The organism is Streptomyces sp. NPDC018947, from assembly GCF_044390505.1.
Classification (GTDB): domain Bacteria; phylum Actinomycetota; class Actinomycetes; order Streptomycetales; family Streptomycetaceae; genus Streptomyces.
Genome location: NZ_JBIRZD010000001.1, coordinates 1 through 113,960 on the forward strand (window position 1 = coordinate 1; position 113,960 = coordinate 113,960).

Below are 113,960 nucleotides of genomic sequence, written 5' to 3' on the forward strand. Positions count from 1 at the left end.
GAGACGGGGTATCAACATATCTGGCGTTGACTTTTGGCACGCTGTTGAGTTCTCAAGGAACGGACGCTTCCTTTGTACTCACCCTCTCGGGCTTTTCTCCGGGCACTTCCCTTCGGTCTTGCGTTTCCGACTCTATCAGATCTTTTCTGACCCGATTCCCGGTCGGCGGGAGTCGCCGAGGCTTTTGAGCTTTCGCCCGTCGGCCCTTTCGACATTCACTACGTTAGCCGATTTCCCTGCCGACTCATAATCGAGTCCGGTGAGTCGAAATTCGGGCATGCAAGCACACCAGAATTCGCCCCGCGAGGGGAATCGTTGTGTAGTGGGTTGGCCGCTCCGGCTGCTGGCGTTCGCCGTACCCGGTTCAGCGGCTCGGGCTACGTTACGCGCCTCGCACGGGCGGAGTCAACTTCGGCGGCGCCTCGGCACATGGGCCCGGTACGGGCTCACCGTCGGGTCGTCCGCGACCCAGTAGCGCCAGGGGTGGACGCCGCCCTCGCCGGCCACGCCGGTGCGCGGGCCGTTGCGCACCTGGCCGCGGGGTACGGAGGTGCCGCTCAGGATGCGCAGCGGGGTGCCGTCGCCGCCGCAGGCGTCCGTTCCGTTCAGGGCGCGGTCCACACCGAGGGCCGTGGCGAGACGGGCGGGGCCCTTGGCGAGTTCCTTGTCGTTGCGGGCCGAGAGCCGACGGGTGCGGGCCAGCTCGGCGCCCTCGACGATCTCGCCGGCGCGCAGGAGAACGGCGCTCGCCCTGCCCTCGGGACCGCAGACCAGGTTCATGCAGAACCACATGCCGTAGGTGAAGTAGACGTACACGTGTCCGGGGGGACCGAACATCACGTCGTTGCGGGGCGTGCGGCCCCGGTAGGCGTGGGAGCCCGGGTCGTTCTCACCGTCGTAGGCCTCGACCTCGGTCAGGCGCAGGGCGATCGGACCGTCCGGGGTGTTCCGCAGGAGGATGCGGCCCAGCAGGTCCGGGGCCACCTCGAGGATGGGGCGGTCGAAGAATTCCCTGGGCAGCGGCGTACGGTCGGGGGTCGCGATCATGCCGTCCGAGCGTAACGCAGGCGGGTCGGACGCGGGGGTGGTCAGCCGGCCGGCGCCTTGCCAGGGTGAGGCGCGGAACCGGTAACGGCCGGATCGCGTTTGTAGGGATCAAGGGTCATTTCGGAGAGCCTGGAGAGGGAGAGACATGGCGTTCAAGAAGCTGCTCGCGAGCCTGGGGGCCGGCGGAGCTTCGGTCGAGACCGTGCTGAGCGAGGTCAACGTCGTTCCGGGGGGTGTCGTCCAGGGTGAGGTGCGGATCCAGGGCGGATCCGTGGACCAGCAGATCGAGGGGTTGTCGGTCGGGCTCCAGGCCAAGGTCGAGGTCGAGAGCGGCGACCAGGAGTACAAGCAGGACATCGAGTTCATCAAGGTGCGGCTCGGCGGTGCCTTCGAGCTGAAGGCGGGCGCCGTGCACACGGTGCCGTTCGGGCTGGAGATCCCCTGGGAGACGCCGGTCACGATGATCGACGGCCAGGCGCTGCGCGGGATGAACATCGGGGTCACGACCGAGCTGGAGATCGCTCGCGCCGTGGACTCCGGTGACCTCGACCCGATCAACGTGCACCCGCTGCCGGCGCAGAAGGCGATCCTGGACGCGTTCATCCAGCTCGGCTTCCGTTTCAAGAACGCGGACATGGAGCGCGGCCACATCCGGGGCACGCGGCAGAAGCTGCCGTTCTACCAGGAGATCGAGTTCTTCCCGCCGCAGCAGTACCGGGGGCTGAACCAGGTCGAGCTGAGCTTCGTCGCCGACGAGCAGGCGATGGACGTCGTGCTGGAGATGGACAAGAAGCCGGGCCTGTTCAGCGAGGGCAGCGACACCTTCCGTTCGTTCAAGGTGGGGCTGAACGACTACCACGCCACCGACTGGGCCGCGTACCTCAACCAGTGGCTCTCCGAGGTCGGCAGCAAGCGGAACTGGTTCTAGTGGATCTAGGCTCGGTCATCTCTGCACCGAACGATCAGGAGGTACCGAGGTGACCGAGCTCAAGCGGCGTCCGCTCCCCCATGACTTCCATCCGCCCGTGCCGTCGTTCACTGTCACCAGTGACGACGTCCAGGAGGGTGCCACGCTCAAGGACGCTCAGGTCCACGCGGCCGGCAACACCTCTCCGCACCTGCGGTGGGAGGGCTTCCCCGCCGAGACCAAGAGCTTCGCCGTGACCTGCTACGACCCGGACGCCCCGACGGGCAGCGGCTTCTGGCACTGGGTGGTGTTCGACATCCCGGCGTCGGTGACCGAGCTGCCCGCGGGCGCGGGCAGCGGCGCGTTCGAGGGGCTGCCCGCGGGTGCGGTGCAGGCGCGCAACGACTACGGCGGCAAGGAGTTCGGCGGGGCCGCTCCGCCGCCCGGGGACGGCCCGCACCGCTACGTGTTCACGGTGTACGCCGTGGATCAGGAGAAGCTCGGCCCGGACGCCGGCGCCACTCCCGCCGTCGTGGGTTTCAACCTGCGGTTCCACACGATCGCCCGCGCCCAGCTCATCGGTGAGTACGAGGTACCCGCCGGCGGCTGAGCAACCGAGGGTTCATGGAACGTTTGCCCGCCTCTGGTCTTGGAAGTGATCAGAGGCGGGCATTTTTGTTGCCAGGGGGCCTGGAGGGATGCGGGGCGGCCCCCGTGATGAGCGGCGGATATTGCGTTGTCCATCCCGGCGTGCCCGGCCAGAGTTGATCCCAGCCCGCCGAGGGGTGGGCCGGTGCACACGGGAGGTGGGCTGGTATGCGGGACACGCTGGTACTGAACGCGAGCTTCGAGCCGCTGTCGACGGTGACGCTGAATCGAGCCGTCGTTCTGGTGCTCCAGGACAAGGCCGTCGTCGAGCAGGCCCACCCCGAACTGCGGATGCGCGGAGCCGCGCTCGACATACCGGCGCCCCGGGTGATCAGGCTGTGCCAGTACGTACGGGTGCCCTTCCGAAGACGTGCGCCGTGGTCGAGGCGGGGTGTGCTGGTCCGGGACCGGCACCGGTGCGCGTACTGCGGCGGGCGGGCGACGACCGTGGACCACGTGGTGCCTAGGTCCCACGGCGGGCAGGACACGTGGCTGAACACGGTGGCGTCCTGCGCGGAGGACAACCACCGCAAGGCGAACCGGACGCCGGAGCAGGCGGGGATGCCGTTACTGCGTGAGCCGTTCGAGCCGACGCCGGCCGACGCGATGCTGCTGGCGCTGGCGCGGGAGGACCTCGATGCGCTGCCGGACTGGTTGGCGCTGAACGCCGCGTAGCGCGTCCGCCGAGTTCGATCGCTCTCGGCTCACGGCCGTACGCGGCCGCTCGCACAGTTCCCCGCACCCCTGTGGTGGGTGCGGGGAACGTCGTTCCCGGGATCCGTCAGTCGATGCTCGGCTTCTCGCGCCGTTCCTGGGACGGGACCGAGCCGGTGTTGCCGCCGCCGCCCGAACCACCGCCCATCGGACCGAAGTTGCCCATGGCGCCGGACAGGCCCTTGAGGGCGTCACCGATCTCGCTGGGCACGATCCAGAGCTTGTTGGCGTCGCCTTCGGCGATCTTCGGGAGCATCTGGAGGTACTGGTAGGAGAGCAGCTTCTGGTCCGGGTCGCCGGCGTGGATCGCCTCGAAGACCGTACGGACGGCCTGGGCCTCGCCCTCGGCGCGCAGGGCGGCGGCCTTGGCCTCACCCTCGGCGCGCAGGATCTGGGACTGCTTCTCGCCCTCGGCACGCAGGATCTCGGACTGCCGGACACCCTCGGCCTGGAGGATCGCGGCGCGCTTGTCGCGGTCGGCGCGCATCTGCTTCTCCATCGAGTCCTGGATGGAGGTGGGCGGCTCGATGGCCTTCAGCTCGACGCGGTTGACGCGGATGCCCCACTTGCCGGTGGCCTCGTCGAGGACGCCGCGCAGGGCCGCGTTGATCTCCTCGCGGGAGGTCAGGGTCCGCTCCAGGTCCATGCCGCCGATGATGTTGCGCAGGGTGGTGACGGTGAGCTGCTCGATCGCCTGGATGTAGCTGGCCACTTCGTACGTCGCGGCGCGGGCGTCGGTCACCTGGTAGTAGATGACGGTGTCGATGTTGACGACCAGGTTGTCCTGGGTGATCACCGGCTGCGGCGGGAAGGGGACGACCTGTTCGCGCAGGTCGATGCGGTTGCGGATGGTGTCGATGAAGGGGACCACGATGTTGAGTCCCGCGTTCAGCGTCCGCGTGTAGCGGCCGAAGCGCTCGACGATGGCGGCGCTGGCCTGGGGGATGACCTGGATGGTCTTGATCAGGGCGATGAAGACCAACACCACCAGGATGATCAGAACGATGATGACCGGTTGCATCGTGGCTCCGCGTACCCTTCTCCGCCTGGGCGCTTCGGCGGATGTCCAAGGATCTGTCGGCCCTGTTGACCCTGATGACTGCTGATCCTACGGCTGTTGAAGATCTTGCTCGTCGAGTCTGACAGACCGTCGCATGCCCCGGGGCACGTTCGGGCCACTTGCGTCGGGCCGTCACATGACGACCGCCGTGGCCCCCTCGATGTCGACCACGTCCACTTCCTGGCCCACCTCGTAGGCACGGCCGGTGTCGAGCGCGCGTGCCGACCAGACCTCGCCTGCCAGCTTGATCCGGCCGCCGTTGCCGTCGACCCGCTCCAGCACCACGGCCTGTCTGCCCTTCAGGGCGTCGACGCCGGTGGCGAGTTGGGGTCGTTGGGAGCGGTGCCGGGCGGCGACGGGCCGCACGACGGCGATGAGGGCGACGGAGACGAGGACGAAGACGAGGACCTGGACGACGAGGCCGGCCCCGAGGCCGGAGGCCGCGGCGGCGGCGACCCCGCCGACGGCGAGCATCCCGAACTCCGGCATCGCGGTCACGACGAGCGGGATTCCGAGCGCTGCCGCGGCGACGAGCCACCACACCCATGCGTCTATGTCGTTCACGCGGTCATGGTAGGTCCGTGACCCGTGCCGGGGACAGGGCGCACGGGGGGCGGCTCAGGACAGGGGGAGCCCCTGGGCGGTCCAGCGGTCGCCGACCTGCTCGACGACGAGCGGGAGTCCGAAGCAGTGGGACAGGTTGCGGGAGGTGAGCTCCAGCTCCAGCGGGCCCGCGGCCAGGACCTTGCCCTGACGGATCATCAGGACGTGGGTGAAGCCCGGGGCGATCTCCTCGACGTGGTGCGTGACCATGATCATCGAGGGGGCGATGGGGTCGCGGGCGAGGCGGCCGAGGCGGCGTACGAGGTCCTCGCGACCGCCGAGGTCGAGGCCGGCGGCCGGCTCGTCGAGGAGCAGCAGTTCGGGGTCGGCCATCAGGGCGCGGGCGATCAGGGTGCGCTTGCGCTCGCCCTCGGAGAGGGAGCCGAACCTGCGGTCCAGGAACTCGGTCATGCCGAGGCGGTCGAGGAAGGCGCGGGCGCGCTGCTCGTCGATGTCCTCGTACTCCTCCTGCCAGCCGGCGGTCATGCCGTAGGCGGCGGTGAGCACGGTCTGCAGGACGGTCTGGCGCTTGGGCAGCTTGTCGGCCATGGCGATGCCGGCCATGCCGATGCGCGGGCGCAGCTCGAAGACGTCGGTGCCGGGCCTGCCGAGCGTCTCGCCCAGGATCGTCGCGGTGCCGGTGCTCGGGTAGAGGTAGCTGGACGCGACGTTGAGGAGGGTGGTCTTGCCGGCTCCGTTGGGGCCGAGGATGACCCAGCGCTCGCCCTCCTTGACCGACCAGGAGACCTGGTCCACCAGAGCCCGGCCCTCGCGGACCACGGATACGTCCTGAAGCTCCAGAACATCGCTCATGAGCGCAGTGTCTCCCCTTGCAGTGTGACCGGTCTCGGCTGTCTAGGCCTGTGGCTCGGGCCGCCGCGCCGGTGGGCGCAGGCCCTCCAGGAAATCTACGCCACCGGTCGGCATCGTCGTTCCATCGGTCCGGTCCTTAGGGTGGGGGCATGCTCTCGGAACCACGCTCGGGGCGCCTGGCCGCCTGGGGAAATGCCCTTATTGCCGGAATGGTCTCTCCTGATGACGCCGCGGACGCGATCGTCGGCGAGGACGCGGTGCACCGGGTGGAGGGACTGCCGGGTGAATCGGGGCCCGTCGGTCTCACGCTGGCGCTCGGCCGGCTGCGGGCGCTCGGGGCGAGGGGGCTGCGGGTGGCGCTTCCCGCGCCGGGGCATCCGCTGGGGCTGAGCGGGCCGCCGGAGTTCAACGCGCGGGCGCTGGAGGCCGAGGAGGCGGTGGTCTGCCACGGGGCCGCGCTGGGGCTGGTGCCGGAGGTGTACGAGGCGGGGCCCTCGGGCGATGTGCATGTCGAGGTGGTCTGGCACTGTCTGCCGGTGCGGGAGGCTCCGCCCGCGGACGTGCCGTCGCTCGGGGAGGCGGAACGCGAGCTGGCGGAGGCGCTGCGGGACGCGACGGAGGTGCTGACGCGGCTGGACGTGGCCGGGTCGGGGCCGGTGGCGGAGGCGGCGGTCGCGGCGTACCGGGCGCGGGCGGAGCGGGGGCGTGAGGTGTTGGCGCCGGGGTATCCGCCGCGGGCGGTGCGGGTGCTGGAGTTGGCCCAGCGGGTGGGTGCGTTGGTGGCGCTGGCGTACGAGAACGGGCACGGGGGTGCGGTGAGCGCGTCGGAGATGGCGGCTCGGGGGGCGGCGCTGCGGCCGGTGGAGCGGACGGCTCGGCGGGCGCAGGTCGCGGCGTACAACTCCGTTGTGGAGGAGCGGGAGCGGTGAGGTGCCGTTGGGGGTGAGGTGGGGAGCGTGGTCCGGGGTTTCCCGGTTGCCCGGCGTGGGTGCGGGCCGGTGGGGGCGGCCCGCGTTGGAGTGGTTGCCCGGCGTGACGTGGGCGCGAGGCTGTCGCGTGCCCGGCGTTGCGGGGTGCCGCTGCGCCCACCCGTGCCGCCCCAGCGGCACGACTGCCCGCAGCTGTGCGGCACGGTGAGGCAGCTATGCGGCACGATCGCCAGCAGGCACGTGGCACGGTGGGTGGACGCAGCTACGTGACACGACTGCCCGCAGGCACCTGGCACGGGTGGGCGTTGTTGCGTGGCGGTCCCGCCCCCGGTGTCGGGGGCGGGGGCGGCTGGGTCAGTTGTTGAGGGCCAGGTTGCCGAAGGCCGGGTTGAGGAGACCCACGACGTTGACGCTGTTGCCGACGGCGTTGACCGGGACGTGGACCGGCGCCTGGACGAGGTTGCCGGACGCGATGCCCGGGGAGCCGACGGTGTTCCCGTGGGCGTGGGAGCCGTCGGTGGCGGAGGCCATGCCCGCGCCGGCGGCGATCAGCCCGCCGGCCACCATCGTCACGGCCGCTGCCTTCTTCAGGTTCTTCACTTGCTCGACCCCTCCTGTGGATCACCGCGGCACTCGCCGCGGCACGCACTGAAGAACGGGCGGGCACGGCGAAGGATGCGCCATCCGGGTGACATTCCCACGACGGTATGAATCTCCGACCGGAGGGGAACCATCCTCAGCCGGTCACACCGTGGCGTACGGCCCACAGGGCGGCCTGGGTACGGTCCGCCAGGTCGAGTTTCATCAGGATGTTCGAGACGTGGGTCTTCACGGTCTTCTCGGACAGGACCAGCGCCCGGGCGATCTCCCGGTTGGAGCGCCCGTCCGCGATGAGGCCGAGCACCTCGCGCTCCCGCTCCGTGAGGGATCCCGCGCGCCCCTGGCCGGCGCCGCTCTCCTCCTGGGACAGCAGCGCGCCCGCGATCTCGGGCTGGAGCAGGATGTGCCCGGCGTGGACGGAGCGGATGGCGCCCGCCAGCGCGTCCGGGTCGACGTCCTTGTAGACGTAGCCCGCGGCGCCCGCCCGCAGGGCCGGGACGACCGTGCGCTGCTCGGTGAAGCTGGTGACGATCAGCACGCGCGCGCGGTTCTCCAGTTCGCGGAGCCGGCGCAGCGCGGCGACCCCGTCCATGCCCGGCATCTTGACGTCCATGAGGATCACGTCGGGCTTCAGCTCCTCGGCGCGGTCGACTCCCTCGGCGCCGTCGGCGGCCTCGCCGACCACCTCTATGTCGTCCTGCACCTCCAGGAACGTACGCAGTCCCCGGCGGACCACCTGGTGGTCGTCGACGAGCAGGACCTTGATCGCATCAGCCACCGGGAACCTCCATCTCGATCGTGGTGCCCTTGCCGGGCGCGGATTCCACGGTCAGCGCGCCGCCGGCGCCGTTCGCCCGGTCCCGCATGGAGACGAGGCCCAGGTGCCGGCCGGCGCGGCGCACCGCGTGGGGGTCGAAGCCGGTGCCGTCGTCGGTGACGCGCAGGACGGCGCCGGTGCCGCGCCGGTCCAGCGTCACGTCGACACGGGCCGCCCCGGAGTGGCGCAGCGCGTTGTGCAGCGCCTCCTGGGCGACGCGCAGGACGGCCTCCTCCTGAGCGGCGGGCAGGGCCTTCACACCGTGCCCGGTGAAGGTCACGCGCGCGGTGTGGGCACGGTCGAGGACCCGGATCTGGTCGCGGAGGGTGGCGACGAGGCCGTCCTCGTCCAGGGCGGCGGGGCGCAGCTCCACGACGGCGGCGCGCAGTTCGTCGGCGGCCTCGGCGGCGAGCGCGGCGACCTGCTGGAGTTCTCCCTTGGCGCGGGCCGGGTCGCGGTCGACCAGGGCGGCGGCGGCCTGGGCGGTCAGGCGCAGGGAGAACAGCTTCTGGCTGACCGCGTCGTGCAGTTCGTGGGCGAGGCGGGAGCGTTCCTCGGCGATGGTCAGTTCACGGCTGCGTTCGTACAGGCGGGCGTTGGTGAGGGCGATCGCGGCGTGCTGGGCGAGGATGCCGAGCAGTTCCTCGTCGTCCTCCGTGAAGCCGCAGCCGCCCTCGGGCTTGGTCGCGCAGTTCTTGTTGGCGAGGAAGAGGGCCCCGATGACCTCGTCGCCGTCGCGGATCGGCAGCCCCAGGAAGTCGGCGAGGTCCGGGTGGGCCGAGGGCCAGCCCTCGAAGCGGGGGTCCTTGCGGACGTCGGCGAGGCGCTCGGGCCCGGACCGGTGGAGCATCGCGGCGAGGATGCCGTGCTGGCGCGGCAGCGGGCCGATGGCCTTCCACTGCTCGTCGCTGACGCCGTCGACCACGAACTGGGCGAAGCCGCCGTGGTCGTCGGGGACGCCGAGGGCCGCGTACTCGGCGTCGAGCAGCTCGCGGGCCGAGGCGACGATCGTCTTGAGGACGTCGCGCACCTCCAGGTGCCTGCTCATGGCCAGCAGCGCGGAACTCACCGCGGCGAGGCCGGTCCGGGGGCCGTGACTCATGTCCTCACGGTACCGGCGGGCTCCGACGGCGGGATCGGACCTGTGGCGGCCGCGGTCTGGTGCCCCGGACCTAGGGCGGCGGGCGTAGGTCCGGCTCGCGCCGTCCCCGCGGTGGACGCTTCCGGGGACGGCGGACCGGCAGCGGCCTCCCCCGGGCGCCCGGTGGCCGGGACGCCCGGTGGCCGGGGCGCCCTGCCGGGGCTCCCCGCCCGGGGCTGCCTCCCCGGTGCGCGGGACCGAGGGCGGGGGACGCAGGTCCGCGGTCCCGGTCCGGTCCCCTCCGGCGGGCCTAGGGCGAACGGCCCCGGCGGATGCGGCCCGTGGCCGAGGCGGTGGGCTCGGGGCGGTTCCTACGTTGAGTTCACGCCGATCAGGAGGCGTCGACGACGAGGAGGCTGGTCATGCCGGTTGCGGTCATCACAGGGGCTTCGAAGGGGTTGGGCCGGGCGCTGGCCGAGGCGCTGGCGGGGCGGGGATGGGACCTGGTGGTCGACGCCAGGACGCCGGAGGTGCTCGCCGGGACGGCGGCGGCGCTGGAGTCGTACGGCACGCGGGTGGCGGCGCTGCCCGGGGACGTGACGGACGCCCGGCACCGGGCCGAGCTGGTGGCGGCGGCGCGGCGGCTGGGCGGGGTGGATCTGCTGGTCAGCAACGCGAGCGCGCTGGGCGCGGAGCCGCTGGTGCGGCTGGAGGCGCTGTCGGCGGAGGGGCTGCGCCGGGCGCTGGAGGTGAACGTGGTGGCGGCGCTGGGCCTGGTGCGGGAGGCGCTGCCGCTGCTGCGGTCGGCTCCCGCGGGCGCGGTGATCACGGTCAGCTCGGACGCCGCCGTCGAGGCCTACGAGACGTGGGGCGGTTACGGGGCGTCCAAGGCGGCGCTGGACCACCTCGCGGCGGTGCTGGCCGTGGAGGAGCCGGGGCTGCGGGTGTGGGCGGTCGATCCGGGGGACATGGCGACGGACCTGTACGCGGCGGCCGTACCGGACGACGACGGGCCGCGGCCCGATCCGGCCGCCGTCGTGCCGGCCCTGCTGCGGCTGCTGGACGAGCGGCCGGCGAGCGGACGCCGCACGGCGCCGGCGCTGCTGGAGGGGCGGCGGTGACGGCGGCGCTGCTCGTGCCCGGGGAGCTGTCGGCGCGGGTGCCCGTCGAGCAGCGGGGTCCCGGGCTGGACCGGGACGACGTACGGCTGCTCGTGTCGCGCGGGACGGACGTGTCGCACCACCGTTTCACGGAGCTGCCGCGGCTGCTGCGGGCCGGGGACGTGCTGATCGTCAACACGTCGGCCACGCTGGCGGCGGCGGTGGACGGGCAGGTCGGGCACGCGCGCGTGGTGGTGCACTTCTCCACGCGCGGTGACGACGGCCGGTGGGCGGTGGAGCTGCGGGAGCCGGACGGGCGGGGCACCACGCGCGCGCGTGCGCGAGTAGGGAGTGACCGGCGGTCCCGGGAGGGCGAACGGCCGGCCGGGACGGAGGTGCGGCTGTCGGGTGGCGGTCTGCTGGTGCTGGAGGAGCCGCTGAGCGCCCGCGGGGAGCGGCTGTGGTGGGCGCGGGTGTCCGGGGCGGAGGTGCCCGCGGTGCTGCGGGAGCACGGGCGGCCCATCCGCTACTCCTACACGGAGCGGGACCAGCCGCTGTCCGCCTACCAGACCGTCTTCGCGCTGCCGGCGGGCGACGGGGCGGGCAGCGCGGAGATGCCGAGTGCGGCGCGTCCCTTCACGGCGCGGCTGGTGACGGAGCTGGTCAGCCGGGGTGTGCGGTTCGCGCCGGTGACGCTGCACACGGGGGTGGCCTCGGCGGAGGCGCACGAGCCTCCGTATCCGGAGCGGTTCCGGGTGCCGCAGTCGTCGGCGGAGCTGGTCAACGCGGCGCGGGCGGCGGGCCGACGGGTCGTGGCGGTGGGGACGACGGCGGTGCGGGCGGTGGAGTCGGCGGCCGGCGCCGACGGGGTCGTACGGGCGCGGGAGGGGTGGACCGATCTGGTCGTCACCCCGGAGCGCGGGGTGCGGGTGGTGGACGGGCTGCTGACGGGGCTGCACGAGCCGCGGGCCTCGCATCTGCTGCTGCTGGAGGCGGTGGCGGGGCGTGCGGCGATCGACCGCGGGTACGAGGAGGCGGTGCGCGAGCGCTACCTGTGGCACGAGTTCGGAGACGTCCATCTCCTCCTGCCTCGGGAGCCGTTCCCCACCCCCCTCACGCCGCGCATTGCTCGAGCAACCGACAGTGAGACGGACGGGTCCGGGGTGTGAGCCCGCGCATAGGGTGCACGTCACGTACGAAGAGGAGTAGGAGAACGACTCGTCCGTTTTGAGCGGGGCAGACGGTCCTGTCTGCCCCGCTTTGCCGGACCCTGATCCACTACCTCGGGTCGTACGTCACACCTTTGCCTCCGGATTTTGCGGCCGCTAAGAATTGCTCTCGTCGCTCAGCGCCGTGGGTCTCCCCCGCGGCGTTTGTGCCGGAAGCACCCCTGTCCCCATCGGACGAGAGCGACCTCCGCGCTATCCGAAGAGGTCTGTCCCGCCATGCCCAAGAACATCCTCACCCGTGGTTATCGCCGTTCCCTCGACCGCGCCCAGAAGCTGAACCGCACCCACAAGGTCGCGTTCGCCGGCGTCGGCCTGGCCGGTGTCACCGCCGTCACCCTCGCCGCGTTCCCGGCCAGCGGTCAGACGACGACCACGAGCGAGGCCGCTCCCGCGGCCAAGGTGGCGTACAGCAGCAACCAGCAGATCAAGGACGTGCACGCCGGCATCGCCGACCAGCTCGCCGGTGCCAGCCAGAAGGCCGCCTACATCGAGGCGAAGCAGGAGGCGGCCGCGAAGAAGGCCGCCGCCGAGAAGGCCGCCGCCGAGCAGAAGGCCGCCGCCGCCAAGAAGGCCGCCGCGAAGAAGGCCGCCGCCGAGCGTGCGGCGAAGGAGTCCGCGAGCCGCGCCGCCGAGCGCACCACGGTGAAGCAGGTCTCCGCGAAGACCTACCCGAACAACCTCGACGGCTGGATCCGCGAGGCCCGGGCCATCATGGCCAAGCACGACATCCCGGGCAGCTACAGCGGCATCCACCGCAACATCATGCGGGAGTCCTCCGGCAACCCCCGGGCCATCAACCTCTGGGACATCAACGCCATCAACGGAATCCCGTCGAAGGGCCTGCTCCAGGTGATCCCGCCGACGTTCAAGGCCTACCACGTGCCGGGCACGTCCTGGGACATCTACGACCCGGTCGCCAACATCGCCGCGGCCTGCAACTACGCGGCCGACCGCTACGGCTCCATGGACAACGTCAACAGCGCGTACTGAGGTCGGCGCGGACCTCTTCAACGCGGCGCCGAGCCGAACGCCGAAGGGCGGCACCCTCCTGTGGGGGTGCCGCCCTTCGGGCGTCGGGGCGGGGGCTACTTGCGCATGACCTCGGGTTCGTGGCGGCGCAGGAAGCGGGCCACGAAGAAGCCGCAGACCACGCCGAGCGCGATCAGCGCGGCCATGTCCAGGCCCCAGGCGCCGACGGAGTGCTCCCACAGCGGGTCCGCCCCGGCGCCCTCCTCGGGCGGGCTGATCTTGTTGAAGTCCAGCGTGGCGCCGGCCGCGGCGACCGCCCAGCGGGACGGCATCAGGTACGAGAACTGGTTGACGCCGATCGTGCCGTTCAGGGCGAAGAGGCAGCCGGTGAAGACGACCTGGATGATCGCGAACATCACCAGCAGCGGCATGGTCTTCTCGGCGGTCTTCACCAGCGAGGAGATGATCAGGCCGAACATCATCGAGGTGAAGCCCAGCGCCATGATCGGCAGGGAGAGCTCGATGAGCGTCGCACTGCCGAGGATCAGGCCTTCCTGCGGGACTTCCCGGCTCGCGAAGCCGATCACGCCGACCAGCAGGCCCTGGAACACGGTGATCACGCCGAGCACGAACACCTTGGACATCAGGTACGCGGAGCGCGACAGGCCGGTCGCGCGCTCCCGCTCGTAGATGACCCGTTCCTTGATCAGCTCGCGGACGGAGTTCGCGGCGCCGGCGAAGCAGGCGCCGACGGCGAGGATCAGCAGGACGGTGGTGGCCGTGCCGTTGGGGACGACCCGGCCGGTCTGCGGGTGGATGTTGGGCAGCAGGCCCTTGTCCGGGTTGATCAGCAGGCTGACCGAGCCGAGGACGGCCGGCAGGATCACCATCAGGGCGAGGAAGCCCTTGTCGGAGGCGATCACCGAGACGTAGCGGCGCACCAGGGTGACGAACTGCGACATCCAGCCCTGCGGCTTCGGCGGCTTCATCGCCTGCATCGGCGGGACCTGTACGGCCTGCGGCGCGACGGCGTCTATGTCCGCGGCGTACATCTGGTAGTGCTGCGAGCCCTTCCAGCGGCCGGCCCAGTCGTAGTCGCGGTAGTTCTCGAAGGCGGAGAAGACGTCGGCCCAGGTCTCGTAGCCGAAGAAGTTCAGCGCCTCCTCGGGCGGGCCGAAGTAGGCGACCGAGCCGCCGGGCGCCATCACCAGCAGCTTGTCGCAGATCGCCAGCTCGGCCACCGAGTGGGTGACGACCAGGACGGTGCGGCCGTCGTCGGCGAGGCCGCGCAGGAGCTGCATCACGTCGCGGTCCATGCCCGGGTCGAGGCCGGAGGTCGGCTCGTCCAGGAAGATCAGCGACGGCTTGGTCAGCAGCTCCAGGGCGACGGACACGCGCTTGCGCTGTCCGCCGGACAGGGAGGTGACCTTCTTGTCCTTGTGGATGTCGAGCTTGAGCTCGCGCAGCACCTCGTCGATGCGCGCGTCGCGCTCGGCGCCGGTGGTGTCGGCCGGGAAGCGCAGCTTGGCCGCGTACTTCAGGGCCTTCTTGACGGTCAGCTCCTTGTGCAGGATGTCGTCCTGCGGGACCAGACCGATGCGCTGGCGCAGCTCGGCGAACTGCTTGTAGAGGTTCCGGTTGTCGTAGAGGACCTCGCCCTGGTCGGCGGGCCGGTAACCGGTGAGCGCCTTGAGCAGGGTCGACTTGCCGGAGCCGGACGGGCCGATGACCGCGATCAGCGACTTCTCGGGGACCCCGAAGGAGACGTCCTTGAGGATCTGCTTGCCGCCGTCGACCGTGACGGTCAGGTGGCGGGCGGAGAAGGACACCTCACCGGTGTCGACGAACTCCTCGAGCCGGTCCCCGACGATACGGAACGTCGAGTGGCCGACGCCGACGATGTCGGCCGGGCCGAGGAGCTGGGTGCCGCCCTTGGCGATCGGCTGGCCGTTGACGTACGTGCCGTTGTGGGAGCCGAGGTCGCGGATCTCCATGCGGCCGTCGGGCGTCGCGTGGAACTCGGCGTGGTTGCGGGAGACCTGGAGGTCGGAGACGACCAGGTCGTTCTCCAGCGCACGGCCGATGCGCATGACGCGGCCGAGCGAGAACTGGTGGAACGTGGTCGGGCTGCGGTCCCCGTGGACCGGTGGCGCCCCCGCCGCGCCGCCGGGTCCCTGCTGCTGGGGGAAGTGCGCCTGGGCCTGCGGCGCGGCCTGCTGAGGTGCGGCCTGCTGCGGCTGGTGCCAACCGGGCTGCTGCCCCTGGTGCTGCTGCGGGGCCTGCTGCTGCGGCTGCTGCGCGGGGGCCTGCGGTGCCCAGCCGGCGTTCGCGCCCTGCGCGGCGTACGGCTGCTGCGGCTGTGCCTGCGGCGTGCCGACGGCGGACAGGGTCAGCCGCGGTCCGTCGGTCGCGTTGCCCAGGTTCACGACCGTGCCGGCGCCGAGCTCCACGTGCTGGGTCCGCTGACCGTGCACGAACGTGCCGTTGGTGCTGCCGTGGTCCTCCAGGACCCAGCCGCGGCCGTTGAAGCTGATCGTGGCGTGGCGCCAGGAGACCCTGGCGTCGTCGAAGACGAGTTCCCCCTGCGGATCACGCCCGAGCGCGTAAGACCGGGACGGATCGAGCGTCCAGGTCCGTCCATTAGATTCGAGTACGAGTTCCGGCACTCCATGCCCCACTGAGTTGTCCCCCGAATTGCCCCCGTCGCGGGGAGTCTAGGGATGTCGAACATCAGGGGGGAACTATTCCAGGCCCGGCCCCCTGACCGAAAGTCGGGCCTTGTGAAAACCGCGTACAGGGCCCTCGGCCGGGCCCGTTGGCGGGGCGGAAACCTGCCCGGAGAGTGGTAATCCACGCGAGGGGGACATGCGAGGGCGTCGCCGCCGCGGGCGGATCGGGCTCGTCGGGGACGCTGACGGCTGCGGTCGTGGCGCTCGGCGGGGGGCGGTCGCGCCGAGCGGGGATGTGTCCGCGTTCGGCCCGTACGGTCATCGAGATCACGCCACTCGGGGGTGGGTCCGGTCGGTGCGGTGCCGCTGTCGTCCTTCTTCCCGCGGTGCCTGCGGGCTGCGGGAGTTGTGGTCTCGCCCGCCGAACTCCTCGCCCGCGCGGGCGAGGTGACGGCCCTGTTCGTGGCGGTGCCGGGCGGGCCGGCCCGGGGCGGCGCACGGCGGCTTCGTGGTCGACGGCGGCGCGCTCGGGCCCGGCGGCGTTCGGGCGGACGGGAGCGGCTACGGGGAGGGCGGCGGCGCGTCCGACGTGGCGCGGAGCACCGATGAGCGCGGCATGACGACCTGGAGTGGGCCGGGCGACGAGGGCGACGACCCGCACGGCGCTCCCCCGGGTCGTCGGTCCGCCGGAGCCGCGTCCTCCGGGCCCCGTCCCGGTGGGCGAGGATCCTCCCCACCGCCGCGTCGGCAGAGGGGCGGCCGGTGACCCGCCGCAGGCGCCTCGACGCAGTCCCGGCGGCGGCCGAGCTGCGTCGGCCCCCGGGGAGGCGCCGGGCGCCGTCGGGACGCGGCACCTCCGGCACCCGCACGCACCGTCCCTCCTGACGCCGGGCCGCCCCGCCCAGCGCCACGACGGCGCTACCGGGCACCGTCGGGAGGCGGCGCCCACCCCGCTCACCGGCACCCTTGCACCGCCCCACCACGCCCGAGCGCCGCCGGCACCCGTGTCCGTCAGTCGGACCTCGCGGGCGGAAGGCACCGGGTGCCGGATACGGTAAGAACACCATGAGCGCTACGCAGACCTCTGACGTTCCCACTCTTCTCGTCAAGATCTTCGGCAAGGACCGGCCGGGCATCACGGCGGGCCTGTTCGACACCCTCGCCGCCTACTCCGTCGACGTGGTCGACATCGAGCAGGTCGTCACCCGTGGCCGGATCGTGCTGTGCGCGCTCGTGACCGAGCCGCCCCAGGGCCTGGAGGGCGATCTGCGGGCGACCGTCCATGGCTGGGCGGAGTCGATGAAGCTGCAGGCCGAGATCATCTCCGGCATCGGCGACAACCGCCCGCGCGGCCTCGGCCGCTCCCTGGTCACCGTCCTCGGCCACCCCCTCACCGCCGAGGCGACGGCCGCCATAGCCGCCCGGATCACGGGCACCGGCAGCAACATCGACCGCATCTTCCGGCTCGCCAAGTACCCCGTGACCGCCGTCGAGTTCGCGGTGTCCGGCGTCGAGACCGGGCCGCTGCGCACCGCGCTGGCCACCGAGGCGGCGGCGCTCGGGGTGGACGTGGCCGTCGTCTCGGCCGGCCTGCACCGCAGGGCGCAGCGCCTGGTCGTCATGGACGTGGACTCCACGCTCATCCAGGACGAGGTCATCGAGCTGTTCGCCGCGCACGCGGGCTGCGAGGACAAGGTCGCCGAGGTGACGGCGGCCGCGATGCGCGGGGAGCTGGACTTCGAGCAGTCGCTGCACGCGCGCGTGGCACTGCTGGAGGGGCTGGACGCCTCGGTGGTGGACAAGGTGCGCAGCGAGGTGCGGCTGACGCCGGGCGCCCGCACCCTGATCCGTACGCTGAAGCGGCTCGGCTACCAGGTGGGGGTCGTCTCCGGCGGCTTCACCCAGGTCACCGACGATCTGAAGGAGCGGCTGGGGCTGGACTTCGCCCAGGCCAACACGCTGGAGATCGTCGACGGCCGGCTGACCGGCCGGGTCACCGGGGAGATCGTGGACCGGGCGGGCAAGGCGCGGCTGCTGCGCCGGTTCGCCGCCGAGGCGGGCGTGCCCCTGTCGCAGACCGTGGCGATCGGGGACGGCGCCAACGACCTGGACATGCTGAACGCGGCCGGCCTCGGGGTCGCCTTCAACGCCAAGCCGGTGGTGCGCGAGGCGGCGCACACCGCGGTGAACGTTCCGTTCCTGGACACGGTCCTGTATCTGCTGGGGATCACCCGCGAGGAGGTCGAGGCGGCGGACATCCTGGAGGACGTCCCCGCCGAGGGCCCCCAGCGGCACTGAACCCCCCGCGCCGCCGGGCCCGCCCCCGGGACCGGCGCGACAGGGGCCCGGACCCTCAGGGGGTGCCGGGCCCCGCCGCCGTTGGTCACGTCGGGACGGATCAGTCGGTGGGCGCCCAGTAGTCGACGAGCGACGCCACTCCGGGCTCCACGGTCTTCCAGGAGCCGGTGAAGTGCAGGACGGCGAAGGCGGCGGTCGGGAAACCGCGGCGGCTCATGCGCTTGCGGACCTCGTCCTCGGCCGAGCCGGCCAGGATCTCGGTGAGGGCCTCCATGCCGGGGTTGTGGCCGACCACCAGGACGTTCCGCAGGTCGTCGGGGGTCTCGTTGAGCAGGGCGATCAGCTCGCCGGGCGACGCCTCGTAGATCCTCTCCTCGTAGACGGTTTTCGGCCGCTGCGGGAACTCGGCGACGGCGAGTTTCCAGGTCTCGCGGGTACGCAGGGCCGTGGAGCACAGGGCTTGGTCAACGGGGATGCCGGTGTCGGCGAGCCGGCGTCCGGCCTCTGCGGCATCCATGCGGCCCCGCTCGGCGAGCGGCCGCTCGTGGTCGGACACCTGTGGCCAGTCGGCTTTCGCATGCCGGAAGAGGATGATCCTGCGGGGTTCTGCGACGCTCATGGCATCCAGCTTCGCATGAAACAGGCCACGGGGCGCAGGGAGTTGAGACGCGGGTCGGCCGCGGGACACACGGCCGCGACGAGCCCCCGGGCGGGCCCGGGGCTCAGCGGGTGATCAGGTGCTGGACGCGCTCCAGGAGCTGGGCGATCGCCGGTTCACCGGCGGCCGCGTGGGCGTCCGACGGGTTGAGCAGCAGCAGGAAGAGCGCGACGAAGGCCGTCACGGGCAGGGCCAGCGCCCACCAGGGCAGCCGGGTCTCGGCGCGGCCCCGGGCCGCCGCGTGGGGCCGGGTGCAGATTGGGGCCGACATGAGTGCCTCCGCTGGTCTTCGAGTGTCCCTGGTCCGTGCTCCGCGATCCGCCTGTCGCGGTCACGTCTCGACGCTACGGAATCCAGGGGCCCCGGCCCATCCGGAGGTCCACCCACTCGACCCTGAGCCCCGCCCCCTAGGGGACGGGGGGTTAACCCCACCCCCGGCCGGTCACGGTGAGGCGATCGTGGCGATGATGCCGATGATCACGAAGATGGCGAGGAAGCCGCCGAAGACGAGCAGCATCTTCTTCTGGCCGTGCTGAGGGTTCGGGTCCAGGACTGGCATGCGGCCAGTCTCGCATCCCGCCCACGCGCCGGGGTCAGCGGGCCGCCTCTTCCTCGACGGTGCGGTTGCGTCCCGCCAGCACGCCCACGACCATCTGCGGCACCATCAGGGCGGCCATCAGCGCGATCGGCAGGCCCCAGCCGCCGCTGTGCTGGTAGAGGACGCCGACCAGGAGCGGGCCCGGAATGGAGATCAGGTAGCCGGTGCTCTGCGCGAAGGCCGAGAGCTGGGCGACGCCCGCGCCCGTCCTGGCCCGCATGCCGACCATGGTCAGGGCGAGCGGGAAGGCGCAGTTGGAGATGCCGAGCAGCAGCGCCCAGGCCCAGGCGCCGGCGGCCGGGGCGAGGTACAGCCCGGCGTATCCGACGAGCCCGCACACGCCGAGGACCAGCACGATCGGGCCCTGCTGGGGCAGACGCGTGGCCACGCGCGGGATGACGAAGGCCAGCGGCACGCCCATGACCATGATGACGGCGAGCAGCAGTCCGGCGGTGCCGGCGGAGACGCCCGCGTCCCGGAAGATCTGCGCGGCCCAGCCCATTGTGATGTAGGCGGCGGTGGCCTGGAGGCCGAAGAAGACGGCGAGCGCCCAGGCCGTACGGCTGCGGGTGATCCGCAGGGCGGGCTGCCCGGCCGGCGCGTCCGCCTCGGCCGAGGACGCCTCGGCGGCGGCCGGCTCGGCGGGGGTCTCCTGGGCGGAGGGGGCCTTGCGGTCCCGTACGAACGGGAGCCACGGCAGGACGGCCGCCGCCGCCACCACGGCCCACACGGCGAGGCCGGGCTGCCAGTCGCCGCCCAGCGCGTTGGTGAGCGGCACGGTCGCGGCGGCGGCGGTCGAGGTGCCGAAGGCGAGGGCCATCGAGTACAGGCCGGTCATGCTGCCGACCCGGTCGGGGAAGTAGCGCTTGACGATGACCGGCATCAGGACGTTGCTGACCGCGATGCCCATGAGCGCGAGGGCACTGGCGGCCAGGAAGCCGGCCGTGTTGCCGGCGAAGGGGCGTACGACCAGGCCGGCGGCGATGGCGGCCATGCCCGCGCACACCACCGCGCCGGGTCCGAAGCGGCGGGCGAGGCGGGGGGCGGTGACACCGAAGACGGCGAAGCACAGCGGCGGGACGGAGGTGAGCAGTCCGGCCACGCTGCCGCTCATGCCGAGCCCGTCGCGGACCTCCTCCAGGAGCGCGCCGAGGCTGGTGATGGCCGGGCGGAGGTTGAGCGCGGCCAGGACGATGCCGAGGACGAGCAGGCGTGTCGTCCACGGCGTCCACGCACGCGTGCCGGGCCCTCCAGGTGCCCCGGGCCCCCGGGCGTCGCGTGCCCCGCCGACGGTGGTGGTGTTCAGCGTCCGGGTTTCCTCACTAGCCATGGGAGCCATCATAGAATCATGGGATGATTGGTTGTCCACCCGCGGTGTCCGCCGTGGGCTCCGTGTGCGAAGGTGAGCCATGCCCCTGAGCCATCCCCGTCGTTCGGCACTGTCCGAGCAGGTCATCACGGCGTTGCGGCAGCAGATCGCCTCGGGCGAGTGGCCGGTCGGCTCCCGTATCCCGACCGAGCCGGAGCTGGTCGAGCAGCTCGGCGTGGCGCGGAACACGGTCCGTGAGGCGGTCCGCGCCCTGGCGCACAACGGGCTGCTGGACATCCGCCAGGGATCCGGCACGTATGTCGTGGCGACCAGCGAGCTGGCGGGCGTGATGCAGCGCCGCTTCGCCGACGCCGACCCCCGGCACATCGCCGAGCTGCGCTCCACGCTGGAGTCGGCCGCCGCGCGGCTCGCGGCCGGCCGGCGCACGGAGAAGGACCTCAAGCAGCTCGACGCACTGCTGGTGCGCCGGGAGGAGGCGTGGGAGTCGGGCGACACGGAGACGTTCGTGACGGCGGACGCGACCTTCCACCTGGCCGTCGTGGCGGCCTCGCACAACGACGTGATGACCGCGATGTACGCGGATCTGGGCGAGGTGATGCTGGACTGGCTGCGCGAGGACGTGGGCAGCGAGCTGACCCCCGAGACGCACATGGACCACACGCGGCTGGTCGACGCGATCCGCGCGGGAGACGCGGCGACGGCCGGCCAGGAGGCGGCGGGCTATCCGTTCCTGTGCCGTCCCGGACGCACCGGCGCGCCCGACGCCGGCCTCAATCCACCCGCTGGTGACTGACCCAGGCCGCGCCCACCTCCTTCCAGCACCGTCCGTCCAGGCGCACGGTCTGCGCGGGCCCGGCCTCGGCGGGCGGGCCGTCGCTGTCGAGGTCCCACCACCGGACGCACTCGACGTGCAGGCGCACGCTGTCGGGATCCGGGTACGGGTTGTGGCAGTGGGCGGTCACGGTGGAGCCGTCGACGCGGACCAGGCACTCCGCGCCGAACGGCCGCGCCGGCTCGGTGTCCCCGGCGGGCGGGCGCCCGTGGGACGCGGCTTCGTGCGGCAGGAAGATCACGCCGACGAGGGCGAGGACCCCCGGGGCCAGTCGGTGGAGCAGGCGCACCGGACTACCTCCTCGGCCGTGCTGGGGAGGGAAAGCGCGTGGTGACTCGTGCTTCAGCGTGCGCCGCGTGCCCGGCGGCCGCCCGGCCGGCTGAGCCGAACGGGTGACATGCGAAGGGCCCGCGCCCGGTGGGACGCGGGCCCCGGCGGGGCGTCGGGTCAGGCGCCGATGGCGTGCAGACCGCCGTCGACGTGGATGATCTCGCCCGTGGTCTTCGGGAACCAGTCGCTCAGCAGCGCGACGATGCCGCGGCCGGCCGGCTCGGGGTCCTTCAGGTCCCACTCCAGCGGTGCGCGGCTGTCCCACACGGAGGCCAGCTCGCCGAAGCCCGGGATGGACTTGGCGGCCATGGAGCCGATGGGGCCCGCGGAGACCAGGTTGCAGCGGATGTTCTGCTTGCCCAGGTCACGCGCCATGTAGCGGCTGGTGGCCTCCAGGGCGGCCTTGGCCGGGCCCATCCAGTCGTACTGCGGCCAGGCGTACTGCGCGTCGAAGGTGAGGCCGACGACGGAGCCGCCGTTCTGCATCAGCGGCAGGCAGGCCATGGTCAGCGACTTCAGGGAGTACGCCGAGACGTGCATGGCCGTGGCGACGGACTCGAACGGTGTGTTGAGGAAGTTGCCGCCGAGCGCGTCCTGCGGCGCGAAGCCGATGGAGTGCACGACGCCGTCGAGGCCGCCCAGCTCCTCGCCGACGATGTCGGCCAGACGGTTCAGGTGCTCGTCGTTGGTGACGTCGAGTTCGATGACCTTGGTGGGCTTCGGCAGCTTCCTGGCGATGCGCTCGGTCAGCGTGGGCCGCGGGAACGCGGTCAGGATGATCTCGGCGCCCTGCTCCTGGGCCAGCTTGGCGGCGTGGAAGGCGATGGAGGACTCCATCAGCACACCGGTGATCAGGACGCGCTTGCCCTCGAGGATTCCGCTCATGGTGTTCAGTGACCCATTCCCAGTCCGCCGTCAACGGGGATGACGGCTCCAGTGATGTACGAGGCGTCGTCCGAGGCGAGGAACCGCACGGTCGCGGCGATCTCCTCGGGCTGCGCGTACCGGCCGAGCGGCACCTGCGACACGATGCCGGCCCGCTGCTCGTCGGTGAGCACCTTGGTCATGTCGGTGTCGACGAAGCCGGGCGCGACGACGTTGAAGGTGATGTTGCGCGAGCCCAGCTCACGGGCGAGGGAGCGCGCGAAGCCGACCAGCGCGGCCTTGGACGCCGCGTAGTTCGCCTGCCCCGCGGAGCCGAGCAGCCCGACCACCGACGAGATGAGCACGACGCGGCCCTTCTTGGCCCGCAGCATGCCGCGGTTGGCGCGCTTGACGACGCGGAAGGTGCCGGTGAGGTTGGTGTCGACGACGGAGGTGAAGTCCTCCTCGGACATGCGCATCAGGAGCTGGTCCTTGGTGACGCCGGCGTTGGCGACCAGGACCTCGACGGGACCGTGCGCTTCCTCGATCTCCTTGTAGGCCTGCTCCACCTGCTCGCTGTCGGTGATGTCGCACTTGACGGCGAGGAAGCCGGCGGGCGGCTCACCCGAGCGGTACGTGATCGCGACCTTGTCGCCGGCGTCGGCGAAAGCGCGGGCGATGGCGAGGCCGATGCCCCGGTTGCCTCCGGTGACGAGAACCGAGCGGCTCAACGGATCACCCTTTCCATTGCGGTCTGTTCTCCGCCCGCACACCCGTGGGACGGGCGGCGATGACAGGCGGCTTCCTCGAAAACCTATCGGTCCGCACCCGTCCACGGGGAATCGGGCACCCACAGTGGCGTCCGCAGCCTCCTGTCGGGTTCCTACAGTCCAGTCTCGCGTCAGTCCGTATGCGGAGTGCCTGAGCCGCTACTGCGCGCGGTGTCGACCGACTCGGCAAGCTCTGCGATGTCCGCGGCCAGTTTCCGCCAAGGACGTGAGAGGTCGACGATGTGTCGCCAGATTCTCAGCCGCCCCTCCCCCACCGGCACCTCCACGACTCCGGCCTTGCCTGAGGCGTAGACGAGATGCCCCTCGGTGAGGCCGAGGCGTACGCAGTAGGCGGTCATCTGGTAGAGGTCGTCCCGCTGGGGCTTGGTCTTGAACTTGGCGTCGAGGACGACGGCCTGGCGCATCGCCCCGTCGCGCGGCGACGGCAGGTAGTGCACCAAGTCGGGCTTGAGGACATGTCGGCCCGCGATGTCCAGGGAGAAGTTCCGGTCCTGCGCCTCGGGTCTGCCCCCGATGCGCAGACGCAGGGCCTCGCCGACGGCACGGGCCAGATAAGCCTCGAAGAGGCGCCACATGGTCACGAGCATCCCGTCGACGGCGATCTCACGGCCATCGCCGAGTTCGTAGGAGGCGCCGCGCAGGACGAGTTCGGCGAGGACGAGGGCGTGGGCGTAGCGGGCGTTGCGCCGGTCGGGGGTCCAGTGGGGCGCCGGGGTGCCGGCGGGCAGGAGCCTGACTCCGTCGAGCCGGGCGGTGAGACGCTGGAGGGCGGAGCGCGGCGCCGGGTCGAGGCCGGGCACGCGCAGCAGACGGCGGGCGGCAGCCAGGAGGAGACGGTTCTCCGGTATGTCGGGGGTGTGGTCGTCGTAGACGACCTCCAGGGGTGCGGGGACGCCCGGTCTGCGGCGGAGCTGGTCGGCGTGGCGGATGCGGCCCCGGACGACGGGCAGCGTGTCGTACGTCTCCCGGTAGTCGTGGAGGACGCCGTGCAGCAGGGCGCGTTCGGCGGCGGAGACGAAGGCGTGCGCGAGGGCGGGGAGGAGGTCCGGGCGGGCGTCGGCGGTAACCGGGCGCGGATCGAAGTCGACGCGTTCGGGGGCGTAGGAGACGAGGTGGAGGAGGCGGTCGACCGGGACCTTGGGGGTGATCGTCAGCTGAAGGGCGCCGTCGCCCCTGCCGAGGCGGACGGAACCCACACGGTCTCTGGCCTTCACGCGCCAGCGCGTGGCGGTCTCGGGGTGCAGGTGGACGAGGGCGTCGTGGGTGGCGAGCGTCGCGACCTGGGCGGGGGTGAGGTCCCAGGTGGTCCAGCCACCGCCCTCCGCGAGCCGGATGCGCGCGGCGGTGTCACGGCAGTCCCGCGGCCCGGTGGGGCGGGGGCTCACGAGTCCTCGGAGCCGGAGGTCCCACTTGAGGGCGGCAAGATGCCGAGCCGCTCCCGCAGCGTGTCCAGCCCGTAGGTGAACTCCACGTCGGTGCCGTCGCCCCAATGGTGCTCGGTGAGGAGCGGGATGATCTGGGTCTTCCACAGCCGTTCGAGGGCGCCGTCACCCGTGTGCGCGAGGTCCTGCATGAAGTACGAGGGGCCGACGCGAAAGGAGCGGTCCCCGGGGCTGCCGTCGGCGAGGAGGCGGTTGATCTCGTCGAGGAGGCGGGCATGGGAGTCGTCGTACGCGTCCGGGTCCTCGTCCCGTTCCTCCGCCCGCCTGCGCAGCCAGGAGTCCAGCAGTCCGGCGACCGGCGGGGTGTCGGGGTGCAGTTCCATGAAGGAGAAGCGGCGGCGCATGGCCGCGTCCATGTACGCCACCGAGCGGTCGACGGTGTTCATGGTGCCGAGGATGTAGAGGTTGGGCGGGAGGCGGAAACCCCGGCCGTCGTCGGAGCCGTACAGCAGGTGGACGCGCTCGTTGCGGTACTCCAGGAGGAAATACAGCTCGCCGAAGATCTTCGCGAGGTGGCCTCGGTTTATCTCGTCGACGACCAAGACGAACACCTCGGCCGGGCGCCGCTCCGCCTCGTCGGCGAGCTTGCGCAGCGGGCCCCGGACGAGGTCGTAGGCGAGCCCGCCGCCCGTGTCGCCGTCCTGGCCGGCGCCCAGGCGCGGGCGGATGCCCTCGAAGAAGTCCTCGTAGGAGTAGGCGGGGTGGAACTGGACGAGGCGTACGTTCGTGGCACTGGAGGCGCCGGCCAGGTGGCGGGCGAGGGCGAGCGCCGTGTACGTCTTCCCGGTGCCGGGCGGCCCGTGGAAAATCAGCTGCGGGGTGGCGCGGAGGAGTTCGACGCAGTCCTGGAGCCACGTCGTGTCGGGCATGTGGAGCGCCTCGGCCAGCTCGGCGGTGGCGTCGGGCAGGACGGCCGGGCCCGTGGGCAGCGGAGCGGTGCGCGGCATGTCGCCGATCAGGGCGAGAACGGTCTCGGCGTACTCGGTGGCCTCCAGGACCTGGGAGTCCGCGTCCTGGACCACACTGGACAGTCCGGAGGGCAGGTCCTTGAGGAAGTCCAGGGGCTTGTTCAGGTTGCGCCAGTCGACGGGGCGCTCCAGCCGTTCCGCGCTGTGGGCGGCCGGGCCGTCAACCACTCCCACATACGTCTCGAAGCCGTCGGTGGACAGCACAATGTCGCCCTTGCGCATGCGGTTGAGGAAGGCGTCGAGTTCCCGGGCGACGGCTTCTCGACGGGCCGGTGCGGTGGCGGGGAGGGCGGTTTCCACGGCCCTGCGGACACTGTCCAGGTCCCGGGCCGCCGCGGTCGGGGGTAGGAAGCCCGTGTCGAGGGTGACCTTCGATTCGTCGCGCCATGGTCCCCGGACGAGGGGCACGCCGGTGGTGCCGTCCACGCCCCGGATGATCCAGAGCTGGCGCGGAGTCTCCTCGTCGGCCGCCGTCTCTTCGAGTGACTGCTTGGCGGCTGCCAGCGCCTCCCAGACGGGCAGTCGCCGGTGGGGTAAGGCACGGACAGTGTCCAGGCTGCTGCGGCCGACATCCAAGACGCCTTCCTCGTCGAGGAAGGAGCGCCACTGATCGCGCTCGTGGGGCAGCAGCGGCAACCCCGCTCCCGCCTGCCCGTCTTCGCCGAGTGCCAGATACCAGCCTCGCGGACGCATGCCGCGCAGTACCTGCCCGAGGACCCCGGGTTCGGGCCCGAACACCTCGGCCACCTCGTCGAGCTCGACCCAGTGTCCCTCGTCGGGTAGCTGTTCCAGCGCGGTCACCGCGACGGAGACGAGGTGCTGCTGTCGCTCCCACTGCCGGTAACGCCGGCACGCCTCCAGGTAGAAGTCGACGGCGTCAGGGGTGCGATCGAGCGCGTCGGCGCCGATCCCGGTGAGCTGCCAGCAGCGTCCGCCCCGGTACAGCCATCCGGCCCTGACGAGATTGCTCGCCGAGCGGTTCACGTAGTCCTTGAAGGGCGTGTTGTTCTCCCTGGGGGACTCATGCAGCGCCTGTGCCCAGTCCGCCTCCAGACCGGGATTCCTCGCCAGCACCCGGCCCCACAGCTCTCCGTAGACCAGGCCGTCCTGGAGGGCTTCCTCCCGCAGGATGACGGCAGCGCTGTGCAGGGATCGGGCGACGACTGTCGTGATGCTGGGCACGGCGTCCCTTCTTCGCGGGGTGCAGGGGGTGACGGCCGCGGCCGGGCTCAGTCCAGGCCGACCGGGGTGATCGGGGTGACCGGGCTGTCGTCGGGGCCGTTCGTCTGGACGAGCAGGAGGTCACCGACCGTGGCGTCACGCCCGAGACCGAGGCGGGAGACCGGGACCGCGCCCGGGGCCTGTGCCGTGCCGACGGGCTGGAGACGCAGCTCGCTCTCCGCGCCCTGGAAGGCAAGGACCGCCCAGACCTCGTCGTGACCGATGCGGGAGACCACGCTGCTCAGCCGGTCGGTGAGGACCGCGCACACGACGGTGAGTCGCTGCTGCTCCGTCCTGGGCACGGGAATCGCCGCGACGCGCTCCAGGACACCGGGTAGCGCCAGCGTGCCCTCCAGCAGCCGCTGGACGGTCTCCCGCTCCTCGTCCCGGCCGTCCCCGGTCTCGGCGGCGGCGAAGTGCACCAGGGGAAGGCCGTCGTCCAGGGTGCGCTGCCACTTGGGCAGCAGGAAGTCGATGGTCAGGGCCTCTTCGCGGGTGGGTGGGTGGACGTCGTCACCTTCGCCGAACTGGGCGAGCCAGGCGTTGACGTCTCCCCAGCGCCACACCGGCGAGCGTCCGGTGATCCCCTCGGGGTCCGGGAAGGGCAGCTTGTCCTGCCGCCGCTCGCCGCTCACCCACTGCTGGACGTTCTGCCGGGAACGGTCGACACGCTCGGCGATGTCGGAGACGCCGACGAGGTCGGGGTCGGTACGCAGCAGCCTCAGGGTGGGCAGGGATTTGCGCAGCCGTACGACGATGCGGTGGGCCGCGTCGATCGCGTTGACCCCGCTCTCGGAGACGTCAAGGAAGTGCCTGCCTCGGTGACGGGTCAGGACCCCGTCGAAGGTGTCGTGGACGATCTCGACGGCCTTGTCGTCGTCCACGTCGATCCCGTCCACGACGAAGTGAAACTCATACTCCATGACGCCCCAGTCCCCCATGCGTATGCCGACTCGCTCTTCCTGGTTCCGGTATCCGCGGCCTCTCACTGAAAGGGGATCCATCACGGACATGGATCCGTCACGGTCCCAAGCTTCGCGGAGCCCGACAGTGTTGTCAATTGCCAACGCCGCCGCGGAGGGCTGCACGCGGGTCGTCCGGAGGCAGGGGGCACAACTTCGCCCTGCGGGCTATTCGACGGGCCTCCTGACCGGGGTTCTTCGGAGTGCCGCCCACGCGGATCACCGTGCAGTGACTGTCGGAGCACGGGCAGTACAGCGTGCCCCAGTGAGCCTCCGACGCGAGCGTCCACCCATCGGCGACGAGCCGCTTGAGGACCGCCCTGACCTCCTTGCTCGGATGGTCCGCCGCAGCAATCTCGCGTCCGACCACGTACGCCTCCACAAGCTTTCACCCGTCGCAGAGCTGACCGTCAACTCGGGCAGGCCGACAACCCTACCCGGCCCTACTGACATTGACCGAAGTCACAACTCAGCACGCGTAGCGGTGCGTTGCGGAAGATGATCGTCAACTACAGCCGAACCGGACGCGGGTCGCCCGGGACGTGGACCGCGCACTCGGCCCACACGGTCTTGCCCGGCCCCGTCCTTCCGTTCACGCCCCAGCGGTCGGCGACGGCTTCCACCAGGAGCAGGCCTCTCCCGCCGTCGGTGTCCGCGGGCGGCCGGCCCGCCGATTCGGGAATCTCCGGCTGCCCCGTGTGGGTGTCGGACACCTCGACGCGGACGAGGCCCGCGGTCCGGTCGTACGTGAGCCGCAGCTCGAAGTCGCGTCCCGGGACGTGGCCGTGGAGCGCCGCGTTGGAGGCGAGTTCGGCCACGACGAGGGTGACGGTGTCGGACGCCGGGCTGCCGTAGGGCAGGTGCCACAGGTCGAGCCGGTGGGTGGCGAGCCTGCGGGCGAGGCGTGCGCCGCGGCGGGTGGCGGAGAAGCGCTGGGCGAACACACTTACGGTTGCGGCCTCTTGGGCCCGTGGTGCTGGCATGCGGTCAGCGTTCCGGGTCGCTCCCGGCCCCCAACAGGGACGACACCCATACAGGCGCGGCTGTATCGGTGCACACTCTGGACTGGGTGGGTCACTCCCCGAGACCCTGGGCGGGCCGGGCGGGGTTGAGCGACGTGAAAGCGGGCTGCATCGGGCTCTGCGGAAGATTCGCCAGGATTTCAGGCGGGGACACGGGAGGCACGCGGCGATGAGGGCGGACCACGGCGGCGCGAACGGCACGGAGGCGGAACTCTCCGACAGTCTGAAAACCTTCGGCGCGGTCCTCAAGGCCCTGCGCGAGGAATCCGGCCTGACGCAGGAAGAGTTCGCGTCGCGGGTGCGGTACTCGGCCGCGTACGTCGCCAAGATCGAGCAGGGGAAGCGGTTCCCGCCGGCGGACCTGCCGGGGCGGGCGGAGGAGGTGTTGGGGCCGGTAGCGGTCAAGGTCCTCACGGCGGCGGCGAAGAGCTTGACGCGGAGGGCGGGGCTGGCGTCGTGGTTCCGGCAGTGGGCGGGGATCGAGGAGGAGGCAATCTCCTTGTATGCGTATGAGTGCCGGGCGGTTCCTGGGTTGTTGCAGCCCGAGGGGTACGCACGGGCGGTGTTTGAGCGCAATCTTCCGCCGCTCTCGCAGGAGCAGATCGAGCGGCAGGTATGCGCGAGGCTGGAGAGGCAGGAGCTCCTGACATCGCGGCCGAACACCGCCTTTAGCTTCGTCATCGAGCAAGGCATTCTGGAGCGGTGCGTTGGGGGAACCACCGTCGCCCACGAAGTCATCGACCACCTTCTGCACGTTGGGCAACGGCACAACGTGGAGATCCAAGTCATGTCGCTTCGGCAAGAGGAGCACTGTGGCGTCGAGGGGCAGATGTACCTTGCCGAGACACCAACTCACCAGTGGATCGGCTACACCGAGGGGCAGCGATCAAGCAATTTACTCACTGCTCCGAACGACCTGAGTGTCCTCCTCCAGCGCTATGGCAAACTGCGTGCCCAGGCCCTGGACTGCCGGGCTACCGTGAGCCTGTTGGAACAGATGCGAGGAGCACTATGAGCACCACTGATCAGCTGCGCTGGTTCAAGAGCAGCTACAGCGGGGGCGAGGGTGACAACTGCGTCGAGGTCGCCGTTCGCCCCGAGGCCGTCCACATCCGCGACTCCAAGGACAAGAGCATCCGTCCTCTCGTCGTCACGCCGAAGGCCTGGGCGGCGTTCGCAGCACTCGCGGCCGACGCCTCTCTGGACGACTAAGGTCGCGTAGTACGTGACGCCAGCGGGCGGGTATGGGAAAGGTTCCCGTACCCGCCCGCTGGTCTGCGCCCGCGTCTTCTACTTCTGCTCGTCCTCACCGAACAGGTTGAGCATGTCGAGCTGTATGTCGCCGCCCTCCACCTCGTCCAGGCCGAACAGCCCTCCGCCCAGTTGGTCGGGGGCGGACTTACCCCGACGCTTCTTCTTGGTTGCCTGCGCGGTCGGACGCTTCGGTGGACCTCCAGCCGGAATGACGCGGGTCAGCGGGCTGGTGCCCGGGGGGTGGCGCGGGCTCTGAGCGGGGGGCGGGGTGAGCGAGGGGTGGGTGAAGGGCCGGCCCTCGGCCATCGCCTCATAGACGCGGACGATCTCGTCCTTCGTGTCCTGGAAGACGGCGGGCTGCTTGTTCTTGAACGCCCGGAAGCTGTCCAAGACCAGATCCACGTCTGCTCGCGCGATTCCGTATAGGTGGAAGTACGCGGCATCCAACTCTGCCCGCATAAGGAAACGACGCCTCTCATCCCAGACGAAAGGCGCACCGTCGTCGCCGAGGTACTTCGCCCAGGGTGCCATCTCATAGGAGGTGTAGGTGAGTTCCAGGACTCGGGGGCGAATCCAGTCTGCGAGGGAAGCTTCTTGGGTCCAAGGGGCTGAGAGAGCATAAACGGTAGGTGCAAGGACGGGTAGCTGCTCCAGATACGTGTAAGTCAGGTGTGATCCCTGCAGTTTCTGGCGAGCAGCAAAGTCCAGGGCGAAGGATGAGAGGTTTGCCAGCAGGCCATCAACCGGAAGCGCCACCGACTGGGGCAACATGAAGGGCATAGTGTGCCCAACTGCCGTTCTCGGCAGTACAGCGGGAATCATCGTGCGCTGGTTGGCTCCCGGCGCGACATCTCTCCAGCCCATCAGCCAGCCATGGATCCACGCGGGGCGGGCCCTGCTTCGGTCCTCGGCAAGCTTCTCTTCTACTTCCCCCTCTTCGACCCAGTGGCGTGGCAGGGGGAGAGTTGAAGGAGAGCGATGCGCCTCATCATCCAACCTCGGGAGCGTTCCCTTGTTGATCTGAGCCTGCGTGGCGTTTTCGTACGTGCTGAAGCGAGCATCGAAGTGGTGGACGAACTTCGCTTCGTAGAGGGGCAGAAATCTCCGCTCCTCCTTACTGAAGACATTCGCTTCTTGAACCCACCCTTGCTGTGCAAGGTATTCCGCAGATTCAAAACGTCCAGAATCATCCGCCATATGAAACATACGCAGTAGCTTCAGTTGCCACGTATTGCGTTCGCGCTGGCCATCCCGCGCTTGGGTCCAGAGCACCTCGCGCGCGCCATCATGGAGATCCCGCAGCACCCGAAGATGATGACGACTCTCACACACAGGAGCCGTCCGCGTATTCGGATTGATCCGCTTGAACCCCTCCTCGTCCAGCGTGAACTCCCGCGCATCCAGCTGATCCGGCCGCCGTGCCCGGAAGGCAAGTCGCACGACTGAGTAATGCTTGCTGAGATCGCGGCCCGCCATCGTGAACAGACTGAACCGGTACTGGTTGTGGACCGCCGGGAACAGCTTCTCCTCGTTCTCCATATCCAGCACAGCCACCATCTGCCGCGTCTCCACCAGATCCGAGAAGAACGCCGCCGTCGTCTTGTCCGTGGCGATCCCCGTCGGCAGGACCAGCCCCGCCATCCCCTCCGGGCCGATCAGCTGCCGCGCCTTCTCCGCGAAGACGGCATACGTGTTCACGTCACCGAAGCCGGTCTTCGGGAACAGCCCCGACTTCCGGTACATGGTGACCTGGCCCTTGGACTCCCGCTGGTCGAACTGGTACTCCACGTACAGCCGGCGGTCGCCCTCGTTCGGGCGGCCCTCCTCGTCCACGCTGTTCGCCAGCGCCTCGATCATGCGGTCGCGGATGTTGGCCGTGGCCGCCGCGGCGATCTTCTCGTCCCGCGCCGCGAACCACTCCTTCTTCTGGATCTTGACCCGCTCCCACGGCGGGTTGCCCAGCACCGCGTCGAAGCCGCCCTGCCAGCCGGTCTCCGGGTTGACGTCGTCGGCCTCGGACTCCTCCACCCGGAAGACGCGCGGGAACTCCAGGTGCCAGTGGAAGAACTGGTTGCGGCGGACGATGTCCCGCAGCATCGCCTCCGCGCCCTCGTCCTCCAGCGGCCCGTCGTCCACGTCCTTCTCCACGGCCCGCAGCACGTTCGTCGTGACGGGCGCGGGGGCGCCCTTGTGCTTGGGCCATAGGAAGGACGCGCACCACACGTCCGCGACCCGCTTCAGGTGCCGCAGTTCGGGCCGCTTCTCGAACTCCTTGTGAGCGCGGGCGTGCTGACGTACCTCGGCGAGGCTGTGGTCGCCGATCCTCGCGACCTTCTCCGCCTCCAGCCGCACCGTCGCCGTACTCGTCCGCACGACCCGCTCGGCGAACGGGAGGTGCTCCGCGCCCTTGCGCTCCCGGTCGTTCTGCTGACGCAGCTCGGTGACGACCCGCTGTTCGTCGCCCTCCAGCTTCTCGAAGGCGCCGTCCGGGATGCCCTTCTCCAGGACGGCCGGGGTCGCCCCCAGCAGGGCGTTGCCCGTCTTGATCCGGTCGTCGAGGTAGGCGAGGGGCTCACCGGGGGTCAGCGACTCCAGCCACAGCGAGACCTTGGCCAGTTCGGCGGCGAGCGGGTTGATGTCGACGCCGTGGACGCAGTGCCGTACGACCTTGGCCATCGCCTCGCGGACCAGCTCGGGGGCCGGCTGGCTCTCGCCGTGCTGCATCCGCGCGTACCGCAGGGCGATGCGCCGGGCCCCCGCGACGAGGAAGTGGCCGGAGCCACAGGACGGGTCGACGAAGTTGATCTTCAGGATGTGGTCCGGGACGCCGGAGGCGGCGTACCGCTCTATGACCGGGTCGAGGGCGGTGTCGAGGAGCTTCTCGATGAGGGAGGACGGGGTGTAGTAGGAGCCCGTCAGCTTGCGCTTGTTGCCCGCGACGAGGTCCTTGAGCTCGAACAGCTCGTTCTCCGGCTCGCGGGCGGGGACGAGCTCCAGCAGGGACTCGTAGACGCTGCCCAGTTCCTCGGCGCCCAGGTGCCGGTAGTCGACGCGGGTGGTGCGGGCCTTGTCCTTGATGCGGGAGAGCAGGCGCACGGCCTCCAGCAGGCGCTCGTTGGGGAGCTTCGCGGCCCTCAGCGGTTCCGGGCTGCCCGGGAGGCGGGTGGACTGGGCCTCCTGGTCGATCTCGTCGGGCTCGGGGAGGTAGTAGAGGCCGCCGAGTTCGGGCAGCGCCAGCGCGGGTTCCCCGCCGATGGTGCCGAGGGCGTTGAGGACGCGGACGAGGCCCTGCCACAGGTCGGTGTGGTGGTCGCCCTTCCTGCGGGAGGCGATCCGGCGCAGGCGGGCGGTGGAGAAGTACAGGTTGTAGCGCTCGCGGGCCGCCTGGTTCGCCTTGATCTCCGCCTTGGTGGCCCTGCGGCCGGGGTAGGTGAGCAGTGCGTCGCGGTCCTCGGCGACGAAGAGGAAGATGAGCTGGTAGGCGAGGCGGAGCAGTTCGTGGTGAAAGTCGTCGAGGGCGCGGCGGCCTCCGGCCGTGATCGCCTCGGCCAGGTGGGGGTTGTTCTGGAGGAAGCCCGTGCCGAGGACGTTCAGCGCCTTGGCGACCTGGTCGCGCAGGAGGTTGCGGGAGCGGATGCCGGTCTCGACGGCGAAGTCGCGCCACCACTCCAGGCGGCAGTCCGCGGGGGTCAGCGGAAGCTCGTCGGGGACGGCGAGGCCGTCGCCCTCCTCCTCGTCGCCCTCCTCCTCGTCTTCCGCCACCGCTGCCGCCGCACCCCGGCGCTTCTTCTCGGGCTTGGGCACCAGTTCCAGGCGGGAGGCGTGCAGCAGCGCGTACATCAGCAGGAAGTCGGAGAAGTCCCCGCCGCCGAAGATCGCTTCGAGGTCGAACTCGACGTAGGCGGAGCCGACGAGGGCCGTGGAGTCGCGCAGCAGGCGCAGCACCCTGCCGTTGGAGAGGATGCCCCACAGATACTCCGGGGAGGCGTTGAGCAGCTCCTGCATCATCGACTGGGGGACGCGGGCGCTGCCCGCCGACCAGCGGTCGAGGGGCGTGGTCCAGCCGAGGAGGTGGACGGGGAGGTGGTCCATCCACTGGTGGCTGACCTGGTACGGGTCGCGTCCGGGCAGCTGGATGCCGCCGCGCCGGGGGGCGAGGCGGCCGTAGCCGAGTTCCTCCAGGAGGGTGAGGAGCCAGACGCGGGTCGCCTTGGTGGGGTCGGCCTTGCCGTCGAGTTCCCTCAGCTCCTCCTGGAGCGAGGTGTAGGCGGCGCGCAGCGCGTTCCACTTGCGGCTCGCGGCGTCCTCGATGCGTACGCCGCGGCCGAGCCCGTAGTCGGCGGGGGCGCTGCCGGGCAGTTCGGGGTCGCCGGCGCGGATCTTGGTGAGGAGGTCCGCGGAGAGCAGGCCGCCCTCGACGCGTACGGCGGCGGAAGCGGGGAGGCGGTCGGGGGCGAGGGTGGTCACCGGTCTCCTCCGGAGGCGGGCCGCTGGGCGGCCGGGGCGCTGAGGTACACGTACACGCCGAGCAGGTCCGGGTCGCCGGACGGCTGGACGTCGATGCGGCGGACGGCGGCGGCGCCGCGTTCACGGCCGCGCTGGCCGGCGGCCTCGCGGACCCGCTGGTGGGCCTCGCGGAGCCGGTCCGCCAGGAGCTGTCCGCGGGCCTTCAGGTGATCATTGACCTCGTCGTCGTCGAGCTCCGCGGCGGCGCGGGCGGCCTGCTGGTCGCGGAGGGCGGGCAGGGTGTTGAGATCGGGAGTGGCGGTGAGCAGGGCGGCGGTCTCCTCGTCGGACAGCCAGACGCGACCGCCGTCGTCGCCGGTGCGCCAGGCGAGGACCTGGGCGTCGTCGGCGACCAGGACGCGCGGTTCGTCGCTCGCCGTGCGGCCGGGCAGGGTGAGGCGGAAGCGGTAGCGGGCGAGCAGCAGGACCGTGCGGCGGTCGACGGCACGGGTGCGGATCACGCCGAGGCGGCGGGCCGGGCGTTCCTCGGGAGGCAGGCCGGTGTCGACGGCCGCGTCGAGGAGATAGCGGGCGAGGGCGCGCACCGCGGGGTCGGTGCGGGACAGTGCGTGCTCGCCGCGTGCGACGGGGAAGTCCTCGCGGAAGACGAGGTCGCGGGCGGCCGCCTTGGCGCGGCCCTTGGTCTTCGCCTTGGCCGCTCCACCGGGCGCGGCGGTCTGGTCGGCGTCCTCGTAGAAGCCGAGGGCGTGTTTGAGGCCGGTGGGCAGCGGGTCCACGGGGGCCTTGAAGCCCCGGTCGCGGGCGTCGCCGATCGGCTGGGCGCCCAGCTGGGCCAGGGACTCACGGGTGAAGGTGGCGATGTCGCCGGGGTCGCCCAGCGCCTGGCGCAGCGCGTCCAGTTCGGCCTCCACCTCCTCGGGGCGCAGACCGATGTGGGCGAACTTGGTGAGGACCTTCGACTCGCGCTCGGCGGCCGACTCCCACTCCTTGTGGAGGGCCTCGCGGGCCCGGCCGAAGTCGGGGTCGTCCTCGAAGTCGAGGGTGAGCTGGCCCTCGGGCTGCTCACCCCGCAGCAGCAGGGCGCTGGCGAGGGCCTCCAGAACGCCCCGGCCCTGGTCGGGGACGAGCACGGCCACACCGGTCTGGTCGGCGATGTCCTTGTGCTTCTGGATGAGGACCTTCAGGACGAGTCCGTCGATACCTGTGTCGGTGTCGTAGACGGTGATCTCGCGGACGCGGCGGCGGGGCTGGCCGAACCGGTCGACGCGGCCTGCTCGCTGGAGGTGACGGGTGGGGTTCCAGGACAGGTCGTAGTGGATGACGGCGCCGAAGTGCTCCTGGAGGTTGACGCCCTCGGAGAGGCAGTCGGTGGCGACCAGGACGTGCCGGCCGCGCCGGGCGGTCAGCTCGTCGACGCGGGCCTGCCGGGCGTCGGGGTGCAGGGTGCCGGTGACCGCCTCCACGCTGGCGCTGCGGCCCAGTTCCTCCTTGAGGTGCCGGGCCACGTACTCGGCAGTCGGGATGTAGTGGCAGAAGACGATCGGGTCGTAGCCGTCGACCAGCTGCCGCTTGACCCGGTCGACGAGGGTGCGCAGCTTGGCGTCCGTCGCGGGGCCGGCGAGGGCGTCCGCCCGGCGGGCGAAGTCGGCGAGGGCCTCGGCCTCGTCCTTGCGTCCCTCACGGGGTGTCTCCGGGGTGGCGGCGTCTTCGTCCGGGAGGGGCGGGAGGGAGCCGGGCACCACGTCCATGCCCTCGGCGGTCTCGTCGTCGGCGAGTTCGAAGGCGGCGGCCCGGCCCAGTCTGTCGGCCTCGGCCAGGGTGCGGGTGGCGGCGATCAGGGAGCGGGCGCGCAGGGTCGCGGCGGCCGCGGCCGGCGAGGACAGGACGCAGCGCAGCAGGGTGAGCGCCGTCCACCAGGACATGCGCTGGTGGTGCTCGCCGCCGGGGCCGCGCACCTGCTGGCGGGTGTGGGCGAGGATGTCGGCGACGAAGCGCGCGTAGTCGGCGTCGAGCCGGTAGAGGGCGTCCTGGGTGTCCCGGTCCTCGGGGAAGGGCGTGTCCTGGTCGAGGTACCGCTTGATGTCGTGGCGGCGTCGCTGCACGAAGTGGCGGGCCAGCTTGTCACGGTCGGCGGACCGGGTGGTGTCCAGGGTGCGCAGGGACGGATCGAGCAGACCGGTGAGCTTCGCGAACGCCTGCGGGTCGCCGCTGTGCGGGGTGGCCGTGACGAGGATGAGGTGGCGGTCGCGCTCGGTGCGGTCGGCGAGCGCGGACAGCAGTTCGTACCGTTTCTGCTGCTCGTTGCCGCCGGTGCCCACGCAGGTGTGCGCCTCGTCGACGATCAGCACGTCGGGGCAGTGGCGGCGGAAGGCGTCACGGCGCTCGTCCTGCTTGATGAAGTCGGTGGAGACGACCGTGACCGGGTAGTGGTCGAAGATCGACCGGTGGGGGTCGTCGATCGCCTTCTGCAGCCGTGCGGCCGTGGAGGGCAGGACCAGCTCGGGTTCCATGCCGAACTTGTCGCGCAGTTCGCGCTGCCACTGTTCGGCGAGCGAGGGCGAGCAGAGGACGGTCATGTTGCGGGCGGAGCCCTGCTCCATGAGTTCCTTGGCGATCAGCGCGGACTCGACCGTCTTTCCGATGCCGACGTCGTCGCCGATCAGGAGGCGTACGGGGTCCATACGCAGCGCCATCATCAGCGGCACCAGCTGGTAGCGGCGGGGTTCGACGGCGACCGCGTTCAGGGAACGGAAGGGGCCGGCGCCCGCCGTGGAGGCGATGCGCAGGGCGGTGCGCAGGAGGGAGGCGGACGCGAAGTCGCCGGCCTCGCCGGGCAGGGCCTGCGGGCGGCCGAAGCCCGGTTCGCGGACCTCGTCCGGGAAGAGGGCGGCGACGAACTCCCGGTCGCCGTCCAAAGGCTGGGCGAGGACCAGGTCCTCGGTGCTGCCCGGGAGGACGACCCAGTCGCGGTCCCGGGCGCGTACGAGGGTGCCGGGCGCCCGGTCGGACCTGGCGCTCATCGGTCGCCTCCCCTGTGGTCGCGGCCGACGCCGAAGACGTCCGGGTATGCGCGCACGGTGTCCTTCCAATCGGGTTCGGCTCCGGCCCTGATCACCAGCCAGCCGTCGTCCATCATGCGGTACTCGTCCTGCTCGCCGAGCCGGCGTGCGCCGTCGTACTCCAGGAACACGGCGACCTCGGCGCCGGGGAGGTGGAAGACCGCGTCCGCGACGTCGGTGGCCGTCGCGTCGGGGAGCCGGTGACCGCCGTCGGCGAGGAGGCGCACGAACGCCTCGACGGGGGTGTCCGGTGCCGGCTCCGGGCGCGGGGCGGGTGCCGTCGAAGGCCGCGGACGCTCCGGGCGTGACTCGTCCCTGGTGACGGAGTGGGCCAGTGCCACCAGCCACGGCGCGGCGCGGTGCCGGTCGATGCGGCGGTGGAAGCCCTGGTTGGAGTACGACAGCAGGCAGTCGTAGCAGCCGAGTTCACAGCGCTCGGCAGCGCCGTCGGCCCGGTCGAGGTCTTTGCCGTCCTCGTCGTAGTGGATGATCCGGAGGGCTTCCTTCGCCACCAGGGCGAGGGCGTTCTCGTCGTCGTACAGGCGGCGCAGCACGCCAGCTCCGCCTTCGGCACTCTCGACGAAGAGGGTCCGGCCGTGCCGCTCGGCGTCGGGCAGGTCCTCGCTCTCCAGCTCGGAGTCCTCCAGCTGGAAGTGCGCCTCGATGCCGCGCTCCAGCGCGTAGCGCAGGGAGACGGCGGTGAGGTCGTCGACCGGCTCGGCCAGCCGCACCACGGCGATGTTCTTGGTGTCCTGCGCGTAGGGGATGACCTGGAGGGTGCGCTGCGCGCGGTCGAAGGACGCCAGCGACTCCTCCTCCGCGGACTCCTCCTGGGCGAGACGAGCCGCCTTGCCCTCCGAGAGCCACCTGCCGCTGACGGGGTCCAGCCAGAAGCCCTGCCCCGAGCGGTCCTGGGCGTCGCGCTTGCGGTAGCCGAGGTTGAGGACGCGGACGCTCGCCGAGTCGCCGTAGGAGACCTCCGCGAGAGGCGCCCCGTCCGCGCCGCGCACCTGTGCCCGGTGCACGCCACCAGGCGCGTACCGGTACACGGTCCGCAGGTCGAACCCCCGCTTGAGGCGCTCCTCCTCGTCGGAGGAGATGCGGCGGCGGGGCTCGGCGTGCACCTGCGTGAGCTGCATCAGTTTCGGCAGGGTGCGGTGGAGCGGGACGGCGCAGTTCTCGCAGCGGTCAGCCCCGTCGACGCGGTCGTGCCAGTAGCCGCAGGCCTCGCAGAGCCTTATGTCGCTGGTCGCCACCTGTCCGGGACGGTCGCCCATCGGAACGGTCACGCGGTCGATGGTGTAGCGGTTGCCCTCGTGGTAGATCAGCGCGCCGGGGCCGAACTCGCCGATCGCGATGAAGCGGGGGCGCTGGATGTAGGCGCCGTTGCGCTGCCCGTACATCCCGGCCGACCGCTCGCCGGGCACGTAGGCGGCCAGGGGGAGGCGGGGGAAGGAGTAGCCGGGCAGGAAGCCTTCGGAGGCGAAGTAGCGGTAGGTGTAGAAGTCCGTGTACGACCCGCTGTCGGCCTCGTTGCGCAGCAGCTTCAGCTGGTTCTCGGCCTCGGCCCGCCGCCCCGCGGCCAGGTCGCGGTCCCTGCGGCTGAGGGAGAGGTCGTTGGCCCGGCGGTGCTGCTGTTCCACCTCGCTCCGCGCAGTGCGGTAGAGGCGGCGCCAGCGCTCGCACGCCTCGTCGAGGCTGCCGAGCGCCTGGCGGACGGTGCGCTCGACCCAGCCCTCGTGCCACCAGGAGGAGCCCGAGAGTTCGTCGTGGAGGGGGGCGAGGACCTCGGTGGCCCTGCCGATGGCGCGCAGCCGGGCGGTCTCGCTGTCCAGGTCGGCGCGTACCCGTGGCAGCAGGTCCAGCGGCCAGCGGCCTTCGGCGTCCCCGGTCCCCGCGTTCTCCGCGTCGAGCACGTCGGTGAGGCGACTGCCGAGGTGGACGCCCGTCTCGGCGAGCCAGACCGCGTGGACGTGGGAGCGGATCAGCTCCTCGTTGGCCAGGTCGAGCCGGGGCGGGGTGACGCTGCCGGACACCATGAGACCCGGACGGCGGAAGTAGTACTGGTCGTGGGGGGAGCCGGTCGAGCAGTAGGTGGTGACGAGGGCGGGCTGGCCACCGCGGCCGGCGCGTCCGGAGCGCTGGGCGTAGTTGGCCGGGGTCGGGGGGACGTTGCGCATCCCGACCGCGTTCAGCTCGGCGATGTCCACGCCCAGCTCCATCGTCGGCGAGCAGTAGAGGATCTCCAGGTCCCCTTCGCGGAACGCGTCCTCACGGACACGGCGGGTCGTCGCGTCTACCTGCGCGGTGTGCTCGTGCGCCCTTATGCCGGTGAGTCCGGCGGTCCCGGCGCGGTAGAGGTCGCGGAAGTACGGGTTGACACGGACATCGGCCTCCACGTCGGTCACCTTGCGCACCGGGTCCGGTTCGGGCCTCGTGCCCTCGCCGGGGAACCAGCGCAGGGCGGAGGCGCGCAGTTGATGGCCGTAGGAGCCGTCACGCTCCTCCTGGACGACGGCGAGCAGTCCGCACTCGCGCAGCACCCGCATCAGGTCGCGGATGACCGCGTCGGCGTCGGCGACCGGGATGCGCCTGCCCGCCTGGCCGGGGACGGCGGCGAACTGGCCGACGCGGCGCAGGTAGCGGCCGTAGCCGCCGAGGCCGCTGAGATGCACGGTGTCGGCCGCCGCACCGGTACGGCCGGGGCCCGCGTAGGCCAGGCGGGCACGGACGCGTGGCTCGCGCGGGGAGAGGGCCCAGGGAGCCACGAGATGCGCCTGGCTGATGCTGCCGAGCCGGTCGAAGCCCTCCTGGGTGAGGCAGTCCACCTCCACCGCGAGGGAGCGCCGGAGTTCGTCGAGGAGATCACGGGCCAGCTGCTCGCGGTGGGCGGGCGTGTCACCGGTGAGAAGGGGGTGGCAGCCCTCCCAGCTCTCGGTGTCGCCAGCGATCTCGGTGAGGGACGTGTAGTCGAAACGCAGCAGGCCGGTCTGGGAGAGATTGGGCATTGTGACGCGCCAGCCGCGCTCCAGGTCGGCGTAGACGCGGTAGGCGAGGATCTCGCGCAGGGCCGAGTGGGCGAGGTCGCGCTGGTGGAACTTGGCGGTCGGCGCCTTGGCGTACGTCTCCAGCGGGAGGGCGAGGGTGTCGAACACCGCTTGGGGCAGCCGGTCGTGGGTCAGACCCTGCTCCCCCGCCGTTTCCAGGGCCCGGTACAGGGCACCACGTACTTGGCTGACCAGGGCGAAGTCGTTGAAGTGGCCGGCCTGGAGGCTGGCGTCCTGCCGATTGTCGACGAAGGTGAGCAGTTTGCGCGCCCTCTTCGTCAGGTCCGGCTGGTCACGCAGGGAGCGCACGACGCGGGAACTGATCAGGGAGACGGCGGAGCTGCGGCCTTCCGCGGAGAAGGTGCCCAGCTTGGCGAGGTCCTTGAGCCGCAGCTGCTCGTACGAGGTGCGGCAGTGCAGGCAGAAGCGGAACGGAGCGGCGATCCACCAGGCGCGCAGGCCCGTGCCGGGCTCGGTGGCCCGGCCGTCCGGACCGACCCACACCTCCTCGGGAAGGTCTCCGGACCGGGCCTTCAGGACCGTCGACCGGCCGTCGTCGTCCGTCTCGACCCAGCTCGCCGGGAGGCGCCGGAACACGGCGTCCTCGTCCTGCGCGTCGGGCCAGGGCCGGTCGTCGCTGACGTAGAGGAAACCGTCGCCGTCGGCAGCCGGGGCGTCCGGGTCCTCCCGGGCCTCGAACACCGCGCCCTCGTGCTCGGCGGGGCGGGTGACCACCAGGTACTCCTTGCCGCAGTCGCGGCAGAAGTGCAGGGGGACGAGCGGCTTCTCGCGGTGGTCGGGGACCCGGGTCTGGTACTGGCTGGTGAGGTGGCGGCGGCCGGGTGGCTCGAAACTGACGTAGACGGTGTCGCCCTTGGACAGGAATTGGTGCAGTCGGAAGGCGAACAGGGGCTTTTCCAGCTCTGGGTGCACGGCCTTCGCACCGACACGCAGTACGGTTTCGATGGCCCGGTGACATACGTCGGCGGGCTCTCCGCTCGCGTCGGCGAGCAGCGCGGACGCCTGCGGGATCGTCAGCGGTGGGCGGCGGACGAGCCGACCGCTGGGCTCCTCGACGGCCAGCCCCACGGTGTCCTCGACCCAGACCGCGAGGGGGTCCCGGCTCAGCGCCTCGTAGCCGGACGGAAGCGCGTGGGGTGTGGCGGCGGCGCGGCGGACGGCGTCGGCGAGGGGTTCGCGGGGGTGGACTCCGGGTACGGCGTCGGGGCCCGGGTCGGTCGAACGCTCCAGGGTCTCGCCGATGACGCGCTTCGGTTCGATCTTCGTGCCGAACAGGCGGGTGGCGACGTCGGCGATGTCCTTCCGGGCCTCGGCGAAGGTAACGCCGGTCGCCATCGTGGCCGAGGTGCCGATGCACTGGAGGGCGGGTGCCTCGCAGGCGTCCCTCAGCCGGCGGACGAGAAGGGCGACGTCGGCTCCCTGGCGGCCCCGGTAGGTGTGCAGCTCGTCGAGGGCGAGGAAGCGCAGGCCGCGAGCGGCGCCGATCAGCTCCCGCCGTTCGTCGGGGCGGGTGAGGAGGTACTCCAGCATCACGTAGTTGGTGAGCAGGATGTCCGGCTTGTTTCGGAGGACCTGGAGTTTCTGCTCGGAGTCCTCCTGGCCGGTGTATCGCGCGAAGGTCACCTTGCGGCGGTCCTCGGGGACGCCCCACGTGAGGTACTTCTCCAGCTCGTGAAGCTGGCTGTTGGCCAGCGCGTTCATGGGATAGACGACGATCGCCGAGATCCCGTCGGGATTCGGGTGCCGCAGCACCTTGTCGACGATCGGCACGATGTAGGTCAGGCTCTTGCCCGAGCCGGTCCCCGTGGTCAGCACGTACGAGTCTCCGCGGTCGGCCACGGCGATGGCCTCGCGCTGGTGCCGGTGGAGGGAGAGGGTGCGGCTGCCGGGGTCGTTCGGATGCTTCTTGTGCCGGAAGTACTCCCGACACATCGGGTGCAGCAGACCGTCGTCGCACAGTGAGGCGACCGTTCCGCCGCTGCGGAAGGTGGGATTCAGCGCGAGCTTGGGGTCAGGCCAGCGGGTCTTGCGCTCGCGCTCGCCGGCGAGGTGACGCTCGATATCCGGGTCCCGCACGGCGACGAGGGAGCTGGTGAACGCCTCGTACTCGGCGATGAGGTCGTGATGGACACCGAAGACGTCCATGGGTCGGTCGGCCCCCTCGATAATCTGCGCCCACTTGGTCGCGTAACAGCAGTCGCCCTACGCAACTGATTCACCCTACTGCTCCGCCCCCCCTCCCCTGGCCGGGGGTTCCCCCTCTCCGGCCCGCTTTCCAGGAGCCCCGGGCAGTGGGCATGGTTCACTGCCTCCGATGGCCGCCAGGCAAGCCTCCGAAGGGATCTCCACCCGTGCCCCATGAAGTCGATCAGTCGTTCCTGGCACTCCCCCTACGCGCCCTCGCCGACGCCGCGCTCGCACGCGCGCGTGCGCTCGGCGCCGAGCACGCCGACTTCCGGCTGGAGCGGGTGCGCAGCGCCTCCCTGCGGCTGCGGGACGCGAGGCCCGCGGGATCGTCGGACACCACCGACCTCGGGTACGCGGTGCGCGTGGTGCACGGCGGGACCTGGGGCTTCGCGTCCGGTGTGGACCTGACGATGGACGCCGCCGCGAAGGTCGCCTCGCAGGCGGTGGCGATGGCGAAGCTGTCCGCGCGGGTGATCGAGGCCGCCGGGTCCGACGAGCGGGTGGAGCTGGCCGGCGAGCCCGTGCACGCCGACCGGACGTGGGTGTCGTCGTACGAGATCGATCCCTTCACCGTGCCCGACCGTGAGAAGGCGGACCTGCTCGCCGACTTCAGCGCGCGGCTGCTCGCGGCCGACGGGGTCGACCACGTGGACGCCTCGCTGCTCACCGTGCACGAGAACAAGTTCTACGCCGACACCGCGGGCACCGTGACCACGCAGCAGCGGGTCCGGCTGCACCCGGTGCTCACGGCCGTGTCGGTGGACGACTCCAGCGGCGAGTTCGACTCGATGCGCACCCTCGCGCCGCCCGTCGGACGCGGCTGGGAGTACCTGACCGGCACCGGCTGGGACTGGGACGCCGAGCTGGCCGAGATCCCGGAGCTGCTGGCCGGGAAGATGCGCGCGCCGAGCGTGGATCCGGGCCTGTACGACCTGGTCGTCGACCCGTCCAACCTGTGGCTGACCATCCACGAGTCCATCGGGCACGCCACCGAGCTGGACCGCGCCCTCGGCTACGAGGCCGCCTACGCCGGCACCTCCTTCGCCACGTTCGACCAGCTCGGCACGTTGCGCTACGGCTCGGAGCTGATGAACGTCACCGGCGACCGCACCGCCGAGCACGGGCTCGCCACGATCGGGTACGACGACGAGGGCGTCGAGTGCCAGTCCTGGGACCTGGTGAAGGACGGCACGCTGGTCGGCTACCAGCTCGACCGGCGCATCGCGAAGCTCACCGGCTTCGAGCGGTCCAACGGCTGCGCCTACGCCGACTCCCCCGCCCATGTGCCCGTGCAGCGCATGGCCAACGTGTCGCTGCGGCCGGATCCCGGCGGGCTGTCGACACAGGACCTGATCGGCGGGGTGGACCGGGGCATCTACGTCGTCGGGGACCGGTCCTGGTCCATCGACATGCAGCGCTACAACTTCCAGTTCACCGGGCAGCGGTTCTTCCGGATCGAGAACGGCCGACTCGCCGGGCAGGTGCGGGACGTGGCCTACCAGGCGACGACCACCGACTTCTGGGGTTCCATGGCGGCCGTCGGCGGCCCGCAGACGTACGTCCTCGGCGGGGCGTTCAACTGCGGCAAGGCCCAGCCGGGGCAGGTCGCGGCGGTCTCCCACGGCTGTCCCTCCGCCCTCTTCAAGGGCGTCAACATCCTCAACACCACGCAGGAGGCCGGCCGATGAGCGCGCGCACGAACAAGCCGCACGAGATCGTCGAGCGGGCGCTGGAACTGTCCCGGGCCGACGGGTGCGTGGTCATCGCCGACGAGGAGTCCACCGCCAATCTGCGCTGGGCCGGCAACGCGCTCACCACCAACGGCGTCACGCGCGGGCGCACGCTCACCGTCGTCGCCACCGTGGACGGGCAGGAGGGCACCGCGTCCGGTGTCGTCTCGCGCTCGGCGGTGACCGCGGACGAGCTGGAGCCCCTGGTGCGCGCCGCCGAGGCCGCGGCGCGCGGCGCGGGTCCCGCCGAGGACGCGCAGCCGCTGGTCACCGGGGTGCCGGCGTCGCCCGACTTCACCGAAGCGCCCGCCGAGACGTCGTCGGCCGTGTTCGCCGACTTCGCGCCGGCCCTCGGGGAGGCGTTCGCACGCGCGCGTGCGGGCGGCCGGGAGCTGTACGGCTTCGCCCGGCACGAGCTGACGTCGACGTACGTGGGGACGTCCACGGGGCTGCGGCTGCGGCACGACCAGCCCACCGGGACGCTGGAGCTGAACGCCAAGTCGCCCGACCGTGCCCGCTCGGCGTGGGCGGGGCGCTCCACGCGGGACTTCAAGGACGTCGACCCGGCGGCGCTCGACGCCGAGCTGGCCGTACGGCTCGGCTGGGCCGAGCGGCGCGTCGAGCTGCCGGCGGGCCGGTACGAGACGCTGCTTCCGCCGACCGCGGTCGCCGACCTGCTGATCTACCAGCTCTGGTCGGCCTCCGGGCGGGACGCGGTCGAGGGGCGCACGGTGTTCTCCGAGCCGGGCGGCGGCACGCGCCTCGGCGACCGGCTCGGCGAGCTGCCGCTGACGCTGCGCAGCGACCCGCACGAGCCGGGGCTGGAGAGCGCGCCCTTCGTGATCGCGCACTCCTCCGGCGGCGACGAGTCGGTGTTCGACAACGGGCTGCCGGTGGCGGCGACCGACTGGATCCGCGAGGGCGTGCTGAACCGGCTGACCACCACCCGGCACAGCGCCGGGCTGACCGGGCTGCCCGTGGCCCCGGCGGCCGACAACCTCGTCCTGGAGGGCGGCGGCGACCGCTCCCTGGAGGAGATGGTCGCCGGCACCGGGCGGGGGCTGCTGCTTACCTGCCTGTGGTACATCCGCGAGGTCGATCCGGCGACGCTGCTGCTGACCGGCCTGACCCGCGACGGCGTCTACCTGGTGGAGGACGGCGAGGTCGTCGGCGAGGTGAACAACTTCCGGTTCAACGAGTCGCCGGTCTCCCTGCTGGGCCGGGCCACGGAGGCCGGGCGCACGGAGAAGACGCTGCCCAGGGAGTGGGGCGACTGGTTCACCAGGGCCGCGATGCCCCCGCTGCGCGTCCCCGATTTCCACATGAGCTCTGTCAGCCAGGGCGTATAACCTCGTAGTCGGCTGTCACCCGACCGCCTGAAGATCATGAACATGTGGGAGACACGAGAACCGTGACGGACATCGTCGACGAGCTGCAGTGGCGCGGGCTGTTCGCCCAGTCCACCGACGAGGACGCCTTGCGCAAGGCGCTCGCGGACGGTCCCGTCACGTTCTATTGCGGTTTCGACCCGACCGCGCCGTCCCTGCACGTCGGGCACCTGGTGCAGGTGCTCACCGTGCGCCGGCTCCAGCAGGCCGGGCACCGGCCGCTGGCACTGGTCGGCGGCGCCACGGGCCAGATCGGCGACCCGAGGCCGACCGCGGAGCGCACGCTGAACTCGCCGGAGACCGTCGCGGGCTGGGTGGAGCGGCTGCGCGGCCAGATCGAGCCGTTCCTGTCCTTCGAGGGCGAGAACGCGGCCGTGATGGTCAACAACCTCGACTGGACGGCGAACCTGTCCGCGATCGAGTTCCTGCGGGACATCGGCAAGCACTTCCGCGTCAACAAGATGCTGACCAAGGACTCCGTCGCCCGGCGCCTGGAGTCCTCCGAGGGCATCAGCTACACGGAGTTCAGCTACCAGCTCCTCCAGGCGATGGACTTCCTCCAGCTCTACCGGCGCTACGGCTGCACGATGCAGCAGGGCGGCAGCGACCAGTGGGGCAACCTGACGGCGGGCCTCGACCTGCTGCACCGGCTGGAGCCGGACGCGACCGTCCACGCCTACGCGACGCCGCTGATGACCAAGGCGGACGGCACCAAGTTCGGCAAGACCGAGGGCGGCGCCGTCTGGCTCGACCCGGAGATGACGACGCCGTACGCGTTCTACCAGTTCTGGCTGAACGTGGACGACCGGGACATCTCGCGCTACATGCGCATCCTGTCCTTCAGGTCCCGTGCGGAGCTGGAGGAGCTGGAGCGGCAGACCGAGGAGCGTCCTCAGGCCCGCGCGGCTCAGCGCGCGCTCGCCGAGGAGCTGACGACGCTGGTGCACGGCGCCGGCCAGACGGCCGCCGTGATCGCCGCGTCCAAGGCCCTCTTCGGCCAGGGCGACCTGGCCGAGCTGGACGAGAGGACGCTGGCCGCGGCCCTGTCCGAGGTGCCCCACGTCCGGGTGGCCGAGCTGGGCCCGGTGGTGGACCTGTTCGCCGAGGTCGGCCTGGTGGCCAGCAAGTCCGCCGCGCGCCGCACGGTCAAGGAGGGCGGCGCCTACGTGAACAACGCCAAGGTCGCCGGCGAGGACGCGGTCCCCGCCCGGGAGGACCTGCTGCACGGGCGCTGGCTGGTGCTGCGCCGCGGCAAGAAGAACCTGGCCGCGGTGGAGGTCACGGGCGCCTGAGCGCACGCACGAGGGGCGGTTCCCGGTGTCCGGGGGCCGCCCCTTCGCCGTACCGGCCCTCAGGCGCGTTCGCGCCGCCTGTTGCCGCGCACCGCCATGTAGGCCGCGTCGCCGACGGCGACGATGATGATCGCCGCGACGAGCTGGAACAGGTGCCGCCACCAGTCGATGCCGCTGGTCGCCTCGACGCCGGCCGCGCGGGCGACCGCGTTGCCGGCGATGGCGCCGAGCATGCCGAAGATGGTGGTCAGCCACAGGGGGCTGTGCTGCTTGCCCGGAATGATCGCCTTGGCGATCAGACCGAGCACGAATCCGACGATGATCGCCCACAACCAGCCCATGGCTGCCTCCCTCGTACGGCTCCGCGTGAGCACTGCCGCCAGTCTTCGGCCGTACCGCGAACGGCGCATCCGGGGTACGGCCGAACGGGGCCGCCGTCTGCGCGCCGAAGTGCGCGCCGGACGCCCGGACCAGGGGCGACCCGGTCTCGTGGCGGGCGTGGACGCGGCGTAACGTGGAGACGTCCGGGACCGTCGTCCCCGAGCGGCCGCGGACGGGAACGGGGCGGGGAGAGACCGATGCGGGCGGTTGGTGGAACGTGATGCGGAAGCTGGGCGCTGGACACGGGACCGAGGTGTTCCGGATCACCGGAGCGCGTGCGGGGCTCCAGGAGGACGTGCGCGGGCGGCAGCGACGCTATGTCATCTCGATGTCGATCCGCACGGTTTCGGTCATCCTCGCCGCCTGCCTGTGGAACGTGGAGCGGCACGTGGCGATCGTGGCGCTGGTGCTCGGGGCGGTGCTGCCCTACATCGCGGTCGTGATCGCGAACGCGGGACGGGAGAACGCGCCGTCGCTGCCGTCGACCTTCGTGACGGTGCCGCCTCCCCCGATGATCACTGCTCCGCGCGCCGAGGACGACGCGGCGGAACCCGTTGCGGAAGGCGTCGCGCCGGATCCCGCGCAGGGTGCGGCGGGTGAGCCGCGCGGCAGGTCGTGACCGCGGAGCCGTGCCGGACACGGCGGCGGGACGGGCCCGGGCGGGTGTCGATTCCACGCCAAGGCTCAAGAAAAGCTCAGATCGATCGTGTAGTTCCGTTGCCGGGCGACGGGTGACCCGTGACATACTTCGTACGCGCTCCGCATCCCCCGTCGGAGCGACGGACCGACGCCGGGCAGCTCCCCCCGTGGCTGCTCGGCGTCGCCTTTTTCCGTGAGTTGTGAGACGAACCCGTGAGTGACGAACCGACCCCGATCTGCTCCGCCAAGGGCTGCCGCGACGCCGCCGTGTGGGTGCTGGCGTGGAACAACCCGAAGGTGCACACGCCGGAGCGCCGCAAGACCTGGCTCGCCTGCGAGGAGCACCGGGAGCACCTGTCCCAGTTCCTCGGGGTGCGCGGGTTCCTGAAGGACGTCGTCAGGTTCGAGGACTGGCGGGCGGCCGGGAACACCTGAGGCCCGGCCCCGCCGGACGACGTCGCGCGCCGGCGTCAGCCGCCGATCGCGGACATCGGCCGGTCGGGCTGGACGAACGACGGGTCGTCCAGACCCGCGCCCGCCTTCTTGCCCCACATGGCCTGCCTCCAGATGCGGGCGATCTCCTCGTCCGGGGCGCCGGAGCGCAGGGCGGCGCGCAGGTCGGTCTCCTCGGTGGCGAACAGGCAGGTGCGCACCTGGCCGTCGGCGGTCAGGCGGGTGCGGTCGCAGGCCGAGCAGAACGGGCGGGTGACGGAGGCGATGACGCCGACGCGGTGCGGTCCGCCGTCCACGAGCCAGCGCTCGGCGGGGGCGGAGCCGCGCTCCTTCGAGCCCTCGGCGGTCAGCTCGAAGCGGGTGCGCAGCGCGGCCAGGATGTCACCGGCGGTGACCATGCCCTCGCGCTTCCAGCCGTGCTGGGCGTCCAGCGGCATCTGCTCGATGAACCGCAGCTCGTAGTCGTGCTCGACGGCCCAGGCCAGCAGGTCGGGGGCCTCGTCGTCGTTGAGGCCGGGCATCAGGACCGAGTTCACCTTCACCGGGGTCAGGTCCGCCTCGCGGGCGGCCGCGAGGCCCTCCAGGACGTCCTTGTGGCGGTCCCTGCGGGTGAGGGTCTTGAAGACGTCCGGGCGCAGCGTGTCCAGGGAGACGTTGACCCGGTCCAGGCCCGCGGCCTTCAGGGCCGTCGCGGTGCGCTTGAGGCCGATACCGTTGGTGGTGAGGGACATCTGGGGGCGCGGTTCCAGCGCGGCGACGCGCTCGACGATGCCCACCAGGCCGGGGCGCAGCAGCGGCTCGCCGCCGGTGAAGCGGACCTCCTCGATGCCGAGGGAGGTGACCGCGATGCCGATGAGGCGGACGATCTCGTCGTCGGTGAGCAGGTCCGGCTTGGCCAGCCACTGCAGCCCCTCCTCGGGCATGCAGTACGTGCAACGCAGGTTGCAGCGGTCGGTCAGCGAGACCCTCAGGTCGGTGGCCACTCGGCCGTAGGTGTCGATGAGCACGTGGGCCCCCTCCCTCGACGCGGATCGGCGGCTTCTTTCCTCCGACACCTGCGAGCCTACGTGACATGGCCGACGACGACAGCGGCCCGATCCCTACGACGTACGGCGCGGCCCCGTCGTAGGGATCTACGACGGGGCCGGGTCCGGGACGGGGTCAGTGGGCGCCCGTGCCGGTCAGGGACCTGACCTCCAGCTCCGCGTACTTGCCCTTGTCGGGCTCCTCCTTGGACAGGACCGTGCCGAGCCAGCCCATGAGGAAGCCGAACGGGATGGAGATGAGGCCCGGGTTCTTGAGCGGGAACCAGGCGAAGTCGACGTCCGGGAACATCGCCTTCGGGTCGCCCGAGACGACGGGCGAGAACAGCACCAGGCCGACGGCGACGATCAGACCGCCGTAGATGGACCAGAGGGCGCCCTGGGTGGTGAACCGCTTCCAGAACAGGCTGTAGAGGATCGTCGGCAGGTTGGCGGAGGCGGCGACCGCGAAGGCGAGGGCGACCAGGCCGGCCACGTTCAGGTCGCGGGCGAGGGCGCCGAGGGCGATGGAGACGACGCCGATGAAGACGGTCGCCCAGCGGGCGGCCCGCATCTCCTCCTTCTCGGTGGCCTGGCCCTTGCGGATGACGTTGGCGTAGATGTCGTGCGCGAAGGACGAGGACGAGGCGAGGGTGAGGCCGGCGACCACGGCGAGGATGGTGGCGAAGGCGACCGCCGAGATCGTGGCGAGCAGGATCGCGCCCCAGGCCGAGTCGACGCCGCCGACGTGCAGGGCGAGCAGGGGTGCCGCCGTGTTGCCGGACGGGTTGGACGCGATGATCTCGTCCTGGCCGATGAGCGCGGCGGCGCCGAAGCCGAGCGCGATGGTCATCAGGTAGAAGGCGCCGATGATGCCGATCGCCCAGTTCACGGACTTACGGGCGGCCTTGGCGTTGGGCACGGTGTAGAAGCGGATCAGGATGTGCGGCAGGCCCGCGGTGCCGAGGACCAGGGCGATGCCGAGGGAGATGAAGTCCAGCTTGGAGGTGCCGGTCGCGCCGTACTGGAGGCCGGGCTCCAGGAAGGCGGCGCCCTTGCCGCTGTTCTCGGCGGCCTTGCCGAGCAGGTCGGAGATGTTGAAGTCGAACTTCAGCAGCACCAGGAAGGTGATCAGGAGGGTGCCGCCGATCAGCAGCACGGCCTTGACCATCTGGACCCAGGTGGTGCCCTTCATGCCGCCGATGGTGACGTACACGATCATCAGGACGCCGACGAGGGCGACGATGAGGACCTTGCCGGCGTCGGAGGTGATGCCGAGCAGCAGTGAGACGAGGACGCCGGCGCCGGCCATCTGGGCCAGCAGGTAGAAGATCGACACGACGATCGTGGACGTGCCGGCGGCGGTGCGCACGGGGCGCTGGCGCATCCGGTAGGCGAGGACGTCGCCCATCGTGTAGCGGCCGGAGTTGCGCAGCGGCTCGGCGACCAGCAGCAGGGCCACCAGCCAGGCGACCAGGAAGCCGATGGAGTACAGGAAGCCGTCGTAGCCGAAGAGGGCGATGGCGCCGGCGATGCCGAGGAAGGACGCGGCCGACATGTAGTCGCCGGAGACGGCGAGTCCGTTCTGGAAGGCGCTGAACTGGCGGCCGCCCGCGTAGAAGTCGGCGGCGTCCTTGGTCTGCCGGCCCGCCCAGACGGTGATGAAGAGGGTGGCGACGACGAACACGGAGAACAGCGTGATGATCAGCGGCCGGTGCTCGCCCGCCTCGTTGGCGGCCAGCTCGGCGGCGAGAACGGTCTGTGCGGGGCTCATGCGCCGCCCTCCATCCGGGACTTGATGGCCTCGGCCTTGGGGTCGAGCTTCGCGGCGGCGTGCCGCGAGTACCACCAGGCGATGAGGAACGTGGTGACGAACTGGGCGATGCCGAGGACGAACGCGACGTTGATGTTGCCGAACAGCTTGGTGCCCATGAAGCCGCCCGCGTAGTTCGACAGCAGCACGTACAGCAGGTACCAGGCGACGAAGGCGATCGTCAGGGGGAAGGCGAAGGAGCGGAAGGAGCGGCGCAGTTCGGCGAACTCCGCGCTCTGCTGCACCTCGGAGAACTCCTCGGTGGAGGGGAGTCGGTGTTCCTCTTTCGAGGGGGGCGGTGCGTCGGTGGCCACGGAGTCTCCTCGTACGACGGACAGGACGGCTGGGAACCTCGGGGTTCTCGCGGGGCCCGATGCTGCTCGGGCTCCCTGTCCAACGACACGGGGCCCCATCGGGCCCGGTTCAACTCGCGGGGCACTTTCCCAAGTCACTTGTGGCAAATCATTGCTGGCCAGCGGCTCCGGGAGATAGCTTCGCCCTGCACCACTGCGTCATGTACCTGCCCGGACACCATCTGTGTCTCCGGGCCGGTCCCTTTTCCGGATGATGTGGAGACCCCATGAGTCATCTGCGTTCCAGACGGCGGCTCGCTCTCGCCGTCCCGGTCGTGCTCTCGCTGACCGCGTCGCTCGGCTTCCTGCCGGCGGCCGCGTCGGCCGCCCCGCGGACGGAGGCCGCCGTACGGGCCGACGGGGCGTCCGACGCCTCCGCCCTGGCGTACGTCGTCAACACGCGGACGGACGACCGCACGATCGCCTCGGTGAAGCGGGCCGCAGCCAAGGCAGGCGGCAGCGTGGTCGCCGCGTACGACAGGATCGGCGTGCTCGTCGTCCACTCGGCGAACCCCGCGTTCGGCGAGGAGATGCGCAAGGTGCCCGGGGTGCAGTCGGCGGGCGCGACCCGCACCGCGCCCCTGAAGGCCGCCGGCACGACGGACGAGGGCGCGGCGGAGATGCTCTCCGCCGAGCAGGCCGCCCGGATCGCGAAGGCGTCCGAGGCCGCCGGCGCCGGCGAGCCGCTCGAGGCGGACCAGTGGGACCTGCGCGCGATAGGCGCCGACCGGGCCGCGGAGATCAACCCGGGCAGTCCGCGGGTCACCGTCGCCGTGATCGACACCGGCGTCGACGACACCCACCCCGACCTCGCCCCGAACTTCTCCCGCTCCCAGTCCGCCAACTGCGTGGGCGGCAAGGCGGACACCAGCGAGGGCGCCTGGCGCCCCTACACCGCCGACGACTACCACGGCACCCATGTCGCCGGTGAGATAGCCGCCGCCCGCAACGGCATCGGCGTCGCCGGTGTCGCCCCGGGCGTGAAGGTCTCCGGCATCAAGGTGAGCGACCCCGACGACGGCCTGTTCTACCCCGAGAACGTGGTCTGCGCCTTCGTGTTCGCCGCCGACCACGGCGTGGAGATCACGAACAACAGCTACTACGTGGACCCCTGGCTCTACAACTGCATGGACGACCCCGACCAGCGCGCCATCGTCGACGCGGTCGGTCGCGCCCAGCGGTACGCCCAGAAGAAGGGCACCCTCAGCCTCGCCTCGGCGGGCAACTCCAACCACGACCTGGACTCCGACGCCATCGTCGACGACTCCAGCCCCGACGACTCCACGCCGGTGACGCGGACGATCGACCCGCACGTCTGCCTCGACGTGCCCACCCAGCTTCCGGGCGTCGTCACGGTGAGCGCGACGGGCGTGAAGTCCGAGAAGTCGTACTACTCCTCGTACGGCAACGGCGTCGTGGACGTCGCCGCGCCGGGCGGTGACCGGCGCTACCAGATCCCGGACACCCCGTCGAAGGACGGCCGGATCCTGTCGACGATGCCCAACAACGGGTACGGCTTCCTCCAGGGCACCTCGATGGCCTCCCCGCACGCCGCGGGCGTCGCCGCGCTGCTGAAGTCGAGGTACCCGGGCGCCACTCCGGACCAGTTGCAGGAGCTGCTGAAGGCACAGGCGGACAACCCGGGCTGCCCGGCCTCCTACGACCAGGACGGCGACGGCACCCAGGACGCCACCTGCGAGGGCGGCGAGCGCGTCAACGGCTTCTACGGTTTCGGCATCGTCAACGCGCTGCGCGCGGTCGAGTGACCTGCCCCCAGGCTCTTCCGTCCCCTTCCGTCACGAACTGGAGACCTCGTACATGACTGCGTCCCACTCCCGTCGCCGCCGTGCCGTCGCGATCCCGGCCGGCATGGCCCTGGCCACCGCCCTTGCCTTCCTGCCCAACATCCAGGCCACCGCCGCCGAGGCCGCCCCGGCCGCCGGCGCCGAGGCGACCTCGCTCAGCTACGTCGTCAACCTCCACCCCGGGCAGGGGCTGTCGGGGCACGTCAAGCGGGAGATCTCCAAGGCCGGCGGCACGATCGTGACGTCGTACGACCGGATCGGCGTGGTGGTCGTCCACTCCTCGAACCCGGACTTCGCGCAGACCGTGCGCCAGGTGCGCGGCGTGGCCTCGGCCGGTGCCACCCGCACCGCGCCGCTGCCGTCGGCCGCGACGACCGACGTGGGCACGCCGAAGGTGCTCAGCGCCCAGGAGGCCGCGTCCGCCGAGGCCGTCGCCGGCAAGGACCCGCTGGAGTCCCTCCAGTGGGACCTGCCCGCCATCAAGGCCGACCGGGCGCACGAGAAGTCGCTCGGCAGCAGCAAGGTGACCGTCGCGGTGATCGACACCGGCGTCGACGACACCCACCCGGACATCGCGCCGAACTTCGACCGGCAGGCGTCCGTCAACTGCGTCTCCGGCATGCCGGACACGAGCGACGGCGCCTGGCGGCCGAGCGCGGCGGAGAGCCCGCACGGCACGCACGTGGCCGGTGAGATCGCGGCCGCCAAGAACGGCATCGGCATGACGGGTGTCGCGCCCGGCGTGAAGGTGTCCGGCATCAAGGTGTCCAACCCGGACGGCTTCTTCTACACGGAGGCCGTGGTCTGCGGCTTCATGTGGGCGGCCGAGCACGGCGTCGACGTGACCAACAACAGCTACTACACCGACCCGTGGTACTTCAACTGCAAGAACGACCCGGACCAGAAGGCCCTCGTCGAGGCCGTCTCGCGGGCCTCGCGGTACGCGGAGAAGAAGGGCGCGGTCAACGTCGCCGCGGCCGGCAACGAGAACTACGACCTCGCGTCCGACGAGATACTCGACCCGTCCTCCCCCAACGACACCACGCCCGGTGACCGGGTGATCGACCCGTCCGAGTGCCTGGACATCCCGACCCAGCTCCCGGGTGTCGTCACGGTCGCGGCGACCGGTGCGAAGGGCCTGAAGTCGTCCTTCTCCAACTACGGCCGGGGCATCATCGACATCGCCGCGCCCGGCGGCGACTCGACGAAGTACCAGACCCCGGCGCCGCCCGCCACCAGCGGCCTGATCCTGGGCACGCTGCCCGGCGGCAAGTGGGGCTACATGGCCGGTACGTCGATGGCCTCGCCGCACGTCGCGGGCGTCGCCGCCCTGATCAAGTCGACGCACCCGCACGCCTCCGCGGCGCAGGTCAAGGCGCTGCTGTACGCCCAGGCCGACGCCACGGCGTGCACCGAGCCGTACGACATCGACGGCGACGGCAAGGTCGACGCGGTCTGCGAGGGCCCGAAGAACCGCAACGGCTTCTACGGCCACGGCATGGCCGACGCGCTGGACGCCGTGACCCGCTGACCGGCACGCACGCGTGACGGGGCCCGGCAGCCGCGGACCGGCTGCCGGGCCCGCCCTTTCGCGCAGGTCCCTCGCCGCCCCGCCGCGTCGCCCCACGGGCTCTTCTCGTGAACTTGCCCGTTTCCGGGGGGACTGGTGAAGATCCCGAGGTGACCTCGATACGACCTTCGCCCCGGGCCACCGACACCGGACGGCACGCGCGGCCCTCCGGAACCGGCCGGACCGCGGCCGTCCTCGTGCTGGTGGCGCTGGCCGCGCTGATACCCGTGTTCGGCCCGGCCCCCGCCCTGCGCGGCACCGGGGAGGCGGAGGCCCCCGGCACCGGAGGCATCGCCCTGCTGCGCACGGTGCTGTTCGCGGCGCTGAGCGTCCCGCTGGGCGAACTGTTCGTCAACCGGCTCGCCCGTTCCCTGCCGGGCGCGCCCCCGGGCCGGCCCCGGAGCTGGGCCCCGTACGCCGACGCCGCCGCGTTCGCCGCCGCGCTGGGGCTCGCCTCGGTCGTGGCCACCGGCAATCTGGTGCCGTCGAGCGTGGCCGAGATCGACGTGGGCGGCATGTACGCGTCGCGCGACGGCAAGCTCGCGCTCCTGGAGGTCAACGCGTTCCTCGTGGCCGGACTGTGCGCCGTCTCGGGCCGGCCCGGCACCCAGGTCTGGCCGCTGGCCGCCGTCGTCGTCGCGGAGGCCCTGCGCGCCCACCCCACCACGGAGCACAGCCCGCTGATCGGCTCGGGCCTGACCCTCGTCCACCTGACCTGCTCGTCGCTGTGGGCCGGCGGCCTGCTGTACGCGCTGCGCACCTTGCGCCTGTGGCGCGGCACCGGGGCCGGGCCCGCCCTGCTGGGTCTCTACGCGCGCGTGGCGGCCGTACTGCTCGCCGTCATCACGGCGACGGGCGTGTGCAGTTCACTGCGCCGGATGCCGGCGGACACGATCCTGGACCAGGTGACGGACACGGCGTACGGGAGGGTGCTGCTCGCCAAGGTGGTCCTGGTCGCGGCCGTCGCCGCCCTCGCCCTGTGGGCCCGGGTCCGGCTGGGCCGCGCGGCCGACCCGCTGACCGCCTGCACGCCCGCGCGCGCGGAGGTCGCCCTGCTGGGCCTGGCGGTCGCGGTGTCGGGGCTGCTGACGGCGCTTCCGGTGCCGATCCGCTGGTGAACCCGTCCCCGCCGCGAGGGCTCGGCGGGGCGGAGGTCGCCCGGGTCGCGTGGGGTGCGTCACACGAGGAGGACGCGGTCCGGTGTGCGGGAGGCTCCTCACCCGTGCTCCGCTGCCCTGTCGGCGTCGGTCGCCGCCGCAACGCCACGCCCGCCGACCGGTCTTGACGCGGCAACGGTCCGCGGGCGTGGCGGGGCACCTGCCGGGGGTGGCTGTCGGTCGCGGCCCGTATCCTCATGGACCATGCTCGAAGACCGCACGACCGCAGCGTCGTCCGCCACCGCGTGGCCGGCCGCGTATCCGCAGGGGTACGCGGTCGTCGACGTGGAGACCACCGGCCTGGCCCGCGACGACCGCATCATCTCCGCGGCCGTCTACCGGCTGGACGCGCGCGGGGAGGTCGAGGACCACTGGTACACGCTGGTCAATCCCGAGCGGGACCCAGGCCCGGTGTGGATACACGGGCTGACGAGCGACGTCCTCGCCGCGGCGCCCCTGTTCCGGGACGTCGCCGCGGAGTTCGCCGCCCGGCTGGAGGGCCGGGTGCTGGTCGCGCACAACGCCGTCTTCGACTGGCAGATGATCGCCCGGGAGTACGCGCGGGCCGAGAGCGCGGCCCCGGTGCGCCAACGGCTGTGCACCATCGCGCTCTCCAAGGAGCTGGGGCTGCCGCTGCCCAATCACAAGCTGGAGTCGCTGGCCGCGCACTTCGGCGTCGTACAGCAGCGTGCGCACCACGCGCTGGACGACGCGCGGGTGCTGGCGGAGGCGTTCCGGCCGAGCCTCAGGGCCGCGGCGGCCGGCGGACTGCGGCTGCCGCTGCACGAGTGCCGACCGCTGACGGAGTGGTCGGACCGGCCCGCGCCGCGGATCGGTCAGCAGGCGGGCTACGGCGGCTCCCGGCAGAGCAGTTGGCGCCCCTCCCGCAAAAGGCCCGCATGCCCCTATCCCAACCCGGGCCGGTACGAAGCGGGCAAAAGACTCAAGCAGGGCATGCGGGTCGCCTTCTCGGGTGACACCTCGATCGAGCGGGACCTGCTGGAGGACCGCGCGACCGAGGCGGGGCTGCACGTCGCCACCAGCCTGTCCCGGCTGACCAGCCTGCTGGTCACCAACGACCCGGACTCCGGCACCTCGAAGGTGGTCAAGGCCCGGCAGTACGGCACGCCCGTGGTGGACGAGGCGGCCTTCGGGCAACTGCTGCGGGACGTGGAGCCGGCGGACGGCTGAGCGGCGCGCGAGCCGTACGGACGGGTGATTGCCGGGCGACTCGCCCGGCGCCCGCTCGCCCGTGCCGTGGCGACGGCCCACCCTGTGGCGCATGGCGACATGCGAAGTCTGCGGCAACAACTACGGAATGACCTTCGAGGTCCACGCCCAGGGGGCGGTGCACGTCTTCGACTGCTTCTCCTGCGCGATCCACCGGATGGCCCCCATCTGCGAGCACTGCCGGGTGCAGATCATCGGCCAGGGCGTCGACGTCGACGGCCACTGGTACTGCGGCGCCCACTGCGCCCGCGCGGAGGGGAGGGCGGGGATCGTCGACAAGGTCTGAGCGGGGCCCGAGCCCCCACCCCCCGCATCGCACCCCACGACCGAGTTGTACCGTCGTGGGGTGTACCGCTTCCTGTTGTCCCGCCAGTGGGTGATCCTCACCCTGGTCGCCGTGCTGCTCATCCCCACGATGATCCGGCTGGGCTTCTGGCAGATGCACCGCTACGACGAGCGCACCGCGCGGAACGACCTGGTCGCCGAGGCGCTCGGCGCGAAGCCGGTGCCCGTGGAGTCGCTGACCGCCCCCGGCAAGAAGATCACCCCGCGTGAGCGGTACCGCACCGTGACCGCCAAGGGCCGCTTCGACACGGAGAACGAGGTCGTCGTCCGCCGCCGCACCAACTCCGACGACAAGATCGGCTACCACGTACTGACCCCGTTCGTCCTCGACGACGGCAAGGTGCTGCTGGTCAACCGGGGCTGGATCCCCGCGGACGGCCCCAGCCAGACCGACTACCCCGAGGTCCCCGCGCCTCCCCGCGGCGAGATCACCGTCACCGGCCGGATGATGCCCGACGAGACAACCGCCGCGAGCGGCATCAAGGACCTCGAGGGCCTGCCGGACCGGCAGATCATGCTCATCGACAGCGAGCGGGAGGCCGCGCGCCTCGGCGCCCGGGTACTCGGCGGCTACGCCGTACTGACCTCCCCCGAACCCGAGAACAACACCCCCGAGCTGATCGGCAGGCCCGGCAACGAGGACGCCGCGCTGAACTTCGCGTACGCCGTCCAGTGGTGGCTGTTCGCCGCCGCCGTCCCGGTCGGCTGGTGGTTCCTGGTCCGCCGTGAGAAGCGCGAACGGGAGACCGCCGAGGACGTCGGGACGGCCCCGGCGGAACCCGCGCCGGTGTAGAACAGGCGGCGGCGCGGCCCCGATTGCCCCGTCACGGGCAGGGAAGACGGAAGTCCGTGCACCCCCGCATCGAGGACTACGCGCTCATCGGCGACCAGCAGACCGCGGCCCTGGTCTCCACGGACGGCTCCGTGGACTGGCTGTGCCTGCCACGCTTCGACTCCGCCGCCTGCTTCGCCAAGCTGCTCGGCGACGAGGACAACGGCCACTGGCGCATCGCCCCCGTGGGCGCCGAACGCTGCACCCGCCGCGCCTACCGCCGCGACACCCTCGTCCTGGACACCGAGTGGGAGACCGGGGACGGCGCCGTCCGGGTCACCGACTTCATGCCCCAGCGCGACCGCGCCCCCGACCTGGTGCGCGTCGTGGAGGGCCTGCGCGGCGAGGTCACCGTGCACAGCGCGCTGCGGCTGCGCTTCGACTACGGCTCGATCGTGCCGTGGGTGCGCCGGTCCGACGGTCACCGGGTGGCCGTCGCGGGACCGGACTCCGCGTGGCTGCGCAGCGAGCCGGAGGTGCGGAGCTGGGGCGAGGACTTCGGCACGCACGCGCAGTTCACGGTCGCCGAGGGCGAGAAGGTCGCGTTCGTCCTCACCTGGCACCCCTCGCACGAGCCGCGCCCGCCGCTGATCGACCCGTACGAGGCGCTGGAGCACAGCGTCGAGGACTGGAGGGCCTGGGCCGCCCACTGCCGTTACGACGGCCCGCACCGGGACGCCGTGGTCCGGTCCCTGATCACGCTGAAGGCGCTCACCTACCGGCCCACGGGCGGCATCGTGGCCGCCGCCACCACCTCGCTGCCCGAGGAGCCGGGCGGCGTCCGCAACTGGGACTACCGCTTCTGCTGGCTGCGCGACTCCACGCTCACCCTGGGCGCCCTGCTGTCCGCCGGGTATCTGCAGGAGGCCGAGGCCTGGCGCGACTGGCTGCTGCGCGCGGTCGCGGGCGACCCGGCCGACCTGCAGATCATGTACGGCCTGGCGGGCGAGCGGCGGCTCGGGGAGTTCGAGCTGCCGTGGCTGTCCGGCTTCGCCGGCGCGAGCCCCGTACGGGTCGGGAACGACGCCGTGAATCAGCTTCAGCTCGACGTGTACGGCGAGGTGATGGACTCCCTGTCGCTGGCCCGGCTGGCCGGCATGCGCCCGCAGCCGCAGATGTGGGAGCTGCAGTGCGCGCTGATGGACTTCCTCGCCGGCGCGTGGCGGCAGCCGGACGAGGGCCTGTGGGAGGTGCGCGGCGGGCGCCGGCAGTTCGTGCACTCGAAGGTGATGACCTGGGTTGCCGCCGACCGCGCGGTGCGCACGGTGGAGGAGCACCCGGAGCTGGGCGGGGACGTGGACACCTGGCGCGCGCTGCGCGAGGAGGTGCACCGCGAGGTCTGCGAGAAGGGCTACGACCCGGTGCGCAACACCTTCACCCAGTCCTACGGTTCGGCGGAACTGGACGCGTCGCTGCTGCTCATCCCCCGGGTGGGTTTCCTGCCCGCGGACGATCCGCGCGTCGTCGGCACGGTCGACGCCGTCGGCGAGGAACTGACCCGCGACGGCCTGGTACGCCGCTACAGCACCGAGGGCACGCCGGTGGACGGGCTGCCGGGCGGCGAGGGCACGTTCCTGGTCTGCTCGTTCTGGTACGCCGACGCGCTCCACGCGACCGGGCGGACACGCCGGGCCCGGGAGCTGTTCGAGCGGCTGACGGGGCTCGCGAACGACGTCGGGCTGCTGGCCGAGGAGTACGACCCGGTGGCCGGCCGTCAGCTCGGGAACTTCCCGCAGGCGTTCAGCCACATCGGTCTGGTGAACACCGCCCTCGCCCTGTACGGCGGCGTGGGGGCAGGATAGGGACCATGGATCTTGGACTGAAGGACCGGGTGTACGTCGTCACCGGAGCCACCCGCGGGCTGGGCAACGCCGCCGCGCGCGAGCTGGTCGCCGACGGGGCGAAGCTCGTCGTCACCGGGCGGGACGCGCAGAGCGCCGCGGACGCCGCGTCCGCGCTGGGCCCGGACGTGGTGGGCGTGGCCGCCGACAACGCCGACCCCGAGGCCGCCGGCCGGCTGGTGGCGACCGCGCGTGAGCGGTTCGGGCGCTTCGACGGCGTGCTGATCAGCGTGGGCGGGCCGCCGCCCGGGTTCGTCGCCGACAACACCGACGAGCAGTGGCGGGGCGCCTTCGAGTCGGTGTTCCTGGGCGCGGTGCGGCTGGCCCGCACGGCCGCCGCCGAGCTGGACGCCGGGGGCGTCGTCGGCTTCGTGCTGTCGGGTTCGGTGTACGAGCCGATCCCGGGCCTGACCATCTCCAACGGCCTGCGGCCGGGCCTGGCGGGCTTCGCCAAGTCCCTCGCCGACGAGCTGGGCCCGCGCGGCATCCGCGTCGTCGGCCTGCTGCCGGGCCGCATCGACACCGACCGGGTGCGGGAGCTGGACGGCCTGTCCGCCGACCCGGAGGCGACCAGGGCGGCGGCCGAGTCCCGCATCCCGCTGCGCCGCTACGGCACCCCGGAGGAGTTCGGCCGTGCGGCGGCCTTCCTGCTCTCCCCGGCCGCGTCCTACGTCACGGGCGTGATGCTCCCGGTGGACGGCGGAGTACGCCACGGTTTCTGACCCCGAGGAGCGGTCCGGTGGCGCGGGGGGCAGCCGGGGCGCGAGTGCACCGGCCGCCTACGAGGCCGGGCCCCGGCCCGGCTGCCCCCCGCCGACGGCCGACGCGGGGCCCGGCCGAGAGGCGGAGCGAGCCAAGGAAGCCGGGCCGGGTACCGCCCCGGTCAGCTCACCCGTTCCGCGTGGTGCTTGACGGCGCGGAGCTGGACCTCCGCGGGGAGGGCGGGGAGGGCCGCCGAGTGGCGGGCGTGGGTGAGGGCGCGGGTGGTGAGGTCGTCCAGGGCCGTGCCGGGGTCCACGTGCGGGGCGAGCAGCAGGCGGACACGGGCCCGCGGGGCGTCGCGCCGGCCGGTGAGGCGCACCCTGGCCCGCTCGACCCCGTCCACCCGGTCCGCCTCCTGGGCGAGGACGTGCTCCAGGGCCCGGCCGCGCAGCACCGCGCCCTCGCCGTCGCCCGTGTCGACGAGCACCTCGGAGAGCCGGCGGCGGCGCAGTACCGCCACCAGCCACCACAGGGCGAGCAGCAGCAGGACGGCGAGCGCGGCGATGACGGCCGGCCACCACCAGCCGGCGTCCCGCCAGCGGGTCCGCTCGGCGTCGCTGAGCAGGACGTCGTGCGGCCCCTGGTGCACCCACCAGGACGGCGGCGACACGCCGAACCCCACCGCGAGCACCACGCCGCCCACGGCGAGCAGGATCAGGCCCACGAGGCCGAGCAGCACACGGTCGACGGTCCTGAGCACAACGCTCACCCCTTCCGTCCGGGCCGCGCCACGCTGACCGACACGGAGGGCGGCCGGGCCAGCCCGAGCCCGCGCACCGTGTCGTCGAGCACGCCGTCCAGATCGGCTCGTACGTCGTCCAGTTCCCGGAAGTGCGAGAGCGCGCGCACCCGGACCTTCCGGCGGCGCACCCTCACGCGCGCCGACTGCACTCCGGCGATCTCCACGGCCCGGTCGCGCAGCACCGCCGAGGCGGCGTCCCGGTGCAGTCCCGCGCGGACGTCCGGGCGGCGCCGCATCGGCAGCACCTTGCGCAGGCCGGGCGTGAGCGCCAGCACGAGCAGCCACAGCCCGAGGGCGGCGGCCACGCCGGCGCCGACCCGCACCCAGATGTCGTCCAGGGGCCGTTCGGCGAGCTGCCGGGCCAGTTCCCGGCGCCAGCCGAGGGCGGACCGGCCGGCGCGGACGGCGACGACGTCGTAGAGGAAGGCGCCCGCCGCGATCAGGAGGAGCAGGGCGACGATGCCGGCGGGGACACGGCGCGCCGACCAGAAGCGGCCGCGCGGCCCGTGCCCGTCCTCGGCCCGGTCCGGCGGCGGGGACCCGGCGCCGGAGGTCTTCTCCATGACGGGCAGGCGCTCCGTGGCGCCCTCGGGGCGCTGGGGCTCGCTCATCGCGTCCTTCCCTGTTTCGCGCCGTACTCGGCGGCCAGGTGCAGCCGCTCCACCTGTACGGCGACTTCCGGCACCGCCATGCCCGCGAGCCCCCGTACCCGCTGGAAGACCTGGTGGCGCACCTGCCCGCAGCGGGCCCCGATGTCGCAGGGGTAGTCGAGTTCGACATGGACACGCACACGGGCGATGTCGTGGTGGACGACGACGCTGGCGTGCGGGCGCTCGGCGGCGGGATGGAGCACGCCGACCGCCTCGCGCGCCGCCTGGGCGGCGATCTTGGCGACGACCCGGTCGGCGATCCGCGTGGCCCCGCGTTCGCGCGCGGGGACCACGCCCAGTGCCTCACGGACGTCACCGGCCCCCTCGCTCACGCCGGTCACCGCCGCCTGTCGTCACGGGCACGGAACAGGTCGCCGAGGTCCATGTCCCCCTCCAGGAACCGGCCGACGACGAACCCGACGGCCCCCAGGGCCGCCACCAGCACGAAGGCCCCGAACCCGCCGAAGTACCCGGCGAAGCCCAGCGCCATCCCGGCGATCATGCCGACCACCGCCATGTTCATGGTGCGCTCCCCTCAGTCCACGTCGCCGTCACCTGATCCGCGGCTCTTCCGGCTCCTCGTCCTCCTCGTCGGGCAGCTTCACGTCGCTGACCGCGATGTTGACCTCGACGACCTCCAGTCCGGTCATCCGCTCCACCGCCGCCACCACGTTCTCCCGCACGTCACGGGCCACGTCGCTGATCGACACGCCGTACTCGACGACGATCTCCAGATCGAGCGCGGTCTGCTTCTCGCCGACCTCCGCCTTCACGCCGCGGGTCACCGACCTGGAGCCGCCGGGCACCCGTTCGCGCATGGCGCCGAAGGTGCGGGCCATTCCGCTGCCCATGGCGTGCACACCCGCGACGTCGCGTGCCGCCATTCCGGTGATCTTCTCCACCACGCCGTCGGCGATGGTGGTCCGGCCGCGGGTTCCGGGGTCGCCGCCTCCGCGCCGTACCGCCTGCGCCCTCCCGGTCTCCGGCGTGTCCTTCTCCGTCAAGTCGCTCATGGCCGCACGTCCCTTCGGTCGTCGTTCTCCCACCACCGTAAGCACGGTTGCGCGTATGCGCGCCGGGGATGCGGCAGGCTGAAGGAATGACGACGGCTGATCGGTGGACGCGGACGGTACGGGAGCAGCTCGGACTGGGCAGGCTGCTGCCGCTGGGCGGTCCGCGGGACGGGGCGTGGGTGGCCGAACGCGCGGTGCGCGAGGTGCTGCTGGCCGCGGGCCGGGAGGTGCCGGGGGTGCGCCCGGGACGGCTGCGCATCGGACCCGCGGGTCCGGAGGAGGCCCGGGAACCGGTGGTGCCGGCGCCGCCGAGCGCGCTGCCGCCGGGTCCGCTGAGGGTGACGGCCGACTTCGCGGCGTCGGCGGCGGAGCCCCTGCCGGCCGCGGCGGACCGACTGCGCGCCGCGCTGGCCGATGCGGCGACGCGCCGGATCGGGCTGACGGTGACGGAGGTCGACCTGCGGGCGACGGACCTGCTGGAGGCGGAGGCCGAGCCGCCCGGGCCCGGCTCACCGGAGCCGGAGGCCGGGCACGCGGGCCGTCCCGCGGCCCGGGGCGGCCCCGAGGACACGGACGAGGGCCGTGCCGCGGCCGCCGCGCTGGCGGTTCCCGGCGTGAGCGGCCTGACGGACGTCCTGGGCCGCCCGGTGCACATCACGCGGCCCGACCCCGGGCAGCGGGCGACCCTGCCCCGCCGCCATGTCCGGGTGGAGCTGTCGGTCCACGCGGACAGCGTCGCCGCCGAGGTGGCCCGCCGGGTCCGCGCGGCGGTGACGGAGTCCCTGCCGGACCACCCCACGGTGGCGGTGCTGGTGACGGCGATCGGCTGAGCGGGGGCGGTTACTCCCCCAGCCCGGCCAGGTCGCGCAGGCGGCGGCCCTGGGCGGCTCGTTCCGCGGCGCGCTGGGCCTCGTAGTCGCGGTCGCGGGCGCCCTGGAGCAGCGCCTTGGTCTCGATGACGGCGTCGCGCGGGGCGGCCAGGACCGCGGACGCCAGGTCGTGGACGGCGCCGTCGAGCTGGTCCGCGGGCACGGCGAGGTTCGCCAGGCCGGTGTTCACGGCTTCCTCGGCCATGACGAAGCGCCCGGTCGCGCAGATCTCCAGCGCGCGGGCGTATCCGACGAGGCCCACCAGCGGGTGGGTGCCCGTCAGGTCGGGCACGAGGCCGAGGCTGGTCTCGCGCATGGCGAACTGCACGTCGTCCGCGACGACCCGCAGGTCGCAGGCGAGGGCCAGTTGGAAGCCGGCCCCGATGGCGTGGCCCTGGACGGCGGCGATCGACAGGATGTCGCTGCGCCGCCACCAGGTGAACGCCTCCTGGTACTCGGCGATGGTCGCGTCCAGTTCGGCGTCGCCGCCCCGGGCGAGGTCGATGAACGACGGTTCGCCGTCGAAGCCCTCGGGCGTGAACGCCTGCCGGTCGAGCCCCGCCGAGAACGACTTGCCCTCGGCGCGCAGCACGACGATCCTGACGGAGCCCGGCAGCAGCCGGCCGGCCTCGGTGAGCGCGCGCCACAGAGCGGGGCTCTGCGCGTTGCGCTTGGCCGGGTTGGTCAGCGTCACCGTGGCGATCGCGTCGTCGACGGTGAGCCGCACGCCGTCCTTGTCGAGTGCGGGACCGGGGTCGTGGGCGGGCGAAGCCATGGGGCGCCTCCGAGGGGTGCGGTCGTCGTCCCTGCCGTGCGCCGGCTGTCTCGCCGTACCACGACAGAGCTAAGTGACTGCACAGTAACCACCCGGCCGGCCGGACGACCGACCGGGTGGCCACCATCGGAGTCGAGGGGCCACCCGGGGTGGGTCAGGCCGAGGCGGCCTTCTTGCCCCGGGTCGCCCCGCCACGCCCTCGGAGCGTGACGCCCGACTCGCTGAGCATGCGGTGCACGAAGCCATACGAGCGGCCGGTCTCCTCGGCCAACGCCCGAATGCTCGCACCGGCGTCGTACTTCTTCTTCAGGTCTGCCGCGAGCTTGTCGCGCGCGGCGCCGGTCACCCGGCTGCCCTTCTTCAGAGTCTCGGCCACCCGTGCCTCCTCATGGGAAGTGCGCTCTGGTCTCCTCATGATCACCCCTCATGGGCCTCATGGCCACCCATTCGGCAAGGTCGATGAGTCAAGGTTGTGACGACAGGAGCGAGTCCCCACATACGGAATACGTAATTCCTGAAGAGTGAAGCCCTTACCGCCGAACGGGTTCCCTGGCGAAGTTCCAGGTCAGAAAGGCGACGCGGCCGGGGCCTCCACAATGGAGGCCCCGGCCGCGAAATCGTTGTAGGACACACCTCATGATGAGGAGATCTCACACAGATGGCGGATCACTCGTCGGCCGAATGATCCATACCCAGTGGATCACCCATTCGGTCAAGCGAGGGCGACGAGGTCCGCGTAGTCGGCGCCCCACAGGTCCTCGACGCCGTCCGGGAGCAGGATGATCCGCTCCGGCTGGAGCGCCTCGACCGCGCCCTCGTCGTGGGTGACGAGGACGACCGCGCCCTTGTAGGTGCGCAGCGCGCCGAGGATCTCCTCGCGGCTGGCCGGGTCGAGGTTGTTGGTCGGCTCGTCGAGCAGCAGCACGTTGGCCGAGGACACCACGAGGGTGGCCAGGGCGAGACGCGTCTTCTCCCCGCCGGAGAGGACCCCGGCCGGCTTGTCGACGTCGTCGCCGGAGAACAGGAACGAGCCGAGCACCTTGCGGACCTCCACGAGGTCCATGTCGGGCGCGGCGGAGCGCATGTTCTCCAGGACGGTGCGGTCGGGGTCGAGGGTCTCGTGCTCCTGGGCGTAGTACCCGAGCTTGAGGCCGTGGCCCTCGATGACCTCGCCGGTGTCGGGCTGCTCCACGCCGCCGAGCAGGCGCAGCAGGGTGGTCTTGCCGGCGCCGTTGAGGCCGAGGATCACGACGCGGGAGCCCTTGTCGATGGCCAGGTCGACGTCGGTGAAGATCTCCAGGGACCCGTACGACTTGGACAGGCCCTCGGCGGTCAGCGGGGTCCTGCCGCAGGGCGCGGGCTCGGGGAAGCGGAGCTTGGCGACCTTGTCGGACTGGCGGACGGCCTCCAGGCCGGACAGCAGTTTGTCGGCGCGGCGGGCCATGTTCTGCGCGGCGACCGTCTTGGTGGCCTTGGCGCGCATCTTGTCGGCCTGCGCGTTGAGGGCCGCGGCCTTCTTCTCGGCGTTGGCGCGCTCGCGCTTGCGGCGCTTCTCGTCGGCCTCGCGCTGCTGCTGGTAGAGCTTCCAGCCCATGTTGTAGACGTCGATCTGGGCGCGGTTGGCGTCCAGGTAGAACACCTTGTTGACGACCGTCTCGACCAGGTCGACGTCGTGGGAGATGACGATGAAGCCGCCGCGGTAGGTCTTCAGGTAGTCCCGCAGCCAGACGATGGAGTCGGCGTCGAGGTGGTTGGTCGGCTCGTCGAGCAGCAGCGTGTCCGCGTCGGAGAACAGGATGCGGGCCAGCTCGATGCGGCGGCGCTGACCGCCGGAGAGCGTGTGCAGGGGCTGGCCCAGCACGCGGTCGGGGAGGTTGAGCGCGGCGGCGATGGTGGCGGCCTCGGCCTCGGCGGCGTACCCGCCCTTGGTGAGGAACTCCGTCTCCTGGCGCTCGTACTGCTTGAGGGCCTTCTCGCGGGTGGCGCCCTGGCCGTTGGCGATGCGCTGCTCGTTCTCGCGCATCTTGCGGATCAGCACGTCCAGGCCGCGCGCCGAGAGGATGCGGTCGCGGGCGAGCACGTCGAGGTCGCCGGTACGCGGGTCCTGCGGGAGGTAGCCGACCTCGCCGGAGCGGGTGACGGTGCCGGCGGCGGGGATGCCGTCGCCGGCGAGGACCTTGGTGAGGGTCGTCTTCCCGGCGCCGTTGCGGCCGACCAGGCCGATGCGGTCGCCCTTGGCGACGCGGAAGGTGGCGCTTTCGATGAGCACGCGGGCACCGGCGCGCAGCTCGATGCCGGAGGCGGAGATCACGGACAGACTCCAGGGCGGGTGATGGGGCGGGACGGGCGGCTGAGGACGTTTCCCGCCGTCTAATGCGCGAGGAGAATGGCCATGGGGCCAGTCTAACGGGGCCGCGCAACCGGTTTTCCCGGGCCGCGCTCCCCGCGTCCGCCTGTTCGGGGCTCCCTTGTTCGGCGGCGCACCTCCCGTGCGGTGCCGGCGGGCGGTGCCAGACTGGGCGCCCGGGCGGATTCCGGGATATTCCGGCATCCGGCCACCGGCACCGGCTCACGAGGGAGTGATCGGCATGGCAGGCATGGACGGCGCTCGTCCCAGCGTCTACCCGACGCTGCTGTACGCGGACGCCAAGGCGGCGGTGCGCCAGCTCACGCAGGCCTTCGGCTTCAGGGAACTGGCCGTGTACGAGGGCGAGGACGGCACGGTCGCCCACGCCGAGCTGGCCCAGGGCAACGGCGCGGTCATGCTCGGCTCGAAGGGCATGGGCAGCCCGTTCGACGAGGCGATGAGGCACGCCGGCGCGACCGGGGTGTACGTCGTGGTGGACGACGTCGACGCCCACCACCGGCGGGCCGCGGAGCACGGCGCGGAGATCCTGATGCCCCCGACGGACCAGGACTACGGGGCGAGGAACTACATGGCCCGGGACCTGGAGGGCAACGTCTGGAGCTTCGGGACGTACGCGCCGGAGATCCGGGGCTGAGCGGCCCCGTCGGCCCGGGGACCGCGGCCGTGGCCCTTCCGGCGCCGGGACCGCGGCCCCGGCGCCCGTGCGGCGGGCGGCGCCCCGGTCAGTCGCCGCCGGTGTGCACCTGGAAGGCGGCCCGGCGCACGGCCTTGGCGAGGGCCGGGTCGGGGTGGGCGGCGGCCAGGGCGACCAGCACCTGCACCGTGCGCGGGTGCCCGACGGCGCGGACCTCGTCGAGGAGGGCCGGCACGGTCGGCTGCACCGCGGACTCCAGATGCCTGACCAGCAGCGGGGCCTCCCCGTGGTCGGCGACGGCGGCGGCGGTGTCGACCCACAGCCACGTGGCCTCCTGGCGGGTGAGGACGTGGTGGGCGTCCTCGGGGTCGGCGCCGTCGTGCTCGGCCAGCCACAGCAGGGCGTACGGGCGCAGCGTGGGCTCGTCGAGGACCGCGCGGACGTCGGGCTCGGCGGGGGCGCCGACGACGCGCAGCGCCTCGAAGGCGAGGCCGCGCAGCAGGGCGTCCTCGCCGCGGGCGGCGGCGAGCAGCTCGGTGACCGCGCTGCCGACGGGCCGGGCCGCGAGCCAGGCGCGGTACTCGGCGCGGGCCGCGTTGGGGCGGAGCCGGGCGCAGCCGCGGAGCATGTCCTCGGCGGACTGCTCGATGTTGCCGGCGGGGCTCTGCGCGGCCACGCAGATCTGCTCCAGCTTGACCCAGACCGCCCAGCTTCCCAGCGGGGTCAGCGTGGCCTGGCCGTCGCCGCAGGTGAGGGCGCCGACGGAGGCCAGGGCGTGCAGGGCCCAGTCGAGGAGCGGGGCCAGCGGGGCGTCGGCGCCGGCCGGGGCCTGCTGGGGCTGCGGGGCGTCCGGCGTCCCCGGTTCGAGCCGGGGGCCGTAGGGGACCTCGCAGCGCTCGGTGCGCAGTTCGGTGACGCGCTGCTCCAGCAGGTCCAGGAGCTGCGCCACGGGGACGGGCCCGGCGGAGAGCTGGAGGAAGGAGAGCACCTGGGGCATCGCGGAGACCAGCTCGGCGACGGCGGCGGGCTCGTGGCCGTCGGGCTCGGGGTGGGCGAGCGACCAGGCGTCGAAGAGGGCGACCCAGCCGCGCAGCACGGCGCTGTCGTCGCGGTCCCAGGCGCGCAGCCGCCAGCCGGGGCGGGCGGTGCCGCGGTGCACCTCGACCAGCCCGGCGAGGCGGGCGGTGTCCCAGTCGGCGCGGACCTGTGCCGGGGTGAGCCCGAGGGCGCGGGCCGCCTGTTCGGCGGTCGCGTCGGAGAGGGTGGCCTTGCCGTCGGCGGTCGCGCCGCCGCGGCCGGGGCCGAGGGCGGCGTCGGCCCAGCGGGCGACACGGGCCGCGTCGGCCAGGCCGGAGCGCGCCATTCGGGCCAGTTCCGACCGGGCCGGTGTGCCCTCCGGGGGGCGCGGTGCGGCGCGGCGCGGGCGCCGCTGGGTCATCGCTCTGGGGGCGGCGGCCAGGGGTCGCGGGCGGACGAGTCGAAGCCTGGAGTCGCGCGGGATACGGGACGTCACGAGTGCAGTCTTCCGGTTGACGGTCGGAAAACCCAAACGGAACGCCACGGGCCGCGGCGGGGACGGCCGGCCGGCGGCCCGAGCGGGTGGCCGGGGCACGTGAACCGGCCAGTGGTACGGCGCTGAACGGAACCTCGGCGGGGCGGGGGCGGCGCGGTCAGACCAGGGGGGTCAGGAAGCGGCGCAGGGTCTCCTGGTAGGTGTCGGGGTCGGCGTTCCACATGGCGGCGTGCGGGGCGCCGCGGACGGTGTGGAGGGAGACCAGGCGCGGGTGGGCGTCGGCGAAGCGCCGGGTCAGCCGCCAGGGGGCGACGGTGTCGTCCGGGCCGTGGAAGACGAGGGTCGGCACGGTGACGGACTCGGGGGCGTCCGGGTCGGCGGCGTGGTCGGTGTGCAGGTGGGCGCGGCCCTGCGCGGCGCGGACCGCGAGCGGCAGGAGGACGCCCGGGGTGCGGCGGGCTGCGGCCAGGGCGCGCAGCGTGGTCTCCCAGCTCAGCACCGGGGAGTCCAGGACGAGTCCGGCGATGCGGTCGCGGGCGTCGGAGAGCGCGGCGGTGCGCAGGGCCATGGTGGCGCCGGTGGACCAGCCGAGCAGGACGACCTGGCGGGCGCCGTGGTCGAGGGCGTAGTGGACGGCCGCGTCCACGTCGCGCCACTCGGTCTGGCCGAAGTGGTGCAGGCCGTCGGGCGAGGGCGGGGCGCCGGCATCGCCGCGGTGGGTGAGGGCGAGCACCGGTACGTGCCGTTCGTGCAGCGGCGCGATGAGGTTGAGGGCGTGTTCTCGGGTGGCGGCCAGACCGTGCACGGCGATGACCCAGGTGGGGCGGGCGCCGGGCAGGAACCAGGCGGGGAGCGGTCCGAGTTCGCCGGGGACGTCGACGTCGCTGTAGTCGAGGCCGAGGGCGGTGCCCGGGTTTCCGACGTGCAGGTTCGGGGTGAGCCAGGCGCGGTCCCCGGCCCGGAAGGTGCCGTGGGTGACGCGTTCGAGGCGGCGTACGACGGTGTCGGCGCCGTGCTCGGCGGTGGCGAGGACCGGGCCGACGACGGCGTGGGAGCCGTCGCCGGCGAGGCCGTAGCGGCCGGGGCGCAGCGCGGCCAGGTCCCGGGTGAGGGTGATCTGCCCGGCGGCGGTCCCGTGCACGGTGAGGCGGGGTTCGGTGGGCAGGGGGCGGCCGGGGGGCGCCTTGAGCGCGGCGTCGCTGGCGAGTCGTCCGGCGGCGACGCTCGCCGCACCGGCCGCCAGGGCTGCGGTGACGGCGGCCGCCGTTGCTGTGACAGTGCGCATGGGGCCAGTCTCCCGGTGGAGTCCGCGGGCGGCCAGCGGGCGGACGACGGGGGGTGACGACGTCCGGCCGGGCCGGGGCCATGGGTCGGCTGGACTGCCGGTACCCCCGGATCGGCCGGGTAAGCGCCGGCGTGCCCGTCCCGTCAGGTGGGCTGGCCGTAGCCGCGCAGGCGCCGGGCGGCCTCGTCGAGCTGGGCGGGGGTGAGCAGGGCCGGGGTGCGGCCCGGGACCGAGGAGGCGGTCAGCCACAGGCGGCACATCCACTCGAGCTGGGCGGTGCGGTCGTATGCCTGGTCGAGGGTGGCGCCGTAGGTGATCGTGCCGTGGTTGCGCAGGAGGCAGCCGGTGCGGCCGGCGAGGGCGTCGAGCATGCCGCGGGCGAGTTCGGCGCTGCCGTAGGCGGCGTACGGGGCGACCCGGACGGGGCCGCCGAGCGCGGCGGTCATGTAGTGGACCGGCGGGAGTTCGGTGAGGAGCAGCGAGAGGGCCGTGGCGTGCACGGCGTGCGTGTGGACGACGGCGCGGGCGTCGGGGTCGGCGCGGTACACGGCGAGGTGCATCGGCAGTTCGCTGGTGGGGACCAGCGTGCCGAGGACCTGGCGGCCGTCGAGGCCGACGCCGGTGACGTCGCGCGGGGCGAGCCGGTCGTAGGGCACGCCCGAGGGGGTGACGAGGACCGTGTCGCCGACGCGCACGGAGACGTTGCCGGAGGTGCCGACGACCAGTCCGTCGGACACCGTCCGCCGGGCCGTCGCGACGAGTTCCTCCCAGGCGGCGGCCTCGTCCTCACGCACCTGTCCGATCCGCGATCCGGTCACAGTCCACGCCTCCCGTCGGGCGTCCGCACGCCCTGCTCGCGCCGCTCGGCGGCGGCCTCGCGGCGATCCTGCCAGGCACGTCTCCGGAGAGCACCGGGGCGGGCACGCTGCGCAGGCGTTCGCGGAGGTCACGGCGCCGTTTCCGGTCACCATGAAGCCCGGTCCAGTTCATCTTCCGTTCACCCTGGTTACCTACGTTCGTCCAGCCAATGACCTCGAACGATTGCCTGGGTAAATGGAAAGCTTCTCGCTGATCCTCGCGATTGTGGTGGTAACCGCACTCGCGTTCGATTTCACGAACGGTTTCCACGACACCGCGAACGCGATGGCAACGACCATTTCGACCGGTGCTCTCAAACCCAAGGTCGCGGTGGCCATGTCCGCCGTGCTGAACCTTGTGGGCGCCTTCCTCTCGGTGGAGGTCGCCAACACGATCTCCAAGGGTCTCGTGGACGAGACCGGTATCCGTCCCGAGGTCATCTTCGCCGCCCTGGTCGGCGCGATCCTCTGGAACCTGCTGACCTGGCTGGTCGGGCTCCCGTCCAGCTCCTCCCACGCCCTGATGGGCGGTCTGATCGGCGCCGCCGTCGCGTCGGCGGGCGTCGGCGCCGTCCACGGCGACGTGCTCGTCACCAAGGTGCTGCTGCCGGCCGTCGCCGCCCCGATCGTGGCGGGCGTCGCCGCGATGCTGGCCTCCCGGCTGACGTACTCGCTCGGCCGCAAGGCCGACGGCGAGGCCGCCGCCAAGGGCTACCGCGCCGGGCAGATCGCCTCGGCCGGCCTGGTCTCGCTCGCCCACGGCACCAACGACGCCCAGAAGACGATGGGCATCATCACCCTCGCCCTGATCGCCGGCGGCTCCCTCGCCCCCGACTCGGACCCGCCGCTGTGGGTCATCCTCTCCGCGGGCATCGCCATCGCGCTCGGCACCTACCTCGGCGGCTGGCGCATCATCCGCACCATGGGCAAGGGCCTGACCGACCTCCAGCCGCAGCAGGGCTTCGCCGCCCAGACCAGCGCCGCCACGGTCATCCTGGCCTCCTCCCACCTCGGCTTCTCCCTGTCCACCACGCACTCGGTCTCCGGCGCCGTGATGGGCGCGGGCCTCGGCCGCAAGGGCGGCGTGGTGCGCTGGTCCACGGCCACCCGGATGTTCGTCGCCTGGGGCCTGACGCTGCCGGCCGCCGCGCTGGTCGCCGCGCTCGCCGAGTGGGTCTGCCGCCTCGGCGACTGGGGCACGGCCCTCGTGGCCCTCTTCCTGGTCGGCTCCAGCTTCGCGATCTGGCGCATCTCCCGGCGCGAGGTCGTCGACCACACCAACGTCAACGACGCCGACGAGCCGCGGCCCGAGACGCCCGGTGTGGTCACCCAGGCCATGGCCGCCGTCACCCCGCCGCCCGCCGGCGCCGTGGCCGACGACCTCTCGGCCTCCTTCCCGGACCAGGCCACCACCGACTCCAAGGCCCCCTCGGCCGCCACCACCGTCTGAGCCCGCGTCCCGGGTACGAAGGAAGCGAACCGCCATGACAATCGACTGGGCAGCCCTCGGCTCCGTCTTCGGCGTCTCTCTCGTGGTCACCGTGGCCCTGGTGGCCCTGTTCACCCTCGGCATCGCCGGCCTCTCCCGCCAGGAGCGGGCCGCCGCCCGGGGCGGCTCCGCCGCCCTTGCCGTCACCGGCGCCTACGCCTGCTTCGCGGCCTGCGCGGCCGCCGTGGCCTACGGCATCTACCTGATCGTCGCCTGACCCACCGGGCGGCTTCACCGGCGCATCCCCGAGCGGGGTGCGGGGCGCGCACCCGCGTCCCGCACCCCGCTCGGCGCGCGTCGGCGCACACCGCCCGCGTGTGGGCCTCCGCACACTCCCCCCTCGCAGGTCAACAGCAAGTTGACGGGTGTTCGCGGGGCGTGGTGGACTGCCGGAGCCATTACGGCGGCAGGAGAGGAAGCCGGTGCGATTCCGGCGCGGTCCCGCCACTGTCACCGGGGAGGTACCCACGTACCGCCCCGGGAGCCAGGAACTCTCACCGCCGATCTCGTCGAACCAGGGCGTGGACACCCTGAGTGAGGACATATCGCCATGCGCGGCTGCCGTACCGGGCTCACCAGCGACGTACTTCCGCTTCCCCTTCCCGCGGCCGGCTGAGCCGTGCGCGCCGAACGCGTCTTCGCGTACGGCGCCGCCGCCGGCCTCCTCGGCGACCTCCTCCTCGGCGATCCGCGCCGCGGACACCCGGTCGCCGTGTTCGGCCGTGCCGCCGGCGCCGTGGAACGGGTGCTGTGGCGTGACCACCGGGGCTGGGGCGCGCTGCACACCGCCGTGTGCGCGGGTGGCACCGTCGCCGCCGCGGCCGCCGCGGCGCACGCCGTACGCCGCTCCCCCGCCGCCTCCGTCACGCTGACCGCCGCCGCCACCTGGGCCGTCGTCGGCGGGACCTCGCTGGCCCGCGAGGCCCGCGCGATCGGGCGGGCGCTGGACGCCGGGGACGTCGAGGCGGCCCGGGCCCGGCTGCCCCACCTGTGCGGGCGGGACCCGCAGGCGCTGGACGCCGACGGGATCGCCCGGGCCGTGGTGGAGTCCGTCGCCGAGAACACCTCCGACGCGGTCGTGGGCGCGCTGGTGTGGGGCGCGCTCGGCGGAGTGCCGGGGCTGGTCGGCTTCCGGGCCGTGAACACCCTCGACGCCATGGTGGGCCACAAGTCGCCCCGGCACCGGCGCTACGGCTGGGCCTCGGCCCGCCTCGACGACCTCGCGGGCTGGCCGGGAGCCCGGCTCACCGCCGTACTGGCCGCGGCGTCGGGCGGCGACCCGCGCGGTGCCGTACGGGCCTGGCGCGCCGACGCCCGCCGGCACCCGAGCCCCAACGCCGGGCCCGTCGAGGCGTCCTTCGCCGGCGCCCTCGGCGTGCGGCTGGGCGGCACGCTCTCCTACGGCGGCCGGGTCGAGCAGCGGCCGGTGCTCAACGGCGCGGCCGGACGCCCCATGCGGGCCGGGAACGGCGACATCGAACGGGCCGTACGGCTCTCCCGGCGCGTGGGCTGGCTCGCGCTGGGCGTGTGCGCGGGCGCGCGGCTGCTCGTCCGCCCCGTCACCAGGAAGGGACATACCTCGTGAACGGTGGTCTTCTCGTCGCCGGCACCACCTCCGACGCCGGCAAGAGCGTCGTGACCGCCGGGATCTGCCGGTGGCTGGCGCGCCAGGGCGTGAAGGTGGCGCCCTTCAAGGCGCAGAACATGTCGCTGAACTCGTTCGTGACCCGCGAGGGCGCCGAGATCGGCCGCGCGCAGGCCATGCAGGCCCAGGCGTGCCGCGTCGAGCCGACCGCGCTGATGAACCCGGTGCTGCTCAAGCCGGGCGGCGAGCAGAGCAGCCAGGTCGTGCTGCTCGGGAAACCCGTCGGCGAGATGAGCGCCCGCGGCTACCACGGCGGGCGCCAGCAGCGGCTGCTCGGCACGGTGCTCGACTGCCTGGCCGAACTGCGGGGCTCCTACGACGCGGTGATCTGCGAGGGTGCGGGCAGCCCGGCCGAGATCAATCTGCGCCGCACCGACATCGTGAACATGGGGATCGCCCGGGGCGCCGGGCTGCCCGTCCTCGTCGTCGGCGACATCGACCGCGGGGGCGTCTTCGCGTCCCTCTTCGGCACGGTGGCGCTGCTGTCGTCCGAGGACCAGGCGCTGGTCGCCGGTTTCCTCGTCAACAAGTTCCGCGGCGACGTGTCGCTGCTGGAGCCGGGCCTCGACATGCTCCACGGCCTCACCGGGCGGCGGACGTACGGCGTGCTGCCCTTCCGGCACGGGCTCGGCATCGACGAGGAGGACGGGATGGGGGTCCCCCCGCGCGGCACGGTCCGGGAGTCGGCCGTCGCACAGCCGGTCGGCGAGGACGTGCTGCGGGTCGCCGTGTGCGCGGTCCCGCTGATGTCCAACTTCACGGACGTGGACGCGCTGGCCGCCGAACCCGGCGTCGTGGTGCGGTTCGTGGACCGTCCCGAGGAACTGGCGGACGCCGACCTCGTGGTCCTGCCGGGGACGCGCGGCACCGTACGGGCCCTTCGGTGGCTGCGGGAGCGGGGACTCGCGGACGCGATCGCGCGCCGGGCGGCCGAGGGACGGCCGGTCCTCGGCATCTGCGGCGGCTTCCAGGCGCTCGGCGAGCACATCGAGGACGACGTCGAGTCCCGCGCCGGGCACGTCGACGGCCTCGGACTGCTGCCCGTACGGGTGCGGTTCGCCCGCGAGAAGACCCTCACCCGGCCCGTCGGCGAGGCCCTCGGCGAACGCGTCGAGGGGTACGAGATCCATCACGGGGTCGCCGAGGTGACCGGCGGGGAGCCCTTCCTGGACGGCTGCCGGGTCGGCCACACCTGGGGCACGCACTGGCACGGCTCTCTGGAGTCCGACGGCTTCCGGCGGGCGTTCCTGCGCGAGGTGGCCGCCGCCGCGGGCCGCCGCTTCGTGCCGGCCCCCGGCACCTCGTTCGCCGCGCTGCGCGAGGAGCAGCTCGACCGGCTCGGCGACCTGATCGAACAGCACGCGGACACGGACGCGCTGTGGCGGCTCATCGAGTCCGGCGCGCCACAAGGACTGCCCTTCATTCCACCGGGAGCGCCCGCATGAGCACAGTGTTGTTGTTGTCGACCGCCGACACGGACCTGCTGGCGGCCCGCGCGTCGGACGCCGCCTACCGGATCGGCAACCCGACCCGGGTCGACGTCCGGGAGGAGTTGCCCGCGCTGGTCGAGGGCGCCGACATCGCCGTCGTCCGCCTGCTGGGCGGCAAGCGGGCCTGGGAGGACGGGCTCGCCGCGCTGCGGGCGTCGGGGATCCCGACCGTGCTGCTCGGCGGGGAGTCCGTGCCGGACGCCGAGCTGATGGCCGAGTCGTCCGTGCCGGCCGGGGTGGTCGCGGAGGCCCTGCGCTACCTCGTCGAGGGCGGCCCCGGCAACCTCACCCAGCTCGCCCGGTTCCTGTCGGACACGGTGCTGCTGACCGGCGAGGGCTTCGACGCGCCGCACGCCATGCCGGAGTACGGCGTCCACGGCGAACGCCCCTTCGTGGAGGGCCGCCCGACGGTCGGCGTGCTCTTCTACCGCGCCCACGAGCTGAGCGGCAACACCGCCTTCGTCGACACCCTGTGCGACGCGATCGAGGCGCGCGGCGCCAACGCCCTGCCCGTGTACTGCGGTTCGCTGCGCGGCGCGGACGCCGGGCTGTACGGGCTGCTGGGCCGGGCCGACGCCCTGGTCGCCACGGTCCTCGCGGCGGGCGGCACGCACGCCTCGCAGGCGTCGGCGGGCGGCGACGAGGAGGCCTGGGACATCGGCGCGCTGGCCGACCTGGACGTGCCGGTGCTGCAGGGGCTCTGCCTCACCTCCTCGCGCGCCGCCTGGGACGGGTCGGACGCCGCGCTGTCCCCGATGGACGCGGCGATGCAGGTCGCCATCCCGGAGTTCGACGGGCGGCTCGTCACGGTGCCGTTCTCCTTCAAGGAGCAGGGCCCCGACGACGTACCGGTGTACGTGGCCGACCCCGAGCGGGCCGCGCGAGTCGCCGGGATCGCCGTGCGGCACGCGGCGCTCGGGCACAAGCCGAACGCCGACAAGAAGCTGGCGCTGGTCTTCACCGCCTACCCAACCAAGCACTCGCGCGTCGGCAACGCCGTCGGCCTGGACACCCCGGCGTCCGCCGTGCGGGTCCTGGACGCGCTGCGGGAGGCGGGGTACTCGCTCACCGACTACCCGTCCGGCGGCGACGAGCTGATCCACCGGCTGATCGAGGCGGGCGGCCACGACGTGGAGTGGCTGACGGAGGACCAGCTCGCCGCGGCGCCCGCGCGGGTGCCGCTGGCCGACTACCGGGCGTGGTTCGAGAAGCTGGACCCCGGGCTGCGGGACGCCATGACCGAGGCGTGGGGCGAGCCGCCGGGCTCGCTGTACGTCGACGGGGACGACATCGTGCTGGCGTCGCTCCGGTTCGGGAACGTCGTCGTCATGATCCAGCCGCCGCGCGGCTTCGGCGAGAACCCCATCGCGATCTACCACGACCCCGACATGCCGCCGTCCCACCACTACCTGGCGGCCTACCGGTGGCTGGAGAACAGCTTCGGCGCCGACGCGATCGTGCACATGGGCAAGCACGGCACGATGGAGTGGCTGCCGGGCAAGGGCCTCGGGCTCGGCGCCGGCTGCGCGCCGGACGCGGTCCTCGGCGACCTGCCGCTGATCTACCCGTTCATCGTCAACGACCCCGGCGAGGGCACCCAGGCCAAGCGGCGCGGCCACGCGACGGTGGTCGACCACCTCGTGCCGCCGATGGCCCGTGCCGACACCTACGGCGATCTGGCCAAGCTGGAGCAGTTGCTCGACGAGTACGCGCTCGTCTCCGACCTGGACCCGGCGAAGGCTCCGGCGGTGCGCGCGCAGATCTGGACCCTGGTCAAGGCGGCCGAGCTCCACCACGACCTGCATGTGGACGACCAGCCGGACGACGACGAGTTCGACGAGTTCGTCATGCACATCGACGGCTACCTCTGCGAGATCAAGGACGTGCAGATCCGTGACGGCCTGCACGTGCTGGGCGGCGGCCCGGTCGGCGAGCCGCGCGTCAACCTGGTGCTGGCCGTGCTGCGCGCCTCGCAGGTGTGGGGCGGGCGGGCGAACGCGCTGCCGGGTCTGCGGGCGTCGCTGGCGGCGCACTTCGGGCTGGTGGAGAAGGAGCTGCTGGCCGAGCCGGGCGCCGCGGTGAAGGTGCCGGCCGAGCTGACCGGCCTGGTGGACGGCCCGGCGCGGTCGGCCGCCGACGCGATCGACCTGCTGGAGCAGTTGTGCCGGCGCCTCGCGGAGGGCATGGAGGCGCGGGACTGGGACTCCGCGGCCGTGCCGGGCCTGGTGCGGCAGGTGCTCGGCGACGAACTCCCCGACGCCGTCGCCGTGCTGGAGTTCGCCTGCGCGGAGGTCGTGCCGCGGCTCGCCCGGACGACGGACGAGATCGGGCACATCCTGCGGGCCCTGGACGGCGGTTACGTCCCGGCCGGGCCGTCCGGCTCGCCGACCCGCGGCCTGGTCAACGTGCTGCCGACCGGCCGGAACTTCTACTCCGTCGACCCCAAGGCGATCCCGTCCCGGCTGAGCTGGGAGGTCGGCCAGTCCCTCGCGGACTCCCTGGTCCAGCGCTACCTCGCCGACACCGGTGAGTACCCGAAGTCCGTCGGCCTCACCGTCTGGGGCACGTCCGCGATGCGCACCCAGGGCGACGACATCGCCGAGATCCTGGCGCTGCTGGGCTGCCGGCCCGTCTGGGACGACGCCTCGCGCCGGGTGACCGGCTTCGAGATCGTGCCGCCGGAGGAGCTGGGCCGGCCGCGCGTCGATGTGACGGTGCGCATCTCCGGGTTCTTCCGGGACGCGTTCCCGCACGTCGTCGGGCTGATCGACGACGCGGTGCGGGCGGTGGCGGAACTGGACGAGCCCGCCGAGTCCAACTACGTGCGGGCGCACGCCGACGAGGACACCGCCGGGCACGGCGACCGGCGCCGGGCCACGGCCCGCATCTTCGGCTCCAAGCCGGGCGCGTACGGCGCCGGCCTGCTGCCGCTGATCGACGCGCGGAACTGGCGCTCCGACGCGGACCTCGCCGAGGTGTACGCGGTGTGGGGCGGCTACGCCTACGGACGCGGGCTCGACGGGCGCGCGGCGCGCGGCGACATGGAGACGGCGTTCCGGCGGATCGCGGTGGCGGCGAAGAACGTGGACACGAGGGAGCACGACCTCGTGGACGCCGACGACTACTTCCAGTACCACGGCGGCATGGTCGCCATGGTGCGGCACCTGACGGGGGCCTCGCCCGAGGCGTACGTCGGTGACTCCGCCACCCCCGACCAGGTGAAGACCCGCACGCTCGGCGAGGAGACCCACCGCGTCTTCCGGGCCCGGGTGGTCAACCCGCGCTGGATGGCGGCGATGCGCAGGCACGGTTACAAGGGCGCCTTCGAGATGGCGGCCACCGTGGACTACCTGTTCGGGTACGACGCCACGGCCGGGGTCGTGGACGACTGGATGTACGAGAAGCTCAGCGCCGAGTACGTGTTCTCGCCGGAGAACCAGGAGTTCATGCGGAAGTCGAACCCCTGGGCGCTGCGCGGCATCACCGAGCGGCTGCTGGAGGCCGCGGACCGGGGACTGTGGGCGGAGCCGGACGCGCAGACCCTGGAGCGGCTGCGCGCCACCTATCTGGAGCTCGAAGGCGACTTGGAGGGCGACGACAAGTGAGTACCCCGTTCCCGTTCACGGCGGTCGTCGGGCAGGACGACCTGCGGCTCGCGCTGCTCCTGAACGCCGTGTCCCCGGCGGTCGGCGGAGTGCTGGTGCGCGGGGAGAAGGGCACCGCCAAGTCGACGGCCGTGCGTGCCCTGGCCGCGCTGATGCCCGAGGTGGACGTCGTCCCCGGGTGCCGGTTCTCCTGCGCCCCCGCCTCCCCCGACCCCGCGTGCCCGGACGGGCCGCACGGGGCGGGGGCCGGCGAGCCGCGGCCGGCGCGGATGGTGGAGCTGCCCGTCGGTGCCTCCGAGGACCGGCTCGTCGGCGCGCTGGACATCGAGCGGGCGCTGTCGGAGGGCGTGAAGGCGTTCGAGCCCGGGCTGCTCGCCGACGCGCACCGCGGGATCCTCTACGTCGACGAGGTCAACCTCCTCCACGACCACCTCGTGGACCTCCTGCTGGACGCCGCCGCGATGGGCGCCTCGTACGTGGAGCGCGAGGGGGTGTCGGTGCGGCACGCCTCGAAGTTCCTGCTGGTCGGCACGATGAACCCCGAGGAGGGCGAGCTGCGGCCGCAGTTGCTCGACCGGTTCGGCCTCACCGTCGAGGTCGCCGCCTCCCGCGAGCCCGACGAGCGCGTGGAGGTCGTCAGGCGGCGCCTGGCCTACGAGGACGGCCCCGAGGAGTTCGCCGCCCGCTGGGCCGACGAGGAGGCCGCCGTACGCCGGCGCATCGCCGCGGCACGGGAGCTGCTGCCGCAGGTGCGGCTCGGCGACGGGGCGCTGCGGCAGATCGCGGCGACCTGCGCCGCCTTCGAGGTGGACGGCATGCGTGCCGACATCGTGATGGCGCGTACGGCGACCGCGCTGGCGGCGTGGGCCGGGCGGACCGACGTGCTGGCGGAGGACGTGCGGCAGGCCGCGCTGCTGGCCCTCCCGCACCGGCGGCGGCGCAACCCCTTCGACGCGCCGGGGCTGGACGAGGACAAGCTCGACGAGACGCTGGAGGAGTTCGGCGGGCAGGACCAGGGCGACGGTGACGGCGACGACGATCCGGACCCGGGTCCCGGCGGCGGTCCCGGCGGCCGGCCGGAGCCCGACGACGCGCCCCGGGGGGACGGTGACACCGCCGCGCGGCCCGAGGCCGGGGAGGACGGGGAGCCGCGGCCCTCGGGCGGCGCCGGCGAGCAGTCCCCCGTGCGGGCCGCCGAGCCGTTCCGCACGAAGGTGCTGAGCGTGCCCGGGCTGGGCGACGGTGCCGCCGGGCGGCGTTCGCGGGCGCGGACCGAGCACGGGCGGACCACCGGGGCGCGCCGCCCCCAGGGGGCGCTGGGCAGGCTGCACCTGGCGGCGACCGTGCGGGCCGCGGCCCCGCACCAGCGGGCGCGGGGGCGGTCCGGGCCGGGGCTGGTGGTCCGACGCGACGATCTGCGGCAGGCGACGCGCGAGGGCCGCGAGGGCAATCTCGTGCTGTTCGTCGTCGACGCCTCCGGGTCGATGGCCGCGCGGCAGCGGATGAGCGCCGTGAAGGGTGCCGTGCTGTCGCTGCTGCTGGACGCCTACCAGCGGCGGGACAAGGTGGGGCTGGTGACCTTCCGGGGGTCGGCGGCCGAGGTGGCGCTGCCGCCGACGTCCTCGGTGGACGCGGCCGCCGCCCGGCTGGACTCGCTGCCGACCGGTGGCCGTACGCCGCTGGCGGCCGGGCTGCTGAAGGCGCACGAGGTGCTGCGGGTGGAGCGGCTGCGGGATCCGGCGCGCCGTCCGCTGCTCGTGGTGGTCACGGACGGGCGGGCGACGGGCGGCCCCGAGCCGGTCGCGCTCGCGGGGCGTGCCGCGCGGCTGTTCGCGGGCGAGGGCGTCGCCTCCGTGGTCGTGGACTGCGAGTCGGGGCCGGTGCGGCTCGGGCTCGCCGGGCAGCTAGCCGCCGGCCTGGGCGGTACGGCGGTGACGCTGGACGAGTTGCGGGCGGACTCGATCGCCGGACTGGTGAAGGACGTACAGAACGACAGGAGGGCCGCGTAATGCCTCAGGGACAGCCGAGCGTCGTGCCGGACGACGGTCTGACGACCCGTCAGCGCCGCAACCGTCCGCTGGTCGTCGTGCACACCGGCATCGGCAAGGGCAAGTCGACGGCCGCCTTCGGGCTGGCGCTGCGCGCCTGGAACCAGGGGTGGCCGATCGGGGTGTTCCAGTTCGTGAAGTCGGCCAAGTGGAAGGTCGGCGAGGAGAACGCGCTGCGGGTCCTCGGCGCCTCCGGTGAGGGCGGCAGCGTCGACTGGCACAAGATGGGCGAGGGCTGGTCCTGGGTCCAGCGCGACGCGCAGATGGACAACGAGGAGAAGGCCCGCGAGGGCTGGGAGCAGGTCAAGCGCGACCTGGCCGCCGAGACGTACCGGCTGTACGTGCTGGACGAGTTCGCGTACCCCATGCACTGGGGCTGGGTGGACACCGACGAGGTGATCGACGTGCTGCGCGGGCGGCCCGGCACCCAGCACGTGGTGATCACCGGACGGAACGCGCCCGGGAAGCTGGTGGACTTCGCCGACCTCGTCACCGACATGTCCAAGGTCAAGCACCCGATGGACGCCGGGCAGAAGGGGCAGAGGGGCATCGAGTGGTGATGTCCGTTCCCCGGCTGGTCGTCGCCGCTCCCTCGTCGGGGAGCGGCAAGACCACCGTCGCCACGGGGCTGATGGCCGCGCTCGCCTCGCGGGGGCTCGCCGTGTCCCCGCACAAGGTCGGGCCCGACTACATCGACCCCGGGTACCACGCGCTCGCCACCGGGCGCACGGGACGGAACCTCGACGCCTTCCTGTGCGGGCCGGAGCTGATCGGGCCGCTGTTCCTGCACGGGGCGCGCGGCTGCGACATCGCCGTGGTCGAAGGGGTGATGGGGCTGTACGACGGTGCGGCGGGCGAGGGGGAACTCGCGTCCACCGCGCAGGTCGCCAAGCTGCTGCGGGCGCCGGTGGTGCTCGTCGTGGACGCGTCGTCGCAGTCCCGGTCGGTGGCGGCGCTGGTGCACGGGTTCGTGTCCTTCGACCCGGAGGTCCGGATCGGGGGCGTGATCCTCAACAAGGTCGGTTCCGACCGGCACGAGGCGTTGCTGCGGGAGGCGCTGGACTCCGTGGGGGTGCCGGTGCTGGGGGTGCTGCGGCGGGCCTCGCGGGTGGAGACGCCGTCGCGGCACCTGGGGCTGGTGCCGGTCGCCGAACGGGGTCCGGAGGCCATCGAGGCCGTCGCGGCGATGGCCTCGATGGTGTCCGAGGGGTGTGATCTGGAGGCCCTGCTGGCGCTGGCGCGGGGTGCCGGTGTGCTCCCCGGCGCGGCCTGGGACGCGGGCGAGGCCCTGGTGTCCCCGGCCCCGCCGCCCCTTGCCGGCCCGGCCCCGGCGGCTGCCGTCCCCGGACCCCCGCCGCGGCCCGGCCGGCCTCGTCCTCGAACGCCGGACGGGCCGCGGCGCGTCGCCGTCGCCGGCGGGGCCGCGTTCACGTTCTCCTACGCCGAGCACGCCGAGCTGCTCGCGGCCGCCGGGGCCGAGGTCGTCACGTTCGATCCGCTGCGGGACGAGGAGCTGCCCGAGGGGACCGCCGGGCTGGTGATCGGCGGCGGGTTCCCGGAGGTGTACGCCGGTGAGCTGTCGGCCAACGAGGCGTTGCGCGGGGCCGTCTCCGAACTCGCCCTGAGCGGTGCTCCCGTGGCCGCCGAGTGCGCCGGGCTGCTGTATCTGTGCCGGGAGCTGGACGGGCTGCCGATGTGCGGGGTGCTGGACGCCTCGGCGCGGATGTCGGAGCGGCTCACCCTGGGTTACCGGGACGCCGTGGCCGTGAGCGACAGCGCGCTGGCCGCGGCGGGGACGCGGATGCGGGGGCACGAGTTCCACCGGACGGTCGTGGAACCGGGGGCCGGGGCCGCGCCGGCCTGGGGGGTGCGGGCGCCCGAACGGCGCGTCGAGGGATTTGTGGAGCGCGGTGTGCACGCGAGTTATCTGCACACGCACTGGGCGTCCGAGCCCGGTGTCGCCCGTCGGTTCGTGGAGAGGTGCCGGACGTCATGAGCAGCAGGCTGATCGGAGTCGGGGTGGGTCCCGGGGACCCGGAGCTGGTGACCGTCAAGGGCGTGGGCGCCCTGCGCGCCGCCGACGTGGTGGTCGTGCCCGTGATGGACACCGGTGAGCGGGGCCGTGCCGAGGCGACCGTGCTGCACTACGTGGACGCCGCGAAGGTCGTACGGGTCGTGTTCGCGCTGAACGAGCGCACCGACCGGGCGCGGCGCGAGGCGGCGTGGGACGCGGCCGGGGAGCGGGTGGCCGCGCTGCTGCGGGACCACGGCAGCGTCGCGTTCGCCACCATCGGCGACCCCAACGTGTACTCCACGTTCACCTATCTCGCGCAGACCGTCGGCGAGCTGGTGCCGGGCACCGTCGTGGAGACCGTGCCGGGCATCACCGCGATGCAGGACCTGGCGGCGCGGTCGGGTGCCGTGCTGACGGAGGGCACCGAGCCGCTGACGCTGGTGCCGGTGACCGCCGGGTCGGCCGTGCTGAAGGACGCGTTGAACGGGCCGGGCACGGTCGTCGCGTACAAGTTCGGGCGGCAGGCGGCCGAGGTCGCCGAGGTGCTGCGGGAGACCGGGCGGCTCGGCGACGCCGTGTGGGGATCGGCGCTGGGGCTGCCGGAGGAGTCCGTGCGTCCGGCCGCCGAGCTGGACGGGGAGCCGCTGCCGTATCTGTCGACGCTCATCGCGCCGGCCCGGCGCGAGGGCGGGCGGGGCGGGAAACTGTGACCGCGCGGGCGTCACTCGGCGATGCCGACCACCAGCCAGATGAACACCGCGCCGGCGACCGTGCACAGCGCGGTCGAGCGGGCGGGGTGCGTGTGGTGGGCCTCGGGCAGGATCTCGGCGGCGGCCAGATAGAGCAGGGCGCCGCCGAAGAAGCCGAGATAGGCGCCGAGCGCCGGCTCGGGGATGGTGAACAGCAGCGTGGAGGCCGCCCCGGCCACGGGTGCGACGGCGTCCGCGACCAGCATGGCGACGGCGCGGCGGCGGGCGTTGCCGTACAGGGTCGTGAGGGTGAAGGTGTTGAAGCCGTCCGCGAAGTCGTGGGCGATGACGGCGAGCGCGACGGCGAGGCCCATGCCGTGGCCGACCTGGAAGGCGGCACCGATGGCGACGCCGTCCATGGCGCTGTGGCCGACCATCGCGGCGGCGGCGGTGAGTCCCACCTCGGGCGTCCTGCCGTCGTGGTCCTCGGCGCCGTGCGCCGCCTGACGGGCCGCCAGCAGACGTTCCACCAGATGGGCCGTGAGGAAGCCGGCCACGAACAGCAGCAGGGCGGCCGGCACGCCGTGCACCTCGGTGCCCGCCGCCTCCAGCGCCTCGGGCAGCAGGTCCATGCCGACCACGCCCAGCATCAGGCCGCCGGCCAGGCCCAGCACCAGGTGGCGGCGGTCGGTCACCCGCTGTGCCGTCCAGCCGCCCGCCAGCGTCATCAGGAACGCGCCGAGCGCGACGAAGACCGCCATGTGCCCTTGCTATCCGATCAGCACCGGGTCGCGCACGTGCGACCCGGCCCGCGTTGACATTCCGTACGAGAGGAACCCGACCCATGGCCGACACCCCCGCCGGCAAGGTGACCTTCGTCGGTGCCGGCCCCGGCGCCGCCGATCTGCTGACGTTCCGCGCCGCCCGCGCCATCGCCGAGGCCGACGTCGTGATCTGGGCGGCGAGCCTCGTGCAGGCCGAGGTGCTCCAGCACGCCCGTGAGGACGCGGAGGTCCTGGACTCGGCGACGATGTCGCTGGAGGACGTCGTCGCCGTCTACCGGCGGGCCCGGCAGGACGGCCTGAAGGTGGCCCGCATCCACTCCGGCGACCCGGCGCTGTGGGGCGGCACGCAGGAGCAGCTCGACCGGTGCGCGGAGATCGGCATCGCGACCGAGGTCGTGCCCGGCGTCTCCGCGTTCTCGGCGGTCGCGGCGCTCGCGCAGCGGGAGCTGACGATCCCCGAGGTGGCGCAGTCGGTGGTGCTCACCCGGCTCGGCGGCGGCAAGACGCCGATGCCGCCCGGGGAGGAGGTCCGCGAGTTCGCCAGGCACGGCACGACCATGGCGGTCTTCCTGTCGGCGGCGCGCAGCGGCCAGCTCGTGCGGGAGCTGCTGGAGGGCGGCTACCCGACCGAGACCCCGGTCGTCGTCGCCTACCAGGCGACCTGGCCGGAGGAGCTGGTCGTCAGGTGCACGATCGGCACGCTGGAGGAGACCGTCAAGGAGCACAAGCTCTGGAAGCACACCCTGTTCCTGGTCGGCCCGGCGCTCGACGCGCACGGCACCCGCTCGCACCTGTACCACCCGGGGCACTTCCACGGGTACCGCAAGGCCGACCCCGAGGCCCGCAGGGAGCTGCGCGCGCGGGGTGCGAGCACGTGATCACGGTGGTCGGGGCGGGGACCGGTTCCCCGCTGCCCGAGGACGTGGCCGACGGCGCCGGGCTGGTCGTGGGCGGGCGGCGCCACCTGGACGCCGTACGGCTGCCGAAGGGCGCCGAGCGGGTCGTCCTCGGGGCGCTGGCGCCCGCGCTGGACACGGTCGCGCGGTACGTCGCCGAGGGGCGGCCGGTGCTGGTGCTGGCCTCCGGGGATCCGGGGTTCTTCGGGATCGTGCGGGCCCTGGCCGAGCGGTTCGGGCCCGGGCTTCTCGACGTGCGGCCCGGTGTGTCGTCCGTCGCCGCCGCGTTCGCGCGGGCCGGGCTGCCGTGGGACGACGCCGTGGTGGCCAGCGCTCACGGGCGGGAGCTGCGCACGGCCGTGAACCTGTGCCGGGCGCATCCGAAGGTGGCGGTGCTGACCGGGCCGGGGGCGGGTCCGGCGGAGCTGGGTGCCGCCCTCGCGGGCGACGCCCGCGTGCTGGTCGTCGCCTCCGCGCTGGGCTGCGCCGCGGAGCGGGTGGAGCGGGTGACGCCCGCCGAGGCCGCCGCGCGGGACTGGGGCACGGCGGTGAGCGTGGTGCTGTGCCTGGACGAGGCGCGGGCGCTGGGCCCGGTGCGCTCGGTGGCCGGTCCGCGGCCGGGACCCGCCGGGTGGGCGCTGGACGAGGCCGCGTTCGCCCACCGCGACTCGATGATCACCAAGTTCGAGGTGCGGGCCCTGGCGCTGGCCCGCCTCGGCCCGCGCCCCGGCGACCTCGTGTGGGACGTCGGCGCGGGCTCCGGGTCCGTGGCCGTGGAATGCGCGCGGCTCGGTGCCGCCGTCACCGCCGTGGAGAGGACGCCGGACGGGGCCGGGCGCGTCCGCGCCAACGCCGCCGCGCACGGCGTCGACGTGCGGGTGGTGCACGGGGCGGCCCCCGCGGCGCTGTCCGGGCTCGACGACCCCGACGCCGTGTTCGTGGGCGGCGGCGGGCGCGAGCTGCCGGAGATCGTCTCGGCCTGCGCGCGGCGTGCCCGGCGCACCGTGGTCGTCGCCATGGCCGCGCTGGACCGGGTTCCGGCGGCCCGCGAGGCGCTGCTCGGCGCCGGGCTGGAGTGCGAAGGGGTGCTGCTCCAGTCGTCCCGGCTTGCGCCGCTGCCCGGGGACGTGACGCGGCTCGCGGCGACCAATCCCGTTTTCCTGCTGTGGGGCGTGAGGCCCGGCAGCCGTACCGAAGAAGGAGGGGCCCTGTGATCGGCCTCATTTCCGCCACCGCGGCGGGGGCCGCGGCGCGGGACCGGCTGGCCGCGGCGTGGCCGGACCGCACCCGCGTGTACGGGGGTCCCGTCGCGGACGCCGTACGGACCGCGTTCGCCGAGTGCGGGCAGCTCGTGTGCTTCCTGGCCACGGGTGCCGTGGTCCGGCTCGTGGCCCCGCTGCTGGACGACAAGCGGACCGACCCCGGTGTGGTGTGCGTCGACGAGGGCGGGCGGTTCGCCGTGTCGCTGGTCGGCGGGCACGGCGGCGGCGCCAACGACCTGGCCCGCGCCGTGGGCGAGGTGCTGGGCGCCGAGCCGGTGGTGACGACGGCGACGGACGCCGTGGACCTGCCGGGACTGGACACCCTGGGGATGCCCGTCGAGGGCGATGTGGCCGGGGTCTCCCGGGCCCTGCTGGACGGCGAGCCGGTGGCGCTGCGGGCCGAGGTGGCCTGGCCGCTGCCGCCGCTGCCGCTGGCCGCCGAGGGGGCGTACGCGGTCCGGGTGACGGACCGTCTGGTGGAGCCGGCCGAGCGTGAGGCCGTGCTGCGTCCGCCGTCCCTGGTCGTCGGTGTCGGGGCCTCGAAGGGCGCCCCGGCCGAGGAGGTGCTGGGGCTGGTGGAGGCGGCCCTGCGGGACGCCGGTCTGTCGAAGGCGTCGCTCGCCGAGCTGGCCACCGTGGACGCCAAGGCCGGGGAGCCCGGCATCGTCGGGGCGGCCGAGCGGCTGGGCGTGCCGCTGGTGACGTACTCCGCCGGCCGGCTGGCGGGCGTCGAGGTGCCGAACCCGTCCGAAGCGCCGCTCGCCGCCGTCGGCACCCCGTCGGTCGCGGAGGCCGCCGCGCTGGCGGGCGGCGGTGAACTGCTCGTACCGAAGCGGAAGTCGGAGCGTGCGGACGGCTCCCCCGCCATGGCCACGTGTGCCGTCGTACGGCGGCCGGGGCGCGGGCGGCTCGCGGTGGTCGGGCTCGGGCCTGGCGCCCGGGACCTGCTGACGCCGCGTGCGCTGGCGGAGCTGCGGCGGGCGTCCGTGCTGGTCGGGCTGGACCAGTACGTCGACCAGATCCGCGATCTGCTGCGCCCGGGCACCCGGGTCCTGGAGTCGGGGCTCGGCGCCGAGGAGGAGCGGGCCCGCACGGCGGTGGCCGAGGCGCGGCGCGGGCAGGCGGTCGCGCTGATCGGCAGCGGCGACGCGGGTGTGTACGCCATGGCGTCGCCCGCGCTGGCCGAGGCGTCCGACGACATCGACGTGGTCGGGGTGCCCGGAATCACCGCCGCGCTGGCGGCCGGGGCGATCCTGGGCGCGCCGCTGGGCCACGACCACGTGTCGATCAGCCTGTCCGACCTGCACACGCCGTGGGAGGTCATCGAGCGGCGGGTACGGGCGGCGGCCGAGGCGGACCTCGTCGTCACCTTCTACAACCCGCGCTCCCGGGGCCGGGACTGGCAGTTGCCGAAGGCACTGGCGATCCTCGCCGGGCACCGGGAGCCGGCGACGCCGGTCGGTGTGGTGCGCAACGCCTCCCGCCCGGACGAGTCCAGCCGGCTGACCACGCTCGGCGGCCTGGATCCGGCGACGGTCGACATGATGACGGTCGTGACCGTGGGCAACACCGCGACCCGTGAGATCGCGGGGCGCATGGTGACCCCGCGCGGCTACCGCTGGCAGACGGCGCGGGAGGACGCCCGGTGAACCGTGTCGTCCACCCCATCGAGGAGGAGTCCTACCGGCGGCTGCGCGCCCGCCTGGACACCTCGCACCTCCCGCCGCTGACCCGGGCGGTGGTGGAGCGGGTCGTCCACTCCGCCGCCGACCTGGAGTACGCGACCGATCTCGTCATGGCCGAGGGCGAGCTGGAGACGGCGCACGCGGCGCTGCACGCCGGGGCGCCCGTCGTCGTGGACGTCGAGATGGTCGGCGCGGGCATCACCCGGCGCGAGACCGTCTGCCGGCTGCGGGACGCCGTCGCCGGGCCGGGGCTGACCCGCTCGGCGCACGGCATACGGCTGGCCTACGAGCAGGTCGGCCCGGGCGCCCTCTGGGTGATCGGCAACGCGCCGACCGCGCTGGAGGAGCTTTTGACGCTGGACGCCTCCCCCGCGCTCGTCATCGGGCTGCCCGTCGGTTTCGTCGGCGCGGTCGAGTCCAAGGAGGCGCTGCGCGAGAGCGGGCTGCCCGCCGTGAGCAACGTGTCCGAGAAGGGCGGGTCGGCGGTCGCGTCCGCCGCGCTCAACGCCCTGCTGTACCACCCCGTCTCGTCCGAGGCGGCGAAGAAGACCGAGGAGACCCTGTGACCACCCCGCCCGCCCTGCTCATCGCCGGCCACGGCACCCGGGACGAGGCCGGAGCCGAGGCGTTCCGCGACTTCGTGCGCGAGCTGGGCCGCCGCCACCCCGAACTGCCCGTCGCGGGCGGCTTCATCGAGCTGTCCCCGCCGCCGCTGGGCGAGGCGGTCGCCGAGCTGGTGGAGCGCGGTGTGCGGCGGTTCGCCGCGGTGCCGCTGATGCTGGTGTCGGCCGGGCACGCCAAGGGCGACATCCCGGCGGCGCTGTCCCGCGAGAAGGAGCGGCACCCCGGCATCTCGTACACGTACGGGCGTCCGCTGGGCCCGCACCCGTCGCTGCTGCGGGTGCTGGAGCGGCGGCTGGCCGAGGCGGTCGACCCCTCGTGGGACCCGTCCGAGGTGACCGTGCTGCTGGTGGGGCGCGGTTCGACGGACCCGGACGCCAACGCGGAGGTGTTCAAGGCGGCGCGGCTGCTGTGGGAGGGCCGCGGGTACGCGGGCGTGGAGACGGCGTTCGTGTCGCTGGCGCGGCCCGACGTGCCGGGGGGCCTGGACCGGTGCGCGCGGCTGGGCGCCGGGCGGATCGTCGTCCTGCCGTACTTCCTGTTCACCGGCATCCTCCCGGACCGGGTCCGGCACCAGACCGAGGAGTGGGCCGCCGCGCACCCGGAGACCGAGGTGCGGTCGGCGGACGTCATCGGGCCCGAGCCGGAGCTGCTGGACCTGGTGTGGGAGCGGTACGAGGAGGCCGTCGAGGGCGACCTGCGGATGAACTGCGACTCCTGCGTGTACCGGATCGCGCTGCCCGGGTTCGAGGACAAGGTGGGGCTGCCGCAGCAGCCGCACTTCCACCCCGACGACGACGGCTCCCACCACCACGGGCACCATCACGGGCATGGACACGCACACTCCCATGCGCACTGAGGGCGGGCACGATCTGCGGCACCACGGGGACGCCGAGGTCCGGGACGACGGCTCGGCGCTGGTGGACCTCGCGGTGAACGTCCGCGCGGACACGCCCCCGGCCTGGCTGCGCGAGCGCCTCGCCGCGTCGCTGGGCTCCCTCGCGGCCTACCCGGACGGGCGGGCCGCGCGGGCGGCGGTGGCGGCGCGGCACGGGCTGCCGGTGGAGCGGGTGCTGCTGACCGCGGGCGCCGCGGAGGCGTTCGTCCTGCTGGCGCGGGCGATGCGGGTGCGCAGGCCGGTGGTGGTGCACCCCCAGTTCACGGAGCCCGAGGCGGCGCTGCGGGACGCGGGGCACACGGTCGGCCGGGTGCTGCTGCGGGAGGAGGACGGCTTCCGGCTCGACCCGGCGGCCGTCCCGGACGAAGCCGACCTGGTCGTGATCGGCAATCCGACGAACCCGACGTCGGTGCTGCACCCGGCGGACGTGATCGCCGGGCTCGCCCGGCCCGGGCGGACGCTGGTCGTGGACGAGGCGTTCATGGACGCGGTGCCGGGCGAACGGGAGGCGCTGGCCGGGCGGACGGACGTGCCGGGACTGGTCGTGCTGCGCAGCCTCACCAAGACGTGGGGGCTGGCGGGACTGCGTATCGGGTACGTGCTGGCGGACCCGGAGACGGTCGCCGGCCTGGAGCGTGCCCAGCCGTTGTGGCCGGTGTCCACGCCGGCGCTGGCGGCGGCCGAGGCGTGCGTGGCGCCGCGCGCGCTGGCGGAGGCGTCCCACGCCGCCCACCGCATCGCCGCGGACCGGGCCCGCCTCGTCACCGGTCTGCGCCGCCTCGCCCCGGCGGGCCTGCGGGTCGCCGGACCGGCCGAGGGCCCCTTCGTCCTCGTCCGCGTCCCGGACGCCACCGCCGTACGCCACCGCCTGCGCGCCCTCGGGTACGCGGTCCGCAGGGGGGACACGTTCCCCGGTCTGGACGGGCGGTGGCTGCGGCTCGCGGTCAGGGACCGGGCGACGACGGACGCCTTCCTCGACGCGCTGGGCCGGGCGGTGTCGGAGGCGGTGACGGCGCCCCGCGCCTGAGGCACCGGGCGCGCCCCGGCCGATCCCGGCCCCTCAGGCCGTCGGCCGGGCCCGGCACCGTCGCCCCGGGCGGGTGTCCTCCCCCGGGCGCCCGCCCGGCGGGCTCCCCCGTCGGGCGGGCGCGGCGGTCAGGAGCGCTTGCGGCGGGTGAGGACCAGGGCACCGCCTCCGGCCAGGACGAGGGCCGCCGCGCCGGCCGCGATGTACGGGGTGGCCGAGCTGCCGCCGGTCTCGGCCAGGTCGGGCTCGGTGCGGGTGCCCTGGGGCTCGACGGCCTGTTCGACGGGCGGCTTCTCGGCCTCGGCCTTCGGGGGCGCCGGGGACTCGCAGGTGGCCTGCGCGAGCGTCACGGTGCCGTCCACCTCGGCCACATTGAGGTCGAGCGGGTTGACGGACACCTTGAGCTCCAGGGCCGTGGCGGCGGCCGTGCGCGTGGTGGTCTGCGCCTTCGACAGGTCGAGCCGCACCTCCCCGACGCCGGGCACCTTCACGTCCGTCGTGCCGCCGGCGGTCAGCGTGACCTTCTTGCCGAGGACCGTGACGGAGCCGAGCAGGTTGGAGGAGGCGACCGGCTTCTTCCCCGCCTCGCAGGTCGCCCGCGCGGTGACCTGCTCGACCTCGATGACGGACAGCAGCGGCAGGCCGGGCACGTGGACCTTGGCGTGGGCCAGCTCGGTGCGGCCCTCCGCCTTGTCCGCGGTCGCCGTCGCCTCGGCGTCGGCCACGTCGGCGCTCAGGACGGTGAAGGGCTTGCCGCCGTCGACGCCGTCGAGCCGGGCGCTCAGCGCGGTCTCGCGGGCGCTGTCGGGCGCCTGCACCTCGTTCAGGCTGACCGCGAGCGGGACGTTCACGGTCTTGTTGAGCAGGGACACGTTAAGGCCGGTGCGCAGGACGGTGGCGCTCGCGCGGCCGTGGTCGCCGGTCGCGTGAGCGGTGCCCGCACCGGCCAGGACCGCGGGGCCGGCGGCCAGGGCCGTGGCCGCCGTGACGGTGACGAGGCGGCGTGCGGGCGTGCGGAAGGTGTTGCCGTTCAAAATGGTGGGACCCCCAGTAAGGCATGCGTGAGCGACACGCATGAGCGACGTGCTCGGGACCCCGAAAGGATGTCGCCGCCCGCGCCGCGCCGTCGGCGATCCCGGGTCACTTCACTCGTTCGGGAAGTTTTCGCGAGTGCTTTCGAATCTCAGGGCACGTGCGTCTCCCGGGTGCCACCGGCACCGGCCCCCTGTCACCGGCGTCGGCTAACCGACGACCCGCCCGTTCAGCACCACCCGGCGCGGGGAGGCGAGCACACGCACGTCCGCGCGCGGGTCCTGGTCGTACACCACCAGGTCCGCGGGCGCGCCCTCGTCCAGGCCGGGGCGGCCCAGCCAGCGCCGGGCGGCCCAGGTGGTCGCGGCGAGGGCCTCCACGGGCGGGATGCCGGCGCGGACCAGTTCGGCGACCTCCGCCGCCGCGAGGCCGTGGGCGAGGGATCCGCCCGCGTCGGTGCCGACGAAGACCGGGATCCCGGCGTCGTGGGCGTTGCGGACGGTGTCGTAGCGGCGGGCGTGCAGCCGGCGCATGTGGGCCGACCAGCGCGGGTACCTCCCCTCGCCGCCGTCGGCCAGCGCGGGGAACGTGGCGATGTTGACCAGGGTGGGCACGATGGCGACCCCGCGCTCGGCGAAGAGCGGGATCGTGTCGTCCGTCAGGCCGGTCGCGTGCTCGACGCAGTCGATGCCGGCCTCGACCAGGTCGCGCAGCGAGTCCTCGGCGAAGCAGTGCGCGGTGACGCGGGCGCCCAGCCGGTGGGCCTCGGCGATCGCGGCCTCGACGGCGCCGCGCGGCCAGCAGGCGGACAGGTCGCCGAGGTCGCGGTCGATCCAGTCGCCGACCAGCTTCACCCAGCCGTCGCCGCGCCGGGCCTCCTGGGCGACGTACGCGACGAGGTCCTCCGGCTCGACCTCCCAGGCGTAGTTGCGGATGTAGCGGCGTGTGCGGGCGATGTGCCGCCCCGCGCGGATGATCTTCGGGAGGTCCTCGCGGTCGTCGACCCAGCGGGTGTCGGAGGGCGAGCCCGCGTCGCGGATGAGGAGGGTGCCGGCGTCGCGGTCGGTCAGCGCCTGCTTCTCGGCGACGTCCGCCGGGACGGCGCCGTGCTGGTCGAGGCCGACGTGGCAGTGGGCGTCGACCAGGCCGGGCAGCGCCCAGCCCTCGACGGTGCGGATGTCGCCGGCCCCGGCGGGACGGTCGTACGAGATCCGGCCGTCGATCACCCACAGCTCGTCGCGGACGTCCTCGTCCCGCGGTCCGACGAGCACCCGCCCCTTCACGTGCAGCACCGTGCGATCGCTCATGCCCCGCACCTTAGACGGGGCCGCCCGGTCCGCGGCAGCCCGCCCCGTGGGCGCCCGCGCGGGCCCCCGGCTCCTCGGCGCCCCCCACCCGGAAGGATCTCTTCCGCCCGTGCCGGTATCGCAACGGACCGCCTCCGCCCGCGGGGCGGCGCGGGGCTGGGGCTACTCTCGATCTCGAACGTCCGTCCCCCGCAGTGAGCGAAGAGAGCACCGCCGTGACCCATCCCTTCCTGGACCTCGCCCCGCTGACCGCGGGCCGTTTCGCCGCCATCGAGGACCGCGTGGCACGCCTCCTCGGCACCGGCCAGGACGTCCTGATCACGCAGGGCGAGGCGCTGCTGCCGCTGGAGGGCGCGATCCGCGGGTGCGCGGGGCCGGACACGGTCGCGCTGAACATCGTCACCGGGCCGTACGGGCAGACGTTCGGCGACTGGCTGCGGGACTGCGGAGCCACCGTCCACGACCTCTCCGTGCCGTTCCACACCGCCGTGTCCGCCGAGCAGGTCCGCGAGGCGTTCGCCGAGCACCCCGGGATCGACTTCGTGTCCCTGGTGCACGCGGAGGCGGCGACCGGGAACACCAACCCGGTCGCGGAGATCGGCGAGGTGGTGCGGGAGCACGGCGCGCTGTTCTACCTGGACGCGGTCGCGTCCGTGGGCGCCGAGCCCGTGCTGCCGGACGCGTGGGGCGTGGACCTGTGCGTGATCGGCGCGCAGAAGGCGATGGGCGGCCCCGCCGGGGTCTCCGCGGTGTCGGTGAGCGAGCGGGCCTGGAAGCGGATGGCGGCCAACCCGGGGGCACCGCGCCGGTCGTACCTCTCCCTGCTGGACTGGAAGGAGCGCTGGATCGACGGCGGCCGCAAGACGCTGCTGCACGCGCCGGCGCAGCTCGAGATGCTGGCGCTGGAGGCGTGCGTCGAGCGCATCGAGGCGGAGGGCCTCGAGACGGTGATGGCGCGGCACGCGTCGGCCGCGGCGGCCACCCGCGCCGGGGCGCTCGCGCTGGGCGGCCTGGAGCCGTACGTCCACGAGGCCCGCGAGGCGGCGCCGGTGGCGACGACCCTGCGCGTCCCCTCGGACCTGAACGCCTCGGAGCTGGTGGCGCGGGCGCTGGAGTCGGACCCGGCGCTGCCGCTGGCCGCGGGCGGGGGCGCGCTGGCCGGGGAGATGATCCGCGTCAACCACTACGGGCCGGACGCGACGCCCGGCGCGGTGCAGGGCTGCCTCGCGGCGCTGGGCTCCGCGCTGGCGCAGAAGGGACGCAAGACCGACCCGGAGGCTGCCCGGCGGGCCGCCGAGAACGCCTGGCGGCGACCGGAACCGAGCCTTCCGAAGGCGTGAATTCGGGGGCAATTCCCGGGTTTCTGACAATCGGAATTCCTGAATTTCCAGAGAGCAGCTTCCCGTATTCTTCTGCCCGCTTTCCTTCGGGCTAAACACTCTGATTTCACGAACCTCGGCCAACGCGATCCGGGCACGTGTCAGGCGGGTTACACGATTGTGACCCGTTACACACGCTGCCCGTTTTGCGGCTTTCTACCGGGCCAAATCGCCCTAATCTTCCGCCCTCTCGCGCGGAAGCACGCGCCCGCGTGATAACACAGGGCGCGCCCATGCGTAACCCCGTCCGGCGATGCAATTTCCAATTTCCCTGGGTAAATTCAATTTGCATGACTGCCGTGCAAGCAGACCTGCAAATCGACCGTCCGAGAGTGGCCGACGGGGCCGCTCTGTGGCGGATAGCGAAGGATTCGAAGGTTCTGGACCTGAACTCGTCCTACAGCTATCTGCTGTGGTGCCGCGACTTCGCGGCCACGTCGGCCGTCGCCCGCGACGAGCGCGGTGAGCCGGTCGGCTTCGTCACCGGCTACGTACGCCCGGACCGCCCGGACACCCTGCTCGTGTGGCAGGTGGCGGTGGACGAGGCCTACCGCGGGCGCCGACTGGCCGCCTCGATGCTGGACGGGCTGACCGCCCGGACCGTCGCGGATCTCGGGCTGACCACCCTGGAGACCACCATCTCACCCGACAACACCGCCTCCCAGCGGCTGTTCACCTCGTTCGCCGAGCGCCGCGGCGCCCGCCTGGAGCGCGAGGTCCTGTTCGAGACGGACCACTTCCCCGACGGGCCGCACGAGCCGGAGGTCCTGTACCGCATCGGCCCCCTGACCCCCGCCGGCAGCTGACCGGCCGGCCCCCGGCGGCCGGGCACCCCGCCCCCGGCCGTCCGGCCCCCTGAGACTTCCCGGCCGGAGCCGCACCGGTTCCGCCGGATCCGTACGACCTTCCTCTCCCACCTCACCCCACGAGGAGCGATTCGTCGTGACCATCACCCAGCCCGACCTCAGCGTCTTCGAGACCGTCGAGTCCGAGGTGCGCAGCTACTGCCGCGGCTGGCCCACCGTCTTCGACCGCGCGCACGGCAGCCGGATGTACGACGAGGACGGCCACGAGTACCTCGACTTCTTCGCCGGAGCGGGCTCGCTCAACTACGGGCACAACAACCCGGTCCTGAAACGGGCGCTGATCGACTACCTGGAGCGGGACGGCGTCACGCACGGGCTCGACATGTCGACCACCGCCAAGCGCCGCTTCCTGGAGACCTTCCAGAACACCGTCCTGCGCCCGCGCGACCTGCCGTACAAGGTCATGTTCCCGGGCCCGACGGGCACCAACGCCGTGGAGTCCGCGCTGAAGCTGGCGCGCAAGGTGAAGGGACGCGAGTCGATCGTGTCGTTCACCAACGCCTTCCACGGCATGTCGCTGGGCTCGCTCGCCGTGACCGGCAACGCCTTCAAGCGGGCCGGGGCGGGCATCCCGCTGGTGCACGGCACGCCGATGCCGTTCGACAACTACTTCGACGGCACCGTCGAGGACTTCCTGTGGTTCGAGCGGCTGCTGGAGGACCAGGGCTCCGGCCTGAACAAGCCGGCCGCCGTGATCGTGGAGACCGTGCAGGGCGAGGGCGGCATCAACGTCGCCCGGCCCGAGTGGCTGCGGGCCCTGGCCGAGCTGTGCGAGCGCCAGGACATGCTGCTCATCGTCGACGACATCCAGATGGGCTGCGGCCGTACCGGCGCCTTCTTCTCCTTCGAGGAGGCGGGCATCACCCCGGACATCGTCACCGTCTCCAAGTCGATCAGCGGCTACGGCCTGCCGATGGCGCTGACCCTGTTCAAGCCCGAGCTGGACGTCTGGGAGCCGGGCGAGCACAACGGCACCTTCCGCGGCAACAACCCGGCGTTCGTCACGGCGACCGCCACGCTGGAGGCGTACTGGGCGGACGGGTCGGCGATGGAGAAGCAGACCCGCACCCGCGGCGAGCAGGTCGAGCAGCACCTGATCGCCATCACCGAGGAGAACCTCGCCGACGTCAAGGAGTACCGCGGCCGCGGCCTGGTGTGGGGCCTGGAGTTCCACGACAGGGACCGCGCGGGGCGCGTCGCCCGGCGCGCCTTCGAGCTGGGGCTGCTCATCGAGACCTCCGGCCCGGAGAGCGAGGTCGTCAAGCTGCTGCCGGCGCTCACCGTCTCGCCCGACGAGGTGGACGAGGGCATGAAGACCCTCGCCCGCGCCGTGCGCGAGACCGCCTGAGCCGGATCCACCCCCTCCGGCGCTCCCGGCCCGCGCGGCCGGGGCGCCGGGACCCTTGCACACCCTTCACCTAGGAGGCATCGCACCACCGTGATCGTCCGTTCGTTCAAGGAGATCGAAGGCACCGACCGGCACGTGAAATCGGCGTCCGGCACCTGGGAGAGCAAGCGCATCGTCCTCGCCAAGGAGAAGGTCGGCTTCTCCGTCCACGAGACGATCCTGTACGCGGGTACGGAGACGTCGATGTGGTACGCGAACCACATCGAGGCCGTCGTCTGCACCAAGGGCGACGCCGAGCTGACCGACCGCGAGACCGGGAAGACGTACCACATCACCCCCGGCACCATGTACCTCCTGGACGGCCACGAGCGGCACACGCTCAAGGTCAAGGAGGACTTCCACTGCATCTGTGTCTTCAACCCGCCCGTGACCGGACGGGAGGACCACGACGAGAACGGCGTCTACCCGCTGCTCACCGAGGAGGTGTGAGTCACCGTGACCACGACCGCGAACGTCACCGACCTCTACCCGACCCGCGGTGCCACCGAGGTGGCCACGCCCCGGCAGGACCCGGTGGTCTGGTGTTCCCCGGACACGCCCGGCCCCGTCTCGGCCGGTGACCTCCAGTCCCTGGACCGCGACGGGTTCCTCACCGTCGACCAGCTCATCGGGCCGGACGAGGTGGCCGTCTACCGGCGCGAGCTGGAGCGGCTCGTCGACGACCCGGAGATCCGCGCGGACGAGCGCTCGATCGTCGAGCCGAAGTCCAAGGAGATCCGGTCCGTCTTCGAGGTGCACAGGATCAGCGAGGTGTTCGCGAACCTGGTGCGCGACGAGCGGGTCGTCGGCCGGGCCCGGCAGATCCTCGGCTCGGACGTCTACGTCCACCAGTCCCGGATCAACGTCAAGCCGGGCTTCGGGGCCAGCGGTTTCTACTGGCACTCGGACTTCGAGACCTGGCACGCCGAGGACGGCCTGCCCCACATGCGCACGATCTCGGTGTCGATCGCGCTGACCGAGAACTACGACACCAACGGCGGTCTCATGATCATGCCGGGGTCGCACAAGACGTTCCTCGGGTGCGCGGGGGCCACGCCGAAGGACAACTACAAGAAGTCCCTGCAGATGCAGGACGCGGGGACGCCGTCCGACGAGGCGCTGACGAAGATGGCCTCGGAGTACGGCATCAGGCTGTTCACCGGCAAGGCCGGTTCGGCGACCTGGTTCGACTGCAACTGCATGCACGGGTCGGGCGACAACATCACGCCGTTCCCGCGCAGCAACGTGTTCATCGTGTTCAACAGCGTGGAGAACACGGCGGTCGAACCCTTCGCGGCGCCGATCCGGCGCCCGGAGTTCATCGGGGCGCGGGACTTCACGCCCGTGAAGTGAGGACACGGCGCGCGTGACCGCGCGCACGGCCACCGGGCCGGAGCCTTGTCGTGTGGGACGGGAGGCTCCGGCCCGGTACGCGTCCGGCGGGGCGGGTCAGCCGGACAGCACGTCCAGCAGCCGGTCGACGTCGGCCTCGGTGTTGTACAGGTGGAACGCGGCCCGCAGATTGCCGGCCCGGTCGGAGACCTGCACCCCGGCCCGGCCCAGGTCGCCCTGGCGGTGGCCGAGTCCGGGCACGGACACGATGGCGGATCCCGGCGCGAACACCGGCTCGTGGCCCAGGGAGCCGAGGCCCTCGCGGAACCGGACGGCGAGGGCGGTGTCGTGGGCGTGCACGGCCTCGACACCGAGTTCCTCGATCAGCGCCAGGGAGTGCCGGGCGCCCGTGTAGGAGAACAGAGCGGGACTCTCGTCGAACCGCCGTGCGGAGTGGGCGAGTTCCTCCACGGGTCCGTAGCAGCTCTCCCAGGGGTGCTCGCCCGAGGCCCAGCCGGCGAACAGCGGGGTCAGCCCGCCCAGGTCCGGTGGGACGACGAGGAAGGCGACGCCGCGCGGGCACAGCACCCACTTGTAGCCGACGGCGGTCACGAAGTCGAAGTCCCCGGCGGACAGCGGCAGCCACCCGTTCGACTGGGACGCGTCGACGAGGGTCCGCGCGCCGTGAGCCCGGGCGGCGTCGCGCAGCGCGGCGAGGTCGGCGACCCGCCCGTCGGCGGACTGCACGGAACTGACCGCGACCAGCGCGGTGTCCGGCCTCACCGACTCGGCGATCCGCTCCAGCGGCACGCTGCGCACCTTCAGGTCGCCGCGCATGTGCAGCGGGTTCACCAGGGAGCTGAAGTCGGCCTCCGCGGTGAGGACTTCGGCGCCGGGGGGCAGCGAGGCGGCGACCAGCCCGCTGAAGGTGGCGACCGACGAACCGGTCGCCACCCGGGACGCGGGGACGCCGAGGAGCCGGGCGAAGGCGGCCCGGCTCGCCTCGACGTCGGCGAACATGTCGAGTGGCTGCCCGGCCGCCGCGGACTCGGCGACCTCACGCAGCGCGGCGAGGGTGCGGGCGGGCAGCAGACCGGTGCTGGCGGTGTTCAGATACGTGGTCTTCGGGTCGAACTCGGCACGGACGAGGGTCTCGAAGCTCTCCATGGCACCACTGTGCGGCCACGGGACCTCCCCGTCCATTGCGTATTTCTGCGCGATGCACCCAAGCTCTGCTTATGCGTGGGCCGCCACCTGCGACGTTCAGCCCTGCGGCACCGCGCAGCCGGCCGGTCCGCACGCCTCCGCCTCGGTGGCGCCGCCGTCGACGAGCTTCAGCGGGGCCCGCTCGCCCCACGCCCGCGTCAGCGCCTGGGCGAACACGTCGACGGGCTGGGCGCCGGAGACGCCGTAGGCCCGGTCGAGCACGAAGAAGGGGACGCCCGTGGCACCGAGCTGCGCGGCCTCGCGCTCGTCGGCGCGCACCTCGTCGGCGTGGGCGGTGGGGTCGGCCAGCACCGCGCGCACGGTCCGCTCGTCCAGCCCGGCGCCGACGGCCAGCTCCACCAGCCGCTCGTCGTCGTTGAACACGGAGCGCTCCTCGGCGAAGTTGGCCCGGTAGAAGGCGTCCAGCAGCGCTTCCTGCCGACCGTCCTTCCTGGCGAGGTGCAGCAGCCGGTGCATGTCGAAGGTGCTGCCGTGGTCGCGGTCCCGGGTGCGGTACTCCAGCCCCTCGGCGGCGGCCTGCGCACCGAGGTTGTCCTCACCGGCCTGCGCCTGCGCCTCGCTCATGCCGTACTTCGCGGTGAGCATCGTCAGCACGGGCTGGACGTCGTCCTTGGCGCGCCCGGGGTCCAGCTCGAAGGACCGGTGGACCACCTCGACGCCGTCCCGGTGCGGGAAGGCCGCGAGCGCCTTCTCGAAGCGGGCCTTGCCCACGTAGCACCACGGGCAGGCGATGTCGCTCCAGATCTCGACGCGCATGTGCTCGGCTCATCTCCAGGTCGTACGGGGCGGAGGCCTCCCCTCCGCCACGTACGTGAACGTTCAACCGACCGGTCCCATTCCCGGAGCCCTGAAGACGGGCCGACCGGACGCGCCCCGCAGGGGAACTACCGTTCGAGCACCCCGTTGAAGCGGCGCGGAAGCCCCAGCGGGTTGTCGTCCCGGAGCTCGGGGGGAAGCAGCGCCTCCGGCACCCCCTGGTACGCCACCGGCCGCAGCCACCGCTCGATGGCCGTACCGCCCACCGACGTGGACGTCGAGGTCGTCGCCGGGTAAGGACCCCCGTGATGCTGGGCCGGGGCGACCGCGACCCCCGTCGGCCAGCCGTTGACCAGCACGCGCCCGGCGAGCGGCGTCAGCTCGGCGAGGATCTCCGCCCCGCACCCCCGCCCGGCCGCCTCCTCGGCGGAGAGCTGCACGGTCGCCGTGAGGTTGCCCGGCAGCCGGGACAGCACGGCCCGCACCTCGGACTCGTCGTCGTAGCGGGCGACCACGGTCACCGGTCCGAAGCACTCCTCCAGCAGCAGGTCGTACGCGCCCCCGGCGGCCAGCCGTCCGGCCGGCACGGTCAGGAACCCGGCGCTGACGGTGTGCTCGCCGCCCGGACCCGGGGGCACCGGGGCCGACACGCCGGGCAGGGCCGCGCGCTCGGCGACACCGGCGACGAAGTTGCCCCGCATGCGGTGGTCGAGCAGCACCCCCTCGCCGGTGCCGGCGAGGGCGTCCGCGAGGGTCTTGACCAGGCCGTCGCCGGCGTCACCGGCCGGCACCAGGACGAGGCCCGGCTTGACGCAGAACTGGCCGACGCCCAGCGTCATCGACCCGGCGAGCCCGGCGCCGATGGCCTCGCCCCGCTCGGCCGCCGCGGCCTCGGTGACGACGACCGGGTTGAGGGAGCCCAGTTCGCCGTGGAAGGGGATCGGGACGGGCCGGGCCGCCGCCGCGTCGAACAGGGCCCGGCCACCGCGTACGGATCCGGTGAAGCCGGCCGCGGCGACCAGGGGGTGCCGGATCAGCGAGAGGCCGGCGTCGAAGCCGTGCACCAGGCCGACGACGCCCTCGGGGATGCCGTGCCGGGCGGCGGCGCGGCGCAGGACCCCGGCGACCCGCTCGGACAGCGCCGGGTGGTCGGGGTGGGCCTTGACGACCACCGGGCAGCCGGCCGCGAGGGCGCTCGCGGTGTCGCCGCCGGGTACGGAGAAGGCGAAGGGGAAGTTGGAGGCCGCGTAGACGGCGACGACGCCGAGCGGCACCTTGTGGCGGCGCAGGTCGGGCACCGGCGGGGTGGCGGTGTCGTCGGGGTGGTCGATGACGACGCCCAGGAACTCGCCCTCGTCGACGATGCCGGCGAAGGCACGCAACTGGTAGCAGGTGCGGGCGAGTTCGCCGGTGAGCCGGGCCGGGCCGAGTGCGGTCTCCGCGTCGGCCGTCTCCACCAGGGTGCTCCCGGCCCCCTCCAGTTCGTCGGCGGCGGTGCGCAGGAACGCCGCGCGGACGGTGCGGTCCGCCAGGGCCTGGCGGGCGGCGTGCGCGGCGCGGACGGCGGCGTCCACCTCCTCGGCCGTGGCCTCCGTCGCGGCCTGCTCACGCTGCTTCCCGGTACGGGGGTCGACACTCCAGACTGGTGCTGCTGCCACCGCGGGCCCTCCACGTGCTCTGCGTCTCCGCATCGGCTCGTTCGATATACTGAACGCCGTCTCCGATGATGAATACGGCGGACACTATTTCGCGGCGAACGAAGGGGTCAAGGGCGATGCCGGCTGGCGAGGCGGGGGGCGGGGCGCAGGTCAAGTCCGCCGTGCGGACGGTGGAATTGCTCGAGTACTTCGCCGGACGCCCCGGCATGCACACCCTCGCGTCGGTCCAGGAAGCCGTCGGCTACCCCAAGTCGAGCCTGTACATGCTGCTGCGCACGCTGGTCGAACTGGGCTGGGTGGAGACGGACGCGACGGGCACCCGGTACGGCATCGGCGTCCGGGCGCTGCTGGTCGGCACGTCGTACATCGACGGCGACGAGGTGGTCGCGGCGGCCCGGCCGGCACTCGACCGGCTCTCCGACGACACCGCGGAGACCATCCACCTCGCCCGCCTGGACGGCATCACCGTCGTCTACCTGGCCACCCGTCAGTCACAGCACTTCCTGCGGCCGTTCACCCGGGTCGGGCGCCGGCTGCCCGCGCACTCGACATCGCTGGGCAAGGCGCTGCTGAGCACGTACAGCGACGAACAGGTCCGCAAGATGCTGCCGGAGACCCTGCCGGCACTCACCGAGCACACCATCACCGACCGGGAGAGGCTCATCGAGGAGCTGCACCAGGTGCGGGAGCAGGGCTTCGCCGTGGACCGCGAGGAGAACACGCTGGGGCTGCGCTGCTTCGGCGTGGCCCTTCCCTACCGCACCCCCGCGCGGGACGCGGTAAGTTGCTCGGTGCCGGTGGCGCGGCTGACGCCCGCGCACGAACAGACGGTGAAGGACGCGCTGTTCGACGCCCGCGACCGGTTGATCCTGGCGACCCGGAGGCTGTGAAGCATGCACGTCGCGCTGCGCGAGGTCCACGACAGCGATCTGCCCGTCTTCTTCCGGCAGATGAACGATCCCGAGGCCCTGCGGATGGCGGCCTTCACCTTCGAGGACCCCGCCGACCGGGACGCCTTCGAGGCCCACTGGAAGAGGATCCGGGCCTCGTCCGCCGTGGTGCGGACCATCCTGGGCGACGGTGACGTCATCGGCAGCGCCGCGGTCTACGGCGAGCCGGGCGAGCGCGAGGTGACGTACTGGGTGGACCGGGCGTACTGGGGCCGGGGCGTGGCGACCGCAGCCCTGCGCGCGCTGCTGGCCGAGGTGCCGGACCGCCCGCTGTACGCGCGCGCGGCGGCGGACAACGCCGGGTCGCGGCGCGTGCTGGAGAAGTGCGGATTCGTCACGAGCGCCCTGGAGCGGGGGTTCGCGCAGGCGCGGGGCGAGGAGATCGACGAGGTCGTCCTCCACCTCATGGGCTGACGCCCTCCGCTCGGGGGGTGACGCGTCCTCCGCCGTGCGGCGGAGGCGGATCGTCGCCGCGCAGGACGTGCCCGGGGTGCCCGGGAGGGAGCGTGGAGGCATGACGCAGACGCTCGCCGCCGCACCGGCCGCCTCGCCGGCCGCACCCCTCACCCGGACCCGCCGGCTGCTGCGCGCCGCCGCCGTCCTCGCCTGCCTTCCGTACGTCGGTCTGAAGGTCGCCTGGATGGCCGGGAGCCGGGTCGGCGTCCCCGAGGGCAGTCCCCTGCTGGACCACCCGGTCACCATGGCCGTGGCCAACGGGATCACCCTGCTGATGGACTGCTGTGTGATCGTGCTGGCGCTGATGCTGACCCGGCCCTGGGGACGGCGGGTGCCCGCGTGGCTGCCGGCCTTCCCGGTGTGGGTGGCCACGGGACTGCTCGCGCCGATCACGGCCGGGTTCCCGCTGCTGCTCCTCACCCGGGTGTTCACCGGCGGCGGCGCGGGGTCCGGCCCGGAGGAGCCGTTCCTGGACGAGTGGGTGTTCGGGCTCGTCTACACGGGGTTCATCGTGCAGGGCATCGCCCTCGGCGCCCTGTTCGTGCTCTACGCCCGGGAGCGCTGGGGCCACCTGTGGCGGGGGCGGATGTGGGACCTGCCGGTCCGCTCCCTCGGCACGGCCCCGCGGGTCGTCGCGGTCGTGGGCGGCGTCCTCGCGCTGTTCCCGGCCGCCGTCCGGCTGTACTGGGCCTGCGGGGGCACGGGCGGGCTCAGCGAGGGCCGCGTGGCGGACCGCACCAGCGACTTCTACGTCCTGGAGGCGATGTACGTCGTCTTCCTCGTCGCGGCCGTCACTGGCAGCGTGCTGCTCGCCTTCCGCCGCGCGCGGGTCCTGCCGGTCGCCGTGCCCCTCGCGCTCGTGTGGGTGTGCGCGGGTGCCGTGGCCTGCTGGGGCGGCTGGATGATCTTCGGCGCGCTGTCCGGGACGGACGATCCCGCGGACCGCGCCACGCCGATGATGCTCCTCACCTACTCTGCCCAGATGATCATCGGCTTCCTCCTCGCCTCCGTCGGCGCCCACTTCCTCGCCCGGCGGTCCGCCACCACCCCCCGGCCGTCATGACGGAACCGGGCCGGACCCTGTTCGGGCGGCGGGCGCGCCTGCGGTGGATCCATCTGATCCTCGGCGGCGCGCTCGCCATGCCCTACGTGCTGGCCGGCTCGGTCCTCGTCGTCCCGTTCACCGGGGTCGACGACGTCTTCGCCTCGCTGCCCCTGCAACTGGGCTCGTTCGCGCTGGGGTTGCCGATCGCCGCCCTCACCTCCCTGTTCCCGCCCACCCGGCCGCTGGAGGCGGGGGTGGTGCGCTGGCTGTGCGGTGTCGAGGCCGACCGGCTCGCCTACGGACCCGCACGGACGAAGGGCGAGAAGGGGCGTACGGCGGCCTGGTTCACGCTGCACCTGGGGGCCGGCGGGATCATCGCGGGGATGTCGCTGGCGGTACCGCCGTTCGCGGCCGCGCTGGTCCTGATGCCGTTCGTCCCGGCGCTGCACGACAACCGGCTGGGGCTGCACTCCCCCTTCGACCAGGCGTGGGGGCTCGCGCTCGCGCCGGTGGCGGGCGTCGCCATGCTCCTCGCGCTCGCCGGGTGCGCGGCCGGGTGCGGTGCGCTGCTGGCCCGTTGGGCGCCCGCGCTGCTCGGCCCGTCCCCCGAGGCCCGGGTCGCGGCGGCCGAGGCACGGGCCGCCGATCTCGCCGTGCGCAACCGGCTCGCCCGCGAACTGCACGACTCCGTCGGCCACGCGCTGAGCGCGGTGGGGCTCCAGGCGAGCGCGGCCCGGCGGGTCCTGGACACGGACCCGGAGTTCGCCCGCGAGGCACTCGCCGCGATCGAGGACACCGTCCGGCGCACCGTCGGCGAACTCGACGCCGTGCTCGGCGTGCTGCGGGAGTGCGACGCGCCGGGCGACGCGCCGGCCCCCACGCTCGCCGCCGACCTCGACGGCCTGCTGCGCCGCACCCGCGCGGGCGGGGCGCGGGTGACGGCCTCCGTCGCCGCCGAGCCCGAGGCGCTGCCGCCGCCGGTCTCCCGCGAGGCGTACCGCATCGTGCAGGAGGGGCTGAGCAACGCCCTGCGGCACGGGGGCGCGGCGGTCGCCGTGGCGCTGCGGATCGACGTGGTGGACGATCAGCTGCGCATCACCGTCGAGAACCCCTTGGGCGCGGCCCGCGGACCGCGGCCCGGCGGCGGTCACGGTCTGCGCGGCATCGCGGACCGGGCCCGGCTGCTGGGCGGCGCCGCCGAGGCGGGCGGCGCCGACGGGGTGTGGCGCCTGCACGCACGCCTGCCGTTGAAGGGACCCGCATGACACGAGCACCGATCAGGATCGTCCTCGCGGACGACGAGCGCATGGTGCGCACCGCCCTGCGCGCCATCCTCTCCGCCGAGACGGACCTGGAGGTCGCCGGTGAGGCGGCCACCGGGGCCGAGGCCGTGTCCGTGGTGCGCGACACCCGGCCGGACGTGGTCCTCATGGACGTCCGGATGCCCGAGGTGGACGGCATCCGCGCCACCGAGCGGATCCTCGCCACGCTCGACGAACCTCCGCGCGTCGTGGTCCTGACCACGTTCGAGAACGACTCCTACGTGTACGACGCCCTGCGCGCCGGGGCCGCCGGCTTCCTGCTCAAGCGGGCCGACGCCGACACGCTCGTGCAGGCCGTGCGGCTGGTGGCGCGCAGCGACACGCTGCTGTTCCCGTCGGCCGTACGGGCGCTCGCGGCCGAGCACACCCGCCCGGCCCCCGCCCCGCCGGCCTGGGTGGCGCGGCTGACGGAGCGGGAGGGCGAGGTGCTGCGGCTGCTGGCGACCGGGCTGACGAACGCCGAGATCGCCCGGCGGATGGGGGTGGGGCCGGCCACGGTGAAGACACACGTGGCGTCGGTACTCGCCAAGACCGGCACCCGCGACCGCACCCAGGCGGCACTGCGGGCCTACGAGGCCGGGTTCGCGAAGCCCGTTTCATGAACGGACGATGAGAAAACGGGGCGCATGGGAACGATTCGCTCCCGGCCGTTCGTCCTGTGGGCGGGATGAACAAGACGATCAGGCGCGCATCGGTCTTCACGCTGCTCCTGGTGTTCGCTCTGCTGGTCAGGGCGACCTGGGTGCAGTTCTACGAGGGCCGGGCACTCGCGGACGACAAGGACAACCGGCGCAACGCGATAGAGACGTACGCGGAGCCGCTCGGCAACATCATCGTGGCCGGGCGGTCCGTCACGGGCTCCGCGAGGACGCAGGGAGGTGACCTCGCCTACAAACGGACGTACACGAACGGGGAGCTGTACGCGGCGGTGACGGGCTACGCCTCGCAGGCGTACGCGCCGACGCAGCTCGAGGGCGTCTACCAGGACCTTCTCAACGGCACCGACCCGCGACTGAAGTCCGCCATGGACACGGTCACCGGCCGGCGGGCCGATCCGGGCAACGTGATCACGACGATCGACCCGGACGTGCAGAAGGCCGGGTACGAGGCGCTGGGCGACAAGAAGGGCGCCGCCGTCGCGATCGACCCGAAGACGGGCCGCATCCTCGGGATCGTGTCCACCCCGTCGTACGACCCGTCGTCGCTGACCGACGCCAACACCGCCGGTGAGGCGTGGAAGAAGCTCACGGCAGACCCGGACAAGCCGCTGACCAACCGGGCGCTGCGCCAGCCGCTGCCGCCCGGCTCGACGTTCAAGCTCGTGGTCGCGGCGGCCGCGCTGGAGGACGGGCTGTACGGCTCGGTGGACGAGCCGACCGACAGCCCGGACCCGTACCGGCTGCCGGACACCCTGACCGACCTGACGAACGAGAACCCGAACGCGCCCTGCGAGAACGCCACGATCCGCACCGCGCTGCGCTACTCGTGCAACAACGTCTTCGCCAAGATGGCGGTCGACCTGGGCCAGGACAAGGTGCGGGCGACGGCGGAGAAGTTCGGGTTCAACGACGAGACGCAGGACGTGCCCGTGCGGGCGTACCCGAGCGTGTACCCGAAGGACATGAACCGGTCGTCTACGGCGCTGACGGGCATCGGCCAGTTCGACGTGACGGCGACCCCGCTGCAGATGGCCATGGTGTCGGCGGCCATCGCCAACGGCGGCGAACTGGTCTCGCCGCACATGGTGGCGCAGATCACCGGCGGGGACGGCGACGTGCTGGAGGACCTGGACGGCGCGGCCCGGACGAAGCGGATCGTCAGCGCCTCCACCGCCGACCAACTGGCCTCGGCCATGCGGACGGTGGTCGAGCAGGGCACCGGGTCGAACGCGCGGATCCCCGGCGCGACCGTGGGCGGCAAGACGGGCACGGCCCAGCACGGCGAGAACAACAGCAAGACGCCGTACGCCTGGTTCACCTCGTACGCCGCCTCGGACTCGTCGGACCGGGAGGTCGCCGTGGCGGTCCTGGTCGAGCAGTCCGACGCGGCCCGCTCCGAGGTCAGCGGCAACGGGCTCGCGGCCCCGGTGGCCAAGGCGATGATGGAGGCGGCGCTCGAGGGCTAGAGGCGGGCGGGCCGCCGGCGTGCGTAGGCTGGCGGCGTGGACACCGAGGCAGTGCGCACGTTCGTCCGGGCGGCCGAGCTGGGTCAGCTCCGGCACGCGGCCGACGAACTGGGCGTGACGCAGCAGGCCGTCTCGAAGCGGATCGCCGCCCTGGAACGCGAGCTGGAGGTCCGCCTGTTCACCCGGACCGCCCGAGGGGTGGAGCTGACCCTCGACGGCCAGGCGTTCCTCCCGCACGCGCGGAGCGTCGTCGCCGGTGCGGACCGCGGGGTCGCCGCCGTACGGCCCGGCTCGCGGCCCTGCGGATCGACGTCCTCGGCTTCCGCAGCGCGCAGGCCGTCGTGCTGCACGACTACTGGCGGTCGGACCCCGGCGTGGACCTCGACCTGGTGACGCTCAGGGTCGACGACCCCCGGCTGGCGGCGGCCGCCGTCCGGGCGGGCGACGTCGACGCCTCGTTCCGCACCGTCACCGACCCGGCCGCGCTGCCGCGCGAGGTGCGCATGGTCCACGCCTTCGACTCCCCGCTGGAACTCCTCGTCGGCCCCCGCCATCCGCTGGCCCCGGCGCGCACGGTGACGCCGGCGCGGCTGCGCGGGCTGCGGATCTGGGTGCCGGGCATCGCGCCGGGAAGCGAGTGGGCGGACTTCTACGACCGGCTCGCCGCCGAGTTCGGTCTGAGCGTCGACGCTGCGGGCCCGCACTTCGGCGACGAGGTGCTGCTCGACACCCTCGCGGACTCCGCCGACCTGGCCACCCTCGTCGGCGCACGCGACCGGTACGTCTGGCCGGCCCGTCACGACCTGCGCCGCATCCCGATCGTGGACCCGGCGCTCGCCTACCCGCTCTCCCTCATGTTCCCCCGGACCGGTCCGCACCCCGGGCTCCGGGCGGTCCTCGCCCACCTGGCGGGCCTGCCCCCGCTTCCCGAGCCGGCGTGGCGCCCGTCCTGGGCACCGCCGCGCCGGTGACGGGCCGGCACACCGCTGCCGGCCCGTCACCGGCGTCCTACGCGGGCCCCGGCCAGCCCGGGTGGCGTCCGCTGAGGCCCACCGCCCGGTCCAGCAGCGGGGCGTCGGCGGGGACGGCGACGACCGGACCGAACATGCCGGTGTCCCGGTCGGCCTCCTCGGCGGCGGCGGACAGGAGGCCGTAGGCCACCTGGAGGGCGGCGGGGTCGGGGCGGTACTCCTGGCCGGTCGCGCGGGCCAGGTCCCAGCCGTGGATCACCAGTTCGTCGGCGACCACCGCGCCGGCGGCCTCACCGGGCAGGTCGAAACCGCCGGCCCGTGTCATGCCGGTCCAGGCCTCCGGGGCGCGCCACGCCTCGGCGAGTTCGCCGAGCACCTTCGTGAGCTCCTCGCGCCAGCCGGGGCCGATGTCCGGCACGGTCGTGCCGGGGCCGGTGTCGGTGGTGACGCCCAGATCCTTGCGGGCGGCGTCCCGGAACGCCACGGCCAGGCCGGTCAGGTGGCCGAGCAGGTTGCGGACCGCCATGTCCGGGCACGGTGTCGGGTCGGCGAGCCGCGCGTCGCTCACGCCCTCCGCGAGGCGGACCAGGATCCGGGTCTGGGGTCCGAGATCCAGGGTGGCGGGGTCGGGGGTCATGGGCTGCTCCTCGGGGAGGACGGTCGGTGCTGTCGGGAAGAAGACCGATCCCGGCGGTGGGACTCATCGGCCCGCGGGCCAACGTTTCTGAGGCATCTGCCCGATGCCGGCGCCCGTGCCTCAGACCGATGATGACCAGGCATGACGGCGAAGAAGACGCATACGAGGAAGAAGACGACGCGCGGGGCGTGGCCGGTGGCCCGGGTCCTGCGCGACCGCGACGCGGGCCTGTATCTCGCGGGGGTGGTGGTGTCCGGCTTCGGCACCTCGGCGCTGTGGCTGGCCTCCGGGGTGTGGGTGAAGGACCTCACCGGCTCGGACGGACTGGCGGCCCTGTGCATGCTGGCGATGTGGGCGCCCACCCTGGCCGGCCCGGCGCTGGGCACCCTCGCGGACCGGGTCCGCCGCAAGCCGCTGCTGATCGCCACGAGCCTGCTCATGGCCGGGCTCCTGCTCTCCCTCTTCGCCGTCGACTCGCCCGCCACGCTGTGGCTGCTGTTCGCGGTGCTGTTCGTGTACGGCGCGGCGGGCGTCGTCCACGAGGCGGCCGAGTCGGCGCTCGTCGCGGCGGCCGTCGACGCGCGGCTGCTCGGCGACTTCAACGGACTGCGCATGACCGCGAACGAGGGCATGAAGCTCGTGGCGCCCCTGGCGGGCGCGGGTCTCTACGCGGCGTACGGGGGCGCGGGCGTGGCCCTGCTGGACGCGGCGACCTTCGTCCTGGCCGCGGGGGTGTACGCGGCGCTTCGGGTGCGGGAGACGAGGCCCGGGCGGCCCGCGGCGGACTGGCGGCGGCGGACGGCCGAGGGCGCCCGGTATCTGTGGGGGCACGCACGGCTGCGCCCGCTGGTCCTCGCGGGCGGCGTGATGATGCTGTGCGCGGGCGTCAACGGCGCCACCGCCTACGCCGTCGTCGACGCCCTCGGGCACTCCCCCGCGTACGCCGGTGCGCTGTACGCCGTCCAGGGCGCCGGGTCGGTGGCGGTGGGGCTGCTGGCCGGGCCCGCCCTGCGGCGGCTGGGCGGGCGGCGGTTCGCGGCGTCCGGGATCGCGCTGCTGGCGGCCGCGGTGGCGGTCCGGGCCGTCCCGCACGACGCCGTGGCCCTGGTGGCCGGCGCGGCGATCGGCGCGGGGATGCCCGCGGCGCTGATCGCCGCCCTGACCGCCGTCCAGCGCGAGACGCCGGGGCCGCTGCTGGGCCGGGTCACGGCGACGGCCAACTCCCTGATCTTCGTACCGAACGTGTTCGGACTGGCCGTGGGCGCGGCCCTGGTGGAGCTGACCGCCCTGTGGGTGCTGCTGCCCGTCCTGGGCACCGTCCTGCTGGCGACGGCCGCGGCACTCGCCCGCCGCCCGCGGGACACGGGTGCCGCCGTCCCCGGGGCCCGCGACCCGATTGGCCGTCGGGTAAGGGAACGGTAAAACGGCCTCGCTCGTTCACCCGGCATGACAGCTATGACCCCCGGCTCGAACATCCCCCTCTCCGCCGCCCGCGTGACGGTGGACGTCGCCGCGCCCGCGCGGCTCGACGTATCGGGCCTGCTGCTCACCGCCGACGGCAAGGTGCGCTCCGACGACGACTTCATCTTCTACAACCAGCCCACCGGCCCGGGCGTGACCTACCGTTCCGGCGGCGGCACCGCCCCGGACGCGATCACGGTCGACACCTCCGCCGTCCCGCCGGGCATCGAGAAGATCGTCGTCACCGCCAGCCCGGACGCCGCCGGCCAGACCTTCCAGGGCATCGAGCCGACGGCCACCATCCGCAACGCGGACGACAACTCCGTCCTCGCCACCTTCACGCCCCCGCAGCTCGGCACCGAGACGGCCCTGGTGATCGTCGAGGTCTACCTGCGCAACGGCGCCTGGAAGGCCCGCGCGGTCGGCCAGGGCTACGCGAACGGCCTGGCCGGCATCGCCACCGACTTCGGCGTCACGGTCGAGGAACCGGCGGCCCCCGCCCAGCCCGCCCCGCCCCGGGCGGTCACCCCGCCGCCGGCCCCGCCCGCCGCCGCGCCCACCATGCCGGCCGCTCCCCCCGCCCCGCCGGCCGCGCCGCCCGCCCCCGCGCCGGGCGCCGGGAAGATCAACCTGGACAAGGGCCGGGTCAGCCTCCAGAAGAACCAGACCGTCTCCCTGGTCAAGGGCGGCCGTCCGGTGCTCTCCCAGGTCCGGATGGGCCTGGGCTGGGAGCCCGCGTACCGCGGCAAGGACATCGACCTGGACGCGTCGGTCATCGCGTACGGCCCGCAGCGCAACCACATCGACAGTTGCTACTTCGGCAAGCTCCAGATCCTCCAGGGCGCCGTCCGGCACTCCGGTGACAATCTCACCGGCGAGGGCGGCGGCGACGACGAGGTGATCACGGTGGACCTCGGCCGGCTCCCGCAGGAGGTCAGCGGCCTGGTCTTCACGGTCAACTCCTTCTCCGGGCAGAAGTTCACGGAGGTCGCCAAGGCCTACTGCCGGCTGATGGACGCCGCGACCGGCGAGGAGCTGGTCCGCTTCGACCTGACCAGCGCCGAGCCGCAGACCGGCGTGATGATGGCGAAGCTGATCCGCCAGTACTCCGGCGAGTGGGAGATGACCGCCATGGGCGACTTCGTCAAGTCCCGCACGGTGCGGGGCATGGTCAAGCCCGCGGCCCAGGCGCTGTAGGCGGACGCCGAGGCGGGGGCGCCCGGCCCGGCCGCGCGCCCCTACGTCCGCGCCAGTCCCTCCATGAGCAGCGACAGGTACCGGCGTACGGCCGTCCCGTCCACCTCACCGGCGGCCTCGGAGGCGGTCACGATCCCGTGCACCAGCCGCAGCACGTCGATCGGCTCGACGTCCCGCCGCAGGGCGCCCGCTTCCTGGGCCGCCCCCACCAGCCGTGCCGCCGCGCCGCGCACGCAGTCGCCGCACGCCGGTCCGCCGCCGGTGACGGCCGTGCCCAGCAGCGCCTTCAGCCCGCGCACCTGGAGCATTCCGACGGCGAGTTCGTCGAGCCAGGCCAGAAGCGCGTCGCCCGCCGGGCGCCCGGCCGCGATCGCGTCGGCCCTTGCCGCGATGGCCTCGATCCGCTCCAGATAGGCGGCCTCCAGCAGTGCCTGCCGGGTGGGGAAGTGCCGGTAGAGGGTGCCGACGCCGACGCCCGCGCGCCGGGCGATCTCGTCCAGCGACGCGCCCTCCCCGTGTTCCGCGAACGCCTCGGCCGCCGCCGCGAGCAACCGCTCGCGGTTGCGCCGGGCGTCCGCACGCATGGGCCTGACCTGCGCCATCGCCCTACTCCCTGCCCGCCGGAGAACCTTCGGGCAGCCTACCGCGCGCCGCCCGCACGCCCCGGCGGTGCGCCGGGACGGCTAGAACAGCGCGCTGTAGGCGTTCAGCGCCGGCTGTCCGCCGAGGTGGGCGTAGAGGACGGTGGCGTCGCGTGCGATCTCGCCGCGGGAGACCAGGTCCACCATGCCCGCCATCGACTTCCCCTCGTACACGGGGTCGGTGACCATGCCCTCGGTGCG

Annotated in this window: 100 protein-coding genes, 1 pseudogene and 1 riboswitch (1 of these 102 running past the window's edge); of the genes and pseudogenes, 55 read left to right on the forward strand and 46 right to left on the reverse strand. The window is 73.0% G+C overall.

Features of this window, described 5'->3' with window-relative positions:
* Positions 1–405: 405 nt before the first annotated feature.
* Positions 406–1,047, reverse strand: coding sequence for a DNA-3-methyladenine glycosylase (locus ACH499_RS00005; RefSeq protein ID WP_399012887.1), 642 nt, complete (start codon positions 1,045–1,047; stop codon positions 406–408).
* A 145-nt stretch (positions 1,048–1,192) separates the two neighbouring features.
* On the opposite strand from ACH499_RS00005, the gene ACH499_RS00010 reads away from it, so the two are divergent.
* From ACH499_RS00010 to ACH499_RS00020, 3 genes are all read left to right on the forward strand, one after another.
* The gene (locus tag ACH499_RS00010; protein WP_356203926.1) at positions 1,193–1,975 is read left to right on the forward strand and encodes a sporulation protein; all 783 of its coding nucleotides are present in this window, start codon (positions 1,193–1,195) and stop codon (positions 1,973–1,975) included.
* A gap of 49 nt (positions 1,976–2,024) precedes the next feature.
* Positions 2,025–2,564 (forward strand): YbhB/YbcL family Raf kinase inhibitor-like protein, encoded by a 540-nt coding sequence (locus ACH499_RS00015; RefSeq protein WP_356203925.1) that lies wholly within the window; start codon positions 2,025–2,027, stop codon positions 2,562–2,564.
* Positions 2,565–2,770: 206 nt separating this feature from the next.
* Positions 2,771–3,277: an HNH endonuclease gene (locus tag ACH499_RS00020; protein WP_399012890.1), complete on the forward strand. Its 507-nt coding sequence runs from the start codon at positions 2,771–2,773 to the stop codon at positions 3,275–3,277.
* A 106-nt stretch (positions 3,278–3,383) separates the two neighbouring features.
* On the opposite strand, the gene ACH499_RS00025 is transcribed toward ACH499_RS00020, so the two are convergent.
* The 3 genes from ACH499_RS00025 to ACH499_RS00035 all read right to left on the reverse strand — a co-directional run bounded on the left by ACH499_RS00025 (position 3,384) and on the right by ACH499_RS00035 (position 5,792).
* Positions 3,384–4,337 carry an SPFH domain-containing protein gene (locus tag ACH499_RS00025; protein ID WP_356203921.1) on the reverse strand — a complete coding sequence of 318 codons (954 nt, stop codon included), beginning with the start codon at positions 4,335–4,337 and terminating at the stop codon, positions 3,384–3,386.
* Between the two features lie 171 nt (positions 4,338–4,508).
* Entirely contained in the window at positions 4,509–4,940 is a 432-nt protein-coding gene (locus ACH499_RS00030) for an NfeD family protein (RefSeq protein WP_356203920.1), read from the reverse strand.
* A 54-nt stretch (positions 4,941–4,994) separates the two neighbouring features.
* A complete protein-coding gene (locus ACH499_RS00035; protein ID WP_356203918.1) occupies positions 4,995–5,792 on the reverse strand; it encodes an ABC transporter ATP-binding protein in 798 nt (265 codons plus the stop codon).
* A gap of 149 nt (positions 5,793–5,941) precedes the next feature.
* On the opposite strand from ACH499_RS00035, the gene ACH499_RS00040 reads away from it, so the two are divergent.
* Entirely contained in the window at positions 5,942–6,721 is a 780-nt protein-coding gene (locus tag ACH499_RS00040; RefSeq protein ID WP_399012892.1) for a hypothetical protein, read from the forward strand.
* A 354-nt stretch (positions 6,722–7,075) separates the two neighbouring features.
* On the opposite strand, the gene chpE is transcribed toward ACH499_RS00040, so the two are convergent.
* From chpE to ACH499_RS00055, 3 genes are all read right to left on the reverse strand, one after another.
* The gene (chpE, locus tag ACH499_RS00045; protein ID WP_356203915.1) at positions 7,076–7,321 is read right to left on the reverse strand and encodes a chaplin ChpE; all 246 of its coding nucleotides are present in this window, start codon (positions 7,319–7,321) and stop codon (positions 7,076–7,078) included.
* 136 nt (positions 7,322–7,457) lie between these two features.
* Entirely contained in the window at positions 7,458–8,099 is a 642-nt protein-coding gene (locus ACH499_RS00050) for a response regulator transcription factor (protein WP_356203913.1), read from the reverse strand.
* Entirely contained in the window at positions 8,092–9,240 is a 1,149-nt protein-coding gene (locus tag ACH499_RS00055; protein WP_399012895.1) for a GAF domain-containing sensor histidine kinase, read from the reverse strand. Before ACH499_RS00055 ends, ACH499_RS00050 begins: the two co-directional genes overlap by 8 nt.
* Before the next feature lie 401 nt (positions 9,241–9,641).
* Between ACH499_RS00055 and ACH499_RS00060 the strand changes: the two genes are divergently transcribed.
* The 3 genes from ACH499_RS00060 to ACH499_RS00070 all read left to right on the forward strand — a co-directional run bounded on the left by ACH499_RS00060 (position 9,642) and on the right by ACH499_RS00070 (position 12,538).
* Positions 9,642–10,340 (forward strand): SDR family NAD(P)-dependent oxidoreductase, encoded by a 699-nt coding sequence (locus ACH499_RS00060; protein ID WP_399012896.1) that lies wholly within the window; start codon positions 9,642–9,644, stop codon positions 10,338–10,340.
* Positions 10,337–11,488, forward strand: a complete 1,152-nt coding sequence (locus ACH499_RS00065; protein ID WP_399012897.1) for an S-adenosylmethionine:tRNA ribosyltransferase-isomerase — start codon at positions 10,337–10,339, stop codon at positions 11,486–11,488. Before ACH499_RS00060 ends, ACH499_RS00065 begins: the two co-directional genes overlap by 4 nt.
* A gap of 276 nt (positions 11,489–11,764) precedes the next feature.
* The gene (locus tag ACH499_RS00070; RefSeq protein WP_356203906.1) at positions 11,765–12,538 is read left to right on the forward strand and encodes a transglycosylase SLT domain-containing protein; all 774 of its coding nucleotides are present in this window, start codon (positions 11,765–11,767) and stop codon (positions 12,536–12,538) included.
* Positions 12,539–12,633: 95 nt separating this feature from the next.
* Here ACH499_RS00070 and ACH499_RS00075 read toward each other — a convergent pair whose 3' ends face one another.
* Entirely contained in the window at positions 12,634–15,183 is a 2,550-nt protein-coding gene (locus ACH499_RS00075) for an FHA domain-containing protein (protein WP_399012899.1), read from the reverse strand.
* A gap of 1,068 nt (positions 15,184–16,251) precedes the next feature.
* Here ACH499_RS00075 and serB point away from each other — a divergent pair.
* Positions 16,252–17,484 carry a phosphoserine phosphatase SerB gene (gene serB / locus ACH499_RS00080; RefSeq protein ID WP_356203902.1) on the forward strand — a complete coding sequence of 411 codons (1,233 nt, stop codon included), beginning with the start codon at positions 16,252–16,254 and terminating at the stop codon, positions 17,482–17,484.
* A 100-nt stretch (positions 17,485–17,584) separates the two neighbouring features.
* Here the strand turns inward: serB and ACH499_RS00085 are convergent, their stop codons facing one another.
* The 4 genes from ACH499_RS00085 to ACH499_RS00100 all read right to left on the reverse strand — a co-directional run bounded on the left by ACH499_RS00085 (position 17,585) and on the right by ACH499_RS00100 (position 20,082).
* Positions 17,585–18,103 carry a SixA phosphatase family protein gene (locus ACH499_RS00085; RefSeq protein ID WP_399012901.1) on the reverse strand — a complete coding sequence of 173 codons (519 nt, stop codon included), beginning with the start codon at positions 18,101–18,103 and terminating at the stop codon, positions 17,585–17,587.
* A 103-nt stretch (positions 18,104–18,206) separates the two neighbouring features.
* Positions 18,207–18,413: a hypothetical protein gene (locus tag ACH499_RS00090; protein ID WP_356203899.1), complete on the reverse strand. Its 207-nt coding sequence runs from the start codon at positions 18,411–18,413 to the stop codon at positions 18,207–18,209.
* 171 nt (positions 18,414–18,584) lie between these two features.
* The gene (locus ACH499_RS00095; RefSeq protein ID WP_356203897.1) at positions 18,585–18,701 is read right to left on the reverse strand and encodes an SGM_5486 family transporter-associated protein; all 117 of its coding nucleotides are present in this window, start codon (positions 18,699–18,701) and stop codon (positions 18,585–18,587) included.
* A gap of 34 nt (positions 18,702–18,735) precedes the next feature.
* Positions 18,736–20,082 carry a CynX/NimT family MFS transporter gene (locus ACH499_RS00100; protein WP_356203895.1) on the reverse strand — a complete coding sequence of 449 codons (1,347 nt, stop codon included), beginning with the start codon at positions 20,080–20,082 and terminating at the stop codon, positions 18,736–18,738.
* Positions 20,083–20,149: 67 nt separating this feature from the next.
* On the opposite strand from ACH499_RS00100, the gene ACH499_RS00105 reads away from it, so the two are divergent.
* Positions 20,150–20,863, forward strand: coding sequence for a FadR/GntR family transcriptional regulator (locus ACH499_RS00105; RefSeq protein ID WP_356203894.1), 714 nt, complete (start codon positions 20,150–20,152; stop codon positions 20,861–20,863).
* Here ACH499_RS00105 and ACH499_RS00110 read toward each other — a convergent pair.
* The 7 genes from ACH499_RS00110 to ACH499_RS00140 form a co-directional block, all read right to left on the reverse strand.
* A complete protein-coding gene (locus ACH499_RS00110; RefSeq protein ID WP_356203893.1) occupies positions 20,841–21,191 on the reverse strand; it encodes a hypothetical protein in 351 nt (116 codons plus the stop codon). The two genes, ACH499_RS00105 and ACH499_RS00110, sit on opposite strands and share 23 nt — an antisense overlap.
* 158 nt (positions 21,192–21,349) lie before the next feature.
* Positions 21,350–22,117 carry an enoyl-ACP reductase FabI gene (gene fabI / locus ACH499_RS00115; protein ID WP_356203891.1) on the reverse strand — a complete coding sequence of 256 codons (768 nt, stop codon included), beginning with the start codon at positions 22,115–22,117 and terminating at the stop codon, positions 21,350–21,352.
* Between the two features lie 5 nt (positions 22,118–22,122).
* On the reverse strand, positions 22,123–22,827 hold the full coding sequence (gene fabG, locus ACH499_RS00120) for a 3-oxoacyl-[acyl-carrier-protein] reductase (RefSeq protein ID WP_077798579.1): 705 nt from the start codon (positions 22,825–22,827) through the stop codon (positions 22,123–22,125).
* Between the two features lie 170 nt (positions 22,828–22,997).
* Positions 22,998–24,272: an McrC family protein gene (locus ACH499_RS00125; RefSeq protein ID WP_399012904.1), complete on the reverse strand. Its 1,275-nt coding sequence runs from the start codon at positions 24,270–24,272 to the stop codon at positions 22,998–23,000.
* The gene (locus tag ACH499_RS00130; RefSeq protein ID WP_399012905.1) at positions 24,269–26,479 is read right to left on the reverse strand and encodes an McrB family protein; all 2,211 of its coding nucleotides are present in this window, start codon (positions 26,477–26,479) and stop codon (positions 24,269–24,271) included. The genes ACH499_RS00125 and ACH499_RS00130 overlap by 4 nt, the downstream gene beginning before the upstream one ends.
* 47 nt (positions 26,480–26,526) lie before the next feature.
* Positions 26,527–27,441: a helix-turn-helix transcriptional regulator gene (locus ACH499_RS00135; protein ID WP_399012907.1), complete on the reverse strand. Its 915-nt coding sequence runs from the start codon at positions 27,439–27,441 to the stop codon at positions 26,527–26,529.
* 548 nt (positions 27,442–27,989) lie between these two features.
* On the reverse strand, positions 27,990–28,463 hold the full coding sequence (locus ACH499_RS00140) for an ATP-binding protein (protein ID WP_399012908.1): 474 nt from the start codon (positions 28,461–28,463) through the stop codon (positions 27,990–27,992).
* Positions 28,464–28,671: 208 nt separating this feature from the next.
* Between ACH499_RS00140 and ACH499_RS00145 the strand changes: the two genes are divergently transcribed.
* Together ACH499_RS00145 and ACH499_RS00150 are read left to right on the forward strand one after the other, a co-directional pair.
* A complete protein-coding gene (locus tag ACH499_RS00145) occupies positions 28,672–29,517 on the forward strand; it encodes a helix-turn-helix domain-containing protein (RefSeq protein WP_399012909.1) in 846 nt (281 codons plus the stop codon).
* Positions 29,514–29,714 (forward strand): DUF397 domain-containing protein, encoded by a 201-nt coding sequence (locus ACH499_RS00150; protein ID WP_399012910.1) that lies wholly within the window; start codon positions 29,514–29,516, stop codon positions 29,712–29,714. Before ACH499_RS00145 ends, ACH499_RS00150 begins: the two co-directional genes overlap by 4 nt.
* Positions 29,715–29,792: 78 nt before the next feature.
* Here ACH499_RS00150 and ACH499_RS00155 read toward each other — a convergent pair whose 3' ends face one another.
* From ACH499_RS00155 to ACH499_RS00165, 3 genes are read right to left on the reverse strand one after another with little or no spacing between them, the layout of a single operon-like run.
* On the reverse strand, positions 29,793–34,223 hold the full coding sequence (locus tag ACH499_RS00155; protein WP_399012912.1) for an Eco57I restriction-modification methylase domain-containing protein: 4,431 nt from the start codon (positions 34,221–34,223) through the stop codon (positions 29,793–29,795).
* Complete coding sequence (locus tag ACH499_RS00160) at positions 34,220–37,243, reverse strand: helicase-related protein (RefSeq protein WP_399012913.1); 3,024 nt, start codon at positions 37,241–37,243, stop codon at positions 34,220–34,222. The genes ACH499_RS00155 and ACH499_RS00160 overlap by 4 nt, the downstream gene beginning before the upstream one ends.
* Positions 37,240–42,495 (reverse strand): DEAD/DEAH box helicase, encoded by a 5,256-nt coding sequence (locus tag ACH499_RS00165; protein WP_399012914.1) that lies wholly within the window; start codon positions 42,493–42,495, stop codon positions 37,240–37,242. The genes ACH499_RS00160 and ACH499_RS00165 overlap by 4 nt, the downstream gene beginning before the upstream one ends.
* Positions 42,496–42,701: 206 nt before the next feature.
* On the opposite strand from ACH499_RS00165, the gene ACH499_RS00170 reads away from it, so the two are divergent.
* The 3 genes from ACH499_RS00170 to tyrS all read left to right on the forward strand — a co-directional run bounded on the left by ACH499_RS00170 (position 42,702) and on the right by tyrS (position 46,947).
* On the forward strand, positions 42,702–44,225 hold the full coding sequence (locus ACH499_RS00170) for a TldD/PmbA family protein (protein ID WP_399012916.1): 1,524 nt from the start codon (positions 42,702–42,704) through the stop codon (positions 44,223–44,225).
* The gene (locus ACH499_RS00175) at positions 44,222–45,616 is read left to right on the forward strand and encodes a metallopeptidase TldD-related protein (RefSeq protein ID WP_399012918.1); all 1,395 of its coding nucleotides are present in this window, start codon (positions 44,222–44,224) and stop codon (positions 45,614–45,616) included. Before ACH499_RS00170 ends, ACH499_RS00175 begins: the two co-directional genes overlap by 4 nt.
* A gap of 62 nt (positions 45,617–45,678) precedes the next feature.
* Positions 45,679–46,947 carry a tyrosine--tRNA ligase gene (tyrS, locus tag ACH499_RS00180; protein WP_399013796.1) on the forward strand — a complete coding sequence of 423 codons (1,269 nt, stop codon included), beginning with the start codon at positions 45,679–45,681 and terminating at the stop codon, positions 46,945–46,947.
* Positions 46,948–47,006: 59 nt separating this feature from the next.
* On the opposite strand, the gene ACH499_RS00185 is transcribed toward tyrS, so the two are convergent.
* On the reverse strand, positions 47,007–47,288 hold the full coding sequence (locus tag ACH499_RS00185; protein ID WP_356203887.1) for a GlsB/YeaQ/YmgE family stress response membrane protein: 282 nt from the start codon (positions 47,286–47,288) through the stop codon (positions 47,007–47,009).
* Between the two features lie 260 nt (positions 47,289–47,548).
* Between ACH499_RS00185 and ACH499_RS00190 the strand changes: the two genes are divergently transcribed.
* A complete protein-coding gene (locus ACH499_RS00190) occupies positions 47,549–47,947 on the forward strand; it encodes a DUF3099 domain-containing protein (protein WP_356203885.1) in 399 nt (132 codons plus the stop codon).
* A 233-nt stretch (positions 47,948–48,180) separates the two neighbouring features.
* Complete coding sequence (locus ACH499_RS00195; protein ID WP_399012919.1) at positions 48,181–48,402, forward strand: hypothetical protein; 222 nt, start codon at positions 48,181–48,183, stop codon at positions 48,400–48,402.
* Positions 48,403–48,437: 35 nt separating this feature from the next.
* On the opposite strand, the gene moaA is transcribed toward ACH499_RS00195, so the two are convergent.
* From moaA to ACH499_RS00210, 3 genes are all read right to left on the reverse strand, one after another.
* Positions 48,438–49,427, reverse strand: a complete 990-nt coding sequence (gene moaA, locus ACH499_RS00200) for a GTP 3',8-cyclase MoaA (RefSeq protein WP_356203883.1) — start codon at positions 49,425–49,427, stop codon at positions 48,438–48,440.
* Positions 49,428–49,581: 154 nt separating this feature from the next.
* Positions 49,582–51,216, reverse strand: a complete 1,635-nt coding sequence (locus ACH499_RS00205; RefSeq protein ID WP_356203880.1) for a cation acetate symporter — start codon at positions 51,214–51,216, stop codon at positions 49,582–49,584.
* Complete coding sequence (locus ACH499_RS00210) at positions 51,213–51,569, reverse strand: DUF485 domain-containing protein (RefSeq protein ID WP_356203878.1); 357 nt, start codon at positions 51,567–51,569, stop codon at positions 51,213–51,215. Before ACH499_RS00210 ends, ACH499_RS00205 begins: the two co-directional genes overlap by 4 nt.
* 266 nt (positions 51,570–51,835) lie before the next feature.
* On the opposite strand from ACH499_RS00210, the gene ACH499_RS00215 reads away from it, so the two are divergent.
* The 8 genes from ACH499_RS00215 to ACH499_RS00250 all read left to right on the forward strand — a co-directional run bounded on the left by ACH499_RS00215 (position 51,836) and on the right by ACH499_RS00250 (position 61,110).
* Positions 51,836–53,374 (forward strand): S8 family serine peptidase, encoded by a 1,539-nt coding sequence (locus tag ACH499_RS00215; protein WP_399012921.1) that lies wholly within the window; start codon positions 51,836–51,838, stop codon positions 53,372–53,374.
* 52 nt (positions 53,375–53,426) lie between these two features.
* A complete protein-coding gene (locus ACH499_RS00220) occupies positions 53,427–54,944 on the forward strand; it encodes a S8 family peptidase (protein WP_399012922.1) in 1,518 nt (505 codons plus the stop codon).
* A 149-nt stretch (positions 54,945–55,093) separates the two neighbouring features.
* A complete protein-coding gene (locus ACH499_RS00225; protein ID WP_399012923.1) occupies positions 55,094–56,101 on the forward strand; it encodes a CopD family protein in 1,008 nt (335 codons plus the stop codon).
* Between the two features lie 243 nt (positions 56,102–56,344).
* Complete coding sequence (locus tag ACH499_RS00230) at positions 56,345–57,331, forward strand: DEDDh family exonuclease (protein WP_392835529.1); 987 nt, start codon at positions 56,345–56,347, stop codon at positions 57,329–57,331.
* A gap of 91 nt (positions 57,332–57,422) precedes the next feature.
* Positions 57,423–57,656: a hypothetical protein gene (locus ACH499_RS00235; protein ID WP_356203870.1), complete on the forward strand. Its 234-nt coding sequence runs from the start codon at positions 57,423–57,425 to the stop codon at positions 57,654–57,656.
* Positions 57,657–57,716: 60 nt separating this feature from the next.
* Entirely contained in the window at positions 57,717–58,508 is a 792-nt protein-coding gene (locus ACH499_RS00240) for an SURF1 family protein (protein ID WP_356203869.1), read from the forward strand.
* A gap of 56 nt (positions 58,509–58,564) precedes the next feature.
* Entirely contained in the window at positions 58,565–60,349 is a 1,785-nt protein-coding gene (locus ACH499_RS00245; RefSeq protein WP_356203868.1) for a glycoside hydrolase family 15 protein, read from the forward strand.
* A gap of 5 nt (positions 60,350–60,354) precedes the next feature.
* Positions 60,355–61,110: an SDR family oxidoreductase gene (locus ACH499_RS00250; RefSeq protein WP_356203866.1), complete on the forward strand. Its 756-nt coding sequence runs from the start codon at positions 60,355–60,357 to the stop codon at positions 61,108–61,110.
* Positions 61,111–61,271: 161 nt separating this feature from the next.
* On the opposite strand, the gene amaP is transcribed toward ACH499_RS00250, so the two are convergent.
* The 5 genes from amaP to ACH499_RS00275 are packed head-to-tail and all read right to left on the reverse strand — an operon-like array spanning position 61,272 to position 63,555.
* On the reverse strand, positions 61,272–61,859 hold the full coding sequence (gene amaP, locus ACH499_RS00255) for an alkaline shock response membrane anchor protein AmaP (protein WP_356203864.1): 588 nt from the start codon (positions 61,857–61,859) through the stop codon (positions 61,272–61,274).
* Positions 61,856–62,503, reverse strand: coding sequence for a DUF6286 domain-containing protein (locus ACH499_RS00260; RefSeq protein ID WP_356203862.1), 648 nt, complete (start codon positions 62,501–62,503; stop codon positions 61,856–61,858). The genes amaP and ACH499_RS00260 overlap by 4 nt, the downstream gene beginning before the upstream one ends.
* On the reverse strand, positions 62,500–62,883 hold the full coding sequence (locus ACH499_RS00265; protein WP_399012925.1) for an Asp23/Gls24 family envelope stress response protein: 384 nt from the start codon (positions 62,881–62,883) through the stop codon (positions 62,500–62,502). Before ACH499_RS00265 ends, ACH499_RS00260 begins: the two co-directional genes overlap by 4 nt.
* Positions 62,880–63,065, reverse strand: a complete 186-nt coding sequence (locus ACH499_RS00270) for a hypothetical protein (RefSeq protein WP_356203858.1) — start codon at positions 63,063–63,065, stop codon at positions 62,880–62,882. Before ACH499_RS00270 ends, ACH499_RS00265 begins: the two co-directional genes overlap by 4 nt.
* 28 nt (positions 63,066–63,093) lie before the next feature.
* Positions 63,094–63,555: an Asp23/Gls24 family envelope stress response protein gene (locus ACH499_RS00275; RefSeq protein ID WP_356203856.1), complete on the reverse strand. Its 462-nt coding sequence runs from the start codon at positions 63,553–63,555 to the stop codon at positions 63,094–63,096.
* An 86-nt stretch (positions 63,556–63,641) separates the two neighbouring features.
* Between ACH499_RS00275 and ACH499_RS00280 the strand changes: the two genes are divergently transcribed.
* The gene (locus tag ACH499_RS00280; RefSeq protein ID WP_399012927.1) at positions 63,642–64,385 is read left to right on the forward strand and encodes a nucleopolyhedrovirus P10 family protein; all 744 of its coding nucleotides are present in this window, start codon (positions 63,642–63,644) and stop codon (positions 64,383–64,385) included.
* Between the two features lie 10 nt (positions 64,386–64,395).
* On the opposite strand, the gene ACH499_RS00285 is transcribed toward ACH499_RS00280, so the two are convergent.
* The 3 genes from ACH499_RS00285 to ACH499_RS00295 all read right to left on the reverse strand — a co-directional run bounded on the left by ACH499_RS00285 (position 64,396) and on the right by ACH499_RS00295 (position 67,510).
* Complete coding sequence (locus ACH499_RS00285; protein ID WP_356203852.1) at positions 64,396–65,199, reverse strand: enoyl-CoA hydratase/isomerase family protein; 804 nt, start codon at positions 65,197–65,199, stop codon at positions 64,396–64,398.
* Between the two features lie 154 nt (positions 65,200–65,353).
* The gene (locus tag ACH499_RS00290) at positions 65,354–65,575 is read right to left on the reverse strand and encodes a helix-turn-helix domain-containing protein (protein WP_018567695.1); all 222 of its coding nucleotides are present in this window, start codon (positions 65,573–65,575) and stop codon (positions 65,354–65,356) included.
* A 336-nt stretch (positions 65,576–65,911) separates the two neighbouring features.
* On the reverse strand, positions 65,912–67,510 hold the full coding sequence (locus ACH499_RS00295) for an ABC-F family ATP-binding cassette domain-containing protein (RefSeq protein WP_356203850.1): 1,599 nt from the start codon (positions 67,508–67,510) through the stop codon (positions 65,912–65,914).
* A 286-nt stretch (positions 67,511–67,796) separates the two neighbouring features.
* Here ACH499_RS00295 and ACH499_RS00300 point away from each other — a divergent pair, with 286 nt between their 5' ends.
* Complete coding sequence (locus ACH499_RS00300) at positions 67,797–68,201, forward strand: VOC family protein (protein WP_356203933.1); 405 nt, start codon at positions 67,797–67,799, stop codon at positions 68,199–68,201.
* 88 nt (positions 68,202–68,289) lie between these two features.
* On the opposite strand, the gene ACH499_RS00305 is transcribed toward ACH499_RS00300, so the two are convergent.
* From ACH499_RS00305 to ACH499_RS00315, 3 genes are all read right to left on the reverse strand, one after another.
* Positions 68,290–69,714 carry a hypothetical protein gene (locus ACH499_RS00305; RefSeq protein ID WP_399012929.1) on the reverse strand — a complete coding sequence of 475 codons (1,425 nt, stop codon included), beginning with the start codon at positions 69,712–69,714 and terminating at the stop codon, positions 68,290–68,292.
* A 157-nt stretch (positions 69,715–69,871) separates the two neighbouring features.
* A complete protein-coding gene (locus ACH499_RS00310) occupies positions 69,872–70,999 on the reverse strand; it encodes an alpha/beta hydrolase (RefSeq protein ID WP_399012931.1) in 1,128 nt (375 codons plus the stop codon).
* Between the two features lie 143 nt (positions 71,000–71,142).
* Positions 71,143–71,817 (reverse strand): class II aldolase/adducin family protein, encoded by a 675-nt coding sequence (locus tag ACH499_RS00315; RefSeq protein ID WP_356203845.1) that lies wholly within the window; start codon positions 71,815–71,817, stop codon positions 71,143–71,145.
* 235 nt (positions 71,818–72,052) lie between these two features.
* Between ACH499_RS00315 and ACH499_RS00320 the strand changes: the two genes are divergently transcribed.
* The 9 genes from ACH499_RS00320 (at position 72,053) to cobI (ending at position 84,857) form a co-directional block, all read left to right on the forward strand.
* The gene (locus ACH499_RS00320) at positions 72,053–73,306 is read left to right on the forward strand and encodes an inorganic phosphate transporter (protein ID WP_356203843.1); all 1,254 of its coding nucleotides are present in this window, start codon (positions 72,053–72,055) and stop codon (positions 73,304–73,306) included.
* Positions 73,307–73,340: 34 nt separating this feature from the next.
* A complete protein-coding gene (locus ACH499_RS00325; RefSeq protein ID WP_356203841.1) occupies positions 73,341–73,562 on the forward strand; it encodes a hypothetical protein in 222 nt (73 codons plus the stop codon).
* 147 nt (positions 73,563–73,709) lie between these two features.
* A riboswitch (cobalamin riboswitch) is annotated at positions 73,710–73,860 on the forward strand.
* Between the two features lie 104 nt (positions 73,861–73,964).
* Positions 73,965–74,930, forward strand: coding sequence for a cobalamin biosynthesis protein (locus ACH499_RS00330; RefSeq protein ID WP_399012933.1), 966 nt, complete (start codon positions 73,965–73,967; stop codon positions 74,928–74,930).
* Positions 74,927–76,435, forward strand: coding sequence for a cobyric acid synthase (locus ACH499_RS00335; protein ID WP_399012935.1), 1,509 nt, complete (start codon positions 74,927–74,929; stop codon positions 76,433–76,435). Before ACH499_RS00330 ends, ACH499_RS00335 begins: the two co-directional genes overlap by 4 nt.
* Positions 76,432–80,085 (forward strand): cobaltochelatase subunit CobN, encoded by a 3,654-nt coding sequence (cobN, locus tag ACH499_RS00340; RefSeq protein WP_399012937.1) that lies wholly within the window; start codon positions 76,432–76,434, stop codon positions 80,083–80,085. Before ACH499_RS00335 ends, cobN begins: the two co-directional genes overlap by 4 nt.
* The gene (locus tag ACH499_RS00345) at positions 80,082–82,094 is read left to right on the forward strand and encodes a putative cobaltochelatase (RefSeq protein WP_399012939.1); all 2,013 of its coding nucleotides are present in this window, start codon (positions 80,082–80,084) and stop codon (positions 82,092–82,094) included. Before cobN ends, ACH499_RS00345 begins: the two co-directional genes overlap by 4 nt.
* Entirely contained in the window at positions 82,094–82,693 is a 600-nt protein-coding gene (gene cobO, locus ACH499_RS00350) for a cob(I)yrinic acid a,c-diamide adenosyltransferase (protein ID WP_356203833.1), read from the forward strand. Before ACH499_RS00345 ends, cobO begins: the two co-directional genes overlap by 1 nt.
* A complete protein-coding gene (locus ACH499_RS00355; RefSeq protein ID WP_399012941.1) occupies positions 82,693–84,129 on the forward strand; it encodes a cobyrinate a,c-diamide synthase in 1,437 nt (478 codons plus the stop codon). Before cobO ends, ACH499_RS00355 begins: the two co-directional genes overlap by 1 nt.
* Positions 84,126–84,857 carry a precorrin-2 C(20)-methyltransferase gene (gene cobI / locus ACH499_RS00360; protein ID WP_356203830.1) on the forward strand — a complete coding sequence of 244 codons (732 nt, stop codon included), beginning with the start codon at positions 84,126–84,128 and terminating at the stop codon, positions 84,855–84,857. Before ACH499_RS00355 ends, cobI begins: the two co-directional genes overlap by 4 nt.
* 11 nt (positions 84,858–84,868) lie before the next feature.
* On the opposite strand, the gene ACH499_RS00365 is transcribed toward cobI, so the two are convergent.
* On the reverse strand, positions 84,869–85,597 hold the full coding sequence (locus tag ACH499_RS00365; protein ID WP_399012943.1) for a ZIP family metal transporter: 729 nt from the start codon (positions 85,595–85,597) through the stop codon (positions 84,869–84,871).
* 83 nt (positions 85,598–85,680) lie between these two features.
* Between ACH499_RS00365 and cobM the strand changes: the two genes are divergently transcribed.
* The 6 genes from cobM to cobC are packed head-to-tail and all read left to right on the forward strand — an operon-like array spanning position 85,681 to position 92,010.
* The gene (cobM, locus tag ACH499_RS00370) at positions 85,681–86,499 is read left to right on the forward strand and encodes a precorrin-4 C(11)-methyltransferase (protein ID WP_356203827.1); all 819 of its coding nucleotides are present in this window, start codon (positions 85,681–85,683) and stop codon (positions 86,497–86,499) included.
* Complete coding sequence (gene cbiE, locus ACH499_RS00375; protein WP_399012945.1) at positions 86,496–87,731, forward strand: precorrin-6y C5,15-methyltransferase (decarboxylating) subunit CbiE; 1,236 nt, start codon at positions 86,496–86,498, stop codon at positions 87,729–87,731. Before cobM ends, cbiE begins: the two co-directional genes overlap by 4 nt.
* A complete protein-coding gene (gene cobJ / locus ACH499_RS00380) occupies positions 87,728–89,428 on the forward strand; it encodes a precorrin-3B C(17)-methyltransferase (protein ID WP_399012948.1) in 1,701 nt (566 codons plus the stop codon). The genes cbiE and cobJ overlap by 4 nt, the downstream gene beginning before the upstream one ends.
* Positions 89,425–90,030 (forward strand): precorrin-8X methylmutase, encoded by a 606-nt coding sequence (locus ACH499_RS00385; protein WP_399012949.1) that lies wholly within the window; start codon positions 89,425–89,427, stop codon positions 90,028–90,030. The genes cobJ and ACH499_RS00385 overlap by 4 nt, the downstream gene beginning before the upstream one ends.
* Positions 90,027–90,944 carry a sirohydrochlorin chelatase gene (locus ACH499_RS00390; RefSeq protein ID WP_356203821.1) on the forward strand — a complete coding sequence of 306 codons (918 nt, stop codon included), beginning with the start codon at positions 90,027–90,029 and terminating at the stop codon, positions 90,942–90,944. Before ACH499_RS00385 ends, ACH499_RS00390 begins: the two co-directional genes overlap by 4 nt.
* On the forward strand, positions 90,916–92,010 hold the full coding sequence (gene cobC, locus ACH499_RS00395) for an Rv2231c family pyridoxal phosphate-dependent protein CobC (protein WP_399012950.1): 1,095 nt from the start codon (positions 90,916–90,918) through the stop codon (positions 92,008–92,010). Before ACH499_RS00390 ends, cobC begins: the two co-directional genes overlap by 29 nt.
* Positions 92,011–92,138: 128 nt before the next feature.
* Here cobC and ACH499_RS00400 read toward each other — a convergent pair whose 3' ends face one another.
* Together ACH499_RS00400 and ACH499_RS00405 are read right to left on the reverse strand one after the other, a co-directional pair.
* Positions 92,139–93,044 (reverse strand): SCO1860 family LAETG-anchored protein, encoded by a 906-nt coding sequence (locus ACH499_RS00400; RefSeq protein ID WP_399012952.1) that lies wholly within the window; start codon positions 93,042–93,044, stop codon positions 92,139–92,141.
* 207 nt (positions 93,045–93,251) lie between these two features.
* The gene (locus ACH499_RS00405) at positions 93,252–94,349 is read right to left on the reverse strand and encodes an amidohydrolase family protein (RefSeq protein WP_356203818.1); all 1,098 of its coding nucleotides are present in this window, start codon (positions 94,347–94,349) and stop codon (positions 93,252–93,254) included.
* A gap of 215 nt (positions 94,350–94,564) precedes the next feature.
* Between ACH499_RS00405 and ACH499_RS00410 the strand changes: the two genes are divergently transcribed.
* The 5 genes from ACH499_RS00410 to thpD all read left to right on the forward strand — a co-directional run bounded on the left by ACH499_RS00410 (position 94,565) and on the right by thpD (position 99,334).
* Positions 94,565–95,689: a pyridoxal-phosphate-dependent aminotransferase family protein gene (locus ACH499_RS00410; protein WP_399012953.1), complete on the forward strand. Its 1,125-nt coding sequence runs from the start codon at positions 94,565–94,567 to the stop codon at positions 95,687–95,689.
* Between the two features lie 329 nt (positions 95,690–96,018).
* Complete coding sequence (ectA, locus tag ACH499_RS00415) at positions 96,019–96,534, forward strand: diaminobutyrate acetyltransferase (protein ID WP_399012955.1); 516 nt, start codon at positions 96,019–96,021, stop codon at positions 96,532–96,534.
* A 136-nt stretch (positions 96,535–96,670) separates the two neighbouring features.
* The gene (ectB, locus tag ACH499_RS00420; RefSeq protein WP_399012956.1) at positions 96,671–97,942 is read left to right on the forward strand and encodes a diaminobutyrate--2-oxoglutarate transaminase; all 1,272 of its coding nucleotides are present in this window, start codon (positions 96,671–96,673) and stop codon (positions 97,940–97,942) included.
* Positions 97,943–98,032: 90 nt separating this feature from the next.
* Entirely contained in the window at positions 98,033–98,431 is a 399-nt protein-coding gene (locus ACH499_RS00425; RefSeq protein WP_217144727.1) for an ectoine synthase, read from the forward strand.
* 6 nt (positions 98,432–98,437) lie between these two features.
* Entirely contained in the window at positions 98,438–99,334 is an 897-nt protein-coding gene (gene thpD, locus ACH499_RS00430) for an ectoine hydroxylase (RefSeq protein ID WP_399012958.1), read from the forward strand.
* Between the two features lie 96 nt (positions 99,335–99,430).
* Here thpD and ACH499_RS00435 read toward each other — a convergent pair whose 3' ends face one another.
* The 3 genes from ACH499_RS00435 to ACH499_RS00445 all read right to left on the reverse strand — a co-directional run bounded on the left by ACH499_RS00435 (position 99,431) and on the right by ACH499_RS00445 (position 102,954).
* Positions 99,431–100,480 carry an aminotransferase class V-fold PLP-dependent enzyme gene (locus tag ACH499_RS00435; RefSeq protein ID WP_399012961.1) on the reverse strand — a complete coding sequence of 350 codons (1,050 nt, stop codon included), beginning with the start codon at positions 100,478–100,480 and terminating at the stop codon, positions 99,431–99,433.
* Positions 100,481–100,576: 96 nt separating this feature from the next.
* Positions 100,577–101,296, reverse strand: a complete 720-nt coding sequence (locus ACH499_RS00440) for a DsbA family oxidoreductase (protein ID WP_399012963.1) — start codon at positions 101,294–101,296, stop codon at positions 100,577–100,579.
* A 128-nt stretch (positions 101,297–101,424) separates the two neighbouring features.
* Complete coding sequence (locus ACH499_RS00445; protein ID WP_399012964.1) at positions 101,425–102,954, reverse strand: aldehyde dehydrogenase (NADP(+)); 1,530 nt, start codon at positions 102,952–102,954, stop codon at positions 101,425–101,427.
* A 116-nt stretch (positions 102,955–103,070) separates the two neighbouring features.
* Here ACH499_RS00445 and ACH499_RS00450 point away from each other — a divergent pair, with 116 nt between their 5' ends.
* The 7 genes and pseudogenes from ACH499_RS00450 to ACH499_RS00480 all read left to right on the forward strand — a co-directional run bounded on the left by ACH499_RS00450 (position 103,071) and on the right by ACH499_RS00480 (position 109,823).
* A complete protein-coding gene (locus tag ACH499_RS00450) occupies positions 103,071–103,844 on the forward strand; it encodes an IclR family transcriptional regulator (RefSeq protein WP_356203802.1) in 774 nt (257 codons plus the stop codon).
* Between the two features lie 3 nt (positions 103,845–103,847).
* A complete protein-coding gene (locus ACH499_RS00455; RefSeq protein WP_399012967.1) occupies positions 103,848–104,318 on the forward strand; it encodes a GNAT family N-acetyltransferase in 471 nt (156 codons plus the stop codon).
* Between the two features lie 100 nt (positions 104,319–104,418).
* Entirely contained in the window at positions 104,419–105,423 is a 1,005-nt protein-coding gene (locus ACH499_RS00460) for a hypothetical protein (RefSeq protein ID WP_399012969.1), read from the forward strand.
* A complete protein-coding gene (locus ACH499_RS00465) occupies positions 105,420–106,670 on the forward strand; it encodes a sensor histidine kinase (protein WP_399012971.1) in 1,251 nt (416 codons plus the stop codon). The genes ACH499_RS00460 and ACH499_RS00465 overlap by 4 nt, the downstream gene beginning before the upstream one ends.
* The gene (locus ACH499_RS00470) at positions 106,667–107,329 is read left to right on the forward strand and encodes a response regulator (RefSeq protein WP_399012972.1); all 663 of its coding nucleotides are present in this window, start codon (positions 106,667–106,669) and stop codon (positions 107,327–107,329) included. Before ACH499_RS00465 ends, ACH499_RS00470 begins: the two co-directional genes overlap by 4 nt.
* A 65-nt stretch (positions 107,330–107,394) precedes the next feature.
* Positions 107,395–108,852, forward strand: coding sequence for a peptidoglycan D,D-transpeptidase FtsI family protein (locus tag ACH499_RS00475; protein ID WP_399012974.1), 1,458 nt, complete (start codon positions 107,395–107,397; stop codon positions 108,850–108,852).
* Positions 108,853–108,888: 36 nt separating this feature from the next.
* Positions 108,889–109,823, forward strand: a pseudogene (locus tag ACH499_RS00480) (LysR family transcriptional regulator).
* 37 nt (positions 109,824–109,860) lie between these two features.
* Here the strand turns inward: ACH499_RS00480 and ACH499_RS00485 are convergent.
* The gene (locus tag ACH499_RS00485; protein ID WP_399012976.1) at positions 109,861–110,460 is read right to left on the reverse strand and encodes a TIGR03086 family metal-binding protein; all 600 of its coding nucleotides are present in this window, start codon (positions 110,458–110,460) and stop codon (positions 109,861–109,863) included.
* Between the two features lie 141 nt (positions 110,461–110,601).
* Here ACH499_RS00485 and ACH499_RS00490 point away from each other — a divergent pair, with 141 nt between their 5' ends.
* Both ACH499_RS00490 and ACH499_RS00495 read left to right on the forward strand, forming a co-directional pair.
* The gene (locus ACH499_RS00490) at positions 110,602–111,882 is read left to right on the forward strand and encodes an MFS transporter (protein ID WP_356203788.1); all 1,281 of its coding nucleotides are present in this window, start codon (positions 110,602–110,604) and stop codon (positions 111,880–111,882) included.
* Positions 111,883–111,915: 33 nt separating this feature from the next.
* A complete protein-coding gene (locus ACH499_RS00495; protein WP_399013797.1) occupies positions 111,916–113,118 on the forward strand; it encodes a TerD family protein in 1,203 nt (400 codons plus the stop codon).
* 41 nt (positions 113,119–113,159) lie between these two features.
* Here the strand turns inward: ACH499_RS00495 and ACH499_RS00500 are convergent, their stop codons facing one another.
* Both ACH499_RS00500 and ACH499_RS00505 read right to left on the reverse strand, forming a co-directional pair.
* Positions 113,160–113,720 carry a helix-turn-helix domain-containing protein gene (locus ACH499_RS00500; protein ID WP_356203786.1) on the reverse strand — a complete coding sequence of 187 codons (561 nt, stop codon included), beginning with the start codon at positions 113,718–113,720 and terminating at the stop codon, positions 113,160–113,162.
* Between the two features lie 81 nt (positions 113,721–113,801).
* On the reverse strand, positions 113,802–113,960 hold the end of the coding sequence (locus ACH499_RS00505; RefSeq protein WP_399012979.1) for a 1-aminocyclopropane-1-carboxylate deaminase. 858 nt of this gene lie beyond the right edge of the window; 159 of the gene's 1,017 nt are visible here — the last part of the coding sequence; the start codon falls outside the window, past its right edge — the gene reads right to left on this strand; the stop codon is at positions 113,802–113,804.

What these genes read in the sequence shown, in the direction of transcription:
- ACH499_RS00005 (WP_399012887.1), bottom strand. Translation starts at nt 1,047, where the DNA reads ATGATCGCGACCCCCGACCGTACGCCGCTGCCCAGGGAATTCTTCGAC.
- ACH499_RS00010 (WP_356203926.1), top strand. Translation starts at nt 1,193, where the DNA reads ATGGCGTTCAAGAAGCTGCTCGCGAGCCTGGGGGCCGGCGGAGCTTCG.
- ACH499_RS00020 (WP_399012890.1), top strand. Translation starts at nt 2,771, where the DNA reads ATGCGGGACACGCTGGTACTGAACGCGAGCTTCGAGCCGCTGTCGACG.
- ACH499_RS00025 (WP_356203921.1), bottom strand. Translation starts at nt 4,337, where the DNA reads ATGCAACCGGTCATCATCGTTCTGATCATCCTGGTGGTGTTGGTCTTC.
- ACH499_RS00035 (WP_356203918.1), bottom strand. Translation starts at nt 5,792, where the DNA reads ATGAGCGATGTTCTGGAGCTTCAGGACGTATCCGTGGTCCGCGAGGGC.
- ACH499_RS00040 (WP_399012892.1), top strand. Translation starts at nt 5,942, where the DNA reads ATGCTCTCGGAACCACGCTCGGGGCGCCTGGCCGCCTGGGGAAATGCC.
- ACH499_RS00055 (WP_399012895.1), bottom strand. Translation starts at nt 9,240, where the DNA reads ATGAGTCACGGCCCCCGGACCGGCCTCGCCGCGGTGAGTTCCGCGCTG.
- ACH499_RS00060 (WP_399012896.1), top strand. Translation starts at nt 9,642, where the DNA reads ATGCCGGTTGCGGTCATCACAGGGGCTTCGAAGGGGTTGGGCCGGGCG.
- ACH499_RS00070 (WP_356203906.1), top strand. Translation starts at nt 11,765, where the DNA reads ATGCCCAAGAACATCCTCACCCGTGGTTATCGCCGTTCCCTCGACCGC.
- serB (WP_356203902.1), top strand. Translation starts at nt 16,252, where the DNA reads ATGAGCGCTACGCAGACCTCTGACGTTCCCACTCTTCTCGTCAAGATC.
- ACH499_RS00085 (WP_399012901.1), bottom strand. Translation starts at nt 18,103, where the DNA reads ATGAGCGTCGCAGAACCCCGCAGGATCATCCTCTTCCGGCATGCGAAA.
- ACH499_RS00090 (WP_356203899.1), bottom strand. Translation starts at nt 18,413, where the DNA reads ATGTCGGCCCCAATCTGCACCCGGCCCCACGCGGCGGCCCGGGGCCGC.
- ACH499_RS00095 (WP_356203897.1), bottom strand. Translation starts at nt 18,701, where the DNA reads ATGCCAGTCCTGGACCCGAACCCTCAGCACGGCCAGAAGAAGATGCTG.
- ACH499_RS00100 (WP_356203895.1), bottom strand. Translation starts at nt 20,082, where the DNA reads ATGATGGCTCCCATGGCTAGTGAGGAAACCCGGACGCTGAACACCACC.
- ACH499_RS00105 (WP_356203894.1), top strand. Translation starts at nt 20,150, where the DNA reads ATGCCCCTGAGCCATCCCCGTCGTTCGGCACTGTCCGAGCAGGTCATC.
- fabI (WP_356203891.1), bottom strand. Translation starts at nt 22,117, where the DNA reads ATGAGCGGAATCCTCGAGGGCAAGCGCGTCCTGATCACCGGTGTGCTG.
- ACH499_RS00135 (WP_399012907.1), bottom strand. Translation starts at nt 27,441, where the DNA reads ATGGAGTATGAGTTTCACTTCGTCGTGGACGGGATCGACGTGGACGAC.
- ACH499_RS00140 (WP_399012908.1), bottom strand. Translation starts at nt 28,463, where the DNA reads ATGCCAGCACCACGGGCCCAAGAGGCCGCAACCGTAAGTGTGTTCGCC.
- ACH499_RS00145 (WP_399012909.1), top strand. Translation starts at nt 28,672, where the DNA reads ATGAGGGCGGACCACGGCGGCGCGAACGGCACGGAGGCGGAACTCTCC.
- ACH499_RS00150 (WP_399012910.1), top strand. Translation starts at nt 29,514, where the DNA reads ATGAGCACCACTGATCAGCTGCGCTGGTTCAAGAGCAGCTACAGCGGG.
- ACH499_RS00160 (WP_399012913.1), bottom strand. Translation starts at nt 37,243, where the DNA reads ATGAGCGCCAGGTCCGACCGGGCGCCCGGCACCCTCGTACGCGCCCGG.
- ACH499_RS00165 (WP_399012914.1), bottom strand. Translation starts at nt 42,495, where the DNA reads ATGGACGTCTTCGGTGTCCATCACGACCTCATCGCCGAGTACGAGGCG.
- ACH499_RS00175 (WP_399012918.1), top strand. Translation starts at nt 44,222, where the DNA reads ATGAGCGCGCGCACGAACAAGCCGCACGAGATCGTCGAGCGGGCGCTG.
- ACH499_RS00185 (WP_356203887.1), bottom strand. Translation starts at nt 47,288, where the DNA reads ATGGGCTGGTTGTGGGCGATCATCGTCGGATTCGTGCTCGGTCTGATC.
- ACH499_RS00190 (WP_356203885.1), top strand. Translation starts at nt 47,549, where the DNA reads ATGCGGAAGCTGGGCGCTGGACACGGGACCGAGGTGTTCCGGATCACC.
- ACH499_RS00205 (WP_356203880.1), bottom strand. Translation starts at nt 51,216, where the DNA reads ATGAGCCCCGCACAGACCGTTCTCGCCGCCGAGCTGGCCGCCAACGAG.
- ACH499_RS00215 (WP_399012921.1), top strand. Translation starts at nt 51,836, where the DNA reads ATGAGTCATCTGCGTTCCAGACGGCGGCTCGCTCTCGCCGTCCCGGTC.
- ACH499_RS00220 (WP_399012922.1), top strand. Translation starts at nt 53,427, where the DNA reads ATGACTGCGTCCCACTCCCGTCGCCGCCGTGCCGTCGCGATCCCGGCC.
- ACH499_RS00230 (WP_392835529.1), top strand. Translation starts at nt 56,345, where the DNA reads ATGCTCGAAGACCGCACGACCGCAGCGTCGTCCGCCACCGCGTGGCCG.
- ACH499_RS00235 (WP_356203870.1), top strand. Translation starts at nt 57,423, where the DNA reads ATGGCGACATGCGAAGTCTGCGGCAACAACTACGGAATGACCTTCGAG.
- ACH499_RS00250 (WP_356203866.1), top strand. Translation starts at nt 60,355, where the DNA reads ATGGATCTTGGACTGAAGGACCGGGTGTACGTCGTCACCGGAGCCACC.
- ACH499_RS00260 (WP_356203862.1), bottom strand. Translation starts at nt 62,503, where the DNA reads ATGAGCGAGCCCCAGCGCCCCGAGGGCGCCACGGAGCGCCTGCCCGTC.
- ACH499_RS00270 (WP_356203858.1), bottom strand. Translation starts at nt 63,065, where the DNA reads ATGAACATGGCGGTGGTCGGCATGATCGCCGGGATGGCGCTGGGCTTC.
- ACH499_RS00275 (WP_356203856.1), bottom strand. Translation starts at nt 63,555, where the DNA reads ATGAGCGACTTGACGGAGAAGGACACGCCGGAGACCGGGAGGGCGCAG.
- ACH499_RS00280 (WP_399012927.1), top strand. Translation starts at nt 63,642, where the DNA reads ATGACGACGGCTGATCGGTGGACGCGGACGGTACGGGAGCAGCTCGGA.
- ACH499_RS00285 (WP_356203852.1), bottom strand. Translation starts at nt 65,199, where the DNA reads ATGGCTTCGCCCGCCCACGACCCCGGTCCCGCACTCGACAAGGACGGC.
- ACH499_RS00300 (WP_356203933.1), top strand. Translation starts at nt 67,797, where the DNA reads ATGGACGGCGCTCGTCCCAGCGTCTACCCGACGCTGCTGTACGCGGAC.
- ACH499_RS00310 (WP_399012931.1), bottom strand. Translation starts at nt 70,999, where the DNA reads ATGCGCACTGTCACAGCAACGGCGGCCGCCGTCACCGCAGCCCTGGCG.
- ACH499_RS00320 (WP_356203843.1), top strand. Translation starts at nt 72,053, where the DNA reads ATGGAAAGCTTCTCGCTGATCCTCGCGATTGTGGTGGTAACCGCACTC.
- ACH499_RS00325 (WP_356203841.1), top strand. Translation starts at nt 73,341, where the DNA reads ATGACAATCGACTGGGCAGCCCTCGGCTCCGTCTTCGGCGTCTCTCTC.
- cobN (WP_399012937.1), top strand. Translation starts at nt 76,432, where the DNA reads ATGAGCACAGTGTTGTTGTTGTCGACCGCCGACACGGACCTGCTGGCG.
- cobO (WP_356203833.1), top strand. Translation starts at nt 82,094, where the DNA reads ATGCCTCAGGGACAGCCGAGCGTCGTGCCGGACGACGGTCTGACGACC.
- ACH499_RS00355 (WP_399012941.1), top strand. Translation starts at nt 82,693, where the DNA reads ATGTCCGTTCCCCGGCTGGTCGTCGCCGCTCCCTCGTCGGGGAGCGGC.
- cobI (WP_356203830.1), top strand. Translation starts at nt 84,126, where the DNA reads ATGAGCAGCAGGCTGATCGGAGTCGGGGTGGGTCCCGGGGACCCGGAG.
- ACH499_RS00365 (WP_399012943.1), bottom strand. Translation starts at nt 85,597, where the DNA reads ATGGCGGTCTTCGTCGCGCTCGGCGCGTTCCTGATGACGCTGGCGGGC.
- cobM (WP_356203827.1), top strand. Translation starts at nt 85,681, where the DNA reads ATGGCCGACACCCCCGCCGGCAAGGTGACCTTCGTCGGTGCCGGCCCC.
- cobC (WP_399012950.1), top strand. Translation starts at nt 90,916, where the DNA reads ATGGACACGCACACTCCCATGCGCACTGAGGGCGGGCACGATCTGCGG.
- ACH499_RS00405 (WP_356203818.1), bottom strand. Translation starts at nt 94,349, where the DNA reads ATGAGCGATCGCACGGTGCTGCACGTGAAGGGGCGGGTGCTCGTCGGA.
- ectA (WP_399012955.1), top strand. Translation starts at nt 96,019, where the DNA reads ATGACTGCCGTGCAAGCAGACCTGCAAATCGACCGTCCGAGAGTGGCC.
- ACH499_RS00435 (WP_399012961.1), bottom strand. Translation starts at nt 100,480, where the DNA reads ATGGAGAGCTTCGAGACCCTCGTCCGTGCCGAGTTCGACCCGAAGACC.
- ACH499_RS00440 (WP_399012963.1), bottom strand. Translation starts at nt 101,296, where the DNA reads ATGCGCGTCGAGATCTGGAGCGACATCGCCTGCCCGTGGTGCTACGTG.
- ACH499_RS00450 (WP_356203802.1), top strand. Translation starts at nt 103,071, where the DNA reads ATGCCGGCTGGCGAGGCGGGGGGCGGGGCGCAGGTCAAGTCCGCCGTG.
- ACH499_RS00455 (WP_399012967.1), top strand. Translation starts at nt 103,848, where the DNA reads ATGCACGTCGCGCTGCGCGAGGTCCACGACAGCGATCTGCCCGTCTTC.
- ACH499_RS00460 (WP_399012969.1), top strand. Translation starts at nt 104,419, where the DNA reads ATGACGCAGACGCTCGCCGCCGCACCGGCCGCCTCGCCGGCCGCACCC.
- ACH499_RS00465 (WP_399012971.1), top strand. Translation starts at nt 105,420, where the DNA reads ATGACGGAACCGGGCCGGACCCTGTTCGGGCGGCGGGCGCGCCTGCGG.
- ACH499_RS00470 (WP_399012972.1), top strand. Translation starts at nt 106,667, where the DNA reads ATGACACGAGCACCGATCAGGATCGTCCTCGCGGACGACGAGCGCATG.
- ACH499_RS00475 (WP_399012974.1), top strand. Translation starts at nt 107,395, where the DNA reads ATGAACAAGACGATCAGGCGCGCATCGGTCTTCACGCTGCTCCTGGTG.
- ACH499_RS00485 (WP_399012976.1), bottom strand. Translation starts at nt 110,460, where the DNA reads ATGACCCCCGACCCCGCCACCCTGGATCTCGGACCCCAGACCCGGATC.
- ACH499_RS00490 (WP_356203788.1), top strand. Translation starts at nt 110,602, where the DNA reads ATGACGGCGAAGAAGACGCATACGAGGAAGAAGACGACGCGCGGGGCG.
- ACH499_RS00495 (WP_399013797.1), top strand. Translation starts at nt 111,916, where the DNA reads ATGACCCCCGGCTCGAACATCCCCCTCTCCGCCGCCCGCGTGACGGTG.
- ACH499_RS00500 (WP_356203786.1), bottom strand. Translation starts at nt 113,720, where the DNA reads ATGGCGCAGGTCAGGCCCATGCGTGCGGACGCCCGGCGCAACCGCGAG.